We start from the raw sequence: 84704 nt of genomic DNA on the forward strand, positions 1-84704 counted from the left end.
CGTTGTTGTTGACCACGGTCACCGCTTCGGCGCCGGTGAGTTCGCGGATCAGGCCTTCGATCAGGTCATCACGGTCGCCACGTTTGCCGCTGCTCAAATCAAATTCAAGATTGAGCGGATAACGTGCGGCCATTCGCACGGCTTCGATGGCGACATCCGGGAGCAGCGCTCTGCCTAGATTGGTGTGCAGCACCGTGCCGGTCAGGTTGAACACCCGGCGCACATGACTTTGGTGATGCCGGGCCAGACGCTCACCGGCCCGCCCCGCCAAGACCTGCGGGCTTATTTCCACGGCATCGAGTTGCCCGGTCAGCACCGGTTCGCGCAAGTCATCGAGCAATTGCCGCAGGCTCCCCAGCAGCGCGTCACGCCCATAACGCTCGGCCAGGGGTTGGCAGGCGGGATGGCGCAACAGACTGTCGATGGAAGGCAGCCGCAAGGTTTGACTGGCGGAAGGTGAAGGCATCAGGCGCTCCTGGAAACGATAGACCGTCGCGCCTGAGTGTAGCCGTTGAGTGTTCAGTCGCCTCCGGGGGCCAGCAGCAAGTTCGGCGCCGGACGCAGGTAGCCTTCCTGTTCCAGGCGCATGTCGAGCATCAGGCTGCTCAAGTCTGCCGACAGCGCTTCCGCTTCTGCGTCGTTTTCCAGGTAGAGCTGTTTCAGGTAACTGCGACAGCCGGGGCAGGTTTCGGCGCGCAATGGCGCTTGATTGGCAGCGTGGCGGTCGTCATCGAGGCTGACGTATTCCAGGCCTTTGCTCTGCTCGCAATACACGCACTTGACCCGCACCACGTGCCATTCGCAGGCGCACAAGGAGCACACCAGATAACGCAAACCGTTGTGTTTGCCGCGATGGCGAATCACCCCGGCCATCGCCGGTGAACCGCAGGCCGGGCATTGATTGAGGCTGTCGCCGGGTTTCAGCGCGAGGTCCGGCGTGCTCAGCAGCCAATGACTCCAGGCCGCTTGCAACGCGGCGCCAAGAAACGGCACCAGCGCCGCGGGCAACAGCGTGAACTGGCCGCTGACCAACGCCACCGCCCAGGCCTTGCGTTGCCCGGCGTCGGTACTGCGCAACGTCGCCAGGGCTTTCGCTACCGCCGGTTGCGGCGCTGGCGGGCAGTGCTGCAACAAGGCGTCAAGGTACGGCAACCAATGGCCCTCGCGCACCAATGTGTCGGCGGCCAACGGTGGCAGGCCGTGCGCCTGGCAGACCTTGATGCGTTCAGGATCAGGCAAGGTGGTGACTGGCGGAGCGTCGATCAGGCGCTGCTGCACATGACACAAACCGGCCACCAAACGCAGGTAATCGGCCAGCGGATGCCCTTCGGCCAATCGTTCCAGCCGCAAGGCACGCAAGGTGAACAGGTTGTGCGGCGGCAGGTACAGAAACGGCGGTGAACTCGCCGCCGCTTCAATCTCTCCAGGTTCAAGAATCGTCGCCAAGGGCTTATCCTTTTTTGCTGATCGGCGGATCGGGGTGTTCGTCGCGCGTCACTTCGCGGTACCAGAGTTCATGGTGTTTTTTTGCCCAGGCGCGGCTGACCCAGCCATGCACCATGGCGCTGACCGAGCCCTTGATCCAGATACCGGCGTAGATGTGGATGATGATGCTCAACACCAGCACAAACCCCGCCAACGCGTGCAGCAGCATGGCCCAGCGAATCGCAGTGATGCCGAAATAATCGCTGAAATACGCGCGCCAGATGACCAGTCCGGTCAACAACAGCGCAAGCATGCAGGCCAACAAGGTCCAGAACAGCAGCTTCTGTCCGGGGTTGTACTTGCCAATGGGCGGCACGCCCTCCTCCTCGTTTTGAATCACTCTGTCGATCCGCTTGAGCCACAAGCCGTCATTGCGGATGAAGAAGTTGGCCCGCCAGAAGCGAAACACCAACCCGAGGAACAGCACGAACATCACCACGCCCATGAAGGGATGCAGGATCCGCGTCCACGGGCCACCACCAAACAGGTTGCTGAGCCAGAACAGCGCCGGATGAAACAGCGCCAGCCCGGACAATGCGGCCATGAAAAACAGGATCGCCACCAGCCAATGATTGGTGCGCTGGCCAGCGGTGTAGCGCAGGATCTGTTTGCGGATCATGGTCTGTCCTCCCCGCGCGGATCAAAGGTATGCACCGATGGATCGACTTCGTGCACCGCGTTGTCCTTGAGCAGCGGCAACTCATCCTCCTCCACCACCTGCGGCCCGGTGCGCACGTAATGGAAGAACCCGGCCAGCACCGCCAGGCCCATCGCGAGCAAGCCCAAGGGTTTGCTCACGCCTTTCCACAGCCCCACCAACGGACTGATCGCCGGGTCTTTCGCCAGCCCGGCGTACAGTTGCGGCGTGTCGGCGTGGTGCAGCACGTACATCACGTGAGTACCGCCGACACCGGCCGGGTCGTAGAGGCCAGCGTTTTCAAAACCACGGCTTTTAAGATCGACGATCCGTTCGGCCGCATGTTCCTTCATGTCTTCCTTGGTACCGAAGACGATGGCGCCGGTCGGGCAGGTTTTCACGCAGGCCGGTTCCAGTCCGACTTCAACCCGGTCCGAACACAAGGTGCATTTGTACGCCTTGTGATCCTTTTGCGAGATCCGTGGAATGTTGAACGGGCAACCGGTGATGCAATAGCCGCAGCCGATGCAGTGGTCCTGGTCGAAATCGACTATGCCGTTGGCGTGTTTGATGATCGCGCCGGGGCTGGGGCACGCCGCCAGGCAACCGGGTTCGGCGCAATGCATGCAGCCGTCCTTGCGGATCAGCCATTCAAGGTTGCCGGCGTCGGTTTCATGCTCGGTGAAGCGCATCAGGGTCCAGGTTTCTGCGCTCAAATCCTGCGGATTGTCGTAGGTGCCGAGGTTGTGGCCGACGTCGTCGCGCAGCTCGTTCCATTCAGAACAAGCCACCTGACACGCCTTGCAGCCAATGCACTTGGTGGTGTCGATCAGCTTGGCCACTTCCTCCTGATTGCGCACCGAAGGCGGGACAGTCGTGGTGGCCGAACGGGCAATGATGTCTTGGCTGGCCATCTAGACTTTCTCCACGTTGACCAGGAATGACTTGGATTCCGGGGTCTGTGTGTTGCCATCGCCGAGGAACGGCACCAGGGTGTTGGTCAGGTAACCGTGACGCGTGAGCCCGGTAAACCCCCAGTGCAGCGGGATACCGATCTGGTGCACCACTTGGCCGTTGACCTGCAACGGACGAATCCGCTTGGTCACCACCGCTACCGCTTCGATGTGCCCGCGCTTGCTGCTTACCCGCACACGGTCGCCGGCGACGATGCCTTTTTCCTTGGCCAGCACTTCGCCGATTTCGACAAACTGCTCCGGTTGGGCAATCGCGTTGAGCTTGCAGTGCTTGCTCCAGAAGTGGAAATGCTCGGTCAAGCGGTAACTGGTGGCCGCGTACGGGTAATCCTTGGCCACGCCGAGGGAATCCCACACCGAATCGAAGATCCGCGCCGCCGGGTTGCTGGTGGCTTTTTTGTTGGTCGGGTGCAGCGGGTTGATGCCGATCGGCGTTTCGAACGGCTCGTAGTGTTCGGGGAACGGGCCTTCGTTCATCTTGTCGACGGCGAAGAACCGCGCCACGCCTTCGGGGTTCATGATGAACGGATTCATCCCTGCTTCCGGTGGCACGTCGGCCTTGTAGTCGGGCACGTCGGTGCCGCCCCAGACCTTGCCGTTCCACCACACCAGGCGTTTTTTCGGGTCCCAGGGCTTGCCTTGTGGATCGGCCGAGGCGCGGTTGTAGAGAATCCGCCGGTTCGCTGGCCAGGCCCACGCCCAGCCTTGGTGCTGGTGCATGCCATACGGATCGCTGTTGTCGCGCCGGGCCATCTGGTTGCCGGTTTCGGTCCAGCTGCCACAGAAAATCCAGCAACCGGACGCGGTGCTGCCGTCGTCCTTGAGCTGGCTGAACGCGGCCAGTTGCGCATTGCCCTTGATCGCCGCGCCCGTGGCATCGGTGAAGTCAGTGGTGGCGTAGCCGTTGATTTCCTTGGCCAGTTCTTCCGGTGAAGGTTCGTCGGGGACCTTGTACTGCCACGACAGTTTCAGGATCGGATCGGGATAGGCGCCGCCCTTCGCTTCATAACGCTGACGCAGGCGCAGGAACAGTTCGGCCATGATCCGGATGTCGGTTTGTGCTTCACCCGGCCCGTCGGCACCTTTCCAGTGCCATTGCAGCCAGCGACTGCTGTTGACCAGCGAGCCGTCCTCCTCGGCAAAACAGGTGGTGGGCAGGCGAATCACTTCGGTCTGGATGTCGGCACTCTTGACATCGTTGTACGGCCCGACATTGCGCCAGAACTCCGAGGTTTCGGTGGACAGCGGGTCCATCACCACCAGCCATTTCAACTTGGCCAGCGCCGCCATCACCCGGTTTTTGTCAGGCAACGCCGCGATGGGGTTGAAGCCCTGACACATGTAGCCATTGACCTTGCCCTGGCCCATCAAGTCGAACACTTTGAGGATGTCGTAGTTGGGAATGTCCAGTTTCGGCAGGTAGTCGTACGCCCAATTGTTCTCGGCCGAGGCGTTACCGCCATACCAGGCTTTCATCAGGCTGACGTGGAACTTGCTGTAGTTCTGCCAGTAGGACAGTTGCCCCGGACGCAACGGTTTTTGCGTGCGTTTGGTGATGTAGGCGGCGTATTCCTGCTCGGCGTCGGTCGGCAAGGTGAGGTAACCCGGCAGCGAGTTGGACAGCAAGCCAAGGTCAGTCAGGCCCTGAATGTTGGAGTGTCCGCGCAAGGCGTTCACGCCACCGCCGGGCATGCCGACATTGCCCAGCAGCAATTGCACCATTGCCGCGCTGCGGATGATCTGCGAGCCGATCGAGTGCTGGGTCCAGCCCAATGCATACAGGATGGTCATGGTCTTGCCCGGCACCGAGCACGTGGCGATCTCATCCCAGATTTTTTGCATGGCATCGACCGGCATCCCGCAAATCTGGCTCGCCAGGTCGATGTTGTAGCGACTGTAATGCTGCTTCATCAGTTGATAGACGCAGCGTGGGTCTTGCAGGGTCGGGTCGATCCTGGCAAAGCCGTCCTCACCGAGTTCATAGCCCCAGCCGGATTTATCGGTGTAGCTGCGCTTGGCCACGTCGTAACCGCTGAAGATCCCGTCCTCGAAGCCATAACCGGCTTTGACGATGAACGACACGTCGGTGTAGTTGCGCACGTATTCGTGCTGGATCTTGTCCTCGGTCAGCAGGTAATTGATCAGCCCGCCCATGAAGGCGATGTCGGTGCCGGTGCGAATCGGCGCGTAATAGTCGGCCACCGAGGCCGTGCGGGTGAATCGCGGGTCGACCACGATCAGCCGCGCCTTGTTGTGCGCCTTGGCTTCCGTCACCCATTTGAAACCGCACGGGTGCGCTTCTGCTGCGTTGCCGCCCATCACCAGAACCAGATTCGCGTTGGCGATATCGGTCCAGGTATTGGTCATGGCACCACGGCCGTACGTCGGGGCAAGACTTGCCACCGTCGGGCCGTGTCAGACACGCGCCTGGTTATCAAACCCCAGCATGCCGAGACTGCGAATGACCTTGTGGGTGAGGTAGCCCGCTTCGTTCGATGCCGCTGAGGCGGCGAGGAAACCGGTGGTCAGCCAGCGGTTCACCGTTTGGCCTTGGGCATTCTTCTCGATGAAGTTGGCGTCGCGGTCGGCCTTCATCAGGTCGGCGACGCGGTCCAGCGCTTCATCCCAGGAGATGCGCGTCCACTCGCTGCTGCCGGGCTTGCGCACCTGCGGGTATTGCAGGCGACCGGGGCTGTGAATGAAATCCAGCAGGCCCGCGCCTTTGGGGCACAGGGTGCCGCGGTTGACCGGGTGGTCGGCGTCACCTTCGATGTGGATGATGCTTTGCGCGACATTCTTGGCCGTATCGCCCTGGCTGTACATGATCAAGCCGCAACCGACCGAGCAATACGGGCAGGTGTTGCGGGTTTCATGGGTGGCGGCAAGCTTGAAGTGACGCACCTGCTCGGCAAAGGCCAGCGTCGGGGCCATGCCCAACGCGCCCAGGCTCGAGCCTGCAAGGCCGATACCAGCGACCTTGAAGAACTGACGACGGCTGAGGTCCATCGTGCACTCCTGATCAGGTGGAAATCCGGGACGTTGCCGGACTTTTCAATCAATCACGGTGACGGCAGCCGGGCTGCCGACACTAGAAACTCTAGACAACGCCGACGCGCCCGGTGTGAAAACCGACCGTCGGGCACGCCGGGACATCAGCCAAACCACAAAACCTGTAGGAGCCGAGCTTGCTCGCGATAGCGGTGTATCAGCCCCCCTCAATGCCGACTGTAGCGGCCTCATCGCGAGCAAGCTCGCTCCCACAGGGATTGGCGATTATCATGGCGACCATTACCAGCCCGTAGTTACGAGACCGCGCATGACTTTCGATTTTGATCAGGTGTTCGACCGCCATAACACCGGTAGCACCAAATGGAGCCGCTACCCGGCCGACGTGCTGCCGATGTGGGTGGCCGACATGGATTTTGCCGCGCCGCCGATGATCATCCGGGCCCTGCAAAAACGCCTGGAACACCCGATGGTCGGCTACAGCGTGGCCCCGGATGACCTGCGCGACGCCATCGTCGCCGACCTCTGGAACAAATACGCCTGGCGCGTCGAGCCGCAAGAGCTGATCTTCCTGCCGGGGGTCGAGTCGGGTTTCAACATGGCCCTGAAAGCGCTGGTCCAGCCGCCCCAGAACGTTGTGGTGCAAGTGCCTAACTATCCGCCGCTGCGTCACGCGCCGGGGCATTGGGGCCTGAACAAGGTCGAGCTGAATTTCGATGCGCAGGCGGACGGCACCTACACCACACCGCTCTCCACCCTCAAACAATCGCTGCAAGGTGGCGGCGCCTTGCTGCTGAGCAACCCGCACAACCCGCTGGGCAAAGCCTTCCCGCGCGAAGAGCTGCAAGCGATTGCCGACATCTGCCTGGAACAGGGTGCCTGGATCATCTCGGACGAGATCCACGCCGAGCTGTGTTTCGACGGACGCAAGCATGTGCCGATGGCGACCCTGAGCGCGGACATTGCCCGGCGCACGATCACGCTGATGTCAGCAAGCAAGGCCTACAACATCGCCGGCCTGAAAACCTCGTTCATGATCATTCAGGACCGCGCCCTGCGCGAGAAGGTCAACCACGCCCGTTGCGGCATGGTCGACAGCGTCAACCCGCTGGGCCTGGAAGCCACCCGCGTCGCCTACAGCGAAGCCGGGCCGTGGCTGGCGGAACTGAGCGCGTACCTGCAAAGCAACCGCGATTACCTGGTCCACGCCGTTCGCACCCGCCTGCCGGGCGTCACCATGAACGTGCCGCAAAGCACCTACCTGGCGTGGCTCGATTGCTCGGCGCTGGGCCTGGACAACCCGCAGCAGTTCTTCCTCGAGCAAGCCAAAATCGGTTTGAGCCCGGGCCTGGACTTCGGCGATGACGCCGGGCAGTTCGTGCGTCTGAACTTCGGTTGCCCACGGGCGTTGCTCGAAGAAGGTATCGCGCGGATGGAGCGCAGCTTGCGTAATCGCAGGACCTGACCCACACCACATTTCCCTTGTAAGAGTGAGCCTGCTCGCGATAGCTGAGAGTCAGTCGACATAAATGCTGACGGGTGTACCGCTATCGCGAGCAGGCTCACTCCTACAGGGGGGATGTGTGGGGAATTTGGAATTGTCGGCACCTCAAATCCAACCGAACTCAAGACAAAACCCCAGGGTCAACCCTTTGACCCGATTGCCTTGAATCCGGAGATTGAAGATGACTGACTATCCAAACCCCCCCTTCCCCAAACAACCGCAAGCCGTCCCCGGTTCGCAGCGCATCATGCACCCGGTGCCTGACTGTGGCGAGCAGTCCTATAAAGGCTCGGGCCGGTTGCAGGGCAAGATCGCCCTGATTACGGGAGCCGACAGCGGCATCGGCCGTGCGGTGGCCATTGCCTTCGCCCGTGAAGGCGCAGACGTCGCCATTGCTTACCTGAATGAACACGAAGACGCGCAGGAAACTGCGAACTGGGTCGAACAGGCCGGTCGTCAAACTCTGCTGCTGCCCGGCGACATCGCGCACAAAGCCCAGTGCCAGGCCTTGGTCGACAAGACGGTCGAGCGGTTCGGGCGCATCGATATTCTGGTCAATAACGCCGCGTTCCAGATGAGCCACGACAGCATCGAGGACATCACGGACGAAGAATGGGTGATGACCTTCGACGTGAACATCACCGCCATGTTCAGGATCTGCAAGGCGGCACTGAAACACATGAAGGCCGGCAGTTCGATCATCAACACCAGTTCGGTGAACTCGGACCTGCCCAAACCCACTCTCCTCGCCTACGCCACCACCAAGGGCGCGATTGCCAATTTCACCGGTGGATTGGCGCAGATGCTCGGGCCGAAAAACATCCGGGTGAACAGCGTGGCGCCGGGGCCGATCTGGACGCCATTGATTGTCTCGACCATGCCCGATGACGAAGTGCAGCATTTTGGTTCAGAGACTCCGCTCGGGCGGCCAGGGCAACCGGTGGAAGTGGCGCCGATTTATGTGTTGCTCGCATCGGATGAGGCCAGTTACATCACCGGCCAACGCTACGGCATCACGGGCGGCAAGCCGATCCTGTGAACCCGACCTGTAGCAGCTGCCGAAACCGGCCCCTGTAGCAGTTGCCGAAGGCTGCTACAGGGCGCGGGTTTCAGCGGAAAAAATGAACCCCCGGCGAATATCCCCCCTCAATAGTGTTAAGCCCCCCATCACGGGTCGCTGAGGAGGTCGTCATGTCCGCACCTATCGTGAAACTCTTCACCCAACCGAACTTCGCGTGGACTGATATCCGTCGCGAAGAAGAAGCGCACCCGCGCCACTATCTCGCTCATTTGCTGCTGCTCGCCTTGATCCCCGCCGTGTGCCTGTTTATCGGGACCACCTATGTCGGCTGGAGCCTGGCCGAGAACGAAACGGTCAAGCTCAGCAGTGCCAGCGCCCTGCAGCTCTGCGTGTTGCTGTACATGACTATTGTTGCCGGCGTCGCGGTGATGGGCGGTTTCATCCGCTGGATGTCGCGCACGTTTGACGCGCGCCCTACCCTCAATCAATGCATCGGGTTTGCCGCGTATACCGTGACGCCGTTCTTCCTGGCAGGCATCGCCGGGCTGTACCCGAGTCGCTGGCTCGCGATTCTGGTGCTAGGCGCCGCGTCGATCTACTCGACGTTCTTGCTGTTTGTCGGCTTGCCGACCTTCATGCACGAGCGCAAGGAACAAGGCCTGCTGTATGCCGCCAGCGTGTGGGGCGTGGGCTTGCTGGTTTTAGTGACTATTCTGGTGGAAATGATTCTGGTGTGGTTCAACCTGCTGTCGCCTGAATACCTGCGCGCAACGGTTGGGTGATCGCCTCAATTCCTGTACCGCACCTCCTGCCCGGCGAGTTAAGACATGAGCTTCATTCTATGGGTGGCGGTGCTGGGTGCCGTGCTGTTGACACTGGCGTTGACGTCGTCGTACCTGCGCTGGATGCCGGTGACCACCTCGGCAGTGTGCCTGGTGCTGGGCGTGGCCATCGGACCGGGTGCACTTGGTTTGCTGAAGCTCAACACCAATGACGCCGCTGACTGGATGGAGCACCTGACAGAAGTCGCGGTGCTCTTTTCGTTGTTCGTCTGCGGGCTGAAATTGCGCCTGCCGCTCAAGGACAAGGCCTGGCGAATCGCTGTCGGGCTGGCCGGGCCGGTCATGGTCTTGACCATTGGCGGCGTCTGCCTGCTGTTGCACTACGGCTTCGGCGTATCGTGGGGCGCCTCGGTCCTGATCGGCTCGATTTTGGCGCCGACCGACCCGGTTTTGGCTGCCCTCGTACAGGTCAACGATGCACGGGATGACGACCGGGTGCGCTTTGGTCTGTCGGGCGAGGCCGGGCTCAACGATGGCATCGCGTTTCCGTTCGTGATTCTAGGATTGCTGTTGTTGCAACACGACGGCGATCCCGGCTGGCTGGGCCACTGGGCGCTGAACAGTCTGCTCTGGGCCGTCCCTGCCGGTTTACTCACCGGTTATTGGATGGGGCGCGGCATCGGGCGCGTGACGCTGACGCTGCGTATCCAGAATGATGACAGTACGCTGTCGCCGAATGACTACCTCGCCCTTGCATTGATTGCCTTGGCCTATGTCGGGGCCGAAGCTATTCATGCCTATGGATTTCTCTCGGTGTTCGCCGCCGGCCTCGGCTTGCGTCAGGCCGAAGTCAGTACCACGGGCGAATCGCAAGAGCCCGCCGAGCATCTGGTCCAGCCCGTGGTGGGTCATCAGAATGTCGAACCGCAACATGCGATGCGTGGCAACACCGACCATCTGGAGGACGGCCAGGTGGCGGCGGGCATCATGATGAGTGACATGCTCGCCTTCGGCGGCCTCGTGGAGCGGGCCATGGAGGTGTTTCTGGTCACGCTGCTGGGCGTGGTGCTGATTGCCCACTGGGATTGGCGCGCCCTGCCCATCGGTGGTGTGCTGTTTTGCCTGATCCGACCGCTGAGTGTGGCCATCATGCCTTGGGGCCGCTTGCTTGACTGGCGTCAGCGAGCCTTGATCGGCTGGTTCGGCATACGCGGCATCGGCAGTCTTTATTATCTGTTTTATGCGTTGAACCACGGGCTCGGGCAGTCGGTTGCGTCGCTGTGCACTGATCTGACCTTATCGGTGGTCGCGCTGAGTATCCTGATTCACGGCATCACCACCCAGCCGCCCCTCGCCCGTTACGAACGCCTGAAAAAACAGGTTATTTGATTTTTTCTCTGCATTTCATCTGCGGATTTATCGAATTTTCGCCTGCAAAAAATTGAAATCCCTTTTTCTCCCGGCAGTCACATATTCAATCCCGCTGTGTTTGTGTCGCGCGGGCTCCGACAGGTTCGGTTCCACTGTGGCAACGACGCCTATTCAAAGGAACCCTGGAAAAGAAAAAGGTGCCGGTCATGATCGAATGTTCCTCCCCCGATGAAATCAAAGCCTGCCGGGCATTCGCCCTGGAACGTAACCGTCAGATGTTCGAAGAGGCCCAGGACCTGAGCCGATGTGCGTTCGAGATGCTTGATGGCGGCGATCTGGATGTGGAACTGTTTGATCGCTATCGCGCATTACGCCGTAAAGCCGATTTGAAGTTTCAGGAAGCGATTGACCATTTGCGCCTGCTCAACGAGGACTTCCCGCCGATTCCGCTGTCCGTCAGCAATTCTCATCCTCTGCGCCAGCAACTTGAACACCGAGCCTGAGCGTAAAAGAAGCCCGGCGATTGCCGGGCTTTTTTTTGCCTCCGAAACGACGCGTTGTCCGGGTTGCTCGTGCGGCACTGCGAACTGCATGAGGCAAATGCCGGACTCATGCAGCCTGCACGGGTGAAATTGCCCATTAGGCGGCTTAACTAATTGATTTAAAAGACGGTTGATTCCAGCCAAAAATCGGCACGACTCCTGCTCTATTCCCTCAAGCGACTATCGGCCACTGAGACCGTGTGCGCTCATCCCCGTGACGACTTGAGAGACTTGACCATGAACGCCATCGATCTGTTGAAAGCTGACCATGAACGTGTAAAAGGCATCTTGAGCCAACTGAGCGAATCCACTGAACGCGGCGTTAAAAAACGCACGGAGTTGCTGGCCAAGCTTGAGATGGAAATCAGCATTCATACGCGACTTGAGGAAGAAGTCCTGTACCCGGCTTATAAAAAGGCCGGCGGCAAGGAGCAGGACGTGATGTATTACGAAGCCAAGGAAGAGCACCGCACCGTGGACTCGCTGGTGCTACCGGACCTGAAAGTCACCGACCCTTCCACCCCGGAGTTTGCCGGTCGAGTCAAAGTGGTCAAGGAACTGCTGGAACACCACATCGAAGAGGAAGAAACCGAGATGTTCCCGCAGGCGAAAAAACTGCTGGGCAAAGCGACGCTGGACGAACTGGGCGCGCAGATGGAAACGCTGAAGGTTCAGTACAAAAAAGAACTGAGCGACCGTAATCTCGCCGCTTGAACATTCACTTAAACTCGACGCTGTATCGGTGGCGAGGGAGCAAGCTCCCTCGCCACAAGTTACCCGTTGTCACTTCATGGCCTGGGCAATGATTTCAACAAGGTTGAGTTGAGTAAACGGCTTGGACAACCGCGGCAGTTCGACCGCAAAGCCTTCCAGCCGCTCGGCATACCCCGTGGCAAGGACAATCGGCTGGTCCGGCTGCAGGATCCGGATCGCGTGTGCCAGTTGTGCGCCATTCATCAGCGGCATGGCCATGTCGGTAATGACCAGATCGATACCCGGCGTGCTCGCGAACAGCTCCAACGCTTGGGCGCCGGATGTCGCACTGATCACCCGGTGGCCGAGGTCTTCGAGCAACAGGCCGGTGCTGGTCAACACCAGGCTGTCGTCGTCCACGACCAGGACGCACAGCCTGTACTCGGGGGACACTGCCTCGTCATCGGCAACCTCGGGAATGATCGAAGCCGTCGTGGCGGCAGGTATCCACAGTTCGGCTCGAGTGCCACTGCCCACCTGGCTCTTGAGGATAAATCGCCCGCCCAGTTGTTCGAGAAATCCATGAACCATCGACAACCCGAGGCCGGTGCCTTTGCCGACGCCTTTGGTGGTGAAGAAAGGGTCCATTGCCGACGCCAGGGTAACGGCATCCATGCCATCGCCCGTATCGGTGATGCTCATGCAAACATATTGGCCCGGCGCCAGGGCTAGCGCGCAATGTTCGTGAACCTCTTCAGTCTGGGCGCCGATGACGATTTTGCCACCATGGGGCATGGCATCGCGGGCATTGGTGGCAAGGTTGAGCACCGCCAGTTCGAGCTGATTATTGTCCGCCATGACCGGCACCAATCCTGGTGAAAAGCGGGTCTCGAGTTGCACTGACGGGCCGAGAGCGCTGCGCAACAGACCGCTGATTCCCTCGATCAATCCGGGTATTTGAAGTGATTCGGATTTGAGTTCCTGACGTCTGGCGAACGCCAGCATGCGCTGGGTCAGGGAAACACCGCGCAAGGCGCCTTGGGTGGCGTTGTCGATCAGCCGCATGACCTTCGGATCATCAGCGACGCGTTTGCGCACGATCTCAAGGTTGCCAAGGATCACCGTCAACAAGTTGTTGAAGTCGTGGGCAATCCCGCCGCTGAGTTGGCCGATGGCCTGCATTTTTTGCGCCTGGAACAACGCCTCGCGGGTTCGCTCAAGGTCTTGCTGGGCCAGGGTCGCCTCCGTGATATCGCGGGTAATCTTGGCAAAACCCAGCAGCGTGCCGGTATCGCCCCAGATCGGGTCCACCACGACATGAGCGTAAAACCGTGTACCGTCCTTGCGCACGCGCCAGGCCTTGTTTTCGAATCGTCCCTCTCGTATGGCCGTTTCCAATGCCCGTTGCGGTTCACCGGCTTCTCGGTCTTCAGGGGTATAGAACATCGAGAAGTGTTTACCGATGACCTCTTCGGGCCGGTAGCCCTTGATGCGCTGGGCGCCCTGATTCCAGTTGGTCAGGCATCCATCCGGAGCGAGCATATAGATGGCGTAATCAGTGACGCTTTGCACCAGCAACCGGAACTGTTGCTCGCTTTGCTTGAGGGTTTCCTCGGCCATTTTACGGTCGGTGAGATCCCGGGTGATTTTGGCGAACCCCAGCAACTTGCCGGTCGGGTCGAGAATGGGGTCGATCACCACGTGCGACCAGAAATGCGTACCGTCCTTGCGCACCCGCCAGCCCTCGCCTTCGAAACGGCCTTCATCAATGGCCGTGTCCAGTGCGCGCTGGGGCAAACCGGCACGTCGATCTTCTTCGGTATAGAACCGCGAGAAGTGCTGGCCGAGAATCTCCGCTTCCTCGTAGCCTTTGAAACGCCGGGCGCCGGAGTTCCAGCTGGTGATGATGCCATCGGGATCGATCATGTAGATCGCGTAGTCCACCACAGCATCAATCAGCAGGCGAAAACGCATCTCCTCGATGGAGTTGGTTTTGGACGGCACATCACTCATCGATCACACTCGCGACTATCGTTTTTATGGAGTATGCGGCAAACCATGGGTTTGGAAAGCCACAACTCGCTTGTTCAGTGGAGTACAGGCTGCAGACCACCTATGCTCGACGCCAACGGCCATTTCCGGCAGATAAAAGGCGCCTCCATGATCCTGATGTTATTGCCGACCTGCGACTACGACCCGACCGAGAGCAGCGTGCCCTGGCAAGCGATGCGCAGCGCCGGGATCGAGGTACGTTTTGCCACACCGCAGGGGTTGCCTGCCTACGCCGATTCGCGCCTGGTGGAGATTGGCTTTGGTCCGCTCAACCCGTTGCTGATGACACGCAAGCCCGACCTTGCCAGCTACAGGCAAATGACCGAAGACGCATCATTTCGTAAACCGCTGTCCTATGACGCTGTGGACCCGAGCAAGTTCGACGGGTTGTTGATTCCTGGTGGCCATGCCAAGGGCATGCGCAGCTTGCTGGAATCTGCTCAGGCACAGCGGATCGCCCTGCACTTTTTTTACGCAGACAAACCGGTGGCCGCAGTGTGTCACGGTGTTCTGCTGCTGGCCCGCACCCTCTACCCCGAAACTGGATTATCTGTACTTCGGGGGCGCAAGGTTACCGCGTTGGTAGCCAACACCATGGAGCTGCCTGCCTGGGCAATGACCGCGCCCTGGCTTGGTCGTTATTACCGAACTTACCCGCAGACGGTCGAGGCGCAAGTCACTGCCGCCCTTTCCAGCCCCGCAGATTTCCTGCGGGGCCCCTTTCTCGCCGTACGTGATTCGGCGGACCAGCCACGACGAGGTTTTGTCGTCAGCGATGGCCAGTTATTGACCGCTCGCTGGCCGGGAGACTGTCATCGCTTTGCCGCCGAATGGGTACGGCTTATCGGTACACGTATTTGACGATGTAGGCATACAGGTCGTTGTAAACGAAGTCAGGCACCAGTGTGGCGTGTGCCTGGGTTTTGAGTAATGCCAGGTGGCATTCCTTCAGCATCTCGTCACGCTCCCTCTTGGTGTAGACGTGGTTATTGATGATGTCGGCATAGGTGCTGTACGCGGTCGGAGCCGTTGGAGGGGTTACCTCGGTCGCGTCTTTGGTATAAGTCTTCTGGAAGCGCGACACCCGCTCTTTCAACCCGCCGAGGCCGCGTTCATACACCGTGATCTGTGAGCCGCTCACCGCTTTGGAAGCGGTTTCAAAAGCCAGGATGATCGCCTGTGCATTACTCATGCTGGCGTCGAGGGAGGCGAGCGTGACGAACCTTTCCAGTTCCTTTTTTTCCAGGCTGCTCAGCGCTCTTTTGATGCTCGACACGTGAGCGAACGCTTGAATGCATCCAACGATATGTGTCTCGAACTGATAACCGGCGGCGGTTGCCAAGGGAGGAAAAGTGGCGAAGTCGAGGCTGTCGAACGCGCATTCCATGATGATGTTGTATTTGAGGGTGAAGGCTTCAGTGAAAATCTTACCGCTGACCTCCCGGACAAAAGCTTCCGTATGCTTATACGCATGCAGGACGCCACGCTTGATCATCTCGGCGTATTGGGGGTGTTTTTCTCGATACTCGGGCAAATAAAGGCGAACAAAATGCTCATAGCGCTTTGAAGGCAGAAGGTTTTTTTCCAGTAGATAGGTTTTGCCCGAGCCTTGCAAACCGGCAACGATCAGGACTTTGGGCGTCGCCTGGGCAGTGATGCCGCGAAACAACGTCGCTTTGATCTCATTGAAGGCGGCAGTGACCTGCTCCTGGGTGTAAACGTATTGCGGCGTTAGTGACATACCTTGATTTCCTTATCAAAGAATCGCTTGGAAGTGATGACCTGCCCTTTCAATAAAGCGCCGATTGGGCGTTTGTTCAAATCGGTGTGTCTTTCAAGATATATCACTGTTTTTTAAAAGGAATATTCCTACTCGATAGCGCGAAAATGCGTCGGTTCAACCGACCACCAACGTGGGAACAGCTGTTTAACCTTGCTCTCGCCAAACCGGTCATCAATAAGCATCACCACCCCCTGATCCTGCTGGGTGCGGATCACCCGTCCTGCCGCCTGCACCACTTTTTGTACGCCTGGAAACAGGTAGGTGTAGTCATAACCGGCACCAAAAATGGCGGTCATGCGGTGTTTAATCTGTTCGTTGATCGGGTTGAATTGCGCCAGGCCCAGTGTGGCGATGAACGCGCCGATCAACCGTGCGCCCGGCAAATCGATACCCTCACCAAATGCACCGCCCAACACCGCAAAGCCGACACCCTGACTGTGCGCGGTGAACTGGTCGAGAAAGTCCTGGCGCTGCGCTTCACCCATTCCCCGGGATTGCGACCACAGCGTGATATGCGGATGACGCTCGGCCAGTAACTGCAAGACTTGCTGCAAATAGTCGAAGCTGCTGAAAAACGCCAGGTAGTTGCCGGGGCGCTGGCCAAACTGTCGGGCGATGAGTTCGACAATCGGCTCAAGCGACGCCTGCCGATGAACGAAGCGTGTGGAGATCTGGCTGACGATGTGCACCTGCAACTGGTCGGCATGGAACGGTGATTCAACGTCGATCCATACCGTGTTCGCCGGGGTGCCCAGCAAATCGCTGTAGTAATGTCGCGGGCTCAGTGTCGCCGAAAACAGCACTGTGCTGCGCGCAGCGGTCAGGCGTGGACGGATGAAACCGCCCGGCACGACGTTGCGCAGGCACAGTTGCGACAACGGACGCTGGCGGTCGAGGTCGCGTTTGCTGATGTCGAACAGGAATTGTTCATCAAAAAGTTCGGCGACCCGACAAAACTGCAGCATCTCGAAGTAGAAACTTTGCAGCGTGCTGTCCAGTCCCTGCGGGTGATCGTTGAGGTAGTCGCCAATGCTCGCGTTGCATGTAAACAAAGCCTGGAGCAGTTTTTCCGGTGCCTTGTCGTACGCCTGATACGCACCGGGTTGCTGGTTATGCAGGGCATTCCATTCCCGGTTGACCCGCTGCAAGGATTTTTTCAGTACTTCAGGCGCGGTTTTGCGCACGCCGTTGAGGGTCGACTGGTCGAGACTGGCGCTGTACATCTGCCGGCCGCGCTCCACCAGATTGTGGGCCTCGTCGACCAGCACCGCGACCGTCCAGTTGTTGGCTTGGGCGAGACCGAACAGCAACGCACTGAAATCGAAGTAATAGTTGTAGTCTGCGACCACCACGTCTGCCCAACGGGCCATTTCCTGGCTCAGATAATAAGGGCAGATCTCATGGGCCAGCGCCACCTCGCGCAAGGCCGCCTGATTCAACAGGCTCAATTGGCTGGCAGCTTGGCGAGCGGCGGGTAATCGATCATAGAACCCTCGCGCCAACGGGCAGGATTCGCCGTGGCAGGCTTTGTCCGGGTGCTCGCAGGCTTTGTCCCGGGCGATCATCTCCAACACTCGAAGCGGCGGTGCACCGGTGCTTTGCAGGATCACCTGCGCCGCATCCAGCGCGAGCTTGCGTCCCGGCGTCTTGGCGGTGAGAAAGAACACCTTGTCGAGTTTTTGCGGCGCCAGAGCCTTGAGCATCGGGAACAGCGTGCCCACGGTTTTACCAATGCCGGTCGGTGCCTGCGCCATCAGGCAGCGCCCGGTACTGACGGCTTTGAACACGGATTCGGCCAGGTGACGCTGACCCGGACGAAAGCCCGCATGGGGAAACGCTAATTGTTGCGCGGCCTGATTGCGCACATCGCGATGGGCCATTTCCTGCTCGGCCCAGTGCAGAAACAGCGCGCAATGTTGTTCGAAGAACGGCTGCAGTTGCGCCGCGCTGAACGCCTCGACCAGACAGGTTTCCTTTTCGCTGACGATGTCGAAATACACCAGCGCCAGGTTGATCTGCGCCAGGTCCAGCTTGCGACACATCAACCAGCCATAGATCTTGGCCTGCGCCCAGTGCAGCTGTCGGTGGTTGGCCGGTTGTTTGCTCAGGTCGCCACGATAGGTTTTGACTTCTTCCAGGCAGTTTTGAGCTGGATCATAACCGTCCGCCCTGCCCTTCACGCTCAAGGTTTTGTACGTACCTTCCAGGGCCACTTCGCTTTGATATCCGTCACTGCGCCGGGACGCGACCGTGCGGTGCCCGACGATGCCTTCCAGCGCCGTCGGTGACGGGGTGAAACGCAAGTCCAGGTCGCCGACCTTGGCGGTGAATTCACACAGGGCCCGGACCGCGATGCTATAGCTCAAGCGCTCTGCTCCGCCCATTGCACATAGCAGACCGCGATGGGCATCTGATGCTCATGACAGAATTCCAGCCAGCGCAATTGGTTGTCTTGCAGGCGGTCGCCCGGGCCTTTGACTTCGATCATGCGGTAGGTTTTTTGCTGCGGCCAGAACTGGATCAGGTCGGGCATGCCGGCGCGGTTGGCCTTGATGTCCAGCAGCAGGCGGTTGAACCAGTGCTTCAGATGTTCTGCCGGCAGACAATCGAGCGCCTGATCCAGCAACGTTTCGTTCAGGATGCCCCAAAACACGAACGGTGACTGCACGCCCCACTTGGCGGCATAACGTTCGCGAATCGTCTGCCGGTAACGAGCGTCATCGAGTTCGGCCAGGCATGCCTCGAACAGCTCGGCACGGCGCGCGCAAAAGTCTTCATTCAACAGGTCAACCGGCCCACGCTGGAACGGATGAAAGAACGCCCCCGGCAGCGGCGCGAAAATGGCCGGCCAGCACAACAACCCAAACAGCGAATTGATCAGGCTGTTCTCGACGTAATGCACCGGTGCCTGTTCTTCCTCCAGATGCGCCTGTACATAATATTCCACCGACAGCGCCAGATCGGTTCTGGGCAACTGCAGATCCAGCCGTTGCATGGGCCGCGGGGCGGCTCGCTTGAGCGCCGGACCGCCGAGTTTGCGACGCAGTCTGGGCAGTACACGCAGTAAATGCTGATGCTCGGTGGCACTTTCCGGCAACTGCTGTGCGTGGTTCGCCAGGTCCAGGGCGAGCTGGTACTCACCGCAGCGCTCCAGCACACGAATCATCCGCACCCGAGCGCCGGGGTAGGCGCAATCGCGGTAAATCGCCAGCGCGCTGGAGAAATCGGCAATACGCTCACAGTGCTGACCGATCTGGAACAGCAACTTGCCACGTCGACGCTGCAACCACGGGTTGCCGAGTATCAGCCCGTTGACCTGCTCGACGATGGCTGCCAGCGGCTCACCCGCTTCGAAATGCTGTTGGCACTGATGGAGGAACAGACAGGCGTCCACGTCGTCACGGCTGCGCAAACCCCGGGATTCGGCGCTGAATTCAACTTTTTCGTAGGTAAAGATGCCAAGGTCGGCCAGCACGAACTCGGACCAGTCCTGATAGAGGTTGCCGAAAAACATCAGTCGGAGCCGGTCACACAGGTCCATGATGGTCAGGGTGAACAGTCGGTCATCCAGTGCCGGGCACCATTGGGCAAAGCTTTTTGGTTCTGGAAACTGCTCGCTTAACAGCGGCAGCCAGTCACTTTTCTTGCCTTTGGGCTGATCAATCGCAGCGCCAAGGCAGTGAACAATCTCGGCCTTGAGCAGCACGTCGAACAACTCCCCGATGTGCAACGGCGACTCATCAGAGATCCAGCCTGCCGCCAGCAACGGTTCGGCCGCGCTGACGATGTCACCGATTTCGGCATAACTCAGTTTACCGGCCCTGAAATGCACACCCTTACGCATCACCATCCTGACCAGCAGCCCCCGCGACGCCTTGGGTAGCCGAATGAAATCACCGATGAACGCTTGCTCTTCTACACTTAATACATCGGCATAACGATGTTCAAGCCAGTCAAGCACTTGCATGAAGTTGTTGAGGTAATAGAACGGGTCATCGAGGGGATTTGCAGTCACAAGGAAAAGCGCCATGGCAAGCGAGTACTGGTTATGCGTACAGATAACAGCTACCCACCGTGTGGTGCAAACGGAAAAAGATAAGCGGCGGCGTTATTCGGTCATTTTCGGGCGGGCATCGAACTTTCTGCCAATCGATGGCACCAACCGGCATAGAGGTTTTTTTCAGCATTGTGAGAGGTGGACATGAACATCAAAGCCCTGGGTTTTCCGCTGGCCGCAGCGGCCTTGTTGGTGCTGGCCGGTTGCTCGACGCCAACGGTGGTAACCCTGCAGAACGGCACCCAGTATTTGACCAAGGACATGCCGAAAACCAAGACCAAGGACGGCTTCTACGAATTCGAGGATATTTCCGGGGCGAAAATCAAGGTCAATGCCAAGGATGTGGCGACGGTTCGCCAGGAAGACTGAGGACCCAGTTATCGTTCTTCGCGAGCAGGCTCACTCCTACAGGGGTTTTGTGCCGTTCACAAATCCCTTGCAGGAGTGAGCCTGCTCGCGATGAGGCCCTTACCGGCGCCCCAAAAGCATCAGGCAATCACAATCCCTGTACCAGCCAGACTGTCCAGCCCAACCCCCACCAACGTCACCGAATCTCCACCAAACGTCAGCACCGTGTCATGCCCCACCGCCGTGGCGTGCGCCCTAAAGTCATCATTGGCCACCACGCCCTGAACGCCGAGAAACACCAGTTTGTCGTTCGCCTGATAACCCACGACCCGATCCTGGCCAAACGAACCACTGAACAGGAACGTATCGACCCCGCCGCCCGACTCCATCACGTCATTCCCTGCGCCGCCAACAAACACATCGTTGCCCTTGCCGCCGATCAAATGGTCATTACCGTCCAGACCAAACAGCCAGTCGCCCGTCGCCTGCGCCTTGAGCGTATCCGCCCCGCCACCGCCCTTCACCGATGAGGCGTACGCGGTCAAATGGTTACCGACCGCCAGGCCATTGGCCGTCACGCTGTGCGTCACGTCATCCTTGAACAGCCCCCAGAGAAATCCCGGTTCCTTGCTGACAATGCTGCCGATGTCACGGGTAATGCTGATGCCGCCATTGGCGTCGCGCAGGTACAGCGTGCCGGCGCCGTCATGGGCAAATTCGACGGCTTTCACAGACTGCTGCAAGTCCAGGACATTGTTGCCCTTGCCACCCAACAGGATGTTGTAGCCGCCGCCATCACGGAACGTGTCGTTACCGTCGCGCCCCTCCAGGTAGTCGTTGCCGTTGCCGCCCTGAATCAGGTCGTTGGCGTCGCTGCCGATGATGAACGTGCTGCCCTTGTGGGTTTCAGCGTTGCGATTGAGGTCTTGCACCCAAGTGTTGGCCCGTGCCGGGTCGGACAGGTTGGCCACGACGATCGTCGAGTCCTTGCTGGTGAGGTCGTAGAACTTCGATTCAATTACCCGGTTCATGCCGTCGCCGTAAGCGGTGGGCAGATGTGAGATCCAGGTCGGAATGTTGAGGATGGAATACGGCAGTACATTCCACGCCGTCGACGCGTAGTGATCGTTGAAGCTGACGATGTTATCGGTGGCCGACTCTTTGGGCGCATCGTGAACCCCCACCGACGACAGGTTGAACGATGAACCATCGAGCGCACGAAACACCGGATCGTTTTCATAGCCGACGTTGAGCACGTTGTCGGTGGCGCTTTGGGTGGGTGATGCGTAGGCGATGTAGTTGGAGTCCTTGAAGAACCCGCCCCAGGTGTCCGTGCTCAAGTCCGCCAGGCTGTTGACCGCCAACCCGCCGAGGCTATGGCCGCTGACCAGGACGTCTTTTCCCGACAAGCCATTGGCCTGGGCAAACGCCACAACGTCGCCGAGCAGGTTGCCGAACGCTTCGCCGACGTAATTTTTCGCGTAATCCTTGGGACCCAACGCTGCCAGCAGATCGTTGATCACGTCGCCAATGGAATCGCCGATCAGGGTTTCCCGTGGGCCGCTGGTGCCGCGAAAGGCGATGCCGATTTCGGTCAGGTGCCCCTGGGCATCGTACTTGCCGAGGATCTCGACTTGCGCCGTGTTGTAGCCGGCTTTTTCACCGAAGAAGGTTCCGTGCGCATCGACCTTGCCGTCATAGCCCAGTTGGGAGGCGGTGATGGGTGTCCAGCCGGCTTTTTGCACGGCATCCAGTGCGGCTTTTTCCGAATCGGGGTTCCAGGGGATGCCGGGAATGACGCCCTGGGAATTGGTGCCGCCGAGCAGCGCGGTGACCAATGTCGCGGGCAAGCCCAGGCCAAAACCGTTGTGCTGATACCCGGTGGCAAAGCCGTTGTCGAGGTTGTGATAGGAATACAGCGTGATTGCCATGGCGTCAGTAAACAACGCTTTGGAGTCCGCAGTACTGAAGTTTTTGTAGTCGTACACACCCATTGGTATTGCCTCTCTTTTGTTGGAATTGTCAGAGATGGCTCACAACCAGGACGCCTCGATCACGAAGCGCCCCGGAGCCTTTAGTGCATGATCAGAACCGCCAGTCCAGCGTCAGGCCTACACCGTGGTCTTTCTCGTTGGAACCGATCAGACCGTTGTAATCCAGGCTCACGCGAACATCCTGCGCCACCGCCAAACCGGCGCGGGCACCGATCACGGCGGCGTTGCGGTCCAGCGACACGCTTTGCACGCTGAACGCAGTATTGCCATTGACGAACGCCAAGTGATCTTCGGACTGGGTACTGCTCAAGTTGTGCTGCCAGCCCAGGGTGCCGGACAGTTCCAGCTGTTGTTTGTCCGACAGGGCAATCGCTTTGCTCGCCCGCAGGCCCAGGGTTGAAAGCACCGCATCACGGTTGTCTTCACCGCCCTTCAGGGCGGCGGCATCGCCTTTTTCGGTGAAGCTGTCGCTGTTCAAGTGCACGTAAGCCAGGTTGGCGAACGGCTCCAGCGCCAACGGTTGCACGTCGAGGCGATAGGCCGCTTCGGTGAACAATTGCGCCGTGGTCGCATCGCGTTTGGATTTCTGTTTGCCGCTGACGTCGCCGAATTGCAGGTCACGTTTGACGTCGACGCGATGCCAGCTGTAAGCACCGCCAACGCTCAAGCGCAGGGCGTCGATTTCATGGCCCAGATACGCGCCCAAGTGATAGCTGTCGACCGAGGCCGACGAATGCGTGCCATCACCCATGCTCAACGAGCTGTCGCTGTAACCGGTGACAAAACCCAGTCGCGTGTGGTCAGCGATCAGACCATCAACCCCCGCCAGCAAACCGCCGATGGAGCTGTTGGAACTGGCGTTGTCGTGCCCGCCATCGCTCTTGCCCCAGGCGCCGAGGACTTTGAGCCAGGCGTTGCTGCGGTCATCGGTGGGTGCGGCGGCGTTGAACAGGTCCCGCTCACGCAGGCGTTCGCCGACGGCATCGCGCAGGTAACGGCTGTCGTTGATCAGCAGCGTGCCAATGGCCGGATGAATCTCGCCGGACAGTTGCTGGAAAGCCTGCTGGGCCACGGCGGCGGTGGGTGACAGCAGCAAGGTTTCGTACAGCGCATTGCCGGCGCCAAGTTGCTCGGCAGCCGCGGCGACCGCGCGTTGGTTCGGTGTCTGGCCAGCGCTGCTGAACGAAGTGGCGTTGCGTACTACCGACAGTTGAATGCCATTGGCCGAGTAATCAAGGGTGCCCCCGAGGAACAGGTAGTTCGGCACCACCGCGCCGAAACGCCCTTCGATCCCACCGGCCGCCTGCAGAATGGTGTATTGATGGCCGAGCAGGGATTTCACTTCGCGGGTAGTCAATAATGTCGGGCTGTTTTCCAGGGACAGGCTGACTGTGGCGTTGTCGATGACGGCTTTGCCACTGGCGACGATCTCGTCACTGCTCGTCGGCGACAACTCCACGGCGTACGTCGAGCCGCGCTCGAAGGTCACGTCGCCCGACACTTGCAAGGTCCCGATAGAGTTGCCCGGCGCCACAGTGCCGCCGCTTCTGGCGATCAACCCGCCGATGCGACCGTTACCGCCGAGAATGCCGCTGTCATTGACGGTGACCGTCGAAGCCAGCGAACCGTTGATGGCCAACCGGCCCTGATTGACCAGCGTCGGGCCCGCGTAGGTATTGGCGCCGGTCAGGACCAGCGTGCCGATGCCCTGCTTGGTCAGGCCGCCATGGCCCGAAATGTCGTTACGCCAGACGTCGAGTCCGCAGTGCACGTCCGTGCACACACGTTCGGTCGGTTTGCCGGCGTCGATGATCGCGCCGATGCCCGGCAAATCGGCCACAAACTGGCTGGAGCCGTAGGCGCCCTGAATGCGAAATTCCTCGGGAATGTCCTGCTCGGTGACAAACATCCCCGGGCCATCAATGCCTTTGCGCAGGTTGATCATGCCCCAACCGTACAACGCGTCGACACCCGGTGCCCCGAGGTCAGTGGCCGTGGTGCGCAGAACACTGGCGACCTGCGCACCGGTCATGTACGGGAAGCGTTCCATCAGCACCGCCATGGAGCCTGCAACATGCGGCGCGGCCATCGAGGTGCCGTTGTAATTGGCGTAACCGGTGGTGAGGTTATCTGCGTTGGTGCCGCCGATGATCGAGCTGTAGATTTTGCTGCCGGGCGCCGACACGCAAAAACTGGCGGTGTAGCCGCAGCGCGACGAAAACGTACTGATGTTGTAGAGGTCCGGGCTGGTGAGGTCCGGGTTCTTCTGCAACGCCGCGACGGTCACCCAGTTCGGCGCGATCTGCGGTATGAAATAGCCGAGGCCGGCGATGGCGTCCGGGTTATTCAGGTTGTAGTCGTTGCCGGCGGCGAAGATCGTGACGATGCCGCTGCGGGCGGCGGCGATCGCACCGTCGTAGGCACCGCCCGGTTTGGTTCCGAGCAGTGGCTGGATCTCGTTGAACTGCAACTGCGCATCCTGCACGGTGAAGTGCGGGTACGCCGGATCGCGTCCGCCGAGGTCGAAGCGATCGGTAATGCCGATGCCCCAGCTGTTGTTGATGATCCGCGCGCCGCTGGCGATCAGGGCATCCCAACCTGCCTTGTACACCGCACCGTCGTTGCCACGAATAATGCCGTCCTCCGGGCCCGGGTCGCCGTTATCGGCGCTGATGATTTGCGCGTTGTACGCCACGCCGTGCATCGGCCCGCCATCGCGGCTGCCGGCAGCGATCCCGCCGACGTGGGTGCCGTGGGAGCCGAGCTTGCCGTCGTAGCCCACCGTGGGGGCGCCGTCATAGCGAAACGCATCCCCGGCTTTGACCGGGATGTACGGATCGGTGTATTCACGGATGCCGCTGGTGATCAGGGTGACGACTTTATTGGCGCCGGAGAACTCCGGGTGCTGGGCGTAGACCGGTTGGTCGAAGATCCCCAGTTTCACGCCTTTGCCGCTGTAACCGGCGGCGTAGGCATCCTGTGCGTTGATCGCGCCTACGCCCCAATCGGCGTTGAATTCGGCGCTGCGCCAGCTGTTGGGGTCGCCAGCGCGTCCGCTTTCCACGTAAGGCGCGGCGTGCGCCTGACCGAGTGCGGCCAGTGCGCAGAGCACGGCCAGTGTGTTGTGCTTGTTATTCATCCAGCTACCGTCCTTAGTTGTGTTGCCAAAATCCCTTTTTGCCTCGAAAGGCGCCTGCAAATTCACACGTCCCGTGTCGCAGCCGAACGCAGCCTTCGGCAGCTGCTACAGATCCATCATTGAGTCTTTGGGCCCTGGCCGAACGCTTCGTCTACCTTGGCAAGGTCCTGCTCGCTCAAGGTTCCGGCGTAGTAGTGCAATTTGGTCCAGGCCATCAAGTAGTCATAGCGTGCCTGCGCCAAATCGCGGCGGGTGGTAAATAGTTGTTGTTCTGCATTCAAAGCATCCAGGTTGACGCGTTCGCCGCCCAGAATGCTTTGCTTGGTCGAGACCACCAGCGCTTCGGCAGACACCAACGCCTTTTGATAGGCGCGCAATTTGTTCACGCCCGACAGGCAGGCGCTGAACTGTCGGCGCAGCTCGATCATGGTTTCGCGGGTCTTGCCGTCCAGTTCGTACTCGGCCTGTTCCATGGTGCGGCTGGCCTGACGGGTGGACGCCGACACCCCGCCACCGGCATACAGCGGCACGTTGACTTCGATGCCGATGGTGTTGGTGTCGTAACGTTGGTTGTAAGTGTTGCCGCTTTCCGATTCGTTCTGGCGCACCGAGGCGTAGGCACTGACTTTCGGCAGATGCCCGGCGCGATTGCGTTCAACTTCGTAACGCGCGACGTCCACCGCATGGCGCTGGGAGGCCAGGTTCGGGTTATTGGCCACGGCCATTTCGTGCCAGGTGTCGTAATTGGCCGGTTGCAGGCTGAAGGTCTGGAAATTCTGGTCCAGCGGCGCCAGGTCGGCGATGTCGATCGTCGGTACGCCGATCAACGCGCCCAGTTCACGCAAGGACGCGTCCTGTTCGTTGCGGGCCTCGATCTCCTCGGCGGTCGCCAGTTCGTAACGGGACTCGGACTCAAGTGTATCGGTGCGCGTGCCCTCGCCTTGGCGGAACATCTGCTCGTTCTGCTGGAACTGCTGCTCGAAGGCTTTCTTCTTCGCCAGCGCAATGTCGATCTGATCTTGAGCGAACAGCGCCTTGGTGTAGTTCTCCAGCACCCGCACCAACAACTCCTGGCTCTTGCCGCGAAAGGCTTCATCGGCAAACAACGACTGCGCCACGCCTTTGCGGTACGCCGCATAGGCTTCGTAATCGATCAGAGGCTGTTGCAGGGTCAGGGTCGAGCCGTAACTGCTGTAGTTGCGGTCATCGGTCTGGTTTTGCCCGCGGTCATTGAGGTAGGTGGCCTTGGACGAGTTGCGCCCCTTGTTGTAGTTGTATCCCAGCTTTGGCAGCAAGCCGGCACGGCCAATGAGGCGGTTTTCCAGGCCGGCATCGCGTTCCTTGAGCGCGCCGAGGAACACCGGATCATTGCGCAACGCTTGCTCGTAAATGTCGAACGGCCCCATGGCCATCACACTGTTGCACGTCAGCAACGCCAGGGTCGCTGCGAGCAGGGAAAGCTTATTCATACAGCCGAACATCCTTATTCCTCGGTCAACGCGGAGCCTGCCCGGTCGAGCAGCGGTTTGAACAGATAGTTGAGGAGTGAACGTTCACCGGTGCGCACGAACATTTCCGCCGGCATGCCGGGCTTGATCACCAGGCCATTGAGCTTTTCCATCGCCTGATCGCTGACGCTGCTGCGCAGCACGTAGTACGGCGCGCCGGTTTTTTCGTCGACCATCTGGTCGGCGGAAATCAGGCTGACTTCACCGGGCACTCGCGGTGTGCGGCTCTGATTGAACGCGGTGAACAGGATATCCACGGGCAAATGGGTGCCGACTTTGTCGATCAGGTTGATCGGCAGGTGCCCTTCGACTTCCAGCCGAGTGCCCTGCGGAACGATTTCCAGCAAGGTATCGCCCTGACGCACCACGGCGCCTTCGGTGTGCACCCCGAGGTTGACCGCAATGCCATCAGCCGTGGCGACGATCTCGCTGTGTTGCAGGTTGAACCCGGCGGAGGTCAGTTGCTCTTTGAGGGTCACGCTCTTGAGTTGCGCGTCAGCCAGTTGGGTGCGGACTTCTTTCTGATATTCCTCGATGTGCTGTTGCAGCTTGAGCTTCGCTTCGAGGATGCCCTGCTCCACCCGACCGCTTTCACCGGTGTTCTCGGCCAGTTGCTGCTGCACTTGCGACAGCTGACGCTGGTATTCCATCAAGCGGTTGCGCGGAATGTAGCCGTTGTCCGCCAAGGGCTGAAGGTTACTCAGTTGTTGTTGCAGCGAGTTGGCTTGGGCCGTCAGGTCGGTGCGCGCACGACGCATGCCGGCCAATTGCGCGCTGGCGCCTTCCATGTTGGCGCGCAACGCACCCTGCTCGCGGAAAAACGCCTCGCGGCGGCTGCTGAACAATTGCCGCTGGCCTTCGAGCACCAGCGCCAGTCGCGGGTCGGCATCCTTGCTCAGCTCGGCCGGGAAATTCACTTGCTTGAGGTTATCCCGTTCACTTTCCCAGCGCGCAACGCTGGCCCAGGCCATGCGGTACTGCGCCTGCAGCGAATCGACGTCGGCCGCGACCTGGGTCTGGTCGAGCTGGAACAGCGGCTGCCCCAACGTCACCACTTGACCCTCGCGCACCAGGATCCGGCTGACCACACCGGGGCTCATCGATTGCACGGCTTTGCGCTTGCCCGACACCACGACCGTGCCCTGCACCGGTATACCTTGATCGAGCGGCGCGAGGCTGGCCCAGGTGAAGAAGCTGCCAGCGCCGACGATGGCCAGTATCCAGCCCATGCGCGCGAAGAATCGCGCATCACGCTCGGGCCGTTCGGCGATGTAATCGTGTTCCATCAGGGCTTCGCTTTCAGAGTTCATGCGTGCGCTGCTCATACACCCGAATTCCTTGTCGTGGGCTGATACTGTCGACTCATGCTGAGCCCGCCCGGCGCCTGCGCGGCTTTTTCACGGTGTTGTTCCTGAGCGCCGGACAGTGCCTTGAGCACGTCCTGGCTCGGGCCGAAGGCCTGCAAGCGTCCTTCGTTGAGCACCAGCAATTTGTCGGCCTGGGCCAAGGCCGAGGACCGATGGGTCACCAGAATCACGCTGGTGCCCTGGGCTTTCAGGTGCGCGATGGCGCTGGCCAACGCAGCTTCGCCCACGGTGTCGAGGTTGGAATTGGGTTCGTCCAGCACCACCAGGCTCGGGTTGCCGTACAACGCACGGGCCAGTGCCACGCGTTGTTTCTGGCCACCGGACAAGCCGCTGCCGTCTTCGCCGAGCAGCGTGTCGTAGCCTTGCGGCAAGCGCAGGATCAATTCATGCACGCCGGCCTGTTGCGCAGCCTCGACGACTTTCTGCGGATCAGTTTCGCGAAACCGGGCGATGTTTTCGGCAATGCTGCCGCTGAACAATTCGATGTCTTGTGGCAAGTAGCCGATGTAGGGCCCGAGGTCGTCGCGGTTCCAGCGATGAATGTCCGCGCCGTCGAGCCGAACTGTGCCGCCGAGGGTTGGCCAGACGCCGACGAGTACCCGGGCCAGTGTCGACTTGCCTGAGCCGGAGGCACCGAGCACGCCCATCACCTCCCCGGCACCGAGGTTGAAGTTGACCATGTGCAGCGTCGCCGCACGTTGCCCCGGAGGGCCGGCGCTGACCTGTTCGAAAGTGATCTGCCCTTTCGGTGCCGGCAGCGCCATGGCTTCGTCAGACGGTGGAAAGGCTTGCAGCAACGCATCCAGGCGACGGTAGGCCAGCTTCGCGCCACTCCACTGTTTCCAGACCGCAATCAACTGATCGATGGGACTCAGGACGCGGCCCATCAGGATCGAACCGGCGATCATCATCCCGGCAGTCATCTCGCCCTTGATCACCAGCAACGCACCCAGCCCCAGTACCAGGGATTGCAAGCACAGACGCAAGGTTTTGCTCAGGGAACTGATAACCGCGCCGGTGTCACTGGCCTGATTCTGCAAACTGAGAAAGCGCGAATGCACTTGAAACCAGCGTTTGCGCAACACGCCGAGCATGCCCATCGCCTGGATGGTCTCGGCATTGTGCAAGTGGCTGGTGGCCAACTGGCTGGACTTCTGGGAAAAACCGGCGGCTTCGCCCAAGGGCTTTTTGGTCATCGTTTCGTTGAGGAAAGCGAGGCCGATCAGGACCACAGCCCCCACCGTCGCGAAGACACCCAGCCAGACATTGAACAGGTAGATCACGAACAGATAGACCGGAAACCACGGCGCGTCGAAGAAGGCAAACAGCGCGGGGCCGGTGACGAATTGGCGGATGTGCGTCAGGTCCCCCAGGGATTGCCCGGCATTGCCCTCGCCTTTGAACAGGTTGCGCTCGAACGCGGCTTGATACACCCGCAGGTTGAAGCGTCGTTCCAGTTGGCTGCCGATGCGGATCACGATGAAGCTGCGCACGATCTCAAGCAGGCCGATGAAGGCAAAGAAGCCGACCACCATCAGCGACAACATGGCCAAGGTCGTTTCGTTCTGCGAAGACAACACACGGTCATAGACTTGCAGCATATAAATCGACGGGACCAGCATCAGTACGTTGATCAATGCGGTAAAACAACCGACGCTGATCAAGATGCTTTTATAGTCGCCCAGTGCCTTGAATAACGGAGCGGTGGCTGGGGCCTTAGCCATCTTCATTGATTTTTCCCGAGGTGAAATTCCCCGTCCTGATCTGACGAGGTTTAATTAACTGTGTGTGCGCGGTTCGAGACATTTTTTGTCGGTAATCGCTTACAAATTAACAACCCACTTCCATGCTCGATAAAGAGTTGGCGTATTGTTTTGCTACTTATAACTACAACAGCGGGCTCTCTATTTAAATTTGCACGGTCCGCCCACTAATTGCTCTTACGCGCAGCGCGCTCAAGCGTAATGATCAGACCGGACTTCAAATTGCCTTGATAAAGCCCATCATGCTGTCGGCTGAAAAAGAAAATTCTTGAGCCTTCCTTGCCGGTGATCGCAATCCCGTCCGGTTCTGTGAACCAGCCAATGGCTGACTCTTGCAGCCAGGCCCCAAGGCACTCGGCGCCCTCGGCCAGGGTCTGGTTGGGTTGAAGGTCAATCAGGCAAACGTTCGACGGTTTGTCCTGCACAGTGCGGGGCTCGGACGCATCCTCTTTGGTCATCAAGGTGGCTCGCCAATGTCCGGCGAGTTCAGAGGGGTCCGCTAATTTCAGGCTGCTTGCCATGGCTACATCTCCAAGAAACATAATCAGCGTCGCCAATAGCCACGCGGTCATTCTGTAGGTAAAGGCGTCAGGGGCCATAGGATCTGTCACTCCGGCGCGTAGCCTTACGCAGTGCGCGCATCGATGCAAGGACAGAGCGCGGCGCAACGTGCACCGCGCTCCTTTTCAGCCTTGAATCAGGCCACGATGTCCGAGAACGCCGCCTGGCCTACGGTGCTGACGAGGAAATCCGCCACACCATGCCCTGAGAAGTCCACCGACAGCAGGCTGTTCCCGCCCGAGTTAGTCAGCACGGCATCACCGACCGCCCCCGTGAACGAACTCACGAAGTGCAGGCCCGCGCCTTTGGTAATACCGGTCAGGTCGATCTTGTCCAGGCCACTGACAAAGTCGAGGATCTGATCGGCAACACCTGGCTTGGAGTCACTGCTGGCGGCGAACACAAACGTGTCCGAACCGGCACCCCCCCACAGTTTGTCCGCACCGCCGGCACCGTAGAGGATGTCGTTGCCGGCACCGCCCTTCAGCTCGTTGGATACGCCATTACCGATCAACAGGTCGTTGCCCGAACCGCCGATTGCGTTCTCGATGATCGCGCCCTTGGCAATGGAGACGTTGCCCACCAGGCCGCCAACGTCGGAGAACGAGGCCTCATTGAGGTTGATTTTCTGGTTTTGGGTGAAGCCGGAGAAATCCAGAGTGTCCTTGCCGCCCGCGTCCCACACCGAAAACACGACCTTGTCCGACGACGAAGACGCGCTCAGGAAGTCGCGACCGGCGTTGGAGTTGAAGCCGTAGGTAGTGTCGCCAGTACGGGTGGTGGTGTTGGCCCCGTAGAGTTTCTGAATGGCAGCAATGTCGTCCATCAGCGGGCCGGACGAATACGCCTCGACACCGCCCTTGCTGAAGTTCTGGTTGGTATTGCTTTCGCTCCAGTAGCTCATGACGCTGTAACCGCGGGTGTCTTGCCCGTAGGTGGCGTCGTTGTAAGTCGGCGCGCCTTCACCGGCGTTGTAGTCGCCAGGGTGGGCCAGGCCCAGGGTGTGACCGATTTCGTGGGTCAGGGTTTGACGACCATAGTTGTTCAGGTCCGGCGTCTTGTTCGGCGTATAGCTGCTGTTGGTCAGGTACCAGGAGGTCCCGTCGTAACCCGCGCCCGTGCCCGGCAGATAAGCAAATGCCGCAGCGCCGTCCTGGCCACCGCTGTAGTTGCCGAAGGTCATGTGCCCGTCGCCGCCCGTGGCCTTCTCGGCGAAGGTGACGTTGGCGACATCGGCCCAGGATTGCATGGCGAGCACCGCCTGGGCTTTTTGCTGAGCACTGAACTGACTGAAACCGGTAATCCCGTGCTTGTTCATGGTGCTCGACGACGCCGAGGTCAGGAACGTATAGGTCAGTTCGATTTTGCCGCTGCCATCCTTGTCCTGGTAGGCAGCACCGTCGCGCAGCAATTGGGTCGCTGCCTGGTCGACGGAATAGGAGGGTTTGCCATTGACCGTGAGATTGCCGCCGCGGTCATACAGATGGCTGAAGCTGTCGATCTGGCTGAAAGCAGAACTCGGTGCTGCCAATGCATGCGAGGGGGCAAAGGCCAGTTCAGCAAGATCAATAGCGTTGTTTTTTACTTTCGACATAAACACACTTCCTTGTTTGGCTATGGAACAGTTTTTTCAGATAGCGACAATCTCTGGCGAGATCGTCCTATCACTCGCCCAATGCAGGCGAAAGAAAACTGACACAATTCGAAATCAAACGTCTACATTTTTTTTGACGTCAAATTGTGTTGTTCCAGCAAGTGCCCGTAAACAATGCCTGAGGTGTCGAAAGTTTGTTTGGAGGCATGTGCGTTTGCGCAAATTGTCTGACGATTTGATATTTAAATATTAAATAGGGGTAAGTTTGTTTTTTGTCTAAGAGGTCTCACTTTTGTTGGACTTATTAATAGGAGTGCCAGCGGATTGATATCAGTTAAATGTGTGTTGAATTTGATTATTTACGACTGCTGCGCAGCCGAACGCAGCCTTCGGCAGCTGCTACAGGATTTTCGTACGCCGCGATCCTTGTAGCAGCTGGCGCAGCCTGCAGTCGGTGTGCCACCAATCACTACAAAATATGAACCCTCAACTCCCCGTCCGAATCTTGTTCCACACCCGCGTACGCACCCGGTCAATGTTCAGCGGCATCGCCTCGAGCGCGAACAGTTTGCCCATCATCTCTGGGCTCGGATAAACCTTGGTGTCGTTTTTGATCGTCGGGTCGATCAGGCTGTCGGCCTGTTGGTTGCCGTTGGCGTAGTGCACGTAGTTGCTGACACCGGCCATGACGTCCGGGCGCAGCAGGTAGTTCATGAAGGCGTAGCCGGCCTTCTCGTCCGGTGCGTCGGCGGGCATGGCAACCATATCGAACCAGATGGCCGCGCCTTCCTTGGGAATCGAGTAGCCGATGTCGATACCATTGTGGGCTTCCTTGGCGCGGTTTTCGGCTTGCAGGATGTCACCGGAGAAGCCGACCGCCACGCAGATGTCGCCGTTGGCAAGGTCGCTGGTGTACTTGGATGAATGGAAATAACTGACATACGGCCGGACTTTCAGCAGCAGCGCTTCGGCCTTTTTATAGTCTTCCGGTTTTTTGCTGTGGTGCGGCAGGCCCAGGTAATTCAGGGCGGCGGGCAACAGTTCCGGGCCGTTGTCGAGGATGGCAACGCCGCATTTCTGCAGCTTTTGCATGTTTTCGGGTTTGAAGATCAGGTCCCAGGAATCCACGGGCGCGTTGTCACCCAGTACGGCCTTGACCTTGGCGATGTTGTAGCCGATGCCAGTGCTGCCCCACAGGTACGGAAAGCCATGTTCGTTACCCGGATCGTTGGTCTGCAACGCTGTGAGCAATACCGGATTGAGGTTCTTCCAGTTCGGCAATTGAGCCTTGTCGAGCTTCTTCAGCGCTCCCCCTTCAATCTGTCGCGCCATGAAATGGTTGGACGGGAACACCACGTCGTATCCCGATTTACCGGTCATCAACTTGCCGTCGAGGGTTTCGTTGCTGTCGTAGACGTCGTAGGTGAAGGCGATACCGGTTTCTTTCTGGAAGTTCTTGGTGGTGTCCGGGGCGATGTAGTCTGACCAGTTGTAGATTTTGACCGTTTCAGCAGCGTGGCCAAGGGTCGCGACGAGTGCAAGGGGCGCCAGTGTCAGTGTCTTTCGGATCATGAGTCGATTCCTGTAGGGGCTTTTGTTATTGGCAGGCAATCAGAAGATCAAAAAATCAAAACGTAGGTCTTGCGCACGGTTTCCTGGATATCCCAGATGCCGAGACTGTTGGCCGGCAACATCAGTGCATCGCCGGCTTCTATGAAAAGGGTTTCGCCATCGTCCGGGGTGAAGGTGCAGCGCCCCTGGATGAAGTGACAGAATTCCTGGGCGACGATCTGCCGACGCCAGCGTCCGGGCGTGCATTCCCAGACACCCGTTTCGACACCATCGTCGCGTTCGACGCTGGTGGTCGAGGCCACGGCCACCGGTGTTCCCAGTGGCACGGCAACCGGGTTGGACTCTTCGAGCTTCAGGGTGGCGGTATTCTTCAATTGCGTGATGCTCATGGGCGTACCTGTCGATGGATAAAGCGCTGTTCAGTGCATGAAGCCTTCCATGAACCCCGCAACCCCGCTGGCCAGTTTTCGGCGCCAGGGTGCGGTGGTCGGGTTGGCCAGGGTCTGGTCTTCGTGGACGAAGCTGCGAATGATTGCGTTGTAACCGAGCCAGCGGCAGGGTTCCGGCTCCCAGGCCTTGAGCGTGTCGAGCCCGCCCTGGGGCATGACCCAGGGCTGGCGGACCAGTTCGGTATCGCGTTCAAGCATCAGATCGGCGAGGGTTCTGCCACCCAGGTGGCTGGCCCCGACACCCTCCCCGCCATAACCGCCGGACAAGGCGATGCCGCTGGCGTGATCACAGAGCATGTGCGGCTTGAAGCGCCGCGACATGCCCAGGTTGCCGCCCCAGGCGTGGGTAATCCGTACATTCTTGAGTTGCGGGAAGAGCTCGCCGAACAGATAGCGCCGTAGCTCCACTTCATTAGTGGTCAGGTCGAAGTCATGGCGCAGCTTGCCGGCAAACTGGTAGCCGCCCCGTGCCCCGAATACCAAACGGTTGTCGGCGGTGCGCTGGCCGTACGTCACCTGACGGCTACTTTCGCTGAAGGCCTGGCCGCGATCCAGGCCGATGTCGTCCCAAGTCGCGGCGGACAGAGGCTCGGTGGCAACGATCAAGCTTTGCACCGGCAATTGATAGCGACCCAGCGGCGGTAACGTCGTCGCATAGCCTTCTACCGCCGGGACGATCCAGCGACTGCGAACCGAGGCCTTGGCCGTGCGCAGACTCCCCGACTGCCACTGCGTGACCGGGCTGTTTTCATAGATCTTGACCCCCATGTTCTCCACCGTGCGTGCCAAACCTCGCACCAACTTTGCCGGGTGAATGGTCGCGACGTGCGGTGCATAGATACCGCCATAAGGCTTCGCAACTCTGATCTGTTGCGCCAGTTGTTCGGGGCTGAGCCAGCGGTAGTCACTTTCGGTCAGGCCTTGGCGGTAGAGATCGTCCAGATAACGCCGAAGGCTGGTTTCTTGCTCGGGGTAGCGTGCGGCGCAGTAAAGCACCCCGCCTTTGCGATAATCGCAGGCGATACCTTCACGTTCGACGACAAGTTCTACTTCATCAGGGATGCTGTGCAGCAGGTCAAATGAAGCGCGGCGATGGTCGGGAGACAGGCCGGCCAGCAGCCGGTCTTCACCGAGGATATTGCCCATCAACCAGCCACCGTTACGGCCCGAGGCACCAAAACCGGCGGTTTGCGCTTCGACAATGGCAATGTTCAGGCCCGGTGCCTGGCGCTTGAGGTAATACGCGGTCCAGAGCCCGGTGTAACCGGCGCCGATGATGGCCACGTCGACATCCAGATCGTGTTCCAGCGCCGCACGCGCCGCTAACGGCTCGTCGAGTTGATCCATCCATAAACTGATAGTGCGCCACGCCGACATGCAGGATTCCGCCACTCAAACTTCGATGGCGTCGATCCTAGTGCGTGAACTCAGGGGCTGTCTTGCGCGCGGGCACGCAAGGAAATTTGTTTGGCATAGGCCTTGGGCGACAGGCCGGTGTGCTGGCGGAAACACTTGTAAAACGCCGACAGCGAATTGAATCCCGCCGCAAACGCCAGTTCGTCGATACGCAGCGGTGGCGTCGCGGTGTCCAGCGTGTCGAGCAGATGTTGCAGGCGCGCCTGGTTCACGTAGCGATAGAAACTCTGGCCCAACACTTGATTCAACAGGTAGGAAATCTGATTGCGACTGTAGCCGCACTCCTTCGCCACCCGTTGCAGGTCGAGTTCGGGGTCAAGATATGGCTGCTGGCGCTGGAAATACTGCTGCAAGTCGTCGGCCATGAAACTCAATTGGCGCGGGGACAGCCCGAGTCGACTGACCGCTGGGCGCAAAGTTTTAGTCGCCGTGCTGGACGGCTGCTCGTGGACCAGCGTGGCGTATTCGTTGACCCGCCAGATCAACCCGTCGCGGACCGTGATTGCTTCGCTGGTGTGGAAGGACACCAGCCCCTCACCGCCACGCAACGTCATTCGGTACTGGATAAACGCGGTATTACCGTCCAGGCGAATCCGGTCCGAGTGCTCCAGCGCTTCGCCCGGATTGCGCGGCATGCTGACACGCACGTACTCGCGCAGTTCGTCGAGCCCCATCACGCGGTTCTGGAAAAAATCGTGGTACTGGATGCCTGGGTGATAAAGCGCCATGACGCCGTCCAGGTCGCGGTGCTTCCAGCACAAGTGGTAGCGCATGACCGTCTCGCCCGTGGCCCGGGTTTGTTGCGGCCCATCATCATCGGCGTGCATAAAGGTCTCGAGGGGAAAACGCCGAGCTTGCCGAAGTTCTCCACCGGGTTCAATTGCTGAAATACCAACCCGGCAAGACCCGTCGCCGAGCCAATGCGTGCCGGGACATGACCTCGATCATGAAAATCCCATTAACTGCCGAACGGCCCGAAAAAAATCACATGGTTTTCACATACCGATGCTACTTTTAAAGGCAGTCACCGGTTGAGCCATTGAAGGCTCTTCCCTCCTAACATGAGCTAAAGGAAGCGCTCGATGAAGAAGGCGGGCAACATATGAATAAAGGATCTTTCAGCAAAGTCACGTTTCCAAACGCCTGCCAGCTGATGCGCTGGCATTTTCATCCCATGGGATTTGAGGCGAGCATGGACGCACCGGGCAGCATGATCGCCCGGCTGTTTGATCGTGCCAGTGGCGAGACCATGATTGCCATTGCCGGTATCCCTTGCGCAACGGTCATGAATGCAGCGGATGTCGAGCGAATCATTGAAGCCGTCGAGGATGAACTTGAAGCATTCATTCCACCTGTGGCCCTCAGAAGCTATGCCTGAAGGCTGAACACTTAACAAAAAGCCCACGTCATGTGGGCTTTTTAGTGGGAGACGACTCAGGATCACGCCCCTTTCTGGCCGACCCGATGATCGGCGAAAAACGCTTTGCCGCTGCCGATCCGGTCAGATGCCTTGGGCATATTCGCCGCCGTGTCCTGCCCCTCGACATACCAGTAGCAATGACTGACGGCACGGGTGATACCGACGTAAGCCAGTCGCAGAATTTCGTCCCTTTGCGCGCTGTCATAGGGCTCGCTGTCCCCGGACTTGCCGAGTCCCGCCATCCTGTACACCTGATTCTTGTACGGTGAGCTGGTCAGATGCTGGCAATCGCCGAGCAAGAACACCGCGTCGGCCTGCAAGCCTTTGGCACTGTGATACGTCAGTTGTTTTAGTCGGCGTGACTCATAAGGCAAGCTCGAATCCACATTAACTACAGGCTGAATATGCTGTTCAATCAATAACTTATCGCTGCTTTTTCGATAAAGCATCAAGATTGAATCACCCTTTCGGTAATGCTCCATCAAGCGCTGGGCCATGCCTTGATCGTCCCGGTCCAGGACGTTTACCGGCAATAGCGCTTTAGGCTCGCCGCTGGCTTTGGCTTTCTTGCCAGCGATGGCCGGTGCCGCTCGAACGATATGCTCGGCGGCGTCGATGATGTTTTGATGGCTGCGATAGTTGTCGCTGAGCATGACTTTGGTGGTGTTGGGCGACCGGAACTCTTTGTTGAACTCCATGAAGTACGTCGGCGAACTGCCGCGCCAGCCATAAATGGACTGCCAGTCATCCCCCACACACAGCAGAGATGAGCGTTGTGCACCGCGCCCAACGTGCATTGCCGGGCCTCGACTGCGGATCTCGGTCAGGCTGGCGCGAATCCAGGAGACGATTTGTGGCGATACGTCCTGAAATTCGTCGATCATCAGGTGTGACAGTGGCCGCAGCAGTTCATCGCTCAACAACTTCAGGTTTTCCGGTGAGTGCTCGCTGAACAAGGCAAACATCCGGTTGTAGGTCATCACCGGTGGTTTCTGATCGAGCAGATGATCTTCCAGCGCTCGCCAGAACAAGCTCAAGGCCTCGAAGAAGAATCGGTCAGGGTCGTCCTTGGCGAAACTCATCTGGCCAACAGCGTTCGGAACATCCAGGCCGAGGTTTTCTATAAAACCGGCAGCCGCGACAAAACAGTCGAGTAACGGCGCCGAAGCCAGCTCACCTTTGACCTTGTAATCAAAGCCCGGACCGGCGCTGGCATCACCTCCCAGCGAGGCCAAAACACGCTTTGAAGACTCGTAACTATCAAGCCATATCAATGGTTTACGGCAGAAAGCTTGAAATAGGGTACGCTTTACTGCCCATTCTGCACGGACAGTCAACTTGGCATTCGGGCGGCAGACCTGCGGGTTTTCCCGCGGATCAAACCCCAGCACGACCCACGCATCGAGGCTTGGGATGTAACCGTGACAATGGAACGTCGCGCCGTTGATATCGAAGGATTGCCGATTGGGTTCGATACCCTTGATCGGCCAGGCACCCGCGCGAAACCACAGGTCTTCAATGGCGTCGCACAGTTCTTCATCGCGCCTGGCCGCCAGTTCGGTCACGGCCACGCGTTTTTGCACGTCGGGATGGTCGCGTTCCAGCTCCTTGAGCTGCAAGGCATGGCGCGACAAAGGCCTGATCAACTCGCGAAAGCGTTCATTGCGGGTATGCAACTGGTGATAGCAGGCATTGAGCTGCTGTCGCTGAGCGTCATTGATTCGCAGGTCGAACGGATTGCTGTCGACGTCTTCGTCGGCGTTTTGCGTGCAGTTGCTTAGGTTTTCGAAGGCTTGCAGGCGCTCGAACCCCGGCAGGCTGCGAACCATCGGCAGAATGCGCGAATGGAAGGTGCGCACCAGATCACGCGCCTCTTTGAGGCTCAGCGGCCGGCCCCACAGCGCGAACAGTTCGATCAGCTTATTAATGAAGTCTTTGCGCGATTCGCGGGTAAAGGTCACGACGGTCATCGAATCCAGTTCGAAGCCCAGATAGTGGGTCAGCAACAGGATACGCAGCACCAGCGTGGTCGACTTGCCGGCGCCTGCCCCGGCAATCACCGACGTTGACGGCGTATCGCTGAAGATCATCTTCCACTGCGCAACGCTCGGCTGGGCATGGGGTGGCAGCAGCCGGGCCACATCGGCCTTCATGCGCTTCTTTAACTCCGCACTTAATGGCAGGCGCCAGTCGTCAAACAGATTGTCATCGACATTGGGCGGCCGATGTTCGGTTGAGCGCGAATCGCGGATCAGCAGCACTTGCCGGCCTTGCTCCAGCCCTTCGTCCTTGCCTTCCTTGAAGCCGTACTCAAACCCCGCGCTGTGACCGCTGCGAAAACCGTCGGCTTGCCCGTGTAGCCAGGAAGCGCGGTGCTGCGCACGCAGTCGGGTCAAGCCATGACCGAAGAACCGGGCGGCCAGGCGCTTGAGCAACGGCATCTCGGCCAAGGGACGAAGTTCGGGCGGAAGATCGGGGGTGTGTTGCGGCACGCGGGCTGACTCCAGGGTGTGAGGCTGTTGCGGGCTATGGTGTCTGCATTTGCCTTTGAGTTCTAGTGAAATGCTTACAGGTCATTGGCTTATGCGATGAAGTGAAGGCTGGATGAGAAACTTTCGAGGTTATTTCACATCAGTAAATTCGATGGTAATGCAGCATTTTTTACGCTTTTTATCGATGAGTACCTGATAGATGATGCTCGCCATTAACCCCCCTTTCAGGAGACGATCATGCTCGAACTCAGACCCTTCAACTCCCTGGGCGGTGCCCATCATGGCTGGTTGGATGCTCATCACCACTTTTCGTTCGCCGAGTACCATGACCCCAAGCGCATGAACTGGGGCAACTTGCGGGTCTGGAACGATGACGTGATTGCCTCCGGCACCGGGTTTCCAAAACACCCGCACCGGGACATGGAAATCATTACCTACGTCCGTGAAGGTGCGATTACTCACGAAGACAACCTGGGCAACAAGGGCCGTACCGAAGCCGGCGACGTTCAGGTCATGAGTGCCGGCACCGGCATCGCCCACAGCGAGTACAACCTGGAAGCGACACCCACCAAGATCTTCCAGATCTGGATCATCCCCAACGAATCCGGGCTTGCGCCGTCCTGGGGAGCCAAGCCATTCCCCAAAGGTGATCGTGAAGGTTTCGTCACGTTGGCCAGCGGCAAGTCCGGCGATGATCAGAGCCTGCGCATCCGTGCTGATGCTCGGCTGGTGGCGGCGAACCTGAAGGCTGGGGAATCTGCCGAGTATCATCTGGACAATGGGCGTCGCGCCTACCTGGTTCCGGCCACGGGTGTGATTGAAGTCAATGGCTTACGTGCGCAAGCTCGAGACGGGGTTGCGGTGGCCGATGAGCAGGTGTTGCGAGTGACAGCGATTGAGGACAGCGAAATTGTCCTGGTAGACCTCGCGTGATTCAGTAAACGCCAGGCACAAAAAAGGGGCGACCGTGATGGTCGCCCCTTTTTACTGTCTGGATTACTTGGCTGCGATGGCGCCATCCACCAGCGTTTGAGCCTCTGCCACCAACTGCTTGAGGTGGTCATCGCTCACAAAGCTTTCAGCGTAGATCTTGTAGATGTCTTCAGTGCCCGACGGACGAGCCGCGAACCAGCCATTTTCGGTCATGACCTTCAGGCCGCCAATCGCCTGGTCATTGCCGGGTGCGTGGCTGAGAATGCTCTGGATCGCTTCGCCCGCCAGTTGAGTCGAGGTGACCTGGTCTGGCGACAGCTTGCTCAGCAAGGCTTTCTGTTCAGGGTTGGCCTTGGCATCCACGCGCACCGAGAACGGTTCGCCGAGTTCATCGGTCAACGCGCGATAGGCCTGGCTTGGGTCGCGACCGGTGCGAGCGGTCATTTCTGCGGCCAGCAATGCCGGGATCAGGCCGTCCTTGTCGGTACTCCAGACGCCGCCGTCCTTGCGCAGGAACGAGGCACCAGCGCTTTCTTCTCCGCCAAAACCCAGGGAACCGTCGAACAAGCCGTCGGCAAACCATTTGAAGCCCACCGGCACTTCATACAGACGACGGCCCAGACGCTTGGCCACGCGATCAATCAAGCCGCTGCTGACCACGGTTTTGCCCACGGCAGCGTCGGCGCGCCAATGCGGACGGTTCTGGAACAGGTAGTCAATCGATACCGCGAGGTAGTTGTTCGGTGCCAACAAACCACCGGACGGCGTAACGATGCCGTGACGGTCGTGATCCGGGTCGCAGCCAAACGCGACGTCGTAGCGATCTTTCAGACCGATCAAGCCTTGCATCGCGTGGGTGGACGATGGGTCCATGCGGATCTGACCATCCCAGTCGACGGTCATGAAGCGGAACGTCGGATCGACCTGTGTATTGACCACGTCGAGGTCCAGACGGTAATGCTCGGCAATCGCCGACCAGTAGCGCACCCCTGCTCCGCCCAATGGATCAACGCCCAGACGCAGCTTGGCGTCACGGATGGCGTCGAAGTCGATCACGTTGATCAGATCAGCCACGTAAGTGTTGAGGTAATCGTGGCGATGGGTTGTGCTGGCTTTCAGCGCCTGCTCGTAGCTGATGCGTTTGACGCCAGCGAGTTTGGCCGCCAGCAGTTCGTTGGCCTTGGCTTCGATCCACTTGGTGATGTGGGTATCGGCCGGACCACCGTTGGTAGGGTTGTATTTGTAGCCACCGCTTTGCGGCGGGTTGTGCGACGGCGTAATGACGATACCGTCCGCCAGCCCCGAAGTACGGCCACGGTTGTAGCAAAGGATTGCGTGGGAAATGGCCGGGGTCGGTGTGTATTCGTCCCCTTCGGCAATCATCACCGTGACGCCGTTGGCGGCCAACACTTCCAGGGCGCTGGCACCGGCTGGCGTGGACAGTGCGTGAGTGTCGATCCCGACGAACAACGGACCGGTGATTCCCTGGGCTTCACGGTACAGGCAGATCGCCTGGCTGATCGCCAAGACGTGCCACTCGTTGAAACTCAAGTCGAACGAGCTGCCCCTGTGCCCGGAAGTGCCAAAGGCTACACGCTGGGTTGAGATGGCGGCGTCAGGCTGGCCAGTGTAATAGGCCGTTACCAGTCGCGGGATATCGACCAACAATTCTGCCGGTGCCGGTTTGCCCGCAAAAGGACTGAGTGTCATGCAAAACCTCTGAAATTGAGTGGTTCAGGAATTGGATCGCAGTTTACTGGCAGTTCGACCGCAACGCGATGTTATAGATCCATGAGGCTCGCGGATGTTATCCCGCGTCGCTCAATCGATCGCTTCCAGACGCAAGGCATCCCCCAGCAAACCCAACGCTACGCCGAGGTCATGCTCACCACCAAAGGTATGGCTCAGCCGCAAATGTTGCGCATGCAGCCCGCGCAAGCTGAATAATTCCCCGGGGGCCACCACTACCTGCTGTTTGAGCAGGCGGTGGAACACGCCGCGCACATCAACCTGACGTAATGAGCGCACCCAGATCGTCGCGCCGCCCTGGGGGTCGACGAAGTGCAACGCGTCTGCCAGTCGTTCCTCCAGCAATTGGGTCATCTGTACTTTGCGCTCCTTGAGTAGCCGGCGCAGCACCAACAAGTGCTGATCGATGCGACCATTGTTGTACAGGCGCGCAATGGCTTTCTGACGGATCGGCGACAACCGGAACGAGCGCAGCAGAAAGTGTCGCTGCAGCTCACCTCGCAGTTGCCGCGAAAGCACATAGCCGTAAGGCGCTTCAGGCCCGATAACCTTCTCGAATGTGGAAAACACGATCAGTCGGTCCGGGTCCAGCAAATCGCGGAACCGTGGGCCAGCGGGTTCAAATTCAAGATCGCCGTAACAGTCGTTCTCAAGCACCCAACTGCCGTGCCGCGCCAGCAACTGCACGGTTGATAGCCTGTTGCTTTCATCGACCACACTGCCGCGCGGCATGTTCAGGCCGGATGACAACATCATCAGTCGAACGGGTTCGGTCTCCAGCAGTGTTTGCAGATGGTCAAGGTCCAGGCAGCCATCCGCTTGTAACGACACCTCAATGACCTTGACGTCCAAGTCCTGCAACAACCGCAAAATCGACCAGTCGCACGGAGACTCCACCACAACCGTGGCGTCCTTGAGGCAAAGCACCGCGATCAATATTTCCAGCACACCCCGCAGATCAGCACCGATGTAGACATCGTCGGCGTGCCAGCAACGTGTCGGAGAGGAGGTATATCGCGCCGCCAGCGCTGCGCGCAGCTCCCGTTCGCCACAGGGTTGAGACGTCGGTTGCGGCTGGCGCGGATATTGGCGCAACAGTTCTCTCTCCAACAGCAATAGCGGGCTGTCCAACGGCTGCAGCAATGCGGGTTCGTCAGCGCTCAATACCAGCATTCCCGGTCGCCTGGCATTCACATAAACCGTCTCGAGCAGGTCATTGCCGCTGCACGGTGGCCGGATGAACGACACCGGAAGTGCGTAATAACCGGATTTGGCCACCGAATAGACGCGCCCTTCCTTTTCCAGCAGCGAATAGGCGTACTGAATGGTCGATATCGACACGCTCAGACGCTCCGCCAGCTGTCGTAATGACGGAAGCCGCACACGTGTGTCGCTGACCGGTTCGCTGATCAGATGAGTCAGGTAGCGATACACCGCCTGATAAGCGAAGTCGGTTTCTCGGGGGCCTTTCATGAGCGATGACTGCACACGATGGGCGCAGCCCGATGGATCCGGACGGGCGTTATCAAGCGAGGCACTTTCAACGCCCCGTTGACCGTTCGCCCGTCACGGCGTCAATCACCCTCATATCGGCTTGCAGCCCCTTGCCCGCAGTCTCGCCACTGGCCACCGGCCCCATGTGGTACAGCGTACCGATCAGGCTGACGGGCAGCCCGCTGACGTCGACCATCCATTGCAACACCTGCTCGGGCGCAGGCTTGCCCTGCATCGCGCGATGCAGTTCGGGTAGCGCCACGAGCATGCCGGGATGGCATTGACGCAGAAAGTGCTCAAGCGACGCGCCTTTCTCGACAAAGGGTGCGAACAGTAAGCACACCAGTTGAGCTTCGTTCAGGCAGAGGCATCTTTGGGCCTCGGCCGCCGCCAGTTCACGCTGATCTGGATTGCCATATGCCCGCAATACCTGCTCGTATGCATACTCCGGAAGGTGCTTGCGACGCATCATGACCAATTGCCGCTGAACATAGTCAACAATGCCGGCTTCATAGGTCCGACCCTGCACGAAACAGGCTTGTAGCCCACGCAGATGCGCAGAAATCGAAAAGCTCACGTATTCGTTATCACCCGACTGAGCCGTCAGCTCGTCAGGTTGAAACTTGAGGAACTCTGTGAGCAGCGGCCAGCGCTCCTCCAGATTGCTGACCAGCATGTCGTGGATGTCGATGAACGTTGCGCGGCGACACGCCTCAAAACGCTCTGCTGGACGCCATGCCGGCTGATCGTGGCCGGGGTAAAACTCGCGATAGCAGTCGCTGCCCAGCGCATCGAGCCGTGCGAAGAGCTGCTCATAGCTGGTCTCTGGCTGAGCCGACATCGCAAACCCCGCCTTCGCCGCAGCACGGTTCAATCCATCCATGAACTGCTTTTGCTGGCGAGGTGAATCGCTGCTGACCAAGGCATCGACACCGCGGTCCCAACGGGCAATTTGCCCATAGAACTCGCCGGTTGCCAGGTACCCGTCATCCCACAGGTCAAGGGGGTCGTGCCAGGTTCGACGGTGACCGACCATCAACAGATTGAGGCGATTTGATTCGCGACCGCCTTCGGAGATCGCCACGGCGTGATTGAACGGCAGGACCTCGCGGTTATCGACCATCAACACTTCAACCCGTGGATCGTCGTAGAGAAACAAGGCGCTGCAGCTGTGATGGATGTTTTCAAGCGCCGTCGAAGCGATGCTGTTCGAGCGCAAGGTCGCCACACGCAGCTGGAAGGTCGCCGGTGCGCGCCCGGCGATGCTCAATTGCGCGGCACGCAGCAACGCCAGGGTGTAACAACTGTCACGGCTCCCAGACTGGATCGTCAGCACCTTGAACTCGCCAATTCGCTCCATGCCACCGGCGGCGACCACCACGCGCTGAATCATCAACTGCAATGCAGTGCGCTCGGCCCGGGAAAAGAAACTCAGTAATCGCTGCAGTACTTGCTGATAAACATAGTTCATTGCCTGATCATGGGTATTGGTCATTATTGTCTACCTGTTACTCATAGGTTCGATGTCACGCAAACAACGCCATGCATTGCGCAATGGGTTGCCGGTCATGATTAGAGTGTTGCGCCTGATATCAAATGCTAACACTTAGTTTTTAGTCATTATTTGAAATGATTGCAGCCGACCGTTAACCCTCCTGACAACCACGCGCCTCCAAGCCCCACAAGCCGGGCACCGGGCGACGACCGGAGACATCCTAGGAAATATCCGACAACGTCCCACAGACAAGTAGCACGACAAATAAAGAAAGAAGTTACCTGTGTTTTTTCGGCAACCGATCGATAACTCATTAATAGTTGAGTTTGTATTGCCGGAGCGCATTGAAAAGTATCTGCCCGATACCTGGCCATAGCTCATTCCTTGAGATGAAAGTAATCATTCAATTATCGGGGCTTATATGATGATTAGAAGATACAGATTGAGGGCAAAAACCAGTTCAGTTGCTGAACTGACCCGTCATGAATTGACGGGAGCCTCATATTTTCGGAGGGAGAACGAAAAAGTCCGTGCAAGCACGGACTTTTATTGGGGCGTGTTACGCAGGTTCGACCTGAAGGGCAACCCGCTCGCGGCATGGGCATTCGTCCATATAGCGGTGTGCCTCGACAAACTCGGAAAACGGAAAGACCCGAGTCTTGAGCGGCAGCAGCACACGGTCAGCCGTCATCTGATTGATGTCACGCAACGCACGTTGCAGTGCGACCTCATCCTGGATGATGCCCAGTTCCGGCTTGCCGGTGAAGTTGCCGATACAGTGCACAAAGAACTGTATGTTCTTCTGGAACGCTGCACAGGCCGGGAACGGCGTCTGGTTGCCGCCTTGAAGGCCGTACAACACCAGGCTGCCACGCGGTGCGAGCACATCGCCCAGCAACGACATCTGCGGCCCGCCCAACCCGTCGAACACCACATCCACACCGCGGTTATCGGTGATTTTGTTGATCCGCATCAGCAGATCTTCTTCTTCGGTGACGATGACTTTCTCGGCACCCAGTGCCAACAGGTTTTCGCGTTCTTCCGCCGTTTTGGTGGCGGCAATCACACGTACACCCAAGGCTTTGCCCAGTTGTACGAACGATGGTCCGGCACAATGGCTAGCGTCAGTCACCAGCACGAACTGCCCGGGTTTGATGCGTGCCAGATCGACGTAAGCGAAATAAGCGATCAACAACGGCGTGTAATGCACGGCCGCTTCGACCGGAGTCAGCACATCCGGATACCGGGTCAGTGCCGAGCGCGGCAAAACAATCTGCTCGCCGTACACGGGATAGTCGTTCGGGCTTTGAGACGGGAAGCTGGCGACCTTGTCACCGACTGCCAGGTCATCGACACCCTCACCGAGCGCCGTCACGACACCTGACATTTCCTGGCCGATGCCTGCAGGCAGACGAGCGTGGGACGACGCCAGGTTCTGGCGCCAAAGCGTGTCATACCAGCTGATGCCAATCGCCTCGACACGCACCTGCACTTCGCCCGGAGCAGGAAGTGCCGCCGCATGCTCTTCGCATTTGAGCACCTCGGCTGGACCAAACTTGTGAAAACGGATCGTGCGGGACATCGCAAACCTCGTCAAAGTAACCTCTAATGCCATGAACTCTATCTGGGCTTTCTACCCAAGACTATCAGTGGCTATTAATAGTCGACATGCCTGTCATTGATTCCGCAGCACCGGCGACATCATCAAATGTCGTGAAAATCGAAGCGGCCCTTCAGGAAAAACTGAATTACACGGTGCAGAGTAGCAGCCTTTCCCCGTAAGATTCATGCCGGCCATTGTTCTCATATGGCCGCTCTCGTCAAGCTTGATGACTCTGCCAGGACTCCAGATGAATCGTAATGACCTGCGTCGTGTCGACCTGAACCTGTTAATCGTTTTCGAAACACTGATGCACGAACGCAGCGTGACCCGCGCTGCAGAGAAGCTGTTTCTCGGCCAGCCGGCCATCAGTGCGGCGCTTTCACGCCTGCGCGGGCTGTTCGATGATCCGTTGTTCGTGCGCACAGGTCGCAGCATGGAACCGTCCGCCCGGGCGATAGAAATCTTCGCCCTGCTCTCCCCCGCGCTGGACTCGATTTCCACGGCCGTCAGCCGTGCGGCGGAGTTTGATCCGGCCACCAGCACGGCGGTGTTCCGCATTGGGCTGTCGGATGATGTCGAATTCGCTCTGTTGCCGATGCTGCTCAAGCGTTTGCGTGCCGAATCCCCCGGGATCGTGCTAGTGGTGCGCCGGGCCAATTACATCCTGATGCCGAGCCTGCTGGCGTCGGGCGAGATTTCCATCGGCGTCAGCTACACCGCCGACCTGCCGGCCAACGCCAAGCGCAAAGTGCTGCGCCGCAGCATGCCGAAGCTATTGCGCGCCGACACCGTGCCAGGGCCGTTGAGCCTGGATGACTTCTGCGCCAGGCCGCATGCATTGGTGTCGTTCGCCGGTGACCTGAGCGGCTTTATAGATGACGAACTGGAAAAGCTTGGGCGCAAACGGCATGTCGTGCTGGCGGTGCCGCAGTTCAACGGGCTGAGCACGCTCATCAGTGGCACCGACATTGTGGCGACCGTGCCGGATTACACCGCCGAAGCGTTGACAGCGGCTGGCGGTGTCCGGGCTGAAGACCCACCGCTGCGGGTGCGCAGTTTTGAATTGCACATGGCCTGGCGTGGGTCGCAGGATAATGACCCCGGTGAACGTTGGTTACGGTCGCGGATTCAGATGTTTTTTGGGGATCCGGATAGCCTCGCCTGATCTTGAGTTTGGGTTAAGGCTTCCGGCCTCTTCGCGAGCAGGCCCGCTCCCACATTGGAATGCATTGCCCTGTGGGAGCGTGGCTTGCCCGCGATGGCCACGACTCGGTTCCAAGTCTGTCCTTTGCATTCCCCGCAACACTGAATTGTCATCAATTCAATTGATCACGGATTAGCCAAAGGTGCATGCTAGAGAGCTCGCCCGAGCCTCATATCATTCCGAATGATAGTTACCTTCGCTTCATTCGATTCGTGAGATACACCCTCGCCGCTCATCATCCGTCCATTCTCAATACATTGGCGGATGCATCCATGGAACAGTCACTCAAACATTTGCGCTTCCCATTGGCCATGTTGGCCGTACTGGTGATGAGCGCCTGCGGCAAGGCGCCGGAGTCTGCCGCGACCATGCCCGCGGCGAAGGTCAGCGTCGCCAAGGTGCTGGAACAACCGATCAACGAGTGGGACGAATTCACCGGGCGCCTTGAAGCGCCGGAAACCGTAGAAATTCGTCCACGGGTCTCCGGTCAGATTGATGACGTAGCGTTTACGGAAGGCGCTCTGGTCAAGAAAGGCGACTTGCTGTTCCAGATAGACCCGCGTCCATTCCAGGCCGAGGTTCGCCGTCTCGAAGCCCTGGTTGCCCAGTCCCGCGCCAACGCCACCCGCAGTGAAAACGAAGCCCAGCGCGGCGAGCGTCTTCGCACCAGCAACGCGATCTCCGCCGAACTGGCCGATTCGCGTACCAGTGCCGCTCAAGAAGCCCGCGCCGCTGTCGGTGCCCTGCAGGCGCAACTGGACCTGGCCAAACTGAACCTGAGCTTCACCCGCGTCACCGCGCCCATCAGTGGTCGTGTCAGCCGTGCAGAAATCACTGCGGGTAACCTGGTGACTGCGGACACCACGCCGCTGACCAGCGTTGTTTCCACCGATAAGGTCTACGCCTACTTCGACGCTGACGAACGCGTATTCCTCAAGTACACCCAACTCGCTCGCCAGGGTAAACGCGGCGCCACCACCCCGGTTTACATGGGCCTGTCCAACGAAGACGGCAACCCGCACCAGGGCGTGATGAACTTCGTCGACAACCAGGTCAACCCGAAAACCGGCACCATCCGTGGTCGCGCAGTCTTCGACAACGCAGACGGCAGCTATACCCCAGGCCTTTATGCGCGTCTGAAACTGGTCGGCAGCGGCACCTACTCCGCCGTGCTGATCAATGACGAAGCGGTCGGTACCGATCTGGGCAAAAAATTCGTACTGGTGATGGATGCCGACAACAAAACGGCGTACCGCGCCGTCGAACTGGGACCAAAGATCGAAGGTTTGCGCATCGTGCGCACCGGCCTGAACAAGGATGACACCGTCATCGTCAAGGGGCTGCAACGGGTTCGCCCTGGCTCGCCGGTCACCCCTGAAGTGATCCCGATGGCCAGCGAACAAACCCTCGCGGCCTTGGCTCAACAACGACAAGCGCTGGAAGCCAGCAACCTGCCCCAAGTCGCACCTGCCAAGGTCGCGCCGGGTGAGGTTGTGAAACTGGCTGCTGCGACTCCACGCGGTTAAGGGACAACGACTCCGATGAATTTTTCCCAATTCTTCATTTCACGGCCGATCTTCGCAGCGGTGCTCTCGCTGTTGATCCTGATCGCCGGCGCTATCTCGCTGTTCCAGTTGCCAATCAGTGAATACCCGGAGGTGGTGCCGCCGACCGTTGTGGTCCGCGCCAACTTCCCGGGTGCCAACCCTAAAGTCATCGGTGAAACGGTGGCCGCTCCGCTGGAGCAAGCCATCACCGGCGTCGAGAACATGCTGTACATGTCCTCGCAGTCCACCGCTGACGGCAAAATCACCCTGACCATCACCTTCGCGCTGGGCACTGACCTGGACAATGCGCAGGTGCAGGTACAGAACCGGGTCACCCGGACCGAGCCGAAACTTCCAGAAGAAGTGACGCGCATCGGTATCACTGTCGACAAGGCTTCGCCCGACCTGACCATGGTTGTGCACTTGACCTCGCCGGACAAACGCTACGACATGCTTTACCTGTCCAACTATGCCCTGCTCAACATCAAGGATGAGCTGGCGCGTCTGGGCGGGGTCGGTGATGTGCAATTGTTCGGCATGGGCGATTACTCGCTGCGCGTCTGGCTCGATCCGAACAAGACCGCTTCGCGTAACCTGACCGCCACCGATGTGGTGACCGCGATTCGTGAGCAGAACCGTCAAGTGGCCGCCGGTGCACTGGGCGCTCCTCCTGCGCCAAATGCCACGGCTTTCCAGCTGTCGGTCAACACTCAAGGTCGTCTGGTTTCTGAAGAAGAGTTCGAGAACATCATCATTCGCTCCGGCGATAACGGTGAAATCACTCGCCTCAAAGACATTGCCCGCGTTGAACTGGGCTCCAGCCAATACGCCCTGCGCTCGTTGCTGAACAACCAACCGGCGGTGGCGATCCCGATCTTCCAGCGCCCTGGCTCCAATGCGATCGAAATCTCCAACGAAGTGCGCGACAAGATGGCCGAGCTGAAGAAGAACTTCCCGGAAGGCATGGACTTCAGCATCGTCTACGACCCGACGATCTTCGTTCGCGGCTCCATCGAAGCCGTTGTTCACACCCTCTTCGAAGCACTGATTCTCGTTGTGTTGGTGGTGATTCTGTTCCTGCAAACCTGGCGCGCCTCGATCATTCCATTGGTAGCCGTACCGGTGTCGCTGATCGGCACGTTCGCGGTGATGCACTTGTTCGGCTTCTCGTTGAACGCCCTGTCGCTGTTCGGGTTGGTACTGGCGATCGGTATCGTGGTGGACGATGCCATCGTGGTGGTGGAGAACGTGGAGAGGCACATCGAGCTGGGAGAAACGCCCGTAGAAGCCACCAAGAAAGCCATGCGGGAGGTGACCGGGCCGATCATCGCGACGGCGCTGGTGCTGTGTGCGGTATTTATCCCGGCGGCGTTCATTTCCGGACTCACCGGCCAGTTCTACAAACAGTTTGCCCTGACCATTGCCATCTCGACCGTGATCTCGGCGTTCAACTCGCTGACACTGTCCCCTGCCCTGGCCGCCGTGCTGCTCAAGAGCCACAGTGCGCCGAAAGATCGCTTTACCAAAGTGCTTGATAAACTGTTGGGCGGTTGGCTGTTCCGTCCGTTCAACCGGTTCTTCGAACGCGCCAGCCATGGCTATGTCGGCACCGTAGCCCGGGTTATCCGCAGCAGCGGTATTGCCCTGCTGTTGTACGCAGGCCTGATGGTGCTGACCTTCTTCGGTTTCGCCCACACCCCGACCGGCTTCGTACCCGGCCAGGACAAACAATACCTGGTGGCCTTCGCGCAACTGCCGGACGCTTCGAGCCTGGACCGTACCGAAGACGTGATCAAACGCATGTCCGACCTGGCCCTGAAACAGCCTGGCGTGGAAAGCGCAGTGGCCTTCCCCGGCCTGTCGATCAACGGCTTCACCAACAGTCCTAACGCCGGCATCGTGTTCGTGACCTTGAAGCCGTTCGACGAGCGTAAAGACCCGAGCATGTCCGCCGGTGCCATTGCCGGTGCCTTGAACGGCCAGTTCGCCGGGATTCAAGAAGCCTACATGGCGATCTTCCCGCCGCCGCCAGTACAGGGTCTGGGCACCATCGGTGGTTTCCGCCTGCAGATCGAAGACAAGGGCAACCTCGGCTACGACGAGCTGTACAAAGAAACCATGAACATCATCAACAAAAGCCACAACGTGCCGGAACTGGCCGCCCTGTTCACCAGCTACACCGTGAACGTGCCGCAGGTCGATGCCGCCATCGACCGGGAAAAAGCCAAGACTCATGGCGTGGCCGTCAGTGACATCTTCGACACCCTGCAGATCTACCTGGGTTCGCTGTATGCCAACGACTTCAACCGCTTTGGTCGTACCTACCAGGTCAACGTTCAGGCTGAACAACAATTCCGTCTTGAACCGGACCAGATCGGTCAGCTGAAAGTGCGCAACAACAAAGGCGAAATGATCCCGCTGGCGACCTTCATCAAGGTCAGCGACACCTCGGGGCCGGACCGCGTGATGCACTACAACGGCTTCATCACCGCTGAAATCAACGGCGCCGCCGCCCCGGGCTACAGCTCTGGCCAGGCCGAAAAAGCCATCGAGAAACTGCTCAAGGATGAACTGCCGAACGGCATGACCTACGAATGGACCGACCTGACCTACCAGCAGATTCTGTCCGGCAACACCGCCCTGTTCGTCTTCCCGCTCTGCGTTCTGCTGGCGTTCCTGGTACTCGCGGCTCAGTACGAAAGCTGGAGCCTGCCAATGGCAGTGATCCTGATCGTACCGATGACCTTGCTGTCGGCCATCACCGGTGTGATTGCTTCGGGTGGAGACAACAACATCTTCACCCAGATCGGCTTGATCGTACTGGTGGGGCTTGCGTGTAAGAACGCGATCCTGATCGTCGAGTTTGCCAAGGACAAACAGCAGGACGAAGGCCTCAACCCGCTCGCTGCGGTGCTGGAAGCTTGCCGCTTGCGTCTGCGGCCGATCCTGATGACGTCCTTCGCGTTCATCATGGGTGTCGTGCCTCTGGTGTTCTCCAGCGGTGCCGGTGCCGAAATGCGTCACGCCATGGGTGTGGCGGTGTTCTCCGGGATGCTCGGGGTGACCTTCTTCGGTCTGTTGCTGACGCCGGTGTTCTACGTATTGATTCGCAACTTTGTGGAGCGCGGTGAAAAGCGCAAGGCGGCCAAGGCGCTGAATCTTCAAAAGCAACTGGAGTCGCAACAATGAGCTTGAAAGCCTTTCTTCCGAGCCTGCTGGTACTGGCCCTGAGTGCCTGCGCCGTCGGCCCGGACTACAAGACCCCTGCGACTGAACCGGCGCATATCACCACGGCTACCGATGGCGCTGCCGGCCAGAAAAACTTCGACCGCTCGCACTTCGAAGGCATCTGGTGGCAGCAGTTCGAGGACCCGACCCTTAATCAGTTGGTGACTCAATCGCTGCAAGGCAACCGTGATTTGCGCGTGGCCTTCGCCCGCTGGAAAGCGGCCCGGGCGATTCGCGATGACATCAGCAACGACGCCATGCCGACCATCACCAGCCGGGCCAGCAGTGAACTGGGCAAAGGGCAAATCCCTGGCCAGACCACCAAACGGGTCAACAGCGAACGCTACGACCTGGGCCTGGACATGGCGTGGGAGATCGACCTGTTTGGCCGTATCCAGCGCAACCTGGAATCGGCCAACGCCGAACAGCAAGCCATCGAGGCCGATCTCTACCAACTGCAAGTCACCATGATTGCCGAACTGGTGGATTCCTACGGTCAGTTGCGTGGTGCACAACTGCGCGAAAAGATCGCTTTGGCGAACCTGGAGAACCAACAGGAGTCACGCAAGATCACCATCAGCCTGCGTGATGCTGGCGTCGGTGATCAATTGGACGTGGAGCGCGCCGATGCACGTTTGGCGTCCGTCGAAGCCAGCGTGCCGCAATTGCAGGCCGAACAGGTTCGGCAAAAAAACCGTATCGCCACCCTGCTGGGTGAGCGCCCGGACAAGCTGACGGTCGACCTGAGTCCCAAGAGCCTGCCGGCCATCGCCAAAGCGCTGCCGATTGGCGATCCGGGTCAACTGCTGCAACGTCGTCCGGACATCCTTAGCGCCGAGCGCAAACTGGCGTCTGCCACCGCCCGCATCGGCGTGGCCACGGCTGATTTGTTCCCACAGGTCAGCCTCAGCGGCTTCCTTGGTTTTACGGCAGGACGCGGTTCGCAAATTGGGTCCTCGGCAGCCAACGCCTGGGCACTGGGCCCAAGCATCACCTGGGCCGCGTTTGACCTGGGCAGTGTAAAAGCCCGTATTCGCGGTGCGGATGCGGATGCCGAAGGCGCGCTGGCCAGTTATGAGCAGCAAGTGCTGTTGGCACTGGAAGAGTCGGAAAACGCGTTCAGCGATTACGGCAAGCGTCAGCAACGCTTGATCTCTCTGATTCGTCAGAGCGAGTCGAGTCGAGCCGCCGCCGACCTCGCCGAAATTCGCTATCGCGAAGGCACGGCGGACTTCCTCGTCCTGCTGGACGCGCAACGCGAGCGACTGGCGGCGGAAGACACCCAGGCATCGGCCGAAACCGAACTGTATAGCGGCATTGTCGCGATTTACAAAGCCCTTGGCGGTGGCTGGCAACCGGAGACCGTCGCCAGCAAGTAAGTTGTTAAAGCGCTCCTTTGGTTGGCCGCAACCGACCATTTTTTTAGCCCCGCGTCTCATTCGGTCGCGGGGCTTTTTTTTGTCTGCTGATTCTTGAATCCACTCCTACAGGGGGGTTAGCGGTGATCTTGGGGGGTGCGGTTTTCGAGGACGGTTACGGTGGCAGTTGTGCCGGCGCGCAGGAGGTTTTTGCCGGCATAGTCATCATCAATCTTTATCCGAACCGGCACCCGTTGCGCCAGTTTGACCCAGGTGTAGCTGGGGTTGATGTTGGCCAGCAAGCGTCCGCCCGGCAGGTTTTCCCGGTCGGCGATGGCGAAAGCGATGCTTTGCACGGTGCCGCCAAAGGTTTCGCCGCTCATCAATTCGATGTCGACCCGGTCACCCTCTGCGATTCGCGGCAACTTGGTCTCTTCGAAGTAACCGCTGACATAAAACGAATCGCTGTCCACCAGTGCCAATAACGGGCCGCCAGCGGTGGCGTAGTCGCCTTGACGGGTCAGCAGGTTGGTGACAAAACCGGTGACCGGCGATTCAACGCGAGTGCGTTGCAAGTCCAGTTCGGACTGGGTCAATGCTGCGATGGCCAGTTGCACGTTAGCCTGAGCCAACACCAGGATGGCCTGGTTACGCAGCAGATCGGCCTGAGCCACAGCCACTTCCGTGCTGGCTTTTTCCCACTCTTCACCAGAGACGGCCGAGCGTTCCTTCAACGTACGCCGGCGTTGCTCCTCGCTCTGCCGCTGTTTGAGCAGTGCTTCGCTGGCAACGATCGCCGCCTGTGACTGCCCCAGTGAAGCTTTCGCCACTTCCACCGAGCGTTTGGAACGTTCCACGGCCAGGATGTAGCGAGCCGGATCGATTTCCAGCAGCAGCTGGCCTTTTTCAACATGCTGGTTGTCTTGTACACCCAGTTTGACGATGCGCCCCGAGACATCGGCAGACAACGTCACCACGTCAGCGCGAACCCGTGCATCCCGTGTCCAGGGAGCTCGGGTGTAATGCTCCCAGGCAAACCAGCCAAGAATGAAGGCCAACAGCACAACGACCAGTGTGGCGAGTCGGGGAAGAAATTTCTTCAAGGCATCAGGCTCCCATTACCAGAATCAACGTCGCGCACACGCAGGCATACAACGCGCCCTCGAATAAAGCTTCATGCCAGACGAAACGCAGCACACCGAGGCGGCGTAACACCCAGTCCAGCGCCAGAAAAATCGGCAGCGCCAATAACAGCGCTTGGGCGATGGGCGGCAAGTACACGCCACCCAGTTCAAAATCAATGGGCAAGGGCCGGCACTCCTGTTGCAACTACCGGTTGAAAGTATTCGCGATATCGCCGCACGAACGACTCCACGATCAGCAGCGCCACGCGCATTCGGAACACCGACCACAAGTGCTCGTGGACCATCAGGTGCAAATCGTCCAATTCGTCGCCCAGTACGCGCAATTCCCCAAGCAGCCGATCGGGGTCTGTCCCGGACCGCCCGGCCACCCATCTTGCGCAATCGCGGACCGCAGCCGACAACCGCTGCTGTTGCTCCGAACTCAATAAGGTATTGCCCTGCCCCTGTTGCCTGAGCTGGTTCAACGCAACGCCCAGGGCCATGCACCCGAGGCTGACCTGAAATAACTCGTCGGACTGCTTATCGCTGGTCGCCGGCAACAACCCCAGCATCATGGTCAGTCGATCGACCATGCGGCTTTCGAAGGCAAATTGTTGTGCATCGGTGGCCGGCGTCTTCATCAAGGCGTAGACCTGCTCCGCGTTTTCCTTGAACAGCCGGCGAATCCGCAGAACAGGCCTGAACGGGAAGATCAAGGCGAAGACACTCAATGCCAGGACCGTTGCGCTGACATAGGCTCCGGCAAACTCGAACCACTGAATCGCACTGTTCTGGCCGATCCCGACGTTTTGTGGACCTAACAACAGAAAGGTCGACAGACCAAAGCCGATGCCTGTCCCGGTGGTTGCCGGCGTGGAGAGACCCACCGCGACCGCATACAGCAATGGCGCCAACAACAAGGCCATTAGCTCGAAATTACTGATCATGGGCACCAGCATGAATTGATAAAGCGCCGACACAATCAACGCCAGGAATAGCCCCCTTGCATAGCTCTGCGCCGCCAGCAACGGTCTGGGGAAGGTTGCCATCAGCGAACAAAGAATCCCGACCAGCACCATGCCGCCCCGCGCTCCGTCCCAGCCGGTCTCGATCCAGATCAGTCCGGCCACCAGCAATGCAATAAAGGCTCGAATGGCGTTCATCCCCGCCAGGGTGAAATCCAGATGCAGCGGATTCGCCTGTCCCCGGTAGACGCAACTGGCCTGGCGTTCCTCCTGAATGGCGTCACTCAGTTCCAGAATCTGTTCCAGTTGCTGTAACAACCGAGCCTGTTCCCAGCGCAGGGCCCACGCCAGCGATCGCAATGTGGCCGGCATTGTTTCGGTCAGTTGTTCTGCCTTGTACGCCTGATCGTCGAAACGCTGCTGCAATGCCGAAAAATGATGACGCGCATCGGCCGATAGCGAGCGGCCCTTTTGGGCCAGCTCATCGAGAAACGCCAATTCTTCGGCGCGTAAATGCTGTATTTCCAAGGGCAACTCCCCCTCCCAGCGCTCGGTCAGCAGCTCACGCTGGTGGCGCAGCGCCGTCAGCCGGGACGTCAGTAAAACCAATTGGTTTCCCAGCAGTTGCACCAGCTCATCGGCGCTGCGTAATCGTGGGGCATCGTAATAAAGGTGCCGGCGCAATCCTTCCAGAACGCTGATTTCGCCTAACAGCTGCATTTGCCTGCGATGAAAATCGGCTTCGCTTTCTTCGGTTCGAATGACCGCCGCGGCGTGAGTCGCCAACAACTTGATCACCTGATCAATCTTGGCGAAGTAGCTCCGGGCCACGGTCTCGGGTCGTGCGGTCAGGAGGCTGACGACGCAGACACACGCCACCGCCAGCAGCGTCTCGGTCAAGCGCGTCACCGCCAAAAGGAAGGTGCCGTCCTGATCAGGCACGGCCAACAGCGCCACCACCACCGCCGTGTAACCACTGAGCACAAAGGCTTGGGAACTGGTGTAGCGCAATAAGGTGCCACCAGCGGTGCACAGTGCCAGCCACAGTGCCAGGGTAATGATGAAAGGCAACGGCGCCTGGGGGAAGATCGCCATGATCACGACTGCCGCGACAGCGCCCAAGGTGGTGCCGATGACCTGCCCGAGACTGCGGGCCAGCGCCATGCCGCCCAATGGCTGGCTGACGATGACCACCGCCATGATCGACCATTTGGGCTGATCGAGGTCGAACAGGAACGCTAGGTACAGGGTTAGTAGCCCGGCGGCGATGGTTCTCAAGGCAAAAAGCAGCACACCGGGCCCGGGGTTGAGGATTGCCTTGAAGTATTGAAGCAGCGGTTGCATGGGAGCTCCCTTCGATTCACCTTCAGCAAGCGTAGTCACTGCTTCAAGGCCTCGACAGGTTTCGATGTCGACGCAAGCTGTAGGCAAAATCCTCGACATTGAGCCCCCTCAGGGTTTGACTCACAGCCCCAGCTGACCGAAGCTGACGGCCTTTGCACAAGCTTGCCAGCTCCCGGATTCCTGCATGCCCCAGTCCCGCCGCTACTTGCTCATCAGTCTCTGTGTGCTGTTTGCCATTGTTATGGCCTGGTTGTTCCTGCGCAGCACAACGCCTGAGGTGCCCGAAGCGATCAAGCGCGGTTACAGCGAAGCGTTGACCCAGGCCCGTTCCGGTCAGCCGGGTGCCGCACGGGTGTTATATCAGCAACTGGGGCGACCTGATCTGTCGCCCAAGCGGCGTATCTGGTTGCTCGCCGAACTCCCCAACTACCCAAGCCCGCAGGCCTTGAAACTGGCGGATGCGGACCTGCAGCATCCGGATGAAAACGTACGGATCGCCGCCATAAAGAGCATCAGCGGCCTGGTGTCTGCCGGCCAACGCAGCTTGTTGATCGGCCCATTGCTCGATGACAGCGTAGAAAGCGTGCGATTTGCCGCCGTCAATGCACTGTTGGGACTGTCACCGGATGACCTGGGGTTATATTTCGCGCCACTGGAGCAAGCCATCGATGCCTGGGAACTGGCCCTTAACAGTCAGCCACCCAGCGCGCAAAACCAATATCAATTGGCGCGCCTGCACCTGCACAACGCCGAATTGAAAGAGGCACAAGAAGCGCTGGATCGCACATTACAGCTGGACCCCGGCAATCTGCCGGCGCTGGTGATGCAGATCGATGTGCTCGACCGCCAGGGCCAAAGCGATGCCGCACGCCAATTGCTGGCGAAACAGCTCAAAACGCAGCCCGACTCGGCCTACCTGCAACATGCCCTGGGGCTCTGGCTGCTGAATCACGGGCAAAGTGAGTTTGCCGTGCTCGGCCTTTCCAAAGCTGTGGAGCTGGAGCCCGACAACAAGGATTATCGCTATGACCTGGCGACCACCTTGCACCTTGAGCAGGAGCTGGAAGCCGCGCAGAAGCAGTTGCAAGAGATCGTCCAGCGCCACCCGGCCGACCGTAAGGCGCGTGTGCTGCTGATCAATTACTGGAAAGAAAGCGGACAGTTGCAGAACGTGCAGATCCTGTTGGCTCAGCTGGAGCAGCTCAACCCGGATGACCCCGCGTTGCAGCAAGGCTTGTAACAGCCCCCTCTGTAGCAGCTGCCGAAGGCTGCGTCCGGGTGCGTAGCGCCCGCCCGGCATCCGATAACGAGTGCTACGCACTCGAACGCAGCCTTCGGCAGCTGCCACAGGTCAGTTCTGCAAAAAGGTTGAACCGTCGTCACGGCCAAAGGTCAAGAGAAAAGGCAGTCCAAACAGGCACCTCAAGCCTGCTGCCTCGCTTCCCCTGGTCATGAGAGGGTTTTTCTTGTCTACATCAACCGAGCTGTTCAGTGCAAAAGCCGCCACCGGCATCGAAGGTCTGGATGACATCCTGGCCGGAGGCTTGTCTCGTGGACATGTATTTTTGCTGGAGGGCGAACCCGGTACCGGCAAAACCACCGTTGCTTTGCATTTCCTGTTGGCCGGCGCCCGAGCCGGCGAACGCTCGTTGTACATCACCTTGTCAGAAACCGAGCGTGAGCTGCGTCAAGGCGCCCTGTCCCATGGCTGGGAGCTGGATGAGAACATCCACATCTTCGAACTGACCCCGCCGGAAAGCCTGCTCAACGCCGAGCACCAGCAGAGTCTGCTGTACTCCTCGGACCTTGAACTGGGTGAAGCCACCAAGCAGATTTTCGAAGTGGTCGAGCGGGTCAAACCGACGCGCGTGGTGCTCGACAGCCTGTCCGAAATCCGCCTGTTGGCCCAGAGTTCACTGCGTTATCGGCGGCAGATTCTGGCGATCAAACACTACTTTGTGCGTTACGACGCTACCGTGTTGTTGCTGGATGACCTGACCACCGAATCCCTCGATAAAACCGTACACAGCGTCGCGCATGGCGTGATTCGTCTCGAAGAACTCACACCCAACTATGGCGCCGAACGCCGCCGCATCCGCGTGGTGAAGTACCGCGGCCAGAAGTATCGCGGCGGCTATCACGACTTCACCATCATGGGCGACGGTGTGCACGTATTCCCGCGCCTGGTCGCGGCCGAACACCGAGGTGGCTACATCCGCCAACAGTTGACCAGCGGCATCAAAGAAATGGACGCCCTGCTCGGCGGCGGTATCGAGACCGGTTCCAGCACGCTGATTCTGGGGCCGGCCGGTACCGGCAAATCGCTGATCTCGATGATCTTCGCCGCTGCTGCCGTGGCGCGTGGCGAAAAAGCCGCGCTGTTCATTTTCGATGAAGAGCTGGGGTTACTGTTCGAGCGCATGAAAAACATGGGCATCGACCTGCAGGCCCTGCAAGACACCGGCAACCTGCTGATCGAGCAAGTCGACGCCGCCGAACTGTCCCCCGGCGAGTTCTCCCACCGGGTGCGCCGCTGTGTCGATGAACGTCAAATCAAAACCGTGGTGATCGACAGCATCAATGGCTATCAGGCCGCGATGCCTGAGGAAAATGCGCTGGTACTGCACATGCACGAGTTGCTGCTGTACCTCAATCGCCGAGGCGCTGCGACGTTCATGACCGTCGCCCAACATGGGCTGGTCGGTGACATGCAAGCGCCGGTCGACATCACGTACCTGGCTGACACGGTAATCCTGTTGCGCTACTTCGAAGCCCTGGGCAAGGTTCGCCGGGCGATCTCGATCATCAAGAAACGCACCGGCAGCCACGAATCGACCATTCGCGAATACCGCATCGGCAGCCGGGGCATGACCATCGGTGAACCTTTGGATGCGTTCCAGGGCGTATTGCGCGGCGTACCGACCTATCTGGGCGCCAGCCAACCGCTGCTCCAGGACGATGTCCGGTGAGTATTGTCGAGGCGATGTCCGAGCGCGCAATCATTCTCGCGCCACTGGGACGTGACAGCCAGATTGCGCTGATGATGCTCAACGAGGCGGGATTCGAAGGCATTGTGACCCGGGATCTGGTGGCGCTGTGCGGGGAGTTGGTCAAAGGTGCCGGCCTGCTGCTGATTTCTTCGGAAGCCCTGATAGGGTGTGATCTTGACCCTCTGCGGTTGCTGATCGATCAGCAACCGGCCTGGTCCGATCTGCCGATTGTATTACTGACGCACCACGGTGGCCCGGAGCAGAACCCTGCGTCACGACTCGGCCCGCAATTAGGCAACGTCACCTTTCTTGAGCGCCCTTTTCATCCGGTGACCTTGATCAGCCTCGTCACCACCGCGTTGCGCGGTCGTCGACGACAGTATGAAGCCAGGGACCGGTTGATCGATCTGAGCCAAAGTGAACTGCGCCTGCAAAACACCCTCGAAACCCTCGAACAACAAGTCGAGGAACGCACTGCACAGTTGCGCCACAACGAAGAAGCCCTCAGACAATCCCAGAAGATGGAAGCGGTCGGCCAGCTTACCGGCGGCATTGCCCATGACTTCAATAATATGCTGACCGGCATCATCGGCAGCCTTGAGTTGTTGCGTCGGCGCCTCGCCAGAGGACGCACCGAGGACCTCGACGGGTTGATCGACCTGGGCGTGACCTCTGCCAACCGCGCCGCAGGCCTGACTCATCGGCTGCTGGCATTCTCGCGCCGTCAATCACTGGACTCCAAACCCGTGGAAATGAACACCCTCGTGGTGTCCATGGGCGAACTGCTGCAACGCAGCATCAATGAAAGTATTCATCTGGACATGCAGTTGAGCGATGACTTATGGGTGGCCGAGGCCGATCCCAATCAACTCGAGAGCGCCCTGCTCAACCTCGTGCTCAACGCCCGCGATGCCATGCCCGAAGGCGGCACGCTGGTGGTCAATACGTCCAATCAAAAGCTCGATTCGGGATTCGTTGCGGCCCACGGTAATCTGTTGCCCGGTGATTACGTGGTGCTGCGCGTGACCGACACGGGCTGTGGCATGCCCGAAAGCACGATCAGTCGTGCCTTTGACCCGTTCTTCACGACCAAGCCAATTGGTCAGGGCACCGGGTTGGGGTTGTCGATGATTTACGGGTTCAGCAAGCAGTCGAACGGTCACGTCACCATCCACAGCGAAGTGGGTCACGGCACATCAGTGAGTGTGTTTTTGCCGCGTTACAGCGGCGGGGACCAGGCCGAGGAAAACCTGATGGACATCCAGCAGGCGCCTTATGCTCAGGACGGTGAAACCGTGTTGATTGTCGAAGACGACCCGGCGGTTCGCGTGCTGGTCAGTGCCGTGTTGAGTGAGTTGGGTTATGCCTTCGTGGAGGCCGGTGATGCCGACAGTGCGGTGCCGATTCTTGATTCAGCGCAACGGATTGATCTGTTGATCAGCGATGTCGGGCTGCCGGGCATGAACGGCCGGCAACTGGCGGAAATTGGTCGGCAGTATCGGCCTGACCTGAAAGTGCTGTTCATCACCGGTTATGCCGAACACGCGGCCGTGCGGGGTGGGTTTCTGGACCCCGGCATGCAGATGATCACCAAACCCTTCACCTTTGACCTGCTGACGGCCAAGGTGCGGGAGATGATCAGTATCTGATGCGCCCCGAGGGCCTATGGCAAAGAGCTCAGGACAGCATTCGCTGCATGAGCTCTTGCAGTTCATTCAGGTCGAATGGCTTGGCCAGGATCGGCGCGGTCTTGGTGATCGGGCTGTCTGTCTCGCGGATTTCCTGCGGATAACCGCTGATAAAAATCACTTTGAGTTCCGGTCGCAGTTTCACTGCCGGCTCGGCGATCTGCACGCCGGAAATCCCGCCGGGCAGACGAAAGTCGGTGATCATCATGTCCAGGTGTGGCTTGCTCGCCAGAATTTCAAAGGCCTGCTCGCCATTTTCGGCTTGCAGCACCCGGTAACCTTCACCCGACAAGTACGCGGACAGTACCATCAGAATCGAGGGGTCATCCTCGACGACAAGTACTACATCTTGTGCATCTTCACTCATGGGAAGCCTTTGTTCGGTCAATAGCTGCTGATACGACCGTGGGGTCGCTCAGAGGTTGCGTTTATCTGGCTCATTTCCTAAAGCGGCAGACAAACGCGAAATAGAGCGCCTTCGTTGATTTTGCTCTCGACGGCGATGGAACCGCCATGGGCGGCGATAATCTGCTCGGAAATAAACAGTCCAAGACCCAGCCCCGCGACCACGGTCTTGGCGGAAACACGCTCGAACTGTTGAAAAATACGCTTCTGGTTTTCTTCACTGATGCCGATCCCTTGATCCTGCACCTCGACCCGCGCCTGACCGTCCTGTACGTACACCCGCACATCAATCTGGCTTTTGCCACCATAACGCAAGGCGTTGGTGAGCAGATTTGAAATCACTTGCTCGATGCGAAATTCATCCCAGTGGCCGACCACTGGCCGCTCGGCAGTAAAGCGCGTGGAACACTCGGCGGCCTCGACTTGCGGCTTGAAGTTATCCAACAGATTGCCGACCAATTGCACCAGGTCGAACTTTGTGGGACGGATCGACAGCTTGCCGGTGCGAATGCGCGACACATCCAGCATATCTTCGATCAGGCGGATCAGGCTTTTGATCTGCCGCTCGTCACGGTCGACCATGGCGTGCATCTTGTCCAGGGTGAACGCCGAGGCGTTATCCCGGGCCAGGTGCATCTTGCGCAACTGGGTTTCAAGAATAAGGCCGTTGAGTGGCGTGCGCACTTCGTGAGCGACAATCGACATGAAGTCATCGCGCATGCGCACTGCTTGCTCCAGCTCCAGTTGAGTGCTCTGCAATTGTTTGAGCAACGCCTCCTGCTCGCGACGGCTCTGCTCCAGCGCTTCAACCTGCTGTTTCATCGCTTTGCTTTGGCGGTACAGGTCGACGAACACATTGACCTTGCTCTTGACCGCGTGAATGTCCAATGGCTTGTGCAGGAAATCCACTGCACCGCTTTCGTAGCCTTTGAACGCGTAGTTCAACTCCCGGCCGGCAGCGCTGACGAACACAATCGGGATGTTTTTGGTTTTTTCCGTGCCCCGCATCAATTCAGCCAGCTCGAAGCCGTTCATGCCGGGCATCTGTACATCGAGAATCGCCATGGCGAATTCGTGCTGCAACAGCAGCGACAAGGCTTCGTCGGCGGACAAGGCCTTGTAGACCATGCGGTCTTCGCGCTTGATCAGCGCTTCGAGCGCCAGCAGGTTCTCCGGCAGATCGTCGACGATCAGCAGTTTGGCTTGGATGTTACTTAGCATGCTATTCGTTCCAGCTCGACAAGCAGACGGCCGATGCCGCCGATAGGGAGAATATGGTCCGGCTCATGAATATCCAGCGCCGCCTGGGGCATGGTTGCGACCTGGGCTTCATTCGGGTCTTGCACGATGGTCATTCCACCGCGACTTTTGACGTGGGACAAACCACGAGCACCGTCACGGTTGGCCCCGGTCAACAACACCGCGGCCAGTGCTGAACCGTAGGTGTCGCCAGCGGACTCGAACAGGTAATCGATGGCGGGTCGCGAATGGTGGACGCGCTCTTCCAGGCTCAACGAGAAACTGCGGTCATGTTCCACCGACAGGTGATAACCGGGCGTGGCGAAATACAACGTCCCGGCTTCAATCCGGGTTTTATCGCTCGCTTCCCGAACAGGCATCGAAACCCGGCGCGCAAATACTTCGGCCAACAGGCTGCTACGCTCGTCGGGCAGGTGCAACACGACGATGATCGGCAGCGCGAAGCCTTCGCGCAACGGGCTGAGAATAGTCAGCAACGCCGCTACGCCGCCGGCCGAAGCGCCGATCACGATGGCTTCAATAGAAGGAACAGCTGCAGCGTTGTTCATGATTTGCGGTAGATCCGTTCTTGTTTGACCAGCGGCTCGAACTGGTTGCCGAAGGCCGAAAAATCCGGGGTTTCCTTACTGCCCAACACCAGGAACCCGCGATGACACAGCGACTCATGAAACAATCCGAACGCACGATCCTGAAGTTTTTTATTAAAATAAATCAATACGTTACGACACGAAATTAATTGAGTCTCGGAAAAGACACTGTCCGTCGCCAGACTGTGGTCGGCGAAGGTCACGTTCTCGCACAGGCTCTTGTCGAAAATGGCGTAGCCATAGGCCGCCGTGTAGTAATCGGCGAACGAGCACTGGCCACCGGCCTGCTGGTAATTAGCAGTGTAGGCCCGGACATTCTCCATGGAGAAAATCCCTTGCCGGGCCTTGTCCAGCGAGTGTGGGTTGATGTCGGTGGCATAAATGATGGCGCGTTCCAGCAAGCCTTCTTCACGCAGCAGAATCGCCATCGAATAGACTTCTTCACCGGTACTGCACCCGGCAATCCAGATTTTGATCGAAGGATAGGTCTTGAGCAGCGGCACCACTTCCTTGCGGATCGCGAGGAAGTGCGAAGGGTCGCGGAACATCTCGCTGACCGGGATCGTCAGCAGTTGCAGCAACTGCATGAACGCCGTCGGGTCGTGCAGGACCTTTTCCTGCAAGGCCGAGATGGTGTTGCACTCGAACTGAACCAGCGCATGATTCACCCGACGCTTGATCGAAGCGCCGGAGTAGTCGCGAAAGTCGTAGCTGTACTTGAGGTAAATCGCCTCGATCAACAAGCGCAATTCGATGTCGCTGTTTCGCTCCACTGAATAAATGCCTTCCACTAAATGCGTTCCATCTTCGGTAACCACACGCGAATCAGCGAGAACAGACGATCCAGGTCGATAGGCTTGGCCAGGTAATCATTGGAGCCGGCCTGCAGGCAGCGCTCCTGATCGTCTTTCATGGCCTTGGCCGTCACCGCAATGATCGGCAGCTTGCGCCAGCGCGGGTCCTTGCGGATCTCGATAGTGGCTTCGAAGCCATCCATCTCCGGCATCATCACGTCCATCAACACCAGATCGATGTCCTCGACTTCATTCAACCTTTCAATCGCTTCACGACCGTTTCGGCCAATGACCACGACTGCGCCCTTTTGCTCCAGTGCACTGGTGAGGGCGAAGATGTTGCGTACATCGTCGTCCACCAGCAGCACCTTGCGACCCTCGAAGACCTTGTCGCGGCTGCGCGCGGTCTTGAGCATCCTCTGCCGTTCATGGGACAACTTCGATTCGACTTTGTGCAGAAAGAGTGTGACCTCGTCCAGCAAACGCTCAGGCGAGCGCGCGCCTTTGATGATGATCGAGCGCGAATACTTGCGCAGTTCGGTCTCTTCATCGCGGGTCAGGTTGCGCCCGGTGTAGACAATCACCGGCGGGAACGAGCAGATGTCTTCCGTGGACATGCGCTTGAGCAAGTCGTTACCGAGCATGTCCGGCAATTTCAAGTCGATGATCATGCAATCGAAAATCGTCGTGCGCAGCAGGTCCAGCGCGTCCTGAGCCAGGCCTACCGCCGTGATTTCGATGTCCTCGTCACCGATCAGCCGGGCAATGCTGTCGCGCTGCAGATCATCGTCTTCCACCAGCAACACGCGCTTGACCTTCTGGGTCAGCTTGGCTTCGAGGCGGGCGAACACATCCTTGAGTTCTTCGCGAGTCGTCGGCTTGACCGCGTAACCGATGGCGCCCATGTGCATGGCGGCCTCGACCCGGTCTTCAACGGAAATCACGTGAACCGGAATGTGCCGGGTTTCGGCGTGCTCTTTCAGGCGCTGCAACACGGTCAGCCCGGAATGATCGGGCAGGCGCATGTCCAGCAGAATGGCGTCGGGAATGAACTCCTTGGCCAGGTCATACCCTTCGTCGGCCCCGTGAGCAACCAGGCACTGATAGCCCAGTTCGTGCGCGAGGTCGAAAAGAATGTTCGCAAAGTTCGGCTCATCCTCCACGATCAGAATGCACCGTGTCTTGAACGGCGCCTGGCCGCGGTCGTCGTTGAAACGAGGAATATCAACCGGGGCAACCAGTGGAGCCAACTCCGCCGGTGCCGCGCGGGGGGTGATTGCGACGGGTGAAGCCTGCATCGGCTCGACAGGCTCGTCGCCCGGCTCGACGTATTGCTGAGGCAACACCAGCGTGAACACACTGCCCTGCCCCGGCTCACTGCTGACGCTGATCGAACCACCAAGCAACGCCGCCAGGTCCCGGGAAATCGACAAGCCCAGGCCGGTGCCGCCATAGCGGCGATTAGTGGTGCCATCCGCCTGACGGAACGCTTCGAAAATGCTGTCCTGCTGGTCTTCGGCGATACCGATGCCCGAGTCGCGGATGATGAAGGCCACGCCCTCATTCGGTTGCGAGGCCACGGTAACGCTGACCGAGCCCTTCTCGGTGAATTTCACCGCGTTCGACAGCAGGTTTTTGATCACCTGTTCCAGACGCTGGCGGTCGGTGAAAAGCATCTTCGGCGCACCGGGTTGCAGTTCAACGTGAAACGCGAGGTGCTTGTCAGCCGCCATCGGCTCGAACATCCCGCGCAAGCCGTCAACCAGACGCTCGACGCTGACGTTTTCCGGACGCATCTCCAGCTTGCCGGCCTCGACTTTGGAAATATCGAGAATGTCGTTGATCAGGTTGAGCAAGTCATTACCGGCGGAATAAATCGACTCGGCGAATTTCACCTGTTCAGCGCTGAGGTTTTCCTGAGGGTTTTCGGCGAGCAATTTGGCCAGGATCAACGAACTGTTCAGCGGCGTGCGCAGTTCGTGGGACATGTTGGCGAGGAACTCGGACTTGTACTTGCTGGAGCGCTGCAGCTCCAGGGCGCGGTCCTCAAGCTGCACCTGGGCCAGGTTGAGCTCGGTGTTCTTCTGATCCATGGCATCGCGCTGGTCTGCGAGGATCTGCGCCTGCTCGGCGAGCTGCTCGTTGGTCTGCTCGAGTTCCACCTGCTGGGTTTCCAGGTGCGCCTGGGACTCCTTGAGAATCCGCGACTGTTCTTCGAGTTCTTCGTTGGCGGTCTTGAGCTCTTCTTGCTGCACTTGCAGCGCTTCGTTGAGCTGCTGGGTTTCGGCCAACACCTCCTGCAAGCGCTGGCGATAGCGTGCAGCTTCGATGGAGGTGCCGATGTTGCCGGCAATCAACTCCAGCAACTCGATGTCACGATCAGACAACGGACGCAAGAAGCCCAGCTCGATCACACCGTTGACCCGGTCATCGTCACTGGTCGGCACTACGAGCACGCTGTGCGGCAGGCCTTCGCCCAGGCCGGAACTGACCTTGAAGTAATTGCTCGGCACATCATCCAGACGAATCAGGCGGGCCTGGTTCGCGACTTGGCCGACGATGCCTTCATCGCTGTAGATCTGCTGATTTCGCTCTTCCTGCTCGCGAGAGAAACCGTAGGAAGCAATACGCTTAAGGCCACCGTGGTCTTCGCGAACATAAATGGCGGCGACGGCGGTGCCCAGGTACTGCGCGCAAAACTGCAGAATGTTGCGACCCAACAGATTGAGGCTCAGTTGCCCCAATACTTGTTCGGCCAGCTCGGTCTGGCCGTTACGCAGCCAGGCTTGTTGCTCCAGGCGCAAGGCGCTGGATTGCTGCGCCGCGAGGTTGGCACTGTAGATTTGCGAGAGATTGAGCAGGTCGCGTCGACCAATGAAGGCGAGCATGGCGCTGACACCGGCGACGAACAGCAGGTACAGGCCGATGCTCCAGAGCGTGGTACGGCGCACTTCGTCGCTGCGCGTGGCGCGCAGCTGCTGCTCCATGTCGACCACGTCTTCGAACTGCTTGCGGATTTCATCGGTCAGGCGCTTACCGCGCCCGGCCTTGACCGCACCGCGATAATCGCCGCTGTTACGCTGCAAATCGATCATCGATTGCGCGTAGCTCGCCCACTCGGTCTGCAACGCTTGCAGACGACGCAAGCGATCGGTTTGCGCCGGGTTGTCGGCGGTCAGTTCAAGCAAGGTATCAAGGGCCACCGCTATTCTCGGCTTGGCCGTTTCGTAGGGGTCAAGAAAGTGCTCGTCACCGGTCAGCAGGTAACCGCGCATGCCGGTTTCCAGGTCGATGGTCAACTTGGCCGCTTCATTGGCGTTATTGATCACCCGGTCGGTGTGCTCGACCCATTGGATTACCGACAACAGATAAGTGATCAGCGAAACAAAAAATACCGCGCTGATGACACCGACGCCCAATGGCAGGCTGACGTTGCGGCTCAGGAGTTTGCGGAATCGTTGCTCATCAACCGAAGACGCAGTGGTCATGGGGAGGCCTTGTCGAACTGTTCAAAAGCACGGAGTTTGCCCCAAAAGAAGCACGTTGATCCAATTTTCTGCCTTGTATCAGGGTAAATCCCGCATTTAGCTGCGCGAGCGCGAAGGGAGCGGTTATCCTTGCCATCTTGTACAGCTGTTCTTTTTTGCACAACGCTGGGAACTTGTCGGGATCCGCCACTTACTCATGCAAGAGCCCGGTGATTTCAATCGACCGCCCCCCCTGAATTCAATCTTTGCGAGTAACCATTATGTCCACCGACGCCTCCATCATTTTAGTAGTCGAAGACGATGCCATTGTGCGCATGCTGATCGTTGACGTGCTGGAGGAGCTGGAGTTCAACGTCCTTGAAGCGGATGGCAGCGAACAGGCGCTGAAGTTTCTCGAGGATAATAAAAAGGTCATCAACCTGATGATGACCGACGTCGGCCTGCCCGTGATGGACGGCCGAGAATTGGCCACCCAGGCGCGAATGCTGCGCCCTGAGTTACCCATCCTGTTTGCCAGCGGCTATGCCGAAAGCATTGAGGTGCCTGACGGCATGCAGGTGATCGGCAAACCGTTCTCGATTGATCAGTTGCGGGACAAGGTCAAGTCCATGCTCGCCTGACTTCTCAGTTCTGCTTCTCAGTACTGCCCCTCCCTATTACCCGCACCAAGGAATACCCGTTAATGAGTCAGCCCCGCGCAACCAAAGTTCTGGTTATTGGTTACGTTTGGCCCGAGCCCCGCTCTTCAGCGGCCAGCGGGCATGTCATGCAACTCCTCGATACGTTCTTGCAGCAAGGCTGGGACATCACTTTCAGCAGCCCGGCCGGCACCGGTGAACACCGGGCGGACCTGACGGCGCTGGGTATTCGTGAAGTCGCCATCGAGTTGAACAACAGCAGCTTTGACGCGTTCATCACCGAGCTGGCGCCGGATATCGTGCTGTTCGATCAGTTCATGATGGAAGAACAGTTTGGCTGGCGCGTTGAAAAGCACTGCCCCGACGCGTTGCGTGTGCTTGAGACGTCGGATTTGCAAAGTCTGCGTCATGCCCGGCATCAACGACTCAAAGACCGATTGAAAGACCGTGATGACGCCAACGACTTCAGCGAGTTGTTTGCCCCGGCATTGCGCGAAGAGTTCGAGTTGATGGCGGATACGGACCTGGCCAAACGCGAAATTGCCGCGCTGTATCGTTGCGACGTGAACCTGATGATTTCCGAGGTGGAAATCGAGTTGCTGGTCGAGCAATTCAAGTTGCCGCGCAACCTGTTGCACTGGTGCCCCCTGATGGTCGATCCGCCCAGTGCGCCACCGTTGCCGTTTGCAGACCGGGCACATTTTTTGAGTATCGGTAACTTTCGCCATGCGCCGAACTGGGATGCGGTGCTCTGGATGAAAACGGCCATCTGGCCATTGATCCGCGAACAATTGCCCAAGGCGCAGTTGCATATCTACGGCGCTTACACACCGCCCAAGGCCACGGCCCTGCACAACCCGGCGCAGGGCTTTCATGTAATGAACTGGGCTGAAGATGCCTTGCAAGTCATGTCGGCGGCACGGGTGTGTCTGGCACCGCTGCGTTTCGGTGCAGGTATCAAAGGCAAGATCGTCGACGCGATGTTGTGTGGCACGCCTACGGTCACAACGCCCATCGGCGCCGAAGCGATGCAGGGCGAACATCTCTGGCCCGGCGCAGTGACCCAGACAGCTCAGGCGTTCGCCGATAGCGCGGTTCGACTGTACAAGGATGAGACACTTTGGATAGAAGCCCAATCCCTGGGGCGGACGTTGTTGGCCGATCGCTATCAACCGTCTGTACATGGTCCAGCATTGATCGATAAATTGTTGTACTGCCAGCAACATCTGTCGCAACTTAGAAGTGATAACTTTACAGGCAGCATGTTGCGTCACCACCACCATAAAAGTACGCAGTATATGGCCCAATGGATTGAAGCAAAAAACAGAACTCCGCTATAACACTTTAACAATAAACATTTTGCATCAGCCGTATTATTGACCCCGCCCGGCATCCCCCTTCTTAATACCAAGCCGAACGTGCAAACTTTCAGTCACGTTCGGCACAGTCTTTTTATTTAATCTTTCAATGCAGGGATGCACCCCATGAATTACGCTGTTCAAAATAATGACGCGCTCAACAACTGGATGTCCGCCCATCCGGCAATTGATACATTGTCGCTCACTGAATTAACACTGCCGGGCACTCACAACGCTGGCAGCGACTGGAAAGCGTCCTGGCCATTTATTCCGGGTGCTCACTGGCTGGCCTGCCAGCATCAATCCTTTTCCGCGCAACTGAACCATGGGGCTCGAGCACTCGACATTCGTCTGATGTACGACGCGGGTGCACCCGATCCAGGGAAATTTCGCATTCACCACAATGGCTACCGCAATAACCGTACCTTGGGGAACCTTGTCACCGATGTGCAACACTTTCTTCGGGAGAACCCCGATGAGTTCATCATTCTGGACTTCCATGATTTGAAGGGGGACCCGTTTGATTACGCTTACTTCAATAATATGATCAAGCTATTTCTCGGCCATTGCCTGATCCCCAGAAAAAACCAATCCCTGAGTCTGCATCAACTCAAAAAAATCAGCCCCCTACAAAGGGTGTTGGTCGCAGCCCCATGGCATCCCGCACTTGATGAAAATTTGTTTATCCGGCAAATCGAACACCAATGGTCCGGCAGTGGCATCACCAACGCCAAGGAGTTGGAGAAACACATTGCTGACGTGTTGAAAAACCCGCCAGGAACGTGGGCACCCTGGTCGCTTTCCGCCACCAGCTACAGCGCGCTCGGCGGCCCGGTAGATATACACGAAAAACTTGATTCCTGGTTTGATCCAAAGACCAGTAATTGGGCCGAGAAGTGCAACATTATCAATGTCGACTTCATTGAAGAATCCCAACTGGTTTCTTATTGCAAAACCGTCAACCTGAAAAAAGCCGGCTGGCGCAATGCTTAGTTGCCGCGCCACTAAATCGCTATTTTTGTGCAAGTGTTTCTGTGACTGGCAATGCTGGCAGGCACTTCTACGCTGGGTCATGAGTCTCCCCCACGGATGGGGCAAATCACCGACAAGGAAACGTCATGACCTATAACACTGCAACCGCACTCGACACACAAAAATGGATGAGCAACGTACTGGACATCGGCCATTTGAAGTTGACCGATATTGTCTGGCCCGGCACGCACAACGCCGGGATGGACAAAAAGGCCCCCAACTACGAGGTCGTGGTCGGCAATTGGACGACGTGCCAGAACGATTCATTTGCCTGGCAACTGGCCAACGGCGCACGGGCATTCGATATCCGGCTCGGCTGTACCGCCGGCCCGGAAGTGCCGGTCTATTATTTTCATCACAACGGCTTTCAGTCCCACCGCATTCTTGATGAGCTGATCGAAGCGGTAGCGACATTCCTGACTCAAAACCCGGACGAATTCATCGTCCTCGATTTCCATCAGTTGGAAGATGGGCCAAAGATTTTCGACTACCGGCAATTCAATGACTTGCTGATGCGCCGCCTGGGTTCGCGCTTGATTCCCTATTCGGATGCATTCAGCACCGTGGAACAACTCAAACGTGCCAGTTCGCGGCGCCGCATCGTCTTGGCGGCGCGCGCGAAACCCGGACTGGACAATGAATATTTCTGGCCGCAGATTCCTCATAAGTGGAACGGCAACGCATTCACCGATGCCATCGATCTAAAATCACACATCGAGACCACCCTCGCGGGAGCCCCTTACGAGACCTTCCTCTGGTCGTTGCCAGCAACCTGCTATTCGCTGCTGGGTGGCCCGCAACACTTAAAAAATCAAATCAACGATTGGTTCCACAGCTCTCGCGATTGGGTCACGCGGTGCAGCATTATCAGCACCGACTTCTTTGATGAAGCGGACATCGTCCGCTATTGCTGGAGTGCCACCAGCATGAAGGCGGTATACGGGCACCGATTGCATGAGCCGGCATAAGTGATCGTCATTGCAGGCTGGCATCGCAGGTGCCAAAAGGGGCATGATCCGGTAGCGATAACAAGAAAAGCGTCCTGACATGACCCGAACAGCCCGCGTGACAGACCCCTCCTATGAACTGATGGATGACCATAACGGGTTGTCCATCATTTACCGCCAGCACGGGTTCCCCTGCCCTTTGGTGCGCTGGCATTTTCATAAGGAATACGAACTGCACCTGATCGTCGCCAGCTCCGGCAAAGTGTTCATCGGCGACTACATCGGCAACTTCTATCCGGAGACATTGTTCCTTACAGGCCCCAACCTGCCGCACAACTGGATCAGCCAGGTCGAGGAAGACGAAGTGGTGCCCAAGCGCGACATGCTGGTCAACTTCACTGACGAGTTGTTCGAAAGCGGCCATCAGGTGTTCGCCGAACTCAAGACCTTGGCGCCACTGCTGGAGCGCGCGCAGTACGGCATCGAGTTCCGATGCAAGCGCACCATCCGCCAGGCCATGACACTGATGCAACGGATCGCCGACACCCAAGGCGTGACCCGCCTCGGACACTTTTTCATTCTGCTGGAGCTGCTGGCGGCCTCCGACGATTTTCAATTGCTGTCAGGGGCAACGACGCCGCAATTGGCTGATGAGCATAATATCGATCGCACCAACCGAGCCGTGGATTACATCTTCGCCCACTACGCCCGGGAGCTGTCGCTCGAAGAAGTCGCCGAGCATTTGGGCATGAAGCCGACTTACTTCAGTCGCGTCTTCAAGCAAGCCACCGGGCGCTGCTTCATCGAATTCGTCAATCGTCTGCGCATCAGCAAGTCCTGTGAGTTGCTGGCCGATGGCGACAAACCGGTGACCGACGTGTGCTTCGAGTCGGGTTTCAACAATATTTCCAACTTCAACCGGCGCTTTCAGCAACTCAAGGGCATGACACCATCGCACTACCGGCGGCTGGCAGTGCAGCGCCTTACTGAGCAAAATCAGCACTGACACCTTGTCCGGCAGCTGCTACAGAGTGCAGCGCGTTAAATCCTGCCTTTCTCTAACCCGAGTGCAAAATAGTATCGATCCAAGTGCGATGGATGATTTGTCTCATCTTCAATTGAGGGCTGTAATCAGCGCACATTCTTCCTGCCGCAGGAAGACACAAAAACAATAACTGTCCTTCTGTAACCCTTGGGTCGCAGAAAAGGAGTGCACGATGCAACCTTCTGTAAAAGCTCTGCTTGCCCTCACCTGCATGACCCTCAGCAGCATCAGCCTCGGCGCTCAAACGCTGACCATCGCCACCGTCAACAACAGCGACATGATCCGCATGCAAAAGCTCTCGAAAACCTTCGAGGCCGAGCACCCGGACATCAAGCTCAACTGGGTGGTACTGGAAGAAAACGTCCTGCGCCAACGCCTGACCACTGACATCGCCACTCAGGGCGGACAGTTCGATGTGTTGACCATCGGCATGTACGAAGCCGCACTGTGGGGTGCCAAGGGTTGGCTGGAGCCGATGAAGGACTTACCGGCGTCTTATGCCCTGGACGACGTCTTCCCGTCGGTGCGTGAGGGCCTTTCTGTCAAGGGCTCCCTGTACGCCCTGCCGTTCTACGCCGAAAGCTCGATCACCTATTACCGCACCGACCTGTTCAAGGAGGCCGGGCTGACCATGCCCGAGCGCCCGACCTGGACCCAGATCGGCGAATTCGCCAGCAAACTCACGCACAAGGATAAAGAACAGTACGGCATCTGCCTGCGTGGCAAGGCCGGCTGGGGCGAGAACATGGCGCTGATCACCACCGTCGCCAACGCCTATGGCGCACGTTGGTTCGATGAGAAATGGCAGCCGGAATTCACCGGTCCAGAGTGGAAAAACGCCCTGAACTTCTACGTCGAGACCATGAAGCAATCCGGTCCGCCGGGCGCTTCCAGCAACGGATTCAACGAAAACCTCGCACTGTTCAACAGCGGCAAATGCGCAATCTGGGTCGATGCCAGCGTTGCCGGCTCGTTCGTCACTGACAAAACCCAAAGCAAGGTGGCCGACCACGTTGGCTTCACCTACGCCCCGCACGAAACCACCGACAAGGGTTCGGCGTGGCTCTATTCCTGGGCGCTGGCGATTCCGACCAGCTCCAAGGCCAAGGACGCCGCCAAAACGTTCAGTGCCTGGGCCACCTCCAAGGAATACGGCGCGCTGGTCGCGGAGAAAGACGGCATCGCCAACGTGCCGCCCGGCACTCGCGCCTCCACCTACAGCGAGGCCTACATGAATGCCGCGCCGTTCGCCAAGGTCACGCTGGAATCGCTCAAGGCAGCGGACCCAAGCAAGCCGACGCTCAAGCCCGTGCCGTATATCGGTATTCAGTTGGTGACCATTCCTGAGTTCCAGGGCATTGGCACCCAGGTGGGCAAGTCGTTCTCGGCGGCGCTGATTGGGCAAACCACGGTCGATCAAGCCTTGGCTGCGGCCCAGCAAACCACCGAACGCGAGATGAAGCGCGCCGGTTATCCCAAGTAACTCTCGCAACCGATCCAGAGTGGGCTTTTGTGGCGAGGGAGCTTGCTCCCGCTCGGCTGCGCAGCAGTCGCAAAGCTATTGGGGCCGCTTCGCGACCCAGCGGGAGCAAGCTCCCTCGCCACACAAGCCCGCTCCCACATGTCGATCTTCGTATGTCTGTTCCTAATTGGTTTAATGCCATGAATATTTCAACTGCCAACGCTCACATGGACATACCCCAACCGGTGCGTAAAAGCCGGTTGGCCAATCCCGGCTGGTTTCTGGTCAGTCCTTCGGTCGCCCTGTTGCTGCTGTGGATGATCGTGCCGCTGGGCATGACCGTCTACTTCTCGACGATTCGCTACAACCTGCTCAATCCGGGTGAAAACGAGTTCGTCGGGCTGGAGAACTTCACTTACTTCCTGACGGATTCCGGCTTCCTGCCCGGCGCCACCAACACCTTGTTGCTGGTGGGCAGCGTGTTGCTGATCAGCGTGGTGTTCGGTGTGCTGATCAGTGCACTGCTTGAAGCCAGTGAGTTCATGGGCCGCGGCATCGTGCGGGTCATGCTGATTTCGCCGTTCTTCATCATGCCCACCGTCGGTGCGCTGATCTGGAAGAACCTGATTTTCCATCCGGTGTCGGGGATTCTCGCCTACGTCTGGAAACTGTTCGGCGCGCAACCGGTGGACTGGCTGGCGCACTACCCGCTGCTGTCGATCATCATCATTGTGTCCTGGCAATGGCTGCCCTTCGCGATCCTGATCCTGATGACCGCCATGCAGTCCCTCGACCAGGAACAGAAGGAAGCCGCACGCCTCGACGGCGCCGGGCCTGTCGCCATCTTCTGGCACCTGACCTTGCCGCACCTGGCGCGGCCAATTGCGGTGGTGGTGATGATCGAAACCATCTTCCTGCTCTCGGTGTTCGCCGAAATCTTCACCACCACCAACGGCGGCCCCGGCTACGCCTCGACCAACCTCGCCTACCTGATCTACAACCAGGCGCTGGTGCAGTTCGATGTCGGCATGGCATCCGCCGGCGGCTTGATCGCGGTGGTGATTGCCAACATCGCGGCCATCGTGCTGGTGCGCATGATCGGCAAAAACCTGACAGACAAAGCCTGAGGCCTGCGCCATGACCCTTCAACAATCCCGCCGCCTGCAAAGCCTGCTGCTCGGCACGCTGGCCTGGGCCATCGCCATCGTGATTTTCTTCCCGATCTTCTGGATGGTGCTGACCAGTTTCAAAACCGAAATCGACGCGTTCGCCACGCCACCGCAGTTCATCTTCACGCCGACGCTGGAGAACTACCTGCACATCAATGAACGCAGCGACTACTTCAGCTTCGCCTGGAACTCGGTGGTGATTTCCTTCAGTGCCACGGCATTGTGCCTGTTGATCGCCGTGCCGGCGGCCTACTCGATGGCGTTCTACGAAACCCAGCGCACCAAGGGCACGCTGCTGTGGATGCTCTCGACCAAAATGCTGCCACCGGTGGGCGTGCTGATGCCGATTTACCTGCTGGCCAAGACCTTCGGCCTGCTCGACACGCGCATCGCGCTGATCGTGATCTACACGCTGATCAACCTGCCGATTGTGGTCTGGATGATTTACACCTACTTCAAAGACATCCCCAAAGACATCCTCGAAGCCGCGCGCCTCGACGGCGCCACGCTGTGGCAGGAGATGGTCCGGGTGCTGCTGCCGATTGCCAAGGGCGGCCTGGCTTCAACCGTTTTGCTGTCGCTGATCCTGTGCTGGAACGAGGCGTTCTGGTCCTTGAACCTGACCTCATCCAAAGCCGCGCCGCTGACCGCGTTGATTGCCTCTTACTCAAGCCCTGAAGGCTTGTTCTGGGCCAAGTTGTCGGCGGTGTCGACCCTGGCTTGCGCGCCGATCCTGATCTTCGGCTGGATCAGCCAGAAACAATTGGTCCGCGGCCTGTCGTTCGGTGCCGTGAAATAGCCCTCAAAGAATAAGCACAAAAGGAGCGCCACCATGGCCAACCTGAAAATCAAGAATCTGCAAAAAGGCTTCGAAGGCTTTTCCATCATCAAAGGCATCGACCTGGAAGTGAACGACAAGGAATTCGTGGTGTTCGTCGGCCCGTCGGGTTGCGGCAAATCGACCCTGCTGCGCCTGATCGCCGGCCTGGAAGAAGTCAGCGGCGGCACCATCGAGCTCGACGGCCGCGACATCACCGAAGTCAGCCCGGCCAAGCGCGACCTGGCGATGGTGTTCCAGACCTACGCCCTGTACCCGCACATGACCGTGAAAAAGAACATGTCGTTTGCCCTCGATCTGGCCGGCGTGCCGAAAGCGGAAGTCGAGAAGAAAGTCGGCGAAGCTGCGCGCATCCTCGAACTCGGTCCAATGCTGGAACGCAAACCGAAACAGCTGTCTGGCGGCCAGCGTCAGCGCGTGGCCATCGGCCGGGCGATTGTGCGCAACCCGAAAATCTTCCTGTTTGACGAACCGCTGTCCAACCTCGACGCCGCCCTGCGGGTGCAGATGCGCCTGGAACTGCTGCGACTGCACAAAGAACTGCAAGCGACGATGATCTACGTGACCCACGATCAGGTCGAAGCCATGACCATGGCCGACAAGGTGGTGGTGCTCAACAGCGGCAAAATCGAACAGGTCGGCTCGCCGCTGGACCTGTATCACCAACCGGCCAACCTGTTTGTCGCGGGCTTTCTGGGCACGCCGAAAATGGGTTTCCTCAAGGGCAACGTCACCCGCATCGACAGCCAAAGCTGTGAAGTGCTGCTCGACGCCGGTGCTCGCATCACCCTGCCGTTGACCGGCGCCAACTTGAGCGTCGGTGGCGCAGTGACCCTGGGCATTCGTCCGGAACACCTGGAACTGGCACAACCCGGCGACTGCACGCTGCAAGTCACCGCCGACGTCAGCGAGCGTTTGGGCAGCGACACGTTCTGCCACGTCGTGACTTCCTCCGGCGAGGCCCTGACCATGCGTGTTCGCGGCGACCTCGCCAGCCGTTACGGCGAGTCGCTGAGCCTGCACCTGGACGCCGAACACTGCCATTTATTCGATGCCGACGGCGTGGCGTTGACCCGTCCGTTGCGCGCTGCGGCCTGATATCGAGACTATGTGATGAAACTCAATAAACAGAATCTCCACCATCTCAAACCCGAGGTGGTCCTGCCCGCCTACGCCCTGAGCGATACGCGCCAAGGCATCGCGCACATTGGCGTCGGTGGTTTTCACCGCGCCCATCAGGCGTATTACACCGACGCGCTGATGAACACTGGCGAAGGCCTGGACTGGGCGATTTGCGGGGTCGGCCTGCGCGCCGAAGACCGGCGCGCCCGGGACGATCTCAAAGAGCAGGATTACCTGTTCACCCTGTTCGAACTCGGCGATACCGATGACACCGAAGTCCGGGTGATCGGTGCGATTCGCGACATGCTGCTGGCCGAAGACGGCGCGACCGCACTGATCGAAAAACTCGCCGGCCCCGAGATCCGCATCGTCTCGCTGACTATCACCGAGGGCGGTTACTGCATCGATGACAGCAACGGCGAGTTCATGGCGCACTTGCCGCAAATCCAGCACGACCTGACGCACCCGGATGCGCCGAAAACCGTGTTCGGTTTCCTCTGCGCCGCCCTGGCCAAACGGCGCGCTGCCGGCACCCCGGCGTTCACGCTGATGTCCTGCGATAACCTGCCGCACAACGGCGCGGTGACCCGCAAAGCGCTACTGGCCTTCGCCGCGTTGCGCGATGCCGATCTGTGCGAGTGGATCGACCGCAACGTGAGTTTCCCCAACGCCATGGTCGACCGCATCACGCCGATGACCAGCACCGAACATCGCCTGCAACTGGCTGACAAACACGCGGTTGACGATGCCTGGCCCGTGGTCTGCGAACCGTTTGTGCAATGGGTGCTGGAAGACAAATTCGTCAACGGTCGCCCGGCCTGGGAAAAGGTCGGCGTGCAGTTCACGGACGACGTCACGCCTTATGAAGAGATGAAGATCAAACTGCTCAATGGCAGTCATCTGGCGCTGACGTATCTCGGGTTCTTGAAGGGATATCGCTTCGTTCACGAAACCATGAACGACCCGCTGTTTGTGCGCTACATGCGGGCTTACATGGACCTGGACGTCACGCCACAACTGTCGCCGGTGCCGGGGATTGACCTGACAGACTACAAAAACACCTTGGTTGAACGCTTCTCCAATCATGCGATTGCCGATCAACTGGAGCGAGTGTGTTCGGACGGCTCGTCGAAATTTCCCAAATTCACGGTGCCGACGATCAACCGCTTGATTGCCGACGGTCGAGAGACCAAGCGTGCGGCGCTGGTGGTGGCGGCGTGGGCGCTGTATTTGAAGGGGGTGGATGAAAACGGTGATACCTATTCGATTCCGGACCCACGGGCGGCTTTTTTTCAGGGGCTGGTGGCGGATGATGTGTTGATTACCCAGCGGTTGCTGGCGGTCGAGGAGATTTTTGGCACCGCGATTCCGCATTCGGCCGAGTTTGTGGCGGCGTTTGAGTGGTGCTGTAACAGCTTGCGGGAGGTGGGGGTGACGCGGACGTTGGAGCGGGTGCTGGCTTAAGTACTGCGGTGAATGGACTACCGTCATCGCGAGATCGACCTGACACTCCAAGGACCTGACATGGCAAACCAACACCTTTTCCTGGGCATCGACTGCGGCACCCAAGGCACCAAAGCCATTGTCCTCGACGCAGTCAGCGGCCAAGTGCTGGGCCAGGGCGCCGCCGCCCACACCCTGATCAGCGGCGCCAACGGCCGCCGTGAGCAGGACACAGATCAGTGGCTGGAAGCTTTCACCCTCGCCACCCGAAACGCCCTGCTCGCCGCCAACGTCGACGGTCAACACCTCCTCGGCATCGGCGTCTCAGGCCAGCAACACGGACTGGTCCTGCTCGACGATCAGGGCCAGGTCCTGCGCCCCGCCAAACTCTGGTGCGACACCGAAACCACAGCCGAAAACGACCGCCTGCTGGAGCACCTCGGCGGTGAAAAGGGTTCACTCGAGCGCCTCGGCGTCGTCATCGCACCCGGCTACACCGTGTCAAAACTGCTCTGGACCAAAGAGCAGCATCCCGAGATTTTTTCCCGAATCACCCGCATCCTGCTGCCCCACGACTACCTGAATTACTGGCTCACCGGCCGTAGCTGCAGCGAGTATGGCGACGCCTCCGGCACCGGGTATTTCAACGTGCGCAGCCGCCAGTGGGACTTGCAGCTGCTGCGCGACATCGACCCCAGCGGACGCCTGCAAGCCGCCCTGCCGGAGTTGATCGACGCCCATCAAGCCGTCGGCACGGTCCTGCCGAGCATCGCCGAACGCTTGGGCATCAACCCGCATGCGCTGGTTTCAAGCGGCGGCGGCGACAACATGATGGGCGCGATCGGCACCGGCAACATCAAGCCCGGCGCGATCACCATGAGCCTCGGTTCGTCAGGCACCGTTTACGCCTATGCCGATCAACCGAAAGTCAGCACGGACGCCTCGGTGGCGACCTTTTGTTCCTCCAGCGGTGGCTGGCTGCCGCTGATCTGCACGATGAACCTGACCAACGCGACGGGTGTTATTCGCGAGTTGTTCGACCTGGATATCCAGCAGTTCAACGATTTAGTCGCGCAAGCCCCCATCGGTGCCGAAGGCGTGAGCATGCTGCCGTTCCTCAACGGCGAACGCGTCCCCGCCCTGCCCCATGCTACCGGCAGCCTGCTGGGGCTGACGATGACCAACCTGACGCCGGCCAACCTGTGCCGCGCGGTGGTGGAAGGCACGACCTTCGGTTTGCGTTATGGGCTGGACCTGCTGCGCCAGAATGGCTTACAAAGCCGCAGCATCTGCCTGATCGGCGGCGGCTCGAAGAGCCCGGTGTGGCGACAGATCGTCGCCGACATCATGGATACGCCCGTAATCTGCACCGAACAAAGCGAAGCCGCCGCCCTCGGCGCGGCGATTCAAGCAGCGTGGTGCAGGTCCTGGGCGAACGGGCAGGAAGACAGTCTGGCGGACCTGTGCGAGCGCTGCGTCAAACTCGACCTGGCCAGCGAAACCTTGCCGATTGCAAAGCATGTGGCGGCCTGTCAGCAGGCCTACGAACGCTATCAACAGCATGTCGCAACCCTTTAAAGAGTGAACAATTATGTATCTGGTGTGTGGCGAAGCGCTGTTCGATTTCTTCAGTGAAGACGACGCCAGCGGCCTGGCTTCAAAAGTGAATTTCAAGGCGATTGCCGGTGGCTCGCCGTTCAATGTCGCCGTCGGTTTGCGCCGTTTGGGTGTGGACTCGGCGCTGTTTGCCGGACTGTCCACCGACTACCTCGGCCGGCGCTTGCAGCAAGTGCTATTGAACGAAGGCGTGCGCCCGGACTTCCTCGTGGACTTCGCCGCACCCACGACATTGGCGATGGTTGCGGTGGGCGCCAACGGCTCGCCGCATTACAGCTTTCGCGGTGAAGGCTGCGCGGACCGTCAGTTGAAACCGGAACACCTGCCGGAACTGGGGACTGAAGTGCGCGGCTTGCACATCGGTTCGTTCTCGTTGGTGGTGCAACCGATAGCCGACACGTTGCTGGCGCTGGTTCAGCGTGAAAGCGGTAAACGCCTGATCAGCCTCGACCCGAACGTACGGCTCAATCCTGAACCGAACATTGACCTGTGGCGTTCGCGGATCGCGACGCTGGTCGAATACGCGGACCTGATCAAAGTCAGCGATGAGGATTTGAGCCTGTTGTATCCCGAGCAGGACCCACAGCGCGTGATTGAAGGCTGGCTGCAGCATCGCTGTCAGTTGGTGTTCCTGACCCGGGGTGGCGAAGGCGCGACGGTGTTTAGCCGGGCTCATGGTTCGTGGTCGGTGCCGGCCAGTTCGGTGAAGATTGCCGACACGGTGGGGGCTGGCGATACGTTCCAGGCGGCGTTGATTACGTGGTTGACCGAGCAACAGCTGGATTCGGTGGAAGGTGTGCAATCGCTCGGCCGTGAACAGATTGACGGGATGTTGAAGTTCGCGGTGACGGCGGCGGCGTTGACGTGTAGCAAGACCGGGCCGGATTTGCCGTATCGGCAGCAACTCATCTGATAAATCGTCCCTCCGCCATAAACGGAAACTGCCGGGGGCGAGTCCTTCACGACCAGAAAACAACGATCTCAACCGGCCAGTACATACACTCTAACAGTGGCCGTCCACTGTTAGATCTGACAGTAGTCGAGCTTCATTTTTTGATATTAACTCTTCTTGCAGTGTTGCTGTTACGGACCTGAACAACAGTCTGGTTCGAGCCCACACGCTAACAAGATGGAGCAGAAAATGAAACGGAAGATCATTAAAAATCTAACGTCGCTGAACGCGATACTGGCCGCATTTGCTTTGGCGTACGGAACGGACACGATGGCCACTACTAATCTGCAAATTCGCATGGCCAAAGAGTTTTCCTCGTGCGAAGTGATCGACATCAACAACTATAAACGTGCGGTGGGTAACTGCACGGCATCCAACGGAGCGGTGATCGTCTGGAGCTCAGATAACATTACCGGTTCGATCGTCCTCCCAAGCCTTGTGCAAGGGCAGGATTGTAGAGTTCTGGGAATTGGTATCGACGGAACTGTCTCAGGCAACTGTAAAGAAACCAACGGCCTGGAATTCGGGACAATCTGGAAACCGCCCTATACCGTCGCCACTAAACTGGAGCCACTTCGCAGCATTTTTCAGGACCAGAGAAACCCGGACGATGTCAGTACAAAAGCAGTTGCCTACAACAACAGTGGGTTTGTTGTGGGGCAAAGCATCGACAAAAATGGTCGTGCCACTGCAACGATGTGGACCTCAGTAGACGCTAAAACCCCGATGACGGTGTCAACCCCCAGGGATAACTGCCAAGCGGTTGCGATCAACGATCAGATGGCACCTGACGCGCCTCGTGTCGCGCTCAACTGCCGTGATGAGGCGGGGAAAGGCGTTGCGAAAATTGCCTACAGAGATATTTCTGGCTTCATCGCCGTCAATGTAAACGTCCCGGCGAATTACTCGTCTTGCGAGATTCGAGCGGTCAATAATGCAAACCGATATGTAGGGAGTTGTGTTTCATCGAACAACAAGCCCATGGCAACCTACTGGGATGGGGAAAATTCCGAGCCCAAAGTCCTAGACTTGCATAATTTTATGTCAAGCGTTGTTGGTGTGGCCGTTAATAGCAGCGGGAACATTGCCCTCGACTACCACACTTTGGACGGCACTCCAAACCCCGGCTTTTGGCACCCTCAAGACATTGCCATCAACATTGTCACTGCGCCAAAAGGTCAGACTTACGGTCGGGTCAAACGGGTCAGCGATAATAATGTCCTGCTGCTGAAAAAAGAAAACGATGGACGCAAAGTGGTTGGCAATATCGTGGGGTCGGAGCCGCCGGAGTTCACTATGGTGGGAGGGGGTGAACCCAGTCCATTCACTGCCATTTCTCCGAATGGAGCGTTCATGGCTGAAGTCCTGCCCTGAGACGACGTCGCGAAGAGGCCCATGTTGAAACCTTCGCGCAATACAAATACTTAGGGCGCCGACACCGTAGGCTCAGGTGATACGTTCCAGGCGGGCAGTTGGAATTGCGCTGAATGTAAGGCCCTCATCGCGAGCCGGCTCGCGATGGCGGTGTAACACACACCGCCAATCTCAGGGTCACCACCCCGAAAGTCTGAAAATGACTGTCGATTCCCGGTCGCCGCAATTGCGTGACGCTGTCGTGTTCAGGAACAGATGACGAAATATGCCCCGCATTCATTGACCCATACCTTGTGCCTAAGGGTTTTCCTGATAGCACAAGGCATCCGCACGTACGCCATTTGCGCCTTGAACGAGGCCGTTTAATCCTGCACCATCCGCCCCAGCTTATCCAAAGGACGGAATTCAAGGCATGCTGGACGCTAACGCAACCCATATTTCCCTCACGCTGGAAGGTGTTTCCGCCGACCTGCAAGTCCTCAGTTTCGTCGGCCGTGAAGCCCTCAACCAGCCGTTCTGTTTCGACATCGAGCTGGTCAGCGCCCGCCCCGACCTGAAACTCGAAGACATTCTGCACAAACCAGGTTGCCTGACCTTCGGCGCAACCGGCAAAGGCCTCATCCACGGCCTGGTCTATCGAATCGAGCAAGGCGACTCGGGTAAAAAACTGACCCGCTACAGCATCAGCCTGTGCCCGCAATTGGCGTACCTGCGCCACAACCACGACCAGCAAATCTTCCAGCAGTTAAGCGTGCCGAAGATCATCGCGCAGGTCCTGGAAGCGCGCGGCATCCTCGCGGACGCCTACAGTTTTCAGCTCGGTGCGGTTTACCCGGACCGCGACTACTGCGTGCAGTACGACGAATCCGACCTGCATTTCATCCAGCGCCTGTGCGAAGAAGAAGGCATTCACTTCCACTT

Annotated in this window: 64 protein-coding genes (1 of these 64 running past the window's edge); 31 read left to right on the forward strand and 33 right to left on the reverse strand. The window is 58.8% G+C overall.

Annotated features, from left to right (window positions below):
* The 5 genes in view from selA to fdnG are tightly spaced (at most 53 nt apart) and all read right to left on the reverse strand, a layout consistent with a single transcriptional unit that may run on beyond the window.
* On the reverse strand, window positions 1-466 hold the beginning of the coding sequence (gene selA / locus D882_RS0110510; protein WP_027923190.1) for an L-seryl-tRNA(Sec) selenium transferase. Its footprint begins 965 nt before the window's first position; 466 of the gene's 1431 nt are visible here — the first part of the coding sequence; it begins with the start codon at window positions 464-466; the stop codon falls past the left edge of the window.
* Window positions 467-519: 53 nt separating this feature from the next.
* Entirely contained in the window at window positions 520-1446 is a 927-nt protein-coding gene (gene fdhE, locus D882_RS0110515; protein WP_027923191.1) for a formate dehydrogenase accessory protein FdhE, read from the reverse strand.
* 4 nt (window positions 1447-1450) lie between these two features.
* Window positions 1451-2104 (reverse strand): formate dehydrogenase subunit gamma, encoded by a 654-nt coding sequence (locus D882_RS0110520; RefSeq protein WP_027923192.1) that lies wholly within the window; start codon window positions 2102-2104, stop codon window positions 1451-1453.
* Window positions 2101-3036, reverse strand: a complete 936-nt coding sequence (gene fdxH, locus D882_RS0110525) for a formate dehydrogenase subunit beta (protein ID WP_027923193.1) — start codon at window positions 3034-3036, stop codon at window positions 2101-2103. The genes D882_RS0110520 and fdxH overlap by 4 nt, the downstream gene beginning before the upstream one ends.
* The gene (gene fdnG / locus D882_RS0110530) at window positions 3037-6102 is read right to left on the reverse strand and encodes a formate dehydrogenase-N subunit alpha (protein WP_155953720.1); all 3066 of its coding nucleotides are present in this window, start codon (window positions 6100-6102) and stop codon (window positions 3037-3039) included.
* Window positions 6103-6412: 310 nt separating this feature from the next.
* Here fdnG and D882_RS0110540 point away from each other — a divergent pair, with 310 nt between their 5' ends.
* The 6 genes from D882_RS0110540 to D882_RS0110565 all read left to right on the forward strand — a co-directional run bounded on the left by D882_RS0110540 (window position 6413) and on the right by D882_RS0110565 (window position 12036).
* Window positions 6413-7567, forward strand: a complete 1155-nt coding sequence (locus D882_RS0110540; RefSeq protein ID WP_027923196.1) for a MalY/PatB family protein — start codon at window positions 6413-6415, stop codon at window positions 7565-7567.
* Between the two features lie 220 nt (window positions 7568-7787).
* A complete protein-coding gene (locus D882_RS0110545; RefSeq protein WP_027923197.1) occupies window positions 7788-8645 on the forward strand; it encodes a glucose 1-dehydrogenase in 858 nt (285 codons plus the stop codon).
* 152 nt (window positions 8646-8797) lie between these two features.
* On the forward strand, window positions 8798-9409 hold the full coding sequence (locus D882_RS0110550) for a Yip1 family protein (RefSeq protein ID WP_027923198.1): 612 nt from the start codon (window positions 8798-8800) through the stop codon (window positions 9407-9409).
* A 45-nt stretch (window positions 9410-9454) separates the two neighbouring features.
* Window positions 9455-10798 carry a sodium:proton antiporter gene (locus D882_RS0110555; RefSeq protein WP_027923199.1) on the forward strand — a complete coding sequence of 448 codons (1344 nt, stop codon included), beginning with the start codon at window positions 9455-9457 and terminating at the stop codon, window positions 10796-10798.
* Between the two features lie 188 nt (window positions 10799-10986).
* Window positions 10987-11283: a hypothetical protein gene (locus D882_RS0110560; protein ID WP_027923200.1), complete on the forward strand. Its 297-nt coding sequence runs from the start codon at window positions 10987-10989 to the stop codon at window positions 11281-11283.
* Between the two features lie 276 nt (window positions 11284-11559).
* Window positions 11560-12036, forward strand: a complete 477-nt coding sequence (locus tag D882_RS0110565; RefSeq protein ID WP_027923201.1) for a hemerythrin domain-containing protein — start codon at window positions 11560-11562, stop codon at window positions 12034-12036.
* A gap of 69 nt (window positions 12037-12105) precedes the next feature.
* Here D882_RS0110565 and D882_RS0110570 read toward each other — a convergent pair whose 3' ends face one another.
* A complete protein-coding gene (locus tag D882_RS0110570; protein WP_027923202.1) occupies window positions 12106-14028 on the reverse strand; it encodes a PAS domain-containing sensor histidine kinase in 1923 nt (640 codons plus the stop codon).
* 147 nt (window positions 14029-14175) lie between these two features.
* On the opposite strand from D882_RS0110570, the gene D882_RS0110575 reads away from it, so the two are divergent.
* Window positions 14176-14928, forward strand: a complete 753-nt coding sequence (locus tag D882_RS0110575) for a DJ-1/PfpI family protein (protein ID WP_027923203.1) — start codon at window positions 14176-14178, stop codon at window positions 14926-14928.
* Here D882_RS0110575 and D882_RS0110580 read toward each other — a convergent pair.
* The 3 genes from D882_RS0110580 to D882_RS0110590 form a co-directional block, all read right to left on the reverse strand.
* Entirely contained in the window at window positions 14909-15808 is a 900-nt protein-coding gene (locus tag D882_RS0110580) for a zeta toxin family protein (RefSeq protein ID WP_027923204.1), read from the reverse strand. The two genes, D882_RS0110575 and D882_RS0110580, sit on opposite strands and share 20 nt — an antisense overlap.
* A gap of 128 nt (window positions 15809-15936) precedes the next feature.
* Window positions 15937-18216 (reverse strand): ATP-dependent DNA helicase, encoded by a 2280-nt coding sequence (locus tag D882_RS0110585; RefSeq protein WP_027923205.1) that lies wholly within the window; start codon window positions 18214-18216, stop codon window positions 15937-15939.
* Window positions 18213-19880, reverse strand: a complete 1668-nt coding sequence (locus tag D882_RS0110590) for a VRR-NUC domain-containing protein (protein ID WP_027923206.1) — start codon at window positions 19878-19880, stop codon at window positions 18213-18215. The genes D882_RS0110585 and D882_RS0110590 overlap by 4 nt, the downstream gene beginning before the upstream one ends.
* A gap of 171 nt (window positions 19881-20051) precedes the next feature.
* Between D882_RS0110590 and D882_RS0110595 the strand changes: the two genes are divergently transcribed.
* A complete protein-coding gene (locus tag D882_RS0110595) occupies window positions 20052-20276 on the forward strand; it encodes a YgdI/YgdR family lipoprotein (protein ID WP_027923207.1) in 225 nt (74 codons plus the stop codon).
* A 119-nt stretch (window positions 20277-20395) separates the two neighbouring features.
* On the opposite strand, the gene D882_RS0110600 is transcribed toward D882_RS0110595, so the two are convergent.
* From D882_RS0110600 to D882_RS0110650, 11 genes are all read right to left on the reverse strand, one after another.
* Window positions 20396-22249, reverse strand: coding sequence for a polyurethanase (locus tag D882_RS0110600; RefSeq protein WP_027923208.1), 1854 nt, complete (start codon window positions 22247-22249; stop codon window positions 20396-20398).
* Between the two features lie 91 nt (window positions 22250-22340).
* The gene (locus tag D882_RS0110605; protein ID WP_027923209.1) at window positions 22341-25388 is read right to left on the reverse strand and encodes an autotransporter serine protease; all 3048 of its coding nucleotides are present in this window, start codon (window positions 25386-25388) and stop codon (window positions 22341-22343) included.
* A 116-nt stretch (window positions 25389-25504) separates the two neighbouring features.
* Entirely contained in the window at window positions 25505-26869 is a 1365-nt protein-coding gene (locus D882_RS0110610; RefSeq protein ID WP_027923210.1) for a TolC family outer membrane protein, read from the reverse strand.
* Window positions 26870-26871: 2 nt separating this feature from the next.
* Window positions 26872-28221, reverse strand: a complete 1350-nt coding sequence (locus tag D882_RS0110615; RefSeq protein WP_027923211.1) for an HlyD family type I secretion periplasmic adaptor subunit — start codon at window positions 28219-28221, stop codon at window positions 26872-26874.
* Window positions 28218-29993: a type I secretion system permease/ATPase gene (locus D882_RS0110620; RefSeq protein ID WP_027923212.1), complete on the reverse strand. Its 1776-nt coding sequence runs from the start codon at window positions 29991-29993 to the stop codon at window positions 28218-28220. The genes D882_RS0110615 and D882_RS0110620 overlap by 4 nt, the downstream gene beginning before the upstream one ends.
* Before the next feature lie 200 nt (window positions 29994-30193).
* Entirely contained in the window at window positions 30194-30625 is a 432-nt protein-coding gene (locus tag D882_RS0110625; RefSeq protein WP_027923213.1) for an AprI/Inh family metalloprotease inhibitor, read from the reverse strand.
* Window positions 30626-30723: 98 nt separating this feature from the next.
* Window positions 30724-32181 carry a serralysin family metalloprotease gene (locus tag D882_RS0110630; protein ID WP_027923214.1) on the reverse strand — a complete coding sequence of 486 codons (1458 nt, stop codon included), beginning with the start codon at window positions 32179-32181 and terminating at the stop codon, window positions 30724-30726.
* Between the two features lie 486 nt (window positions 32182-32667).
* Window positions 32668-33753 carry a polyamine ABC transporter substrate-binding protein gene (locus D882_RS0110635; RefSeq protein WP_027923215.1) on the reverse strand — a complete coding sequence of 362 codons (1086 nt, stop codon included), beginning with the start codon at window positions 33751-33753 and terminating at the stop codon, window positions 32668-32670.
* A gap of 47 nt (window positions 33754-33800) precedes the next feature.
* Window positions 33801-34142: a cupin domain-containing protein gene (locus tag D882_RS0110640; protein ID WP_027923216.1), complete on the reverse strand. Its 342-nt coding sequence runs from the start codon at window positions 34140-34142 to the stop codon at window positions 33801-33803.
* Between the two features lie 30 nt (window positions 34143-34172).
* Window positions 34173-35579 carry an FAD-binding oxidoreductase gene (locus tag D882_RS0110645; protein WP_027923217.1) on the reverse strand — a complete coding sequence of 469 codons (1407 nt, stop codon included), beginning with the start codon at window positions 35577-35579 and terminating at the stop codon, window positions 34173-34175.
* A gap of 50 nt (window positions 35580-35629) precedes the next feature.
* A complete protein-coding gene (locus D882_RS0110650) occupies window positions 35630-36445 on the reverse strand; it encodes an AraC family transcriptional regulator (RefSeq protein ID WP_027923218.1) in 816 nt (271 codons plus the stop codon).
* 275 nt (window positions 36446-36720) lie between these two features.
* On the opposite strand from D882_RS0110650, the gene D882_RS0110655 reads away from it, so the two are divergent.
* Entirely contained in the window at window positions 36721-36996 is a 276-nt protein-coding gene (locus tag D882_RS0110655) for a DUF1652 domain-containing protein (protein WP_027923219.1), read from the forward strand.
* Window positions 36997-37058: 62 nt separating this feature from the next.
* Here D882_RS0110655 and D882_RS0110660 read toward each other — a convergent pair whose 3' ends face one another.
* Entirely contained in the window at window positions 37059-39530 is a 2472-nt protein-coding gene (locus D882_RS0110660) for a UvrD-helicase domain-containing protein (protein ID WP_027923220.1), read from the reverse strand.
* A gap of 237 nt (window positions 39531-39767) precedes the next feature.
* Between D882_RS0110660 and D882_RS0110670 the strand changes: the two genes are divergently transcribed.
* Complete coding sequence (locus D882_RS0110670; RefSeq protein WP_027923221.1) at window positions 39768-40463, forward strand: pirin family protein; 696 nt, start codon at window positions 39768-39770, stop codon at window positions 40461-40463.
* Between the two features lie 63 nt (window positions 40464-40526).
* Here D882_RS0110670 and pgm read toward each other — a convergent pair whose 3' ends face one another.
* From pgm to D882_RS0110690, 4 genes are all read right to left on the reverse strand, one after another.
* Window positions 40527-42173 (reverse strand): phosphoglucomutase (alpha-D-glucose-1,6-bisphosphate-dependent), encoded by a 1647-nt coding sequence (gene pgm, locus D882_RS0110675; RefSeq protein WP_027923222.1) that lies wholly within the window; start codon window positions 42171-42173, stop codon window positions 40527-40529.
* A 111-nt stretch (window positions 42174-42284) separates the two neighbouring features.
* The gene (locus D882_RS0110680) at window positions 42285-43685 is read right to left on the reverse strand and encodes a PLP-dependent aminotransferase family protein (protein WP_027923223.1); all 1401 of its coding nucleotides are present in this window, start codon (window positions 43683-43685) and stop codon (window positions 42285-42287) included.
* Between the two features lie 67 nt (window positions 43686-43752).
* Window positions 43753-45201, reverse strand: coding sequence for a hypothetical protein (locus D882_RS0110685; protein ID WP_032833481.1), 1449 nt, complete (start codon window positions 45199-45201; stop codon window positions 43753-43755).
* 559 nt (window positions 45202-45760) lie between these two features.
* Complete coding sequence (locus tag D882_RS0110690; protein ID WP_027923225.1) at window positions 45761-46783, reverse strand: zinc-dependent alcohol dehydrogenase family protein; 1023 nt, start codon at window positions 46781-46783, stop codon at window positions 45761-45763.
* 268 nt (window positions 46784-47051) lie between these two features.
* Between D882_RS0110690 and D882_RS0110695 the strand changes: the two genes are divergently transcribed.
* From D882_RS0110695 to D882_RS0110710, 4 genes are all read left to right on the forward strand, one after another.
* The gene (locus tag D882_RS0110695; RefSeq protein ID WP_027923226.1) at window positions 47052-47969 is read left to right on the forward strand and encodes a LysR family transcriptional regulator; all 918 of its coding nucleotides are present in this window, start codon (window positions 47052-47054) and stop codon (window positions 47967-47969) included.
* A 311-nt stretch (window positions 47970-48280) separates the two neighbouring features.
* A complete protein-coding gene (gene mexE, locus D882_RS0110700; protein ID WP_027923227.1) occupies window positions 48281-49534 on the forward strand; it encodes a multidrug efflux RND transporter periplasmic adaptor subunit MexE in 1254 nt (417 codons plus the stop codon).
* Window positions 49535-49549: 15 nt separating this feature from the next.
* Window positions 49550-52744 (forward strand): efflux RND transporter permease subunit, encoded by a 3195-nt coding sequence (locus tag D882_RS0110705; RefSeq protein WP_027923228.1) that lies wholly within the window; start codon window positions 49550-49552, stop codon window positions 52742-52744.
* Window positions 52741-54162: an efflux transporter outer membrane subunit gene (locus D882_RS0110710; RefSeq protein ID WP_027923229.1), complete on the forward strand. Its 1422-nt coding sequence runs from the start codon at window positions 52741-52743 to the stop codon at window positions 54160-54162. The genes D882_RS0110705 and D882_RS0110710 overlap by 4 nt, the downstream gene beginning before the upstream one ends.
* Before the next feature lie 116 nt (window positions 54163-54278).
* On the opposite strand, the gene D882_RS0110715 is transcribed toward D882_RS0110710, so the two are convergent.
* Genes D882_RS0110715 through D882_RS0110725 form a run of 3 tightly spaced genes read right to left on the reverse strand, consistent with a single transcriptional unit; the run spans window position 54279 to window position 57574 of the window.
* Window positions 54279-55244 (reverse strand): HlyD family secretion protein, encoded by a 966-nt coding sequence (locus tag D882_RS0110715; protein WP_027923230.1) that lies wholly within the window; start codon window positions 55242-55244, stop codon window positions 54279-54281.
* A 4-nt stretch (window positions 55245-55248) separates the two neighbouring features.
* Window positions 55249-55449, reverse strand: coding sequence for a DUF1656 domain-containing protein (locus D882_RS0110720; protein ID WP_027923231.1), 201 nt, complete (start codon window positions 55447-55449; stop codon window positions 55249-55251).
* Complete coding sequence (locus D882_RS0110725) at window positions 55439-57574, reverse strand: FUSC family protein (RefSeq protein ID WP_027923232.1); 2136 nt, start codon at window positions 57572-57574, stop codon at window positions 55439-55441. Before D882_RS0110725 ends, D882_RS0110720 begins: the two co-directional genes overlap by 11 nt.
* Before the next feature lie 184 nt (window positions 57575-57758).
* Here D882_RS0110725 and D882_RS0110730 point away from each other — a divergent pair, with 184 nt between their 5' ends.
* The 3 genes from D882_RS0110730 (at window position 57759) to D882_RS0110740 (ending at window position 62213) form a co-directional block, all read left to right on the forward strand.
* The gene (locus tag D882_RS0110730; protein ID WP_027923233.1) at window positions 57759-58814 is read left to right on the forward strand and encodes a HEAT repeat domain-containing protein; all 1056 of its coding nucleotides are present in this window, start codon (window positions 57759-57761) and stop codon (window positions 58812-58814) included.
* Window positions 58815-59040: 226 nt separating this feature from the next.
* Complete coding sequence (locus D882_RS0110735) at window positions 59041-60543, forward strand: ATPase domain-containing protein (protein WP_027923234.1); 1503 nt, start codon at window positions 59041-59043, stop codon at window positions 60541-60543.
* A gap of 14 nt (window positions 60544-60557) precedes the next feature.
* Complete coding sequence (locus tag D882_RS0110740; RefSeq protein ID WP_371258946.1) at window positions 60558-62213, forward strand: ATP-binding protein; 1656 nt, start codon at window positions 60558-60560, stop codon at window positions 62211-62213.
* A 28-nt stretch (window positions 62214-62241) separates the two neighbouring features.
* Here D882_RS0110740 and D882_RS0110745 read toward each other — a convergent pair whose 3' ends face one another.
* The 5 genes from D882_RS0110745 to D882_RS0110765 all read right to left on the reverse strand — a co-directional run bounded on the left by D882_RS0110745 (window position 62242) and on the right by D882_RS0110765 (window position 68786).
* Window positions 62242-62619 (reverse strand): response regulator, encoded by a 378-nt coding sequence (locus D882_RS0110745; RefSeq protein WP_027923236.1) that lies wholly within the window; start codon window positions 62617-62619, stop codon window positions 62242-62244.
* Between the two features lie 77 nt (window positions 62620-62696).
* Window positions 62697-63878: a hybrid sensor histidine kinase/response regulator gene (locus tag D882_RS0110750; protein WP_027923237.1), complete on the reverse strand. Its 1182-nt coding sequence runs from the start codon at window positions 63876-63878 to the stop codon at window positions 62697-62699.
* The gene (locus D882_RS0110755) at window positions 63872-64465 is read right to left on the reverse strand and encodes a chemotaxis protein CheB (RefSeq protein ID WP_027923238.1); all 594 of its coding nucleotides are present in this window, start codon (window positions 64463-64465) and stop codon (window positions 63872-63874) included. The genes D882_RS0110750 and D882_RS0110755 overlap by 7 nt, the downstream gene beginning before the upstream one ends.
* Window positions 64462-65295 carry a protein-glutamate O-methyltransferase CheR gene (locus D882_RS0110760; protein WP_027923239.1) on the reverse strand — a complete coding sequence of 278 codons (834 nt, stop codon included), beginning with the start codon at window positions 65293-65295 and terminating at the stop codon, window positions 64462-64464. Before D882_RS0110760 ends, D882_RS0110755 begins: the two co-directional genes overlap by 4 nt.
* Window positions 65295-68786, reverse strand: a complete 3492-nt coding sequence (locus tag D882_RS0110765) for a response regulator (protein WP_027923240.1) — start codon at window positions 68784-68786, stop codon at window positions 65295-65297. The genes D882_RS0110760 and D882_RS0110765 overlap by 1 nt, the downstream gene beginning before the upstream one ends.
* Window positions 68787-69046: 260 nt before the next feature.
* Here D882_RS0110765 and D882_RS0110770 point away from each other — a divergent pair, with 260 nt between their 5' ends.
* The 14 genes from D882_RS0110770 to vgrG form a co-directional block, all read left to right on the forward strand.
* Window positions 69047-69406 carry a response regulator gene (locus D882_RS0110770; protein WP_027923241.1) on the forward strand — a complete coding sequence of 120 codons (360 nt, stop codon included), beginning with the start codon at window positions 69047-69049 and terminating at the stop codon, window positions 69404-69406.
* Between the two features lie 62 nt (window positions 69407-69468).
* Window positions 69469-70764, forward strand: a complete 1296-nt coding sequence (locus tag D882_RS0110775; RefSeq protein ID WP_027923242.1) for a glycosyltransferase — start codon at window positions 69469-69471, stop codon at window positions 70762-70764.
* A 144-nt stretch (window positions 70765-70908) separates the two neighbouring features.
* Window positions 70909-71775, forward strand: a complete 867-nt coding sequence (locus tag D882_RS0110780; RefSeq protein ID WP_027923243.1) for a phospholipase — start codon at window positions 70909-70911, stop codon at window positions 71773-71775.
* A 125-nt stretch (window positions 71776-71900) separates the two neighbouring features.
* Window positions 71901-72782, forward strand: coding sequence for a phospholipase (locus D882_RS0110785; protein ID WP_027923244.1), 882 nt, complete (start codon window positions 71901-71903; stop codon window positions 72780-72782).
* Between the two features lie 79 nt (window positions 72783-72861).
* Complete coding sequence (locus D882_RS0110790) at window positions 72862-73767, forward strand: AraC family transcriptional regulator (RefSeq protein ID WP_027923245.1); 906 nt, start codon at window positions 72862-72864, stop codon at window positions 73765-73767.
* Window positions 73768-73978: 211 nt separating this feature from the next.
* Window positions 73979-75289: a sugar ABC transporter substrate-binding protein gene (locus D882_RS0110795; protein ID WP_027923246.1), complete on the forward strand. Its 1311-nt coding sequence runs from the start codon at window positions 73979-73981 to the stop codon at window positions 75287-75289.
* 206 nt (window positions 75290-75495) lie between these two features.
* Window positions 75496-76395, forward strand: a complete 900-nt coding sequence (locus tag D882_RS0110800) for a carbohydrate ABC transporter permease (protein WP_228758773.1) — start codon at window positions 75496-75498, stop codon at window positions 76393-76395.
* 10 nt (window positions 76396-76405) lie between these two features.
* Complete coding sequence (locus tag D882_RS0110805) at window positions 76406-77236, forward strand: carbohydrate ABC transporter permease (RefSeq protein ID WP_027923248.1); 831 nt, start codon at window positions 76406-76408, stop codon at window positions 77234-77236.
* Window positions 77237-77269: 33 nt separating this feature from the next.
* Window positions 77270-78373, forward strand: a complete 1104-nt coding sequence (locus D882_RS0110810; protein WP_027923249.1) for an ABC transporter ATP-binding protein — start codon at window positions 77270-77272, stop codon at window positions 78371-78373.
* Between the two features lie 15 nt (window positions 78374-78388).
* Window positions 78389-79861: a mannitol dehydrogenase family protein gene (locus D882_RS0110815; RefSeq protein WP_027923250.1), complete on the forward strand. Its 1473-nt coding sequence runs from the start codon at window positions 78389-78391 to the stop codon at window positions 79859-79861.
* Window positions 79862-79921: 60 nt separating this feature from the next.
* Window positions 79922-81418 carry a xylulokinase gene (xylB, locus tag D882_RS0110820; protein ID WP_027923251.1) on the forward strand — a complete coding sequence of 499 codons (1497 nt, stop codon included), beginning with the start codon at window positions 79922-79924 and terminating at the stop codon, window positions 81416-81418.
* 13 nt (window positions 81419-81431) lie between these two features.
* Window positions 81432-82370 (forward strand): carbohydrate kinase, encoded by a 939-nt coding sequence (locus tag D882_RS0110825; RefSeq protein ID WP_027923252.1) that lies wholly within the window; start codon window positions 81432-81434, stop codon window positions 82368-82370.
* Window positions 82371-82598: 228 nt separating this feature from the next.
* A complete protein-coding gene (locus D882_RS0110830; RefSeq protein WP_027923253.1) occupies window positions 82599-83783 on the forward strand; it encodes a hypothetical protein in 1185 nt (394 codons plus the stop codon).
* Between the two features lie 412 nt (window positions 83784-84195).
* The coding region (vgrG, locus tag D882_RS0110835; RefSeq protein ID WP_027923254.1) for a type VI secretion system tip protein VgrG at window positions 84196-84704 on the forward strand (509 nt) is incomplete at its 3' end.

Origin of the sequence: Pseudomonas sp. URMO17WK12:I12 (assembly GCF_000514395.1) — a bacterium.
Classification (GTDB): Bacteria; Pseudomonadota; Gammaproteobacteria; order Pseudomonadales; family Pseudomonadaceae; genus Aquipseudomonas; species Aquipseudomonas mucoides.

Coding starts and splice junctions, on each gene's coding strand:
- D882_RS0110595 (WP_027923207.1), top strand. CDS start 20,052: ATGAACATCAAAGCCCTGGGTTTTCCGCTGGCCGCAGCGGCCTTGTTG.
- D882_RS0110790 (WP_027923245.1), top strand. CDS start 72,862: ATGACCCGAACAGCCCGCGTGACAGACCCCTCCTATGAACTGATGGAT.
- D882_RS0110640 (WP_027923216.1), bottom strand. CDS start 34,142: ATGAGCATCACGCAATTGAAGAATACCGCCACCCTGAAGCTCGAAGAG.
- D882_RS0110685 (WP_032833481.1), bottom strand. CDS start 45,201: ATGACCAATACCCATGATCAGGCAATGAACTATGTTTATCAGCAAGTA.
- D882_RS0110705 (WP_027923228.1), top strand. CDS start 49,550: ATGAATTTTTCCCAATTCTTCATTTCACGGCCGATCTTCGCAGCGGTG.
- D882_RS0110680 (WP_027923223.1), bottom strand. CDS start 43,685: ATGAAAGGCCCCCGAGAAACCGACTTCGCTTATCAGGCGGTGTATCGC.
- D882_RS0110775 (WP_027923242.1), top strand. CDS start 69,469: ATGAGTCAGCCCCGCGCAACCAAAGTTCTGGTTATTGGTTACGTTTGG.
- D882_RS0110740 (WP_371258946.1), top strand. CDS start 60,558: ATGTCCGAGCGCGCAATCATTCTCGCGCCACTGGGACGTGACAGCCAG.
- xylB (WP_027923251.1), top strand. CDS start 79,922: ATGGCAAACCAACACCTTTTCCTGGGCATCGACTGCGGCACCCAAGGC.
- D882_RS0110570 (WP_027923202.1), bottom strand. CDS start 14,028: ATGAGTGATGTGCCGTCCAAAACCAACTCCATCGAGGAGATGCGTTTT.
- D882_RS0110520 (WP_027923192.1), bottom strand. CDS start 2,104: ATGATCCGCAAACAGATCCTGCGCTACACCGCTGGCCAGCGCACCAAT.
- mexE (WP_027923227.1), top strand. CDS start 48,281: ATGGAACAGTCACTCAAACATTTGCGCTTCCCATTGGCCATGTTGGCC.
- D882_RS0110765 (WP_027923240.1), bottom strand. CDS start 68,786: ATGACCACTGCGTCTTCGGTTGATGAGCAACGATTCCGCAAACTCCTG.
- D882_RS0110780 (WP_027923243.1), top strand. CDS start 70,909: ATGAATTACGCTGTTCAAAATAATGACGCGCTCAACAACTGGATGTCC.
- D882_RS0110730 (WP_027923233.1), top strand. CDS start 57,759: ATGCCCCAGTCCCGCCGCTACTTGCTCATCAGTCTCTGTGTGCTGTTT.
- D882_RS0110630 (WP_027923214.1), bottom strand. CDS start 32,181: ATGTCGAAAGTAAAAAACAACGCTATTGATCTTGCTGAACTGGCCTTT.
- D882_RS0110795 (WP_027923246.1), top strand. CDS start 73,979: ATGCAACCTTCTGTAAAAGCTCTGCTTGCCCTCACCTGCATGACCCTC.
- D882_RS0110560 (WP_027923200.1), top strand. CDS start 10,987: ATGATCGAATGTTCCTCCCCCGATGAAATCAAAGCCTGCCGGGCATTC.
- fdxH (WP_027923193.1), bottom strand. CDS start 3,036: ATGGCCAGCCAAGACATCATTGCCCGTTCGGCCACCACGACTGTCCCG.
- D882_RS0110695 (WP_027923226.1), top strand. CDS start 47,052: ATGAATCGTAATGACCTGCGTCGTGTCGACCTGAACCTGTTAATCGTT.
- D882_RS0110725 (WP_027923232.1), bottom strand. CDS start 57,574: ATGCAACCGCTGCTTCAATACTTCAAGGCAATCCTCAACCCCGGGCCC.
- D882_RS0110600 (WP_027923208.1), bottom strand. CDS start 22,249: ATGGGTGTGTACGACTACAAAAACTTCAGTACTGCGGACTCCAAAGCG.
- D882_RS0110580 (WP_027923204.1), bottom strand. CDS start 15,808: ATGTCACTAACGCCGCAATACGTTTACACCCAGGAGCAGGTCACTGCC.
- D882_RS0110690 (WP_027923225.1), bottom strand. CDS start 46,783: ATGTCCCGCACGATCCGTTTTCACAAGTTTGGTCCAGCCGAGGTGCTC.
- D882_RS0110610 (WP_027923210.1), bottom strand. CDS start 26,869: ATGTTCGGCTGTATGAATAAGCTTTCCCTGCTCGCAGCGACCCTGGCG.
- D882_RS0110755 (WP_027923238.1), bottom strand. CDS start 64,465: ATGAACAACGCTGCAGCTGTTCCTTCTATTGAAGCCATCGTGATCGGC.
- D882_RS0110540 (WP_027923196.1), top strand. CDS start 6,413: ATGACTTTCGATTTTGATCAGGTGTTCGACCGCCATAACACCGGTAGC.
- D882_RS0110620 (WP_027923212.1), bottom strand. CDS start 29,993: ATGAAGATGGCTAAGGCCCCAGCCACCGCTCCGTTATTCAAGGCACTG.
- D882_RS0110615 (WP_027923211.1), bottom strand. CDS start 28,221: ATGAGCAGCGCACGCATGAACTCTGAAAGCGAAGCCCTGATGGAACAC.
- D882_RS0110645 (WP_027923217.1), bottom strand. CDS start 35,579: ATGTCGGCGTGGCGCACTATCAGTTTATGGATGGATCAACTCGACGAG.
- D882_RS0110825 (WP_027923252.1), top strand. CDS start 81,432: ATGTATCTGGTGTGTGGCGAAGCGCTGTTCGATTTCTTCAGTGAAGAC.
- D882_RS0110800 (WP_228758773.1), top strand. CDS start 75,496: ATGGACATACCCCAACCGGTGCGTAAAAGCCGGTTGGCCAATCCCGGC.
- D882_RS0110545 (WP_027923197.1), top strand. CDS start 7,788: ATGACTGACTATCCAAACCCCCCCTTCCCCAAACAACCGCAAGCCGTC.
- D882_RS0110830 (WP_027923253.1), top strand. CDS start 82,599: ATGAAACGGAAGATCATTAAAAATCTAACGTCGCTGAACGCGATACTG.
- D882_RS0110770 (WP_027923241.1), top strand. CDS start 69,047: ATGTCCACCGACGCCTCCATCATTTTAGTAGTCGAAGACGATGCCATT.
- D882_RS0110745 (WP_027923236.1), bottom strand. CDS start 62,619: ATGAGTGAAGATGCACAAGATGTAGTACTTGTCGTCGAGGATGACCCC.
- pgm (WP_027923222.1), bottom strand. CDS start 42,173: ATGACACTCAGTCCTTTTGCGGGCAAACCGGCACCGGCAGAATTGTTG.
- D882_RS0110565 (WP_027923201.1), top strand. CDS start 11,560: ATGAACGCCATCGATCTGTTGAAAGCTGACCATGAACGTGTAAAAGGC.
- D882_RS0110605 (WP_027923209.1), bottom strand. CDS start 25,388: ATGAATAACAAGCACAACACACTGGCCGTGCTCTGCGCACTGGCCGCA.
- D882_RS0110590 (WP_027923206.1), bottom strand. CDS start 19,880: ATGGCGCTTTTCCTTGTGACTGCAAATCCCCTCGATGACCCGTTCTAT.
- D882_RS0110650 (WP_027923218.1), bottom strand. CDS start 36,445: ATGCACGCCGATGATGATGGGCCGCAACAAACCCGGGCCACGGGCGAG.
- D882_RS0110815 (WP_027923250.1), top strand. CDS start 78,389: ATGAAACTCAATAAACAGAATCTCCACCATCTCAAACCCGAGGTGGTC.
- D882_RS0110550 (WP_027923198.1), top strand. CDS start 8,798: ATGTCCGCACCTATCGTGAAACTCTTCACCCAACCGAACTTCGCGTGG.
- D882_RS0110750 (WP_027923237.1), bottom strand. CDS start 63,878: ATGCTAAGTAACATCCAAGCCAAACTGCTGATCGTCGACGATCTGCCG.
- D882_RS0110670 (WP_027923221.1), top strand. CDS start 39,768: ATGCTCGAACTCAGACCCTTCAACTCCCTGGGCGGTGCCCATCATGGC.
- D882_RS0110625 (WP_027923213.1), bottom strand. CDS start 30,625: ATGGCCCCTGACGCCTTTACCTACAGAATGACCGCGTGGCTATTGGCG.
- D882_RS0110805 (WP_027923248.1), top strand. CDS start 76,406: ATGACCCTTCAACAATCCCGCCGCCTGCAAAGCCTGCTGCTCGGCACG.
- D882_RS0110575 (WP_027923203.1), top strand. CDS start 14,176: ATGATCCTGATGTTATTGCCGACCTGCGACTACGACCCGACCGAGAGC.
- D882_RS0110555 (WP_027923199.1), top strand. CDS start 9,455: ATGAGCTTCATTCTATGGGTGGCGGTGCTGGGTGCCGTGCTGTTGACA.
- D882_RS0110635 (WP_027923215.1), bottom strand. CDS start 33,753: ATGATCCGAAAGACACTGACACTGGCGCCCCTTGCACTCGTCGCGACC.
- D882_RS0110785 (WP_027923244.1), top strand. CDS start 71,901: ATGACCTATAACACTGCAACCGCACTCGACACACAAAAATGGATGAGC.
- D882_RS0110655 (WP_027923219.1), top strand. CDS start 36,721: ATGAATAAAGGATCTTTCAGCAAAGTCACGTTTCCAAACGCCTGCCAG.
- D882_RS0110710 (WP_027923229.1), top strand. CDS start 52,741: ATGAGCTTGAAAGCCTTTCTTCCGAGCCTGCTGGTACTGGCCCTGAGT.
- D882_RS0110810 (WP_027923249.1), top strand. CDS start 77,270: ATGGCCAACCTGAAAATCAAGAATCTGCAAAAAGGCTTCGAAGGCTTT.